Origin of the sequence: Thalassoglobus sp. JC818, from assembly GCF_040717535.1 — a bacterium.
Taxonomy (GTDB): Bacteria; Planctomycetota; Planctomycetia; order Planctomycetales; family Planctomycetaceae; genus Thalassoglobus.
The window spans coordinates 1-115,343 of record NZ_JBFEFI010000008.1 but is presented as its reverse complement, the minus strand read 5'-3'; the positions used below and the strand labels follow the sequence as shown (position 1 = coordinate 115,343).

Below are 115,343 nucleotides of genomic sequence, written 5' to 3'. Positions count from 1 at the left end.
ATCCGCAGCTGGCAGGCTGGCCGCATATCGCCAGAGGTGATCACACTTTGATCGCCGCTCCGACGGGAAGTGGAAAAACGCTGACCGCATTTCTCGCGATTATTGATCGTCTCTTTCGGATGTCGCTGTCTGGAGAGATGGACCCCGAGCTGCACGTCATCTATCTCTCTCCACTTCGCGCCCTGTCGAATGACATGGAGAAAAACCTGACGGGGCCGCTGGAGGAAATTTACGAACTCGCACGAAGTCAGGGGCTGGACGTTTCTCCGATTTCTGTCGGGCTGCGAACGGGAGATACTCCTTCCCATCGTCGGGCAGCGATGGTCAAAAAGCCGCCCCATATTCTCGTCACGACTCCGGAATCTCTCTTCTTGCTGCTGACGGCAGAACGAAGCCGCGAGATGCTTCGTTCTGTGCGGACGGTCATCATCGACGAAATTCATGCACTCGTGCGAGACAAACGCGGATCGCATCTCGCACTTTCTCTCGAACGACTGGAAGCTCTCGCGACGTTTCCGCTGCAACGAATCGGACTTTCTGCCACGCAAAAGCCGATTTCCAGAATGGCTGAATTTCTGATCGGGCAGCGAACTGACAATTTCGAGGAAGAAGTATCAGTAGCACCTGAGCTGAAGGAATTGAACTGTCAAATCGTCGATGTTGGGCATCAACGCGATCTCGATCTGGGAATTGAGACTCCGCCGAGTGAGTTGTCAGCAGTCTGTTCGCATGAGCAGTGGGCAGAGGTCAATGGTCGGCTTGTTGAGTTGATTCAAAGTCACCGCAGCACATTGATTTTCGTCAACACTCGTCGGCTTGCCGAACGCGTGACTCATCAGTTGACTGAACTTCTCGGTGAAGATGCCGTTGCGAGTCATCACGGCTCACTCTCGAAAGAAATCCGTCTCAGCACTGAACAGCGACTGAAGTCTGGAGAATTAAAGGCAGTCGTCGCGACGGCTTCGCTCGAGCTCGGAATTGATGTTGGGTTTATCGATCTTGTAATTCAGTTGGGCTCGCCGCGTTCGATTGCTGCCTTTCTGCAGAGAATTGGTCGGTCGGGGCATGCTTTGGGACTCGTCCCCAAGGGGCGACTGTTCGCGCTGACTCGCGATGAGCTTGTCGAATGTATGGCACTGTTTCGAGCGATTCGCGCGGGCCGACTCGATGTGACTCCGATTCCGGAAGCTCCGCTGGACATTCTGGCTCAACAGATCGTTGGCGAAGTTGCCAATCAGGAATGGGATATCGATGACCTGTTCAACTGCTTTCGACGTGCATGGCCGTATCAAAAGCTGACACGCGAGAAGTATCAGGAGGTTTTACAGATCCTCAGCACCGGAGTCACCGATCAGGCTGGTCGAGCGCGTGCGCTAATTCACTTTGACCATGTGAACCGACGAATCAAAGGGCGGAAGGCAGCCCGGTTGATCGCGATGAACAATTCCGGGGCCATCGGAGAGACGGATTTGCTCCGTGTTGTCCTTGAAGATGAAAACACTGTCGTCGGGACAGTCGATGAAGAGTTCGGAATTGAAAGCTCAGCGGGGGATATCTTTCTTCTCGGAAACTCCTCGTGGCGGATTCAGCGACTGCGCGGAAATGATTTGATCGTCAGCGATGCACATGGAGCTCCGCCGACGATTCCATTCTGGAGAGGTGAAGCTCCGGGACGGACGATCGAACTTTCGGAAGAGATTTCCAATCTCCGCGAAGAAATCGAACAGAAACTGATCACCGTCGATAAGTCGGTGACTGATGGGCTTTCGAAGATCAGCGAACAGGATCGACCGGACAGGTATCGAACAATTGTAAACTGGCTCATCTCTGAGACTCATTGCGACGAATCAGCTGCGTGGCAAACGGTGATGTATATCGCTGCGCAGCGAGCAGCTGTGGGAGTGATTCCAACGACGCGTCGGGTCGTCTTTGAAAGGTTCTTCGACGAGTCGGGCGGCATGCAGCTGGTGGTTCATGCTCCCTTTGGCGGTCGAATCAATCGGGCGTGGGGACTTTCGTTTCGAAAGCGGTTTTGTCGGTCGTTTGATTTCGAGTTGCAAGCTTCAGCGGATGATGATGGCTTTATCCTCTCGCTCGGACCTCAGCACAGCTTTCCGATTGAGTCGCTGTTCCCAATGATGCGACCGGACAACGCGCAGAACCTTCTGGAGCAGGCACTTCTGGTCGACCCGACGTTTCACCTCCGCTGGCGATGGAATGTCACTCGCTCTTTGTTTGTCGACCGCATGCGGAATGGAAAGAAGGTTCCTCCAGCACTGCAGAGATTTCGAAGCGAAGATCTGCTGACTGCTGTCTTTCCCAAGCTGACCGGATGTCAGGAGAACATCACCGGAGATCATGAAATCCCGAGTCATCCATTGGTCCAACAGACGATGGAAGACTGTCTGCGTGAGGCCCTCGACATCGATGGACTTGTCGAAGTTCTCGGACGCGTTGATCGAGATGAGATCACCTACGTTGGTCGAGACACGCGGGAGCCATCTCCTTTTGCTTACGAGTTACTGAATGCAAATCCTTACGCGTTTCTAGACGGCGGAGAGGTTCAGGAACGGCGGGCTCGTGCAGTCGCGACTCGACGTTCGCTCAGCATCGAAAGTGTGCGCGATCTTGGGAAGCTGGACCCGGAAGCAATTCGAGCAGTGGTCGCGGAAGTTCAGCCATTGATTCGGAATGAGGATGAACTCCACGATGCTCTCGTGACACGATTTCTGGTTCCGGTCGATGATCGCGATGAAAGCTGGGTGAGACAGCTTTGCTTTCGAACAGACGAACACACGGAGTTAATCCAAGATCTGGTCGATCAATCACGCATCGTCCGAATCGAGTCAGAAGACGGACTCCAAGCGTGGGTGCCTGTCGAGTGCTGGCCAGCGATTCAAAAACTCTGGCCGAACCTCGAATCCGAAAACTCAGTGGCTGTTCCGCCGACGGTCCGTCAGCAATGGAATGAGAGTGAAGCTCTCGTTGCTGTCCTCCGTGGGCTGGTTGAAACGAGCGGACCTGTCACAGCGGTTCAAATCGCTGACGTTCTCCATCTTCCGGTTTCACGTGTGATGGGAGGATTGATCGCATTGGAAGGGGAAGGAATTGTTCTTCGAGGACGGTTCCTCAACTATGACCCAGACCTCGACAGTGATTCTGTCGACATCGAATGGTGTCACCGACGTTTGCTGGCGCGAATTCATCGACGGACGATTTCCGGGTTGAGAAAAGAGATCGAAGCGGTCTCTCCGGCGGTCTATCAAAAGTTCCTCGAGAGACATCACGGCGCGACGAAGGGGCATCAGCGAACCGGCAGCGACGGAGTCTTCGAAGCCATCGCACAACTGCAGGGAATTGATCTTCCGGCTGCTTCTTGGGAGGAATCAGTTCTGCCGCAACGTATCGCGGAATACCAACCAGCGTGGCTGGATGAGCTGTGTCTTTCTGGTGAAATCGGATGGGGACGGCTGGGAGCGGTCGCCAAAAAGAAAACGTCCGGACGACCTATGGCTTCTGTGACAAAAGCGGTTCCTGTCTCGATTTTTCTGCGTGAGGATGTCGATTGGCTGAGTGATAGCAAGGGAGAACGCGATATCGAATCGCTTTCAGATTCGGCAAAGGAGATCGTCGGACTGTTGCAAACTCGTGGAGCTTTATTTGCTCGTGATCTGTTGGAATTGACCAACCATCTTCCGACTCAACTCGATGACTATCTTGGAGAACTGGTCGCGCACGGATGGATTACTGCCGACGGATTTTCCGGGCTTCGCAAGTTGACTCAAACACGCGCGGAAGTGAAGTCGTCACGACGAAGGCCTTCGCGACAAAGACAACGGCAAGCAACGACGCAAGTGGGCCGCTGGACACTTTGCGAGACGACCGATTTGCAGAACAACGAAGAGAGAAGTGAAGACACTGCAATCTCACGAGATGAACTGGTCGAGCAATGGGCCTGGCAGTTGATTCGACGATGGGGAGTCGTGTTTCGCGAACTGGTTCTTCGAGAAAGTCTCGCGCCTCAATGGTGGGAACTCTTGCGTGTCTTTCGTCGACTCGAAGCTCGCGGAGAAATTCGCGGGGGACGTTTTGTGTCTGGCGTAGGAGGAGAGCAATTCGCCCTGGGAGAAGCCATTCGTGAGCTGAGGACTCTTCGAAGCGATGAAGGCGAACCGCAACTGACGGTATTTTCCGCTGCAGATCCTCTCAATCTCACCGGTGTGGTCGGTCCCGGCAGAAGGATTCCCGCTCTCGCTGGAAATCGAATTGCGACCCTCAACGGATCGATCGTCGCGACAAAGAAGAGTGATGAAGTTTGGATGGCGGAAGAGTTGCCTGATTCGGTCCGGCAGCAGATCGCGATGGAGTTTGGACTCATCAGGAAGTCGAAGTCGACTGATCGTCAGCGAGTCTTTGATCGGCAAGAAGGATCGAGGAAACGGAAGACCCGAAAGCGGAAGAGGCCCGATTCCGGTGTACCGAAGCCTTTTCCTTTCTAGAGCAAGTTGCTCTTTCCTATGCACTCGCTTGCGCTATTTCACAAGACAAAAGCATGTGCTTGCTCGTGCGCACCAAATCAAGAAATGCTCTAAACTGATGAATGGACTTCCGGAATTCGCCGAAAGCCATTCCCTGTGCGAAGAAAGTGGAAGTGGCTCTTGCGAGTAATGATCGACCACAATGTACAATGCATCAACAACGTTTTGAGACAGCTCAGAATGCAATTTGGTAGATGGCGTAAACAAGTTGCTCTTTCGAGTGCAAACCAAATTTGAGAATACTCCAGAGAAGTTTTGATCCGGAAACGAATGCAACAGGCAGTCGCTGCAATCACCGTGTTTGAGAGACGCTCAACGCTTTCAATCGTTCAGAGAGTGCTGCTGAGTGTTGCTCTCGCTGTTGGAGTGCTTTCGAACTTCCGTTCATGCCCAGCGGACGACCAGCAAGCTGTCGAGCCCGTGAACTTTGACAGAGACATTCGTCCGATTCTGTCAGAGAATTGTTTTCATTGTCACGGCCCTGATGCTGGTGACCGCTCGGCAGATCTGCGATTAGATGAGCATGAAGAAGCTTTGAACGTCATCTCTCAGGGGGATCACGCGGCCAGCGAGTTGTTCGCTCGCGTCAGCAGTGATGACGAATTTCTGAAGATGCCGCCCGTGGATTCCAATCGTTCACTGACAGACGAGCAAATTAAACTGCTCGGTCGATGGATCGATGAAGGAGCGAAGTGGAGTCCTCACTGGTCGTTAACCCCTATTGAAGCGCCACCGGTTCCAGCGTTGGGGAACTCTTCTCAGACAGAGTTCGAGAACCCCATCGACGCATTCATTCAGAGGCGACTTGCACAAGAAGGTCTGTCATCATCACCGCCAGCTGACAAGCGGACGCTCATTCGTCGCTTGAGCCTCGACCTGACCGGTCTTCCGCCGACTCCTGAGCAGGTTCAGGCATTTCTCGATGCTGATAACGACGAAGCATACGAGAGACTCGTCGACCAGTTGCTTTCCTCACCACACTACGGAGAACGGATGGCCTGGAACTGGCTCGATGCTGCTCGCTATGCAGACAGCAACGGGTATCAGGGAGATCGAGAACGCACGATGTGGCCGTGGCGAGACTGGGTCGTTCAGGCGTTCAATGACAATCTCCCTTACGACCAGTTTACGATCTGGCAACTTGCAGGTGATTTGCTTCCCGATGCGACATTCGAACAGAAGCTTGCGACCGGGTTCTGTCGGAATCACATGATCAATGGTGAAGGGGGACGCATCGCCGAGGAGAACCGGGTCGACTACGTCATGGATATGACGGAGACAACCGGAACGTTGTGGCTGGGTCTCACCATGAATTGTTGTCGATGTCACGATCACAAATTCGACCCGCTTCTTCAGAAAGACTATTACAGCCTCTATTCGTTCTTCAATCAGACACCTGTCACCGGGGCGGGAGGCGATCCGCAGACAGCACCGGTTCTTGCGGTTCCGTCAACCGATCAGAGTCAACAGTTGGCGAAACTGAGAAGCGATTTGAAAGCGGCTCGGAAACAGCTTGAACAGGAAACTGAGGAACTGAATGCGAAAAATCCTGAAGAAGGTTCATCAGAGGTTGAAGACTCTGACAGTGAATCTTCAAAGCTGGTGAAGTCGCTGGAGGAGAAAATTGAGGCTCTTGAGAAACGAATTCCCAAAGTCATGGTCATGCAGGATCAGACAGTGCGGCGGGACTCGTTTATTCTCGAACGCGGATTGTACACCGCACATGGAGAGCAAGTTTCTGCGGACGTTCCGGAAAGCTTGCCGCCGATCATTGAACAAATATCAGCTGCTGATGGAACTGGCGAGACGCAGGAAGCTGATCGACTGGCGCTCGCGAGATGGCTTGTTTCTGATCGCAATCCATTAATGGCACGAGTGGTGGTCAATCGTTTTTGGCAGCAGGTCTTCGGAATCGGGCTGGTGAAGACTCCGGAAGATTTTGGAGTGCAGGGAGAGCGTCCCAGTCATCCTGAGTTGCTCGATTGGCTAGCTGCCGACTTTCGTGATTCCGGTTGGGACGTGAAGAGACTCATGAAGCTCATGGTGATGAGTTCTGCTTATCGACAGTCTTCGCGTACAACACCGGAGATGCTCGAAGTAGATCCTCAGAATCGTCTTCTCGCGAGAGGACCACGTTATCGACTTCCGTTCTGGATGGTTCGCGATCAAGTTTTGGCTGCGAGTGGATTGCTGGTCCGAAAGCAGGGAGGGCCACCGGTGAATGTCTATCAACCAGAAGGAGTCTGGGAGGAAGCGACATTCGGGAAGAAAGAGTACAAGCAAGACCATGGGGAAGACTTGTATCGCAGAAGTCTCTACGTGTTCTGGAGACGAATTGTCGGGCCAACATTTTTCTTCGACAACGCTTCGCGACAAACGTGCACGGTAAAGGTCTTTCGAACGAATACACCGTTGCAAACATTGTTGACGCTCAATGATGTCACGTATGTCGAAGCAGCTCGTGTTTTGGCTGAGAAAATTCTGACAGACAGGTCTGCTGGAGACACTGAGCGACTTCATCAGATCTACGAACGTGTTTTGATGAGAGCTCCGAACGAACTGGAAGTTGACGTTCTTCTGCGTGGACTGAATCGGTCTCGTGACGAATATCAGGCGGCGCCGGAACTGGCTGCGTCCCTTGTCTCGATCGGTGAGGCTCCAGTCAACTCGGATTTGCCGGCTGTGGAACATGCGAGTTGGACCGCACTTTGCCTTGCGATTTTCAACCTCGACGAAACTCTATCCAAGGAATAACGCAATGGACCCGCGGCTAGAAAACCAGTTGCACATGACGCGAAGAGAGTTCTTCGGCCGTTCCGCAACCGGTCTCGGGACGGCTGCTTTGGGGGCGTTGCTGAATCAGGAATGTCTGGGCTCTGCAGAATCTCTCGGAGGATTGCCGTCGCTTCCACACTTCGCTCCCAAGGCGAAACGCGTCATCTATCTCTTTCAAAACGGGGCTCCGACGCATGTCGATCTGTTCGACCATAAGCCTCTCTTAAGTCAACTGCATGGAGAACCGATCCCGGCCGGCTACGTCGACGGCAAACGCTTCAGCACGATGACCGGAGATGCTTCCGGGAAACTGATGCTCGCTCCTGTGGAACCGTTTCGCCAGTACGGGGAGTCAGGAGCCTGGGTCAGCGATTTGATGCCACATACCGCTCAGATTGCGGATAAGCTTTGCTTCATCAAGAGCATGCGTACAGAAGCTGTCAATCATGCTCCAGCGATTCAATTCTTGCTGAGCGGAGGAGAAATTCCTGGGCGACCCACCCTCGGTGCGTGGCTCACGTACGGTCTGGGATCGGAGTCAGCGAACCTGCCCGCTTTTGTGGTGATGACGTCGATCACCAAGAACACGACCTGTGGGCAGATCTTCTACGACTTCTACTGGGGAAGTGGATTTCTTCCTTCGAAGTATCAGGGAGTCAAATTCCGTGGCAGCAACGAACCGGTTCTTTATCTCTCCAACCCCCAAGGAATTTCGCGAGAGATGCGTCGAGGATGGCTCGATGACATCGCGGAAATCAATCATCAGAAGTTGAGGGACTTTGGTGATCCGGAAATCGCAACTCGTATCTCGCAGTACGAACTGGCTTTCAAGATGCAGGCGAGTGTTCCGGAGTTGACGGACCTGTCGAGAGAAACAAAAGAGACTCTTGAGATGTATGGTCCCGGAGTTGAAGAACCGGGAACATTCGCCCACAACTGCTTGCTGGCCCGAAAACTGATCGAAGGTGGGACGCGATTCGTACAACTGATGCACGCTGGCTGGGACCAGCATAACTCGTTGACGACCGAGCTCTACAATCAATGCCGCGATACCGATCAGGCAAGTGCTGCACTCGTTCAGGATCTCGACCGGAGGGGACTATTGGACGAGACCCTTGTGATTTGGGGCGGGGAGTTTGGGCGAACACCATTCCTGCAGGGGGATATCAACAATCGTGTGCGATGGGGAAGAGATCATCATCCCTATGCGTTCACGGTTTGGATGGCTGGCGGGGGAGTTCAACCGGGGAAGTCTTACGGATCGTCAGATGATCTGGGAGTGAATGTCGCGACCGATCCCGTTCACGTTCATGATCTACAGGCCACCATTTTGCACTTGCTGGGGATTGATCACGAGAAGCTGACATATCGATTTCAGGGACGCCAGTTCCGGTTAACAGACGTTCACGGACATGTTGTCAGCGACATTCTGGCGTAGTCTTCTCTCGGGTGAAGCTTCTTCAATTCCGCCTGAAACTTAACGTCGTTTTTGCTTTTCAGCCTGAATAACCTCCTCAATCTGAACGAGCCACTCAAATTGACGCGTTCTGGTGACTCGATCACGGCACGTGAATCTTTGTGAGCTAGAGTTTTTCGACTGTTTTGACCCATGTTGAAGCGTGAAGCGACGCGCGTCGTTTCCGGGACCGTCAGAAAACACAACGCACTCCGGGATTTCCCATGGACCCTCTCGACGTCTATCGAATTCGCAAGCTGAAAGTTTATCGGTTTGCAGCCTATGTCCTCGTGGGATTCGGTATCCTGAGCGGTGTCGTTGGTCCACTCGGTGTGGCGATGGTCAAAGAGAAGACTGACGACGGTGGCAACTGGCCATCGGTGAATGGGAAAGTCGTCAAATCTGAAGTCGAAACTCGCGAGGAAGAATCGACTGTCATGATCGGGAAACGCATCACGAAAGTGACGACGACCGATTACGTTGCCCGTGTGCTTGCAGAGTTCGAAGTTGACGGAAAAGCATACACGACAGATCGAATTCATCTCATTGGGAAACAAGCATTCAGCAAGCGAATCCCAGCTGCGGCGCTGCTGAACAATTTCCCGATCGGGAAGGAAGTTCCGGTCTATTACAACCCTGAGAATCCCGAGGAGGCGATGCTTTCCAAAGGCTCCAACATCGATACGAATCCGATGACGGTCGTAATCGGCGGGATTTGTTTCGCGTTCGTTGGAATCGTGATCGTGACAATTCTGTCAAGCGTAATTGGCATGATTGAATCGAAGTACGACGATGAGGCGATGGAGATTGTTCCGAGTACGCCAGAGAATTCCGATCGGCACTTCTCAGAACTTCAGTCGGCGAAGTACTTCAAGAACCAGGGTTAGAGTTCTTCGATGACTCGATCTGCCAGCGACAAGCAGTTCGCGAGTGCGGCCGATCGCAGATGGTGTGAGTCTTGCCTTAAAGTCGGTCGACGGCCAAAGCGGCGCGATAAGCTGCCTGAGCTTCAAAGTATGTCAGTAGGGCTGCAACTTCTTTGTCTGCTGCTTCCTGAGCATATTGTTCTCGCAATGAGACTTTCAACATGTCTGAGAGTCCGAGTTCCTCGTTTCGAGCTTCACGTCGGGCAAGATCGACAGCCAGCCGCACTGCTTCACGAGCTTGAATGACCTGGACTCGGGACTGTTCGAGAGCGACGTAGGCACTTCTGACTTCGGCAGCAATCTGGTCGGTGGCGTACCGACGCTTGGCGAGTACCTGAGACACTTTGCCTTCGATCGACTGCATCTTTCCAATCGCTTTACGTCGCTGAATTGGAACAGAGACGTACACACCAGCGTCGAATTCGAATCGTGATTTATCACGCTTCGAAGATGCAGGGGCTCCGACATCATCGGAAGCGACGAAAACTGCATCGACCTCTGGTCGCATCAGGTTCGCAGCCTGAGCATGTTCCACATCCAGCTGCCGCCGCACGAAGTCGAAGATTCTCAGCTCCGGGCGGTTTTGAAGCGCGATGTAGATATCGCTGTCGAGGTCCTGAGCGTCAATTGCTTTGACTTCCGGAAAGACTGGAAGTTCCTTCAGATCAGGAATAATCGGCTGGCCGTTGAAGTCGCGGTAGTAAAGCGAAAGCTTGATCGCCTTTTCCTGAACCTTCTGCAAGGCACTAGCCTGTTTGGCTCGTCGATCAGCCATCAAACGCAGGTTGTCCGTATATTCAGGAGGGTCGAGGAACCCTTCTTCCACCTGCCGGCGGATCCGATCGTTCCGATCGTCAGCAATTCTGAGGACCTCTTCGACGATTCGTAATTGACGTCCAGCAGCGACCCATTCCCAGTACGCGAAGGAAGCTTGTTCCACGAATGCGATGAGCTGAGCCTGAATTTCTGGCTCAACAATTTCCCGCTGAATGGAAGATGTCCAGACGTCAGTTCGTCGGGCATCAATCGTACGATCCTGAGCAAGAGGAACTGCGATGCCAGCCTTAAATTCTCCGCCATCGTCGGTTTGGCGTTCTTTATACCACGGCTGGAAATCGCCTCGTCCGATTCGGTATCCAGCGAATACATCCGATCCTCCGAAGAGTGGTTGTACGACGCCGATGTTGTTGCGATAAGTTTCGTAGAAACCGAAGTTGCCGGTTTCGGATGCTCCCTTAAGCTTGGTGTCGAACTCGCCCCACGCTGCGAGGTAGTTTCCGTTGGCGACATTTCTTTCAAAGAGTGCCGACTGAAGCTTGGGGTACGACTGATAGACCGAGTTGATCACAGCATCCAGATAGAGTTCCTGACCGGTTTGAGACTCCGGAGGATCACCCGTCAAATCCGGCGGTAAGAAGAGTTCTTCGTCGGTCGGTTGCGGGAGCTCTGGCTGCGGAACATCGGGAGCTCTGTTGTCTGCAGCTTCCTCCGGTGGCTGAGTCGGTGTCGGAACAGGCTCTGCTTCTGGAACCTGTAGAGATGCCAACTGAATAGTATCGGCAGAGCTGGATTCGTTCGCGGGTTTGTTGACTGTTTCGGAACGAGTGGCTTGCTGCTTTCCTGTCGGAGTTGATTCCAGTCCCAAAGTCTGAGTGACGACGTTCCGCGATTGAACGCATCCCATGAGGACGAGTATGCAGCTTAAACTCAACCAGTGCTGGGCTGACATTCCTTTGCCTTTCGAGAAATTCCCGCACGTAGCGCGCAGTCAGGGAGACCGTCTATGACGGGCGCTCCCTGTGGAATCATTCGTCCAGATTTGAAGGACGAACGCAGTTCCACTTGGAATCTCCTGAAACAAATGATCAGATGAACCCATATTCCCGGAAAAGTCTTCCCAGGCTCACTGGTGCTCCGAGGCTGCCTATTTTCTATTTGGGCAGCGGAGGCTTGGCCGGCTTCTCGTCTTCTTCCCGATCGGTGACAACCGGAGGGAATCCGTTGAGCTGTCGCCAGACTTCGTACCAGAGAGGAACGACATCGAGCATGACCCAGCCGTTCGCTCGCACTCCCTGACGCAGATAGCGGTCATCCGGCCAGTCTTCTAGTTTGACTGGTCGAATCAGTGTTCGAAACTTCCCTTTCCCGTCGTCGATTGAATCGACAGAAACCACCTCGCCGCCGAATGTTCCGACAGCAACGGACGGCCATCCGGCGAATTGGACAGCGGGCCATCCTTCGAACTGAAGTCGGACATGACGTCCCGGTTCGACGAGCGGAGCATCGTTCCCTTTGAGCCAGATTTGCACGGCTCGGTCTTTGGTATCGGGGACGATGGTGCAGATCGGGTCTCCTTCCTTGAGAACTCCGGTTCCGAAGTTGGGAGTAATCTGAACGACAAAACCGTCGAATGGGGCCATGACGGTCTGATTTGCCTGTCGTGAGACATCAGATTCGAGTTTGTAAACGTCGGCCTGAGCTTTCGCCATCTCTTGGGTCACTTTGGCAACTTCAGTTTTGGCTTTCTCCATGTCTGCAGTTGCTTTGCGAACGGCAGCTTTGGCGTAATCAATGTCGACTTGCGCTTTAGCAATTTTGGCGACTCGCTCTGACATCTTTGCTTCGAGTTCTTTTGAAGCGGCAGCGATATCGGTACGAGCCTTTTCGACCTTGGCGCGTTGGGCAGAGAGTTTCGCCTGCACTTCCTGAACTTTTTGAAGAGCGATGTTTCCCTCGTTGTACAAGGTTTCCATTCGCGATGCTTCAGCTTCAAGCTGCGGAATGTGCGAAGCGTATTCGGTGAGCTGATTCTCGAGACCTCGGACTTTTTCCCGAGCTTGTTCGACGTAAGCATCCTGAGCGGCGATTGTCTCGGCTTTCACTTCCGTGTAGGCGATGACCTGTTCTTCGAACGATTCAACGACGGTGTGGGCTGCGTCGAGTGCTCGGTTGCTGGCGTTCAGTTGGTCTTGAGCTGATTGGACGCGCTCCCGGCCCCGTTCGAGTTGCTGTTGGAGTCGCATTGCATATTGCTCGTCGAGGTCTTGAATCTCGGCGATAACCTGGCCTTCGACGACGCGCGCGTTTTCGTGAATGTCTTCGCCCCATCGAATAATGCGACCTTTGATGGGCGCCTCGATGACCTGCTGCCGTTCACCCGGAGCAAAAGCAACCACACTCCCGGATCCTTTGATCGACTGTTGCCAGGGTGCGAATGCCATCACGAAAATCGTGGTTACCAAGCCGATGAACAAGATGGTGGCGACTCGACGGAACAACCTCGATGAACGGACCAGTCGCAAGGCTGGCATGTCCACTTCGTTGTATGCAACTGGAGCGAGGACGCGCCTGGGCTGTGACACAATTTTGGGGGCGTTTTGGAATTCTGTCTTACCCATTGATTTTTCCCGAGTTCAAAGATTGCTTTGCTGGGAGATCACCAAAGCTGAGTTCGTTTTGGGCTTTTGAAGAGAGAGCTTGTCGCCCGGTCGCGACGACCGCCGTCCATGAGGCATTTGGTGCGAAGATGACCTTCCCGATGAATTCGATGTCGGCGTCGGAGAACCCGTCGAGCAGTCCATCGATCAGCAGCAAACTTGGATTCCCTGCGATGGATCGTGCGAGCATCAGCTTACGCTGCTGATTGATCGTCAGCGGAAACCCAGTGGATGAGAGTTGAGTTTCAATTCCATCAGGCAGCTCGAGAATCTCGTCGAGGAGACCGACAGCCGTCAGGGCAATTCGCGTGTCGTCCATGGTGACGTTGCGACGTTGCAAGTGTACGTTTTCTGCGACGGTTCCTGAGAAAACTTCGACGTGACGCACAAGGGCATGCGCGTGTCGAAGAGTTTCCAGGCGAATCTCTCGAACGTCGGTCCCGTTGACGGTGATGTATCCGCTCTCGGACTCCTGAAGCCCGAATAACAGGTCCAGGAAGGTTGTCTTGCCACCTTCGTCGTCACCGGTGAGAGCGAGGTGTTCTCCGCCTCGAATGATCGTCGAGATAGGTTTCGACGCGGACTTGATGCCCTTATGCTTGACGTTCTTCACGACGAGACTGAGTTCGAGAGAAGTCGGCCGCGATGAGAGTCCTCCGTCTTCTTCGACAGGCAGGTCAAAGAGTTCACCGAGTTTGTCGACCGACGCCATCAGGTCGTAGAAAGATTCCATGTGCTTACCGAGTTTGGCAAACGAGCCAACGATGATCGTCACGATCAATTCTGCTGCGACAAGTTGTCCCAGCGTAAGTTCTCCAGCCACAACAAGCCATCCACCCAACCCCAAGAGTGCGGTACTTGCAACGGCCTGCATTCCGAGAGCAAAGAGGATTTGGCGAAAGACGATGTGGAAGTGTTTCTGCCGGGCGTCGAGATACTCTTGGGCGAGGTGATCCGTGCGTTCGATCGCGAAATCGGCTCCGCCCCGATAGCGGAACGCGGTTTGACACTCAGCTAAATCTTCCAGCCAGGCGACGATTTTGTATTTGGACTTGGATTCTTTGATGCTCGTGGCGACCGCCCCGCGACCGAGAACGAGAATGATGAACGCAATCAGTGCGAGAAGGACAAGGTCGAACCCCAGAAGCCAGGGATGGTAGAACGCGAGGACAGCCATACCGATCGCGGTACTCATCACGAGAGTCACACCATCGAGCAGAAACTGGGCAGCTGTTTTCTGAACGGTGACGATATCGAAGAAGCGATTCACTCGTTCTCGAGGACTGACCCCGTTGAAGGCTTTCACATCGACCCGGGGAATGCGATACCCGATATCCGCAGCGACGCGGACGAAGAGTCGTCTTTGAATGACCTCGACTACGAACGTTTGAACAGCTCGAAGCGCGGCTGAGAAGGCGAGAAAGGAAAATAGGATGAGGGCCAGCACGATCACCGGTTGACGGTAGCTTCCGAACGCGACCGTGTTGACCAAGGTTTCAATCGCCAACGGAACAGCCATCGTCAGAACGCCGATGACAATCGCGAAGACGAGAATCATGTAAACGTCTGCGAGTTCGGGACGCAGCAGTGCGATAAAGCGGTTTAAAGGTCGTGTCGCTCGTCCCGGGACTGCTGAGAGAGCCACCAGCGGTTCGACAACGACTGTGTTGACCAAGCCTGTCTCGGGGTCGACTGGAAGACGCTTCCTGATGGCTCCGGGAGTCGTTCGAACGAAGCGGCCATCATCTCTAGGATTGCTGATGAGCAGCGTTCGGCCATTTGTGCTCGTGACGCCGAAGAATCCACCGTCGTCAGGAGCTTTGGCGATCACCGTAGCCCCTTCGCGGGCCAGACTAATGAACTCATCCCAGTCACAGCTGATTGATTTGACTTTTAGACCGAGTCCGCGTCCAGCTTCGGAGACCCAACCCCACCAGGCGTCGTGTTGAGGATCAATTCGGTCTGCGATGGAGATATCGACAATTCGGCGGACCTGAAGACGGTCAACTTCCTCTCGTGAATTGAACAAGAGTTCCGAATAGATCTTCGTCAGTTCGATTCCATCCTGTAAGTCGACTGGCGAGTCTGTTCGTGTCACCACATTCACTGTTTGCTCCCATCGATAGCGGTTCTGGCAGCACCTGCGGTGCTTTGAGGGATTTTAGCCTGATAGGTCTTTGAGGCACATTGCAAATAACTGAATCGGAGAAAATTGAGCAGTGTTCATGAGATGGACAGAGGTGTTTTCTTCACGACTTGTGTTCAAGACGTAGTGTCGCAATTTTATGTCGTTCTTAAGTTGTTTGAAGATAGTGTGTTGCGCTCGAGAGTTGTCGGTGATTCTGGAGCCCATCAATGAACTCTTCGGCGACCGAGAGGTCACTTTCCTGCAAAGAAGAACAGTGACTTCCAATTGCAATGTTTAATGCGTTCGACAGTGCATCGTCGCTGAGGCTTACAGAATCCGAGGAGGCCCGGTTGATCTCTGTGAATTGTTTCTCGTGCAAAGTCACAAGAGGGAACGCAAATTCACAGGAGAGATCGGCGAGTTCGCCGCATGGCAGACTTCGAGACGACTGTTCTCGCGGCATTCAAGCTTTACCGCTGCGACGGTACTTCGTTTCGAGCGCTTGAGCGGACTCGCCTTCCGGGCTGATGTTGTAAGCTGTGATGATCAACTCGTCGGAACTGATGAGGTCATAAACGGTTCTCCACCCCCAGTCGGGAGTATCAACTCCGGTCATGTATTGACCAGTCACGTCGAGTGTCTCTTGTGTCAGCGTCCCGCGAGATAGCATGACCGATGTACTCATGTGAAATGAGTCTGCCCAACTCACGTCGATCGTCGCACCGACCGGATTGAAAACGAAAAGTTCTTCACCGACCCGCGGAGAGTTTCGAATTTGACCTGTGTAGTGATGACGGAGAAAGTTGCCTCCAATTGTCTTTTCGAAGTGCCCTTGGATTGGAGACTCATCCGCAAGCTGACCTGGTTCAAACCAAGTTCGGCAACTCCCGGTCCACGATCCACACAAGCGATCGAACCACTGATTGGCGAGTTCAGAATGTTGAGTGTTTGCGGAAGTACTCATCTGCTCCACTCCCTTAACATTGCGACCAATTTCTTTTACAAAAAATAGGAAGCCTAGGTGGAATTGTTGACGCAGGTAGTCTGTTCCAAGAGTATGGCAAACATCACAAATGGGTCTAGACAGAAGGTGAGGATTGTATCTCGATTCGTCTTGTCGGGTCTACCGAGCCTTCGAAAAGCTTAGGAAGAGGAAGACAATGCGAAGTACGGTTTCAACTTTGGCTCTGTTCGGAGCGATTGTTCTCTCGACGACTGTCGAGGGAGGAATGTTCTTGAACGGAAGCTTCGAGTCGCAGGCACAGGCGGGTCCAAGCCGAGTTAGCCTATCGAATCTCGACAACTGGACAAGTTCCGGTGGATTCATCTTGCTGGAACGTGGCGTGAACACCACTTCCAATATTGCTGCAGCAGATGGCGATCAGTTTCTGTCGTTCGGTCACAACGGTGCATCAGGTGGTCTGATTTCACAGACTTTCGACACGGTGATTGGGCAGGAGTACAGCGTCGATTTCCAGATTGCAACAATTCAAGGGACCGGTCTTTCGACAATTGTTGCCAGTGCATTTGATGGACTGAACTTGCTCGGTTCAACGACCTCCTCAACTCCCGACAATTCGAACGATTGGGTTGCTGGTAACACCCTGAAATTCATCGCGACAAGCTTGACCTCGACATTGCAGCTGCAAAACACATCAGGCGGCGGGTTCGCAAACTTGGCTTTAGATGACGTGACAGTGACAGCATCGAACTCTCCAGTCGTGCCTGAACCGTCAACGATGGCACTCTTTGGAATTGCCCTGGCTGGAGCTGGTGGACGAGTTGTCCGCCGTCGATCAACAGCGAAGTCGTAAACTGAGTGATAATTCAGTTTGGAGACCAAGGAAGACTGACACTCGTCGGTCTTCCTTTTTTTGTGGATGAGAGAGTTCGTCAATGCTTGATCGGAATCTGAGATCATCCGAGGGCCTGCAGGAGTGCACACCTTTTCGCTCATTAACCCCAAGAACGGTGCGAATTCCATTCACGATTCGGAAGAGAATCGCTCAAGCGGTCAATCGCATCGAATCGTCTTCACCATCATCAGAAGGTTGTCTGGAAGCGAGGGCTTGCAACATCTCTGCAAGGCGATCCTGGGCTGCCTGAAGCCGAGCGGAGCGTGCGTCGAGTTCTTCTTCGATTCTCCGAAGTTCGTTCTCTCGATCACTTCGAGAAGCGAGTTCCTCTTCAGTCTCCTGCATGTGTGCGCTTGGAGCTGAGTCCTCAATGCGGGCGAGGGCACGGAGCAGGGCTGAGGCACCTGTTCGACGCGATTGTTCGACAGCGGCGAGAGAATCAATCTCAGACTGCATCAGGTCGACGAGTTCATCTGCGCTGAGTTCACTCAAGTCGACCGGCTCGTCATCTGCGTCATCGGATGAGGCAGCTTCGGCGATTGGTTTGGATTCGACATGAAAAACGAACGGGCCGATTTCGATTAAGTCGCCAGCGCTGAGTGGACCTTCGCGAGTTGGATTTCTGTTGATCAGAAGCGGAGGTTCGGCGACGACTGCGTCAATCCAGAGTGCGTCTCCATTGGTCACGATCACACTGTGCAGAATCGGCATTTCGCCGCCAAGTTGCAGATGGCAGTTTGTGCCTGCTCCGATGAGAAAGCGGTCCGAATGAATAGGTCGATTCGGAAACTTGGTGTTACCACGCTCGATGCGAAGCCGGAACTCACGTCCCTGGGGGTTCGGATTGTTCATACATCAACCCTGTCAATCAGGACAGATTTCGCAAAATGGAGTGTCCTCGGTCGCGACTTGCGCAGCCAGTTTTTCGTTCTTCATGGGTGAACACACTTCTGGTGTCGACCGAAAGCATTCCTTCCCGACAGGGAAAATTCGGAAGAGACGGCATTTCTGTCAAATTTCGCCCAAACGGACAAGTGGCAAATGTCCGCGGAATTCCAAAGAAACTCGCTCCGCTGATTGTTTCGAGAAGACCAGCCCAAACGCGAACGCCGAGGGAAGGGCAGGACGCAAAACCTGCGGCAAAATGGTTGAGTGAATATGAGAACTTCAGGTGCGATCAGCACCCTGCGAAACTGCTGGAGGTTTTCAATTCGTCCTCGTCCAAATGAGAATCCGATGATTTCCTGATGTCGTGGGGCGTGCTACAATTCTTCCTCGGAGGCAACAGACGGTTCTCACTGTTCCCGAACTTTCCTCATCGCATCTAAATCAAAGTCGTTCTTCGACCACTTCATGGAGTGTGGAAATGTCTACTGATTCTCCGGTTGAAACCGTTGCAGAGAAGAAGGCTCGCGAGCCGGAAGTCAACAAGCTCTTCAAACTTCAAATCAAACATGAAGCGTCCGACTTGCATTTGCAGGCTGAGAAACCCGCGATGCTTCGAATTCGCGGAACGATTCGCGAGCTGACCATGCCTCCGCTGACTGAGCAGCAGCTTTGGTCGATGTTCTACGAGGTGATGGACGATCGAAACAAAATGATCTTCGAGCGGGATGGCGGAGCGGACTTCGCTCACATTGTCCCTTTTGAGGGCAACGATTGGCGTTTCCGTGTCAATCTGTTCAAGCAGCTTGGCCTGCCTGGAATGGTGGCTCGAAAAGTCGAGCAATCGATTCCGCCGTTCGAAGGGCTTTATCTTCCGCCTGTCATGGAAGAATTGTGCAAATATGATCAAGGGATGGTGTTGCTGGCCGGGGTGACTGGTTCTGGTAAGTCGACGACCATCGCTTCGATGCTCAACTGGGTGAATCACAACTATCGCAAGCACATTTTGACGATCGAAGACCCGATCGAATTCGTCTACACGCCTGACAAGTGTCTGATCAATCAACGCGAAATCGGGATGGACGTGATCGACTTCCATATCGCGATGAAACATGCTGTGCGAGAAGACCCGGACATCATGCTCGTCGGTGAATTGCGAGACGCGGAAACGTTCGAAACCGCGATTCACGCTGCGGAAACCGGTCACCTGGTGTTCGGAACGATTCACGCTTCGAGTGCTCCGGGTACGATCGGTCGTATTCTCGATCTCTTCCCACAAGCGATGCACAGCGCTATTCGAGCCAGTATGGCGATGAATATGAAAGCTATCGTCGGTCAGAAGCTTCTGAAAACGATTGTCGATAAGCCTTCGCGAGTTCCGATCGTGGAAATCATGCGGTTCAATCCAACCGTGCGAAAACTTGTGCTTGAGCAGAAAGACGAAAAGCTTTCTGCTGCGATCCGACTTGGAAAAGATGAAGGAATGCAGTTGTTCAACGACTCGCTCTATAAATTCATCACTGAAGAATATGTGAGTCGAGCGGCAGCGTTTGAGATTTCTCCAAACGTGGAAGAACTCAAAATGATGATCAAAGGAATCGACGTCAAAGCCTCCGCGATCCTGTAGTCCGAGCCAAAATTCTGCTAACCTGCGCGGAACATTTCGCAAGTTCGTACACTCTTCTGAAACAAGAAACAGGAAGATCGTGTTCGCTAGCTTCCGTATTCCGCATCTGAAGATCGTTTTGGTTGTGTTGGGCCAGTTTGTGGGAGGAGGGGTGTTATTCCCCTCTGCTCATGCACAAGAGCCAGTGGCTGTTCCGCCTCCAGCTCCGATCAATGAACCAGTTCCCGACGTGGCTGCCGATAGTGCAGTCGAAGTCGAACGGTATGCCGTGCCGGTTGATCCTTTCATTCGCGGGAATGCAATTCCAAGTCGACCCGATTACGGGCTACGTGTTGTTCAAACGCCGCAAGTCGGGTTTTATCTCTCGCTGTTAAAGTTTGGTTGCCTCCTTGTCGTGTTTGCGTTGTGGATTCACTCCTCGAGGTGGGTGCACGATGACGGTCGAGACCTTCATATTCGCCCGCAGTTTTGGAATGGCTGCATGACCACCGGAGGGGTGATCGGGATTCCCGCGGCACTGCTGGTGCCGCTCTTTCCCGTCGGGTTTCTAATGACTCTCTCGGCGATTGGTGCTCCCCTGGGGCTCTACATTCGCGAACGAAATGAGAACGTCCCCGCCGGTCGACGTGTGATGACGCCGGACCATATTGCTCGGTGGACAACGCGGCAGCTCGCCAAAGTTGGAATTCATATTGGCGGCGGTGAAAAGGGCGAAACGACTACCGGACCGCCAATCCAGTTCGTTGGAAAAACGAAAACCGGACGACGTGACGAAGCTAGAACACGTCAGGTGGAATCATCGCGTGGCTATGTCGCTGCCAAAGAACTCGTCTACGACGCGATTCAACGGCGGGCGACCGACATCCATCTGGAACCGAAAGACGAAGAGCTCGGGATTCGTGTCCGAATCGATGGCGTCATGTATCCTGCCGAACCGTTCGACAAAGCTGTCGGCGATGCGGTCATCAACATCTTCAAAGTGCTGTGTGCGATCGACATCACCGAGAAGAGGCGGTCGCAGGACGGCGGTTTCGGAGCGATCGTCGAAGGTCGCGAAATTGACTTTCGTGTCGCTTCACAGGGAACTCGGCATGGCGAAAAGCTGAGTATGCGTATTCTCGATCAGTCCAACTCAGTGGGCAGGGTCGAAGAACTCGGGATGCGTAAACAAATGCAGCGCAATCTCGAAAAAGTCATTCATCAGCCGCATGGACTGATGCTTGTTTGCGGACCAACCGGGGCTGGTAAATCGACGACTCTGTATGCCTGTCTGAACGACCTGGATTCGAGTGAACGCAACATTATTACTGTTGAAGATCCGGTCGAGTATTTGATGCCCGACGTCACTCAAATCGAAGTCAACACAAAGTCCGGAAACACCTTCGGCCAGGCTTTGCGAAGTATCTTGAGGCAGGACCCCGACGTCGTGATGATCGGGGAAGTTCGAGATACCGAGACAGCGAAAATCGCATGTCAGGCAGCCAATACTGGCCACATGGTTTTCTCGACAATTCACGCGAATGACACGATCACCGCGCTCTATCGTTTGCTCGATCTTGATGTGGAACCATTCATGATTTCCACGTCGATCTCTGCTGTTCTCTCACAGCGACTTGCTCGTCGACTTTGCACTCGGTGTCGGGAATCGTATCGTCCCAAGGCAGAACTCTTGAAAGCTGTGGGATTGCCACCGGAGAAGGTTAAGGAGTTCTTCCGTCCGCCGGTGAAGTCTCCGACGGTTTGCACCAAGTGCGGCGGATTGGGATACTATGGACGAGTTGGCGTCTTCGAACTCCTCATGATTACTGACAGGATTCGAGACATGATTCGCAGCACGGCCACGATGTCCGCCATTCGAAACGAAGCACGTAAAGACGGGATGCTTTACATGCAAGAGGAAGGACTAAGGTTAGTCGTACGGGGAGTTACTTCCGTCGACGAAATTACGAGGGTTGTCAAATAGCTGATCTCTAAACAAAAGGTCCAGAACGATGCCGCTATTCGAAATTGAGACTGACGCTCACATCATGATCGGGTGGGCAGACGACCGAGAAGGCGCACTCCAATTCGCCGAAGAGAATTACCCTGGCGAATCGGTGAAACGGGTTCACCAGCGACCTCGCGATGTCTGGGTCATTTCAAAGCGACTCCTGGGGATCGAAAACTCAACCGATCCGTGTAACACAGCACGCGACTGCCTTGCGAAAGCGGCCGGCGACAAAGTTCATGCGATTCGGTTATATCGCCAAGAAACCGGAACTGACCTGCACGAAGCGCAACTTGCAATCGAAACAAACATGTCGCTGGGCTGGTAGCTCACAATTCTGAACACGTTCATATCGATCCATCACATTGATGAATGATTCCGACGCGGGGCGGACCAGGGACGGATTCACGCTCCGCATGCTCGGGATGTCGCTCTTCGAATCGAAACTCGAAGAGTGTCTCGTGAGACTGATTGAATTCCCAAGTTCAATTTCACATCTGAAATCTCTTCGAGGGCGGTGATTTCCCTTTCGAGGGTCTGTCGGCTACTCTGCTCAGCTTATCGCACATCGCAGTCTCCGTCAGTTCGAAGCGTTCCTGGCCGGAGTGGTTTCAGCGTACCTGCTGAACCCGATTCACGAATCAGGAGGATCACGGTTTACTGATGAAAGTTCGCTTCTTACTGTGGTCGCTTTCAAGTTTGGGAATCGTTCTGGCTCTTGCAATTGCTTTCGCCTACGCCCCGCAGTCGATGCGTCGCATCGGATTGATATACCTGATTTTCGGAGTTCTCTCCGGGATGGCGTTCGGTCGGTTGGCACGCGAATTTGAACTCAATCGCAGTCGTTTTCTGCCCGTGATTGCATTCGTGGTTGTGCTCATCGGAGGAACACAACTCGCTTGGGCTTCCTTCCAGCAATTGAAGGCAGCGCGCAGCCAACAGATTGAAAACGACCCGGAACAACTTGCCATGCTCAATCTTGCAGAAGAAATGGCGAGTGATGATCCAGAACTTGTAGAACGATACCGGCAAGAGCGCCGCAATTTGCAACCGCGTTTTAACGACTACCTGAAGTTCAGATACTCGAAAATTGGAAAGTCAGCGGAAAATCTTTCCATCGTGTTCTGGAGCCTCGAACTGATTTGTGCAGCGACCCTTGCAAGCTTGATGGTTTGGAGAACGCCATTGGCTTCGGATACGACAACGAAGGAAATTGAAACGTGATTGTGGGACTGGGCACTGACATTGTCGAGATTGTTCGAATCGGTGAAATGATCGAACGACACGGTGAACTCTTTCTGCAGCGGGTCTACTCAGAAACTGAGATCAAGTACTGTCAGCGTCATAAAGAAGCCATTCAGCACTATGCCGGTCGCTGGGCTGCCAAAGAAGCGGTGATGAAAACGCTGGGAACCGGCTTCACGAAAGGAGTCGGGTGGAAAGACATTCAGGTTCATAACAAACCCTCCGGCGAACCAGTGATCGATCTTTCCGGCGGTGCAGGGCAAGTCGCCAAGCTGAAGGGGATCGATGAAGTTCTGATCACCATCTCACACTGCCGCGCATACGCCACAGCGACCGCAATCGCCCTGCAGCACAGTCGCCACAGTTGATGCATCACGTGCGGAAACGTCTCAGTACGTCGTGACGAGTTTGCACTCCCCTGTCTTGATCTTCGAATTGACGCAGCATCTTTCTGCCCGATTCTGAGAATGGCTGAAATGGAAGAACTTCAGCTTGAGGTTTGGTAAAATCGAGGCAGTGATTGAATCGTTGACTTTGTGTCGTGGAGTCATCGACGTCAATCAACGAGCGGACGGCATTCACTGATCTGAAATGAAGTCGTTCGAACCATCTGTGATTCGATTGAGGGAAGCGCAGCCATGATCAACTTGAAGAAGATCCTGATTCCGACGGATTTCAGCGAGTTCAGTCAACACGCTCTGCGGTATGGGTGCGAATTCGCTCGGAAGTTTGAAGCCAAAGTTCACCTGATCAACGTCGTCGAAGATCTCTATCCGATCGTTCCGGAACCGGGCATGGCGACCGCGCTTTCTCCTCCGTATTTTCAGGAACTGGCAGAGAGTTCACGGCGAGCCATTGAGTCACTTCCATCACCTGAAATGGCGAAGGGCGTGGACATCGAGCGAGTTGTCGTGACCGGAACACCTTTCCTGGAAATCATTCGATATGCGAAAGAGCAGGACATCGACATGATCGTGATCGGGACGCATGGTCGATCCGGTCTCGTTCAGGCGTTGATGGGAAGCGTGGCAGAGAAAGTCGTACGGAAAGCAACCTGTCCAGTGTTGACGGTCCGCCCGGAGGGACATGATTTTGTCATGCCCTGATAGTTGCGACGGTCTGCTCGCTCTGCTTGAGAATCGCGTTGAAAGATGAACTTCGAAAACTTTTGAGGCTTGAGTTTGATGTTTTACTGGATCGTTGGATCCCTCGTATTGTTGCTGGTGATCATGCTGATCAAAGCTCCCGCGTTCGTCGAATGGATTCGATCGAAAGAAACGCAGCGGGCGATTGATCTATTTCGCGTCCGGCGAGAAGTTCTGGAAGCCAAATTCTTCGAACTCGCAGCTGCTCAAGGGAAACCACGCGGACTCCGATGGACTGAGTGCGACTGGAAAGACCCCGTCTACTTCGCTCGAGATCGCAACACGAATCTCCTCACCGCCTTCTCCTCTGTCGAAATCCATTTTGAGGCAATCGAGGGAGGAGACATGGAAGACATCGCAGCTGTCGGCGATATCCGAGACGCTTCGGCAGTTTTCCACTATCAGGACGGCGTCTGGGGCACCGGTGGCAAAGCCTTGTTCAACATGAGTCCCGACATCGCCGTCGAAAAACTGACCGCTCAATACGAACCGATCGAAACTTGACGATGAATTCCCGTCGAGCTTCGGCAGAGATTGCATCTTCGTCGATTTTCGCAAATTCAGCCGTCATGTTTGATTGACGAGACGAACCTTCTCTGCCTATCCTTTGTCCACCACCACACGGGGCGTAGCTCAGCTTGGCTAGAGCGCCTGCTTTGGGAGCAGGAGGTCGCACGTTCAAATCGTGTCGCCCCGACTAACCTGGGTCAATTCAGTGACCCAGATCAAACTTGAAGAATGCTCAGTATTTAGGACCGAGAATGCTTATGTTCGGTCCTCGGTAGGCGAGAGTCCAAAGTATCGTTTGTATTCTCGACTGAACTGCGACGGGCTTTCATAGCCGACTTTTCGGGCCACCTCGCTGACGGTTATTGAACCGCTTTGTATCATTTGGCGAGCCTTCGTGAGCCGGACTCCCTTGATGTACTGCAACGGGGAGTCGGACGTGATCTTACGAAAATGCTGATGAAACGCAGACACGCTCATCGCTACACGTTCGGCAAGGTGTTCGACAATCAGCTCCTCGGTATAAGATTCGTTGATGATTCGGAGAGCCTGGAGGATCGAAGCTGAATTGCGATTTGAAGCAATTGACGACAGCGAATCGGCCAAGCCGTTCTGTAGCACGCGGTACATGACTTCCAGCACGAGTGACTCACCCAAAATCGCGGCGTCACTTGGTGAGTGAAGCGCCGCTAGCAGTCTTCCATAGACCTCTTTGAGATCATGAGTGAAAGGAAAGATATCGACTGTGCGCGGTGGTGTGTGTTTCGCCCCTTTTGTAGTCATCATCCGGGCTGAGAGGCTCATCAGTTCTTCGAAACGCACATCGATCACGACAGCAATCAAGGGGTTTTCTTGTGACGCATCTACTGCACACTCCACCGGACTTCCCGACGTCACGCAGAGGATTGAATTGTCATCGTACTGTATCGTTCGGTCCGAGTAGTAGAGGGTCTTACGTCCCTGAAGGTTGGCGACAATCCAGCTTTCGTACAGGATCGGTTGCCGAAGGATCGGAGTGGTCGTGCGAAACAGTCGAGCTCGATTGATTCGAGTGTCGATGAATCCATCGCATGTGATCAGTGGCTTTGCAAGGTCAATGAGTTTTTGCATGTTCGTCATGAATTGCTGGCCTGCTGTCGATTCATGTCTTTCCAGTTCTGTGGAAGAATAGTAGAGATAACACCGCAAACAAAGCCTCGAAAGATGCGTTGTGTGTAGGAATAGGCAAGAGATTCGGAGGAATGGACCCTGACAGAGCGATGTTCATCTCTGTAGAATTCTTAGACAAAGCGATACCGCTGATTGATTTCAAAACTAGGGAGGCCAAGCCATGAGTCGAATTTCAGAAGAACGAATGGCGAAAGCCAATGAGCAACTCAAAGCGATCTCTCAAGAGGATCATGCAAAAGTCAAAGCTCTCGCTGCGATCGTAAAAACTCCACGGAGCTTCATCTTCAAGACTCCGGATGCATACGGAATGACGGGTTGGTCTGATCTTGTCATCCCATCAGACGATGGCACTCCGCTCGAAGCTTGGTACATCCCTGCAAAAGGAGGTGAAAGCGACAAGCTAGTCATCTTCAATCATGCATTGCCTATGTGCCGTGCCGGATTTCCCGGGCATTTTGGCGAGCCGTGGAGCAACTTCGACGATGCTGAAATCGACTTCGTGATTCAATACAAGCATCTGACCGATGCTGGTTACAACGTGCTGACCTACGACTTCCGCAATCACGGCAACAGCGGTGCAGCGAACAATGGCGTCTGTGGAATTGGGCAATGGGAATGGCGGGACTGTGTGGGCGTGAAGAAGTATGTCGACCAGCATCCCCGGCTGAGCAAGATGAAGGTCGCACTATACAGCCAATGTCTGGGCGGGGTCTCTCAGTACGCCGCAATTTCCAAGCACCCGGAATTGTTCAAAAACGTGTTGTGCATGTGCAGCCCGCTGGTCCCAAACATGACGGCCATCTTTGAGGCGTTCTCGAAACGGCAAGGTATTAGCCAGTATCAGGAACTCATCGATCTGGAACTGTTGAAGCTGGGAGGATTCCCTGCCGCCGACATGGGCGGCTATCTCTGGGCACCGGCAGTCACTTTGCCGGTGTTGATGTGGCAGGTTCGCGAAGACATCTGGACAAAGCCTGAGGATGGCCAGAAGACTTTTGATTTGCTGGCGAGCAAAGACAAGGAACTGGTCTGGATCGAGGACACGACCCGACGATTCAAAGATGGCTACAATTGGTTCGGTCGGAATCCAGAAAAGGTTCTTGGTTTTCTGGGTAAGTACATGAACTGACAAGGCGAACTGAGAACGGACCTGTTCGCAGTATTCAGCACCGGGGTCACTTCTAAAACAAATACCGTACAGTGGGGAGTCCCTTGAGGAGCGACAAAGATCTGTAGTTGCTCCGACTTGAAGAATCGAAGACGCACATCGTTCCGCGAGAATGGTTTGCGCTTTTTTTTGTTGTCACCACAAGGTGGTGGACATCCCGACTGCTTCAGAGGCGGCGCCGCGTTACGATTTGATTGGCGTGAACTTCGAGGATTTCTGCTCTTGTAAATCCTTAAGCGTCTTCCCGGATTCGTTCGTGAATTGCGCGTTGGTGATTTGCAGGTTCGTGATACGATCCACACGGAATTCGCGGAAGTCTTTGCGCGTTTCACACCATGCAGCGAGTAGCCAAACTGGTGCGATGAAGACGAGACACAGCGGGCGAATGCGGCGTTGGGATTTCCTCCCCGACTCGTCGGTGTATTGGATTTCGACCCAGTTTTTGTTGCGGACGGCTCGTCTCAGGGCTGCAAAGTCAATTGTGATTGGCACCTTGCTGCGGCTTGAGCAGGCGTAGGCTGCTGATCGGTTGGCATCTTCGGCGAGAGAAGCTGGCAGGACAGCTGTGATCTTTTCAATCGCTCGTCTGGCTGAGTGGGCGAGGGCAGAGTCGCCCCAACTCTCGACCATCTGTGCTCCGAGAGTCAGGGCATCCAACTCGTCGACATTGAACATGAGCGGCTTGACGAGATAGTCCTTGCTGAGCAGATAGCCAACTCCTGCTTCGCCGATAATTGGGACGCCGGAGGCTTTCAAATCGGCAATGTCTCGGTAGACCGTGCGAACGCCGATTTCCATTTCTTGAGCGATTTCTTCGCCTGTCACAGCCTCTCGACGCGTTTTCAGGTACTCAACAATTCTAAACAGACGGTCGGCTCGTCGCATGCGGCGTCTCAAGGAACGGGATAGGGCGAAACTTTTCAATCCTGACAGTCTGCTGACAGTACGGTGTCAGGAGGGCTCTGTAAAGTTCTTGCATGCGATCGGCCCAGTGACCTTTTCGCGAAGTGAGAGCCTGGCAGCAGGCGTCCATTCGGGGACGAATTCGGTGGGCGGTCTGAGAATCTATACCATCACGTTCATGAGCCTTTACGAGAGAGCAAAACTATGCAGACAACCGCTGTAAGCACACCCGTTGAAACTCAGGTTGAAGTTGTTAGAAGTTTCGACTCGACGATCGATTCGGTTTGGAAAACGTTCACCGAGCCGGATTTGGTGAGCCGGTGGATGCTCGGTCCACCGGGCTGGTCGATGCCCGTCTGCGAGATGGATTTTCGAGTCGGTGGAAAATACGAAAACCGATTTCGAAACGATGACGACGGGATGGAATTCGGATTATCCGGAGAGTTTCGGGAAATCGCTCCGCTTCGAAAGATCGTTCAGGACGAATGCTACGGAGGAGGTCACACCGAAGAGGACATGAGTCACTCAGCGGTCGTCACCATCTCTTTTGAAGATCACGGCGGAGAGACAACTGTCGCCACGCTGGTTGAGTATCCATCACGAGAGGCCCGTGATGCCGCACTTGCGACCGGAATGACTGAATCAATGGAGATGGGATATCGGCGTATCGATGAGCTCTTGGCGGGCTAATCGCGAAGCGTCCGATGCCTGGTAGCCCTCACAATGATTTACGGATCGTTATTCGATCTCAGCAAAGCCGGCCGATTCCGTTGCATGTCACTGCAACGGAATCGAGGCAGCGTTCGTATTCATTCAGCTAACGTTTGCAGGGCGATGCTGAATCGATTGACTGCGACGCAGTTACTGAACGACTTCTCGCTTGAGTGCACGCAGTTTTCGTTTACCGCCTTTGTTGACCTCCAAAACGAATCGAGCCAGATTCAGGAACTCTTCTCGGTCAGCGAGTGACCGGACGAGCCCGGCAGGCATTGTCGAGAGAGGAGAAGCGATGATCTCGTCGATCTGGTCGGCGGGGATTTCGCGAAGCTTTCCTTTTTCGGCAGCGATGCTCAGAACGATTTTTTTGTCGTTCTGTTCAACGAGGTAGCCTGAGGTGAATCGGCCATCGTCGGTGATGACGGTGACAGACTGATAGCCTTTCAAGATCGACTTCGACGGTTGCAGAATTGACTCAATCAGGAACTCGTCAGTCAGGCCTTCTCGAGCGGCGGTCAATTCTGGTCCGAGTTGGAAATCTTCCTGTGCGTCATGGCAGGTCGCACAGGCGGTTTTCTCCTGATAGAAAATCTTCGCCCCTTCAAGTGCATCGCCAGATTTCCAGGCATCTTGAACGAGTTGAGCAACCGATTCTGAGAGTAGCTGTTGCTCCAGTACTTCGTTCTTGAGCTGATCTTCAGCGAGTGATGGTCGGCTGCCTTCCGGGAACGGATGCATCTCGATGAGCTCTTCGGGGCTGTAGAATTTGCGACGACTTCGTGTCTCTTCCCGGATCTTCTTGACCTGGTCGACGGTGATTTCAGAAGCGTCATTGCCCCAGCTGTTGCGTACGTAGGTGAGTACGCTAGCGATTTCTGCATCGGTGAACATGTGCCCCAGTGCAGTCATGGGAGGGACACCTTGCGTCGGCTCGAAGACTTGTCCGCGAACCTGAATCTTTCCCCAGATCCCGTGCAGGGTCAGCTTGATGAGCCGATCTGGCTCCCCGTTGACCCATTCACTTCCTGCGAGAGGCGGATAAATTCTGGTGATCCCTTCACCGTGATCGCGATGGCAGGTCGCACAGGAGCCTTCTGAATAAAAGACTGTTTGGCCCACTTCGTAAACACGTCGGAAGTCTTTGTCTTTAAGTTTCTGCGACTTCGTGCTGTAGTCCTTGGGTTTGAAGGCTCCCTCGAGTTTGGATGCCAAGAGTTGTTCTGGATTGACTGACAAGTCAACAGATTCAAACCGACCCGCGGCGAGCAGGTCTTCTACTTCTGGCTTGAGTGTGTACATCGCACTGTTGAGTGCATTGCGAATCCAGCGATCTGTGGGTTGAGTGGCGACAGACAAGGTGATTTCAGCACCCTGCGATCCTCCCAGCCAGGTAGCAGCAGCGAGGGCTTCGAGTCGAACTCGAGGGTGCTCGTCAGTGGAAGCCTGCATCAGGTAGGTTTCTGGATGATCGAGCAAGTGCAGACAGTGCCTGACGATTCGAACTGCAGCGGATCGGACGCGATGGTCCTGGGCTGTAAGGCATGCATTGAGCAGTTCGAGTGAAGGTGACTGCTGGCCCCATGTGGCCCAGAGGGCTTCGAGGACGAGGCGTTCATCGTCTGTATTGTCACTCGCGAATTTCGTGGCGGCAGTGAGGACTTCTTCCTTATCGCGGGCCCGGAGTTCCCGGTGCGACCATTTGCGGGCGTTCAGCTCGGGAAGCTTCATGTTTTCGAAGAGCTCTTCGATCGATGCTCCTGCAACGTTTGGTGGAGTGACGAGCGGGGAGCCGTTTCGTGTAATTCGGTAAATTCGACCGTACTCGGAGTTTCGCAGCGGATCGCGAGCGCTGTGCTGCATGTGTCCGATCAGGGTGTTGTGCCAGTCGATGAAGTACAAGCTTCCGTCGGGAGCGACTTCGAGGTCACATGGTCGGAAGTTTCCATCGGTGGACTGCAGTAGGTCCTGACGAAACTTGCCTTTAATCTCGGCCCCGTCTTCGACCACCTGATACTGTTTGATGCCGAGGAATCCGATGCTGTTGGCATACATGTAGTCGCCTTGAACCTCTTCGGGGAAATGCCGCGAGTGCAGGAATTCGGCGCCGGAGGTGGGGCGAGTGTGGTGTTCGTAGTTGAACTTCGAAACTTTCGGAATTTCATCGGCGTGAGGAATTTTCAGCGAGTAGCCGAGCATCCAGTATTGAGATCCACCCGAAGCGTCGTTGACGAAGGTCTGACCGTATTCATCATGTGCGACGCCCCATGGATTGGAGACATCTGACTGCATCACACGTTCGACTTTCCAGGAAGCAGGGTCGAATCGCCAGACTCCACCATCGGTCATGCGTTCCGGTCCCCAAGGGGTTTCGACTTGGGAATGGAGGAAGCGGCCTTCGCACATATAGATCCCGCCGCCGTTGTCGACGTCGAAGGCTGAGATGGCGTGGTGTGTGTCGTGCGGGTCGAAACCATCCAGCAAGTAAATCGTTTCGTCAGCCCGGTCGTCTCCGTCGTTGTCTTTGAGCAGCACGAGGTAGGGCTCTTGTGAAAGGTAAACGCCTTCCGGGCCGAACTCGAATCCGATGGGCATGTGAAGACCATCGGCGAAGACAGTCTCTTTGTCAGCTCGACCGTCTCCGTTTGTGTCTTCGTAGATCAACAGCATGTCGTTGGGTTTGGTGTCACCCGGTTTGTAGTGCGGGTAACTCGGCAGTGTTGAGACCCACAGCCGGCCTTTGTTGTCGAATCGCATTTGCGCGGGATTCCCGAGGTTCGGGAACTCCTGTTCCGATGCGAACAGTGAAACGTCATAGCCGTCCGGAAGCGTGAACGTGGCTTTGGCTTGTTCCTCGGTCTTGAGAAAGTCGAGCGATCCGTTCTTCTCGCTGACCTGGTAGTTCGTCTCAACCGGGGAGAGTGGTCGGGTTTGGGAATCATCGACATCGAGTGTTGATGAACGTCCTTGTGCGATTGCCCAGATGTTTTGATCGCGAAGGACCGTCATCTGGCGGATTTTTTCAATTTCTTCAGGGTAGTTGTAGTTTCCGTAAGGAGCCCAACGTCGACCGTAAGCGTGCACGCCATTCAGCATGCGGTAGTCATTTCTCCAGAACCAGGACTTGTCCTGGACTGCCTGATGAAGAACGGAGCCAGATTCGATGGGAGCAGTTTGCTCGCCGAACAACTGTTGCATGAGAACAGGTGCAAGCTTCTGATATCCCGCCTCGGAGAGATGAACTCCGTTGATCGTGAGTGGTTCGTCGGTGTTTTGGAACCATTCAAGTGTCGGGGTGAACAGGTCCACGAAGCCAACTCCTTTTTCGCTGGCGACCTCTTTCACTGCGTCCGCGTAAGCTTTGAGAATCTCGTTTCTTTCGGCAGCATCCGGGAGGAAGTAACCGCTCAACTGCTGCATCGCGATCGGAGTTGCAAGAATCAATCGCGGCGGTTGAGTGTCGTTCTGCGCGTACGAGCGTGACAGTGTGTGGTCAACAAATGCTCGGAGTTCGTTCTTGAAGTTTTCGACTCCTTCCAGTCCATCGAACGATTCGTTGAATCCAAAGAACGCCACGATGGTGTTGGCTTTGATGATTGTCAGCCATTCGTCAGGTGATGGATAGTGGCCGATTCCGAGGTGATCGTTGATCTCCGGTCGGAACTTCTCTGCACCTGGGAAAGCCCATGGATCTGGACGGCCTGCTTCCGGTCGAAACGCGGGGGTGTGTCCGGGGAATCCCATGTTTCGAAAGGTGATTTCCTTTTGCGGAAACTGTTGTTGCAGTGCGGTCTCGAAAAAGTTGAAGTGCTCCATCCGCGAAGCCAGAGTGTTTCCCAGAAAGACAATCGTCTCACCCTGATTCGGTTCAATCGGCAACGAAACGGCGGGAGCATCCGCATCGACGGGAACCGGTTGCAGAAACTCAGGGCGGACTTGGTCTGCTTGCTGGGTTTCGCTGGAAGTAATCGTTGTGATCACCTCAGGTGCAGATGGGGATGAGGCGTCCCCTTCTTTTTCCGCTGCCGAATATGAACTTGCAAACGCCAGAAATGCTCCTGCCAACACGAGGAAGAACACTCTGGAGAAAGATTTGGAGAACTCTCTTTTCATAATATTTCGTTCGCCGCTGGATCCGATGTGAAACGGTCTGTCGAGATTTCCGACAGACAACAGGAGTTGGGAACACTCTATTTCATGTAACGGGCGAGCATCTTTCAAGCTCGTCTACAGATTGCACTGTCTACATCCCCGATGCCAATGCTTCGAGGTGTCGGCTGAAGTGGTCGGCGAGAACTTCCTTGTATGTATCCGGGTGAGATTCGAGGACGCCTCGAACGGCTGGGCCGAGTTCGGGGTCTGTCAGTGTCGACCCGAACGTGCAGTGCAGGATCTGCCGTCCTGGTTCAGTGAATCCCACTCCTTGAGGAACGTCGGACCAACACTCAAGGTAGACTTTCTCCAGCTGTTCGGCACTCAGGTCATCACCGGGGGTGACTGTGTCGATCGTCGCTGAGACGTGATAGGTCGCTTTGTCGACGTTGTAGCGTTCGCGACCAAATTGGACGATTCGACGGAACAAAGCTTCGTCATGACGAGCAACGACGCGAAGCGCTTCGAGGTAACTCGTTCCGGCTGTCTTGACGTGGAATCGTCCCTGAGTCGCGCGAGCGAGAACTGCGTACATCGACAGCTTGTCGGACCCTGAGTGCAGACTCAATTTGTATGGGCCGAGAAGCTCAGCGATCGCAGCATGGTCGTGCAAAGACTTGTCGAGTGCTTTGACGTCCCCTTTGTAATCGACTCCTTTTTCGAGTTCGCCAATGAAGCGAGGAGCCAGGCTGACGAGCTTCATGCCCCCCTGAAGACACTGATCGGCGATGATGTAGTGCTCAGCGAGTGTCGTCGGCTGATCAGTTTCATCGACGGAGAGTTCGATCTCGTAATCAGCCCCTTTGTCCGTGTGGACTTTCTTGATGTAGTCGCCAAGCGACAAAGCTCGTTTGATCGCTGAGCCGTATTTGACTGCCGCACGCATGCATGCCTGTTCGTTCAACTCGATCGTTGATCCGGTTGGGAGATCAATCGTTTTCCCGAGGTAGTTTTCGTACCAGGTCGCTGTCTCGCGGGCGGATTCGAACTTCTCACGCAGAGTTGATTCGTCGTAGTCGTCAGCTTTCTGATCGACATCGTCAGACGGGTCAATTGTGAAGAACGTGAATCCCACAGCGGCGGTGACATCGACATCGGCGGGAGTTTTGAGATGGTCGGCATCGGCTCCGATTCGGCCGCCCCAGCCAGCTTGTTTGGCTCCGTTGAGAGCATCGTCCATCACTTGCTGAGCAGTTCGCTGAGTTCGCGTCATTTCGCGAATCGACTGCTGCGGGAAGATTGGTTCGATACCGTTTCCGGATCGTTTCATCGCTTCAACGTGACCGGGGGTTGCTAATCCAATTCGGTCACCGAAGCCGAAACTTGGAGACAATCCAAGTGTCGTGCATTTTTGTTGTTCGCTCATTGTGTTCTCACTTTGCAATGTAGAAAGCTCGCCAGACAGAGTGGGCGGAATTAGCTGCGGAAATATGTTCGAAACGCTTCGATGGTGTTCTCTGCGGCGGTTCGCGAGTCCGGAATCGGAAAGGCCTCTGCGGATGCGTAGCCGTCGAAGTCTGTTTCGATCATCGCGGCAGCAATGGGGGCGAAGTCCATGTGCCCGCGACCAGTTGCCTGCCGATTCGAATCAACGAAATGGACATGACCGATATATCCGCGGCCAGATCGAATTGCTTCAGCGAGATCCGCTTCCTCGATGTTCATATGGAAAAGGTCTGCGAGAAGTTTGACGTTCTTCGTCGTCAGAGTCTTCAAGTAATCCACGCCATGCGAAATGGTTGTGATGAGATTAGTTTCATATCGATTGAGCGGTTCGTAAATCAGCGGAACATTCTTTTGGGCAGCGTACTCTCCCAACTCGTTGAGAGCCTCTGCGAGAAGCGACAGGGCATCGTTACGGCTGAGATCGCCTCCCCAACGTCCCTGCATTGAGCCGATGATAGCTGGAGCATTGAACTCAGCGCCAAAGTCGATCATCTGGCGAATGAATTCTTTGGCTGCTTCACGTCGAGACTTGTCTGGGTCTGTCAGGTTGAGGCCATGTTTGACCATTCCGGCACCGGTTCCGACGGCGGCGACGTTGAGTTTGAACTTCTCAAGCAAGCTCTTCAGTTCAGCTCGATCGACCGTATCGTGAGATGGCGCGAAGATTTCGATCGCGTCGAATCCCAGGTTCGCGGCTTGCTCACAGGCGTCAGCAATTCCGTCCCAGAAGACGAACGGACCACCTCTGGCTTCTTCGACAAGACTGACCGTAATGGCTGACTGAATCATTGGTTTTCTTTCAGCTTGGAAGTTTCAGCGATTAATGTTTTAGTGCCGGCAAGTGTCAGGCGACTTCAATGACCGCTTTGATGACGCCGGATTCCGGTTTGGTAAATGACTCGAACTGATCGATAACGTCATCGAATGATGTCCGATGAGTGATCCACGGATCGGTGTTGATCGTCCCGCCTTCGATGAGTCGAATGATGCGTGAGAAGTCCCTCGGCAAGGCGTTGCGAGAGCCTTTGATCGTCATCTCTGGTTTATGAAGTGCAGGGTGCGGGAAGGAAACCTCAGCGGTCGTGATTCCGACATAAACGAGTGAGCCGGTGTGTGCGACGTACTGCAGGGCGCTTGACATCGAACCGTTGTGCCCGGTGGCGTCGGTGACGACAACGTATTTGTCTCCGTTGGTGATCTCGGCGACCTGTTCGAGTTCTGACCCGTCTCCCTTAAATTGAATCGTGTGAGCCACGCCATAAGTATCGCGGCAGAATTGCAGACGTGATTCCACCATGTCCATCACGGTGATGGTGGCACCCGTCAAGCGAGTGAATTCCAGCGTTGCCAGACCGATTGGACCAGCTCCGATGATCAGGACATGATCACCTTCTTGAGGGGCTCCGCGATCGCAGGCGTGGCAGCCGATTCCGAGTGTTTCAACGAGCGCGAGCTGCTCGTATGTGAGTTTTTCGGAAGAATGGAGCTTGTCGGCGCGGATGAGAAACTTCTCGCACAGGCCACCGTCGACCATGACTCCGATAACATTCAGCTTCTCACAGCAGTTGCCTTGCCCTTTGCGACAGGCATAACACTCGCCGCAGTTCATGTACGGTTCGACGCTACAGCGATCACCGGGTTTGACGTTTGTGACATCCTCTCCGACCTCAAGAACCTCGACACCGAGTTCGTGACCGGGAATTCGAGGGTAGCTGAAGAAGGGCATCTTGCCGAGATAGCCGCTGTAGTCGGTTCCGCAGATCCCCATTCGATGAGTCCGCACAATTGCCTGACCGGGGCCGGGTGAGCCGGGTTCGTCGATGTCGATCTTCTGAAAATGTTTAGGCTGACTGAGTTGGATGGCTTTCATGATGAACTCCGAGGAAAAAGCGTCTCAGTGGAATGTGTCTTGGGCATCTTCGTTTTGGATTTGGAGCGATTCAGATCAACCGAATGAGTTTCTGTTGAAAGGATCGCGTCCTCTTAAGTGCAGAGAAATCATGAAAATTGTTTAGGCTTCGACATCTGGAGTGTCATTGTTTTCGGGGCGTCCCTCGATGTAGAACCAGTTGTGGATCGGTTTGAGGATTTCAAGCACGTCGGCGAGTAGTGATTCGTCGATCGGTTCTTCGGACCAGTCCACCCATTGTGAAACACGATTTGGGTTGGCCGATCCGGTGACGCAGGTTGTGAAGTCGGGATTAGCGAGCGAAAACTGCAAAGCCAGTTTGGCGATGTCTGATCCATGCTTTTTGCAGTGGTCAGCAGCTTGCTTGGCGATCTCGCGGACTTTCGGAGTCGCTTTGTGCCATTCGGGGAGTGGTGCGCCGGTGAGCAAACGGGCTGAGAACGGAGCGGCATTCATCAACCCGACCCCTTTGTCTTTGCAAATCGGGACAAGCTCCAGCGCCATGTCGTTTTGCAACGTGTAGTGATTGTAGGTCAGAAGAACGTCGATGTCGCTGTTGGCGAGGACGTATTTGAACATCTTCATTGGGTATCCGCTGACTCCGATGAAGCGGACTTTGCCTTTCTCGACTTGCTTCCGCAGGGCAGGCAGAGTTTCGTTGACGATCTGAGACATCTCGACGAATTCCAGATCATGGCAGAGGACGATGTCGAGGTGATCGACTTTCATTCGCTCGAGGGAAATGTCGACGCTTTCTTCAACTCGCCGGGCACTGAAGTCGAAGTGTTGACCGGCGTAACGTCCCAGCTTCGTCCCGAGGTAATACGAGTCTCGAGACAGTTCCGGAAGAACGCGGCCCAGGAGCATTTCGCTCATTCCGCGTCCGTAGAACGGAGAGGTGTCGATGAAGTTCATCCCGCGTTCGATCGCGACATGAACGCTTCGAAACGCCTCGTTGAGGTCGATTTGTCGAAACTCCTGCCCGAGTGACGAGGCTCCGAACGAGAGTTTCGTCAACTCGATTCCAGTTTTCCCCAGAGGTCGTTTTTCCATGATCTGACTACATTCGAATGAAGAGATGCACGTTGTGGAGTGTGAATTTCGGACGATGATCGCAGCTGCCACCTGAAAGCGACATTGTCCGAACTGTGGTGGAATTATGCCAATCGATCAACGAACTTGAATGGCTAGACTTTACATTTGCATGTCAATTTTTAACATCGAGGAATGTCTGAATCGCGAGCACAACCTGCGCTTCCGGAATTCGTCTCTAAGCAAGTCACCGAAGCGAGACGGTTCTTTCTCAATCTGAATCCTGTGCGGGAGAGTCCGTTCGATGTCGTTTGTGGAGGAGTTGAAACGACCCGTCCGGAATACGTAGTCGACCGGGAAGACTTTCCGTATTACGCCGTCGAATTCGTTGCCGAAGGAGAAGGGACCCTGCATTTGGACGGCAACACGTTTCGGTTGGTCCCGGGGGTCATCTTTGCCTATGGGCCGGGCACGTCGCACACCATTCGCAGTCATAGCGACAACGTGATGCGGAAGTTCTACGTCGATTTCGTAGGAACTCAGGCTCTTCAAATGCTTGAGGAATCGAAATTGAGGTCGGCTTCAGAACACTTCGTGGCATTGACTGTTGGCCGCGTGCATGAGATTTCTGAGATCTACGAATTGCTCGTGCGGAATGGACTCAACAACGGACCGATGGTGACGCCAATCTGTAATTCGCTTGCGCAACTGTTGTTTCTGAAAGTTAAGGAGGTCAGTCTTCCGAGAGAGAACTCGATGCCGCAGGCGTATTTCACCTTCGAACGCGTTCGCAAACTCATCGACGAAAAGTTCCTGCACTTGGATTCCGCTCAAGATGTCGCTCAAGAGTGTGAATTGACACCGGTGCATCTTTCGAGGCTATTCAGCCGGTTTTCAGACTGCGGGGCATACCAATATTTGCTGAGAAAAAAAATGAACTATGCAGCTGGGCTGTTGATGAATGAAGGGCTACTTGTGAAAGAAGTGGCTGCGAAGTTGAATTTCGGAGACCCGTTTCGCTTCTCGCGATCATTCAAACGTGTTTACGGAATTGCCCCGACTGATCTCCTGCGAACACGCCGTTAGGGGATTCACATAGCTTCGAATTGTCCATTCAGAAATTTGGAAACGCAGTCGGTGCAGTACCAGCGGTCACGGATGAATCTCTTTGTCGTGTTTGCACAGCGGACTTCGAGATGAGACGCTGGATCTGATTGCAGGTTTAAAAACAGATTGCTTGAGAGGAAGATCGATGTCCGTGATTGCTGTGACTGCTGCCAGTGGTTCGCTCGGTTCCGAAATTGTGAAAGCGATTCGTCAACATTTCAGCGACGAAACTGTCATTGGTCTCGCTCGAACTCCAGCAAATGCGGAGTCGCTTGGAGTCGAAATTCGTCCAGGCGATTACACCAAGCCATCCGAGTTGGAAAGCTCACTGCAGGGAGTGAACACCGTGTTGCTCGTTTCCGGAATGGCTCATCCTGATGAACGGATTGGCCAGCACCGCAATGTCATCAATGCTGCCCTTACAGCAGGTGTTGAGAAGATCGTCTATACGAGTATTCAGGGGGCTGAGGAGGGGACCGGCTTCTCGCCAATCGTGCAAAGCAATCGGCAAACGGAAGCTGACATTCGCGACAGCGGGTTGCAGTGGTCGATCGGTCGGAACGGGATTTATATCGAGCCGGATATCGAGTACATCGACCAGTACGAGAAGAGCGGAGAGATCGCCAATTGTGCTGGGGGCGGATTGTGTGGGTACACCACGCGGCCTGAACTCGCCTTCGCGTATGCACAGATGTTGACAGATCGAAAGCACAACCAGCAGACTTTCAATCTGCATGGCGAGTCTCTAACGCAGCTTCAGCTCACGGACTTCATCAACGAAGCATTCGGGCTCAATCTGAGTTATCGGAAACTGACCGTCGATCAATATCGCGAAGATCGCATCGCCGAACTTGGCGATTTCCTGGGCAACGTGATTGCCGGAATCTACGAAGGAATTCAGCTGGGAGCGTTCGACAATCCAAGCCAGTTCTCGCATGCAGCAGGCCGCGAGCACGTCACTTGGAAGGACTATTTACAGAAGTTGAAGCAGGATCAATCCTGAACTCAGAAAATGATCGCATGCAGTTCCGCTAAGTGTGGTCGATGGCCAGTTGCGGTTGTGGAGATGGTTCGGAAGACGAATCTTCGTTGAGGGCTTCGGCGATGTCGTGGTGAGCTGCCTTAATGCCGAACAACCGTCCGTAGATGACGTAAAACGTCGGGACGAGAATCAAGACGAGCAAAGTCGACAGAGCCAGTCCGAAGCAGAGGCTGGTCGCCATCGGGATCACAAGTTGCGCCTGAAAGGAACGTTCCGTGAGGATCGGGAGCAGCCCCGCGATTGTCGTCAGCGACGTCAGAAGAACAGGACGGAAACGACGTTGCCCCGCTTCCACAGCTGCATCTTCGATCGCTATTCCAGAACGTGAACGGGCATTAATAAAGTCAACGAGCACGATGGAGTCGTTCACCACGACACCGGTCAAAGCGACGAGTCCCAGCATACTGAAGAGTGTCAGCGGCAATCCAAGTAGAGCATGTCCCCAGATGGCTCCAACGATTCCGAAGGGAATGACGCTCATCACGATGAGTGGCTGTCCGTATGAGTTGAACTCCATCGTCAGAAGCACAAATGTCGCGAAGAGAGCGACGAGCAATCCGATCATCAAGCTTTGGACAGACTCAGTGTCTTGCTCCTGTTGACCTTCCCAGCGAACACTCAAATGAGGGTACTTCTCTAGCAGACCCGGCATGTATTCGGCTTGAAGTTCAAGAACTGTCTCTTTGGCGTTGCCTTCGTTCTCGTCGATGTCGGCGGAAACGGTAATCGATCGCCTTTGGTCGATGCGGTTGATCTCGGAATATCCACGCTGAAAATTCAGATTCGCGATTTCTGAAATCGGACGCTGAATTCCGTCGCCGGGATCGACTCGGATTTCGCTGAGGCTGGCGACAGAGCGACGATCCTCTTCGGGATATCGCACCATCAGCTTAACCTCATGTCGACCTCGTTGAAGTCGCATGACTTCTTCCCCGTAGTACGCTGCTCGCACGGTACGGGCGATCGATTCGAGGGGAACGCCGAGTGCTTTTCCGGATTCTTTTTCAGTCAGTTGGATTTCTGTCTTTCCGGGGCGGGAATCATCGTCGACGTCTCTGACGCCCGGGTATTTGGCGAGTTCGATTTTGACGTCTTCAACAGCGGCTTCGAGTTCGGCCATGTGTTCCGCTGGAGCGAGCAGCTTGAATTCGATCGGTTTCCCGCCTGGTCCGCGGGCGATTGAACCAAAAGTAAGAGACTCAATCCCCGGAATTTCCCCGACAAGTTCTCTCCATTCGGCGGCGATTTCTTCGCTGGTAATGTTTCGTTGTGTGTTTTCAGCCAGTTGCACCTGCACGGAACCGATATGGCTTCCGGAATTCGCTCCCGATGCGCCAGGAGGGCCGCCGGTTTCCGCTTGCGCTCCGACTGTTCGCAAGACCGCGAGGATGAGCGGGTTGGCTGGTTCCGAATACTTGTCGTTGATGGCGTTTATGGCCGACTCGATTTCCTGTGTCGCTTGATCGGTGACCTGGCTTGGCGTTCCATCGGGGAAGACGATTTTTGCGATCACTTCCGGAGCATCGAGCTTCGGAAAGAAGACGCTCGGGACAGTTCCGTTGGCGACCAATGTCACTGAGCAGATGACGATGGTGATCGCGATGCTGACAGTGATCAGGGTGTTTGCCAGACAGAATCGAACGGTCGGCGTGTAGAAGGATTTGATAATGAAATCGAGAACACGATTCGTGAATTGCGTCAGTCCAGCAGTTAGGAAGAACGGCTTGTCGCTGCCGTGAGCAAGGTGGCAGGGAAGAATTGTCACACTCTCCAGCAGGGAGATGACAAGCATCGCGATCACCGCGAGCGGAAGGACGGCGAAGAACTTACCCATAATCCCGGATACGAAGAACATGGGCATGAACGCGAAGACGGTCGTAATAATCGATGTCGTGACGGATGGAACAACCTCAGCTGTGCCATCAATGGCAGCCTGAAGGTTTGGCTTTCCGAGTTCACGGTGTGCGTAAATATTCTCTCCAACCACAATCGCGTCGTCGACGACGATTCCGAGCGCGATCAGGAATGCGAACATCGAAAGCATGTTGAGTGTCTGATCGAACTGCCACAAAATGGCACAGGCTCCGAGGATCGAAAACGGAATCCCAATCGCAACCCAGAACGCGAGTCGAAATTCGAGGAACAGTGCAAGGACCATGAAGACGAGAAAGAGTCCTTGAAGACCGTTGCGTTTGAGCAGGTCGAGTCGGTCGCGGACGTCGACCGATGCGTCTCCCCAGACGGCGAATTCATAGCCGGACGGGGGAGGGTTCTCGTCGATGTAGTCTCGCACTGCGCTGGTCATGGCGAGAAGGTCTTCGCGGGCGGCAGCTTTAATTTGAATGGCCAGTCCGGGTCGGCCGTTGATGCTGGTGATCGATGGGGAATCGATGAATTCATCGTGCACAGTCCCGAGATCGTCGACTGTGAGAACGACTCCGTTTGGCCTGGTAATAATGGGAATGGCGGCAATGTCTTCCCCGTGGATGCGTTTATCTTTTCCTCGCAGGAGGAACGTTTCGCTTTCGTCGCGGATATTTCCTCCGGGCAATTCGAGGTTTCGTCGTCGAATTCGATTCGCCACGTCGGTCAGTGTAAGTCCATATTCGCGCAAGGATTGTTCGGGGATTTCCACGTCAATCTGATAATCACGTTCCCCCACGATGTCTGCGACGGAGACCTGCGGGATCTGCAGAAGGTCGTCTCGAATACTCTCGGTGACCGATCGGAGTTTTAATTCGAAGTCCTCGTCGTCAGAGCGGTTGGCGACAATCCCGACCGTGATGGCTGGGTTACGAAGCGTGACCTGTTGGACCTCCGGTTCTTCGGCCAAGTCGGGGAAGCTGGGGATGCGGTCAATTTCCGATTGGATTTCGTTGAGGACTTTTTGAACACTGGGGACGCTCGTTTCGACCTCGATGACGATATTGGCGGCTCCTTCCTGAGCGACTGATGTCACCTTCTTCAGGCCATCAACAGAGCGAATCGCTTCTTCGATCTTCTGGCAGATGCCCGATTCGACTTCTTCCGGACTTGCACCCGGATAGGGAACGGAGACGAGAATCATTTCCAGTTCGAACTGGGGAAACTCTTCTCGCCGGAGTTGCCAACCAGCGAACATCCCGACGAAGAGCACCACGACCATGATGGAGTTCATGGTGGGAGTGTGTTGAATTGCCCAGGCGACCATCGACTTCATAGGGAGTTCTCGTCACTGCTTGGTGCAAGGGATTCTGAATCGAGCGATGCTGACTCGGCAGCTTGTTCTTCACGAATCGGCATTGAGTCCGCGACGGCTGCCAGCGGGGAAACGACGATGCGATCTCCGACAGAGAGGTTGGAGGTAAGGTCACGAATGATCGCTCGATCTGCGATTGTGCGGGCGACAGTCACGGGAAGAATCTGCAATTGGCCATCTCGTGAAACCCACAGCTTTCCGCCGGGACGGACTGCTTCAATGGGAACGGACATCAACGAAGAGGTGATCGAAATCGGAATTCGAACCGTCACATACATTCCGCTGAGAAGTGTCGGGATACGAAAGTTGAGTTTTGCACCCTGCGATGATTCGACACGAGTCTGTTCCGGATCACTGACGAGCACTCGGCACGGAAAGGTGCGAGTCTCTTTCGTGAGCCCGGCTCCTTCAAAGCGATCGAGCATCCCCGACCAGATCGTTTCGACACCGCCAAATTCATAGACGATTTCGCACGGAACCGGCTTGAGTCGGATGGGATCGATCGCTGTCAGTTCATCAGAGGGGGCTGCTTGTGCAACTCCCGCTGTTTGCTGTTCCCAGATCCATGCCAGTTGGGCCGCTTCCAGCTCGCACCGAATGATCATGCGGCTTCCATCGCTGATGTGAACGAGATCCGTTCCAACTTGAACGTGGTCTCCTTCTTCAACGATTTCATCCACAATTCGTCCGGTGATTGGAGCAACGATGCGGCATCGTTCGACGTCGAGTTCCGCTTGTTTGAGTGTTGCGGCAATGACTTCGCGGCTGGCGAGTTTGGTTTGCTTTTGCTGCGTCATTGAACGCAGTTCATTTTGAAGGACTCGCAATTGATTTCGAGAGGCGAGTTCTTTGGCGCGTTCGTTATCGAGATCGGTGTCTGTCGTCGCTTCGCGTTGCCGCAGCCTTTCGACTCTCTGCAAATTACGGCGTTTGAGTTCGAGGTCTTCTTCGGCAAGGGAAATCAGCGTGGCCTGATTGTCCATGTCGACGTTGAGGGCTCGGATTTCCTCATCTGTCTGAGCAAGCTGCGCTTGAATTCGATCGACTTCCAGGCGATAGGAAATGTCTTCGATCTGAAAGAGTAAATCTCCCTCGCTGACGAACTGACCGCTGCGGGCCTTCTCCGACTTTTTGATGATGCGTCCTTCGACTTCGGTGCCGATCGTCAAGACGCGGTAGGACGAAGCTTCTCCGTCGAGGTTGATCTCAAATTGGCCGTCAAACTGTTCCACTTCGACCGTGCGGACGAGTGCTGCTCCATCTCCGTCGCGATCGGGTTCTTTGGGGATTTCCGGCTTCTGGCCGAAGACGAAAAATGTGAATCCCCCAATGGCGAGAATCATCACCGAGGCGAGGGCATTAACGAACAGTCGCACGATTCGACCGCTCGGACGTCTGATTGACAGCGAAGCAGAGATCATGTGTCTTTTTCCGAAGATGGATGATCGATCAAACCGTGAAGAAGTGTGTCGATGAAATGAGAAACGTATTCGCTCTGCGTGTGCCCGGTGGGGCTTGAACCGAGGATCTCCGTCAGCATGGCGGGGCCATGCATCGAAGTCAGAATGAGCATTGCCGTTGCTGAGTAGTCGACAGGCCGAATCAATCCTTTGGCTGCGGCTCGCTCGAGATAGCCAGACAGAATTCGTAAATCCCGCACCGGCGGGGGCTCATCGAATTGACTCATCAATTCGTGGATGTCGACACCGCTCCACCGCAAGACGTTCATCCGTTTCACGACGTCTACGAAGAAGATGGCAAGTTCGTCGAGGATTTCGCGCAGCTGAATCTCGAACGGGCGGTCATCCGGTCCACGTTCGACAAGATCGGTCCAGGTCTTTGCGGTACAGGGACCAACAGCCGCGATCAGCAATTCCTGTTTGTTGTGAAATCGCTTGAGAAGAGCTTGTCCGGAAACGCCAAGTTCGGCGGCGATGGCGTCGGTCGATACGGACGGTCCATGTTCTAGAAAGCACCGTTTGGCGGTCTCCAGAATCTGTTCATCGCTGATCGTTCGCGGTCGAACCAAAACCCATTCTCTCATTAGTTTGTTGTTACGTACAAACTAATTATTACAGAGACACGTTTTCGTCAAGATCAGTCCGATGAATTTTGTGTTCAGGAGACTTGGAACGCTTTGGGTTCAAACGCTTTCCGAGTGGTCGGAATTCGTGTCGATGATCCGAAGTGAAGTGGTGGAAAGTCTTTGTGACATCTCCATGGTCTTTTCAAGCTCATCGAGAAGAGAATCGATAACCTCTTGCTTGGAATTCCACAGGCTTTGCCAGTGCTGGTATTTCTCTTCAAGAGAAGCAGTCGCGATGCCCGGAGACGATGCAACCAGTGAGGAAATGGACCGCCTCCCGGTTGCACTTGAGTGGTCGTCATCAATGTGAGACATGACGCAAAAATCTCCGAGGGTTGGCGACCTGACGCCAGACTTTTCGACTAATGGGTTGGGGACGATTTCAACGAGTAGTAGCTGGTTGGTCAAAAATGACTGCGAACACCAACACCAGGGCAGGTTGAAGCTAAAACCGGGCACGAACAACATTAGTTGTCGCTGCTTTTAATTCCCTGGATGGTTTGCTGCACGCTTGCCGTGACAATTTGAAGTGGTCGCTCTCACTTCATCGACGTGTGAAATAGGTGGTATGAGCAGCATGGGTTGCCAGTGACGATATTTCTGTCCGCGGAGCACAGGAGGAATGGAGAATGTGCGTGACCGTTGCAGGCTGACTCAATTCGTGAGGAAGAACTTGCATTATCCGGATGATCCGCGCGACGCGTTTGGTCAGATTACTTGCTTCCACGCAGCGGGTAGAAAACGAAGCAGATCGGAAGCGATCATTGCGGGCTCTGTCAGTTCATTGGCAGCGAGGTCTCCAGCTAGTCCGTGCAAGTAGACACCGAAGCTGGCTGCTGAATACGGAGACATCTTCTGAGCGATGAGAGCGGATATGATGCCGGTCAGAATATCACCAGTTCCGCCAGTCCCCATTCCGGAATTGCCATTGGTATTCACGTAGGTCTGAATGCCGTCGGTCACGATGGTGGCAGGTCCCTTGAGGACCAGAGTCAGATCATGCTCTCTGGCGAATCGTGTGGCAGAGGCCTCCCGGTTTTCTTGAATGGCATCGATGCTCTGACCTGTCAGGCGAGCGAATTCGCCGGGGTGAGGTGTCAGAACGCGGGGCCCGTTGTGTTCGGAGAGTTGTTCTGGAAATCGTGCGAGAGAATTGAGGCCATCGGCGTCAACAACCATTGGTTGCAAAGTTGTTCGATACATCGTGGTGACGAGTTCATCGACTTCCGAAGACTGATTGAGTCCCGGACCGAGAGCAATCACGTCCTTTCCTTCTGCCTCCTCAATGAGTTGTTGAATTGCAGAGCCATCGATGACTCCCCACTCATCTTCGGGGAGTGGGATCGTCATGTACGATGGTTCGAAAGCAGCGACGATGCTGACGATTGAACGCGGGACAGCCAGAAAAACGAGCCCAGCCCCTGAACGGAGCGCAGCGACTCCCGTTAGAGAGACTGACCCGCTCATTCCGAAAGAGCCGCCGATGATCATGACCCGCCCATAGGTTCCCTTGTGGCCAGTCTTCGGTCTTGCAGGCGGTTTCGGTGGTGAGGAGTCGTTCATTGCTGCTCCTGTGTGGCTTGTTGCTCGATCGGAACCTAAGGAGATTTGCCGATCGACTTTAGGAAGTCGACTTCGGAGATGATTTCCACTCCGAGGCTTTGAGCTTTTTCAAGTTTGTTACCGGCTTGTTCTCCGGCGATGAGGGCCGATGTTTTTTTGGAGACGCTACTCGACGCTTTTCCGCCATGCTGTCGGATTAATTCGTGAATCTCATCTCGTGTGTGATGCTCGAGAGTGCCGGTGACGACGAACGTCTTTCCATCGAGAAGGGGGGCTTCGGCGGAGTTCTGGAGATCCGATTCTTTCACTTCGGTTCCGAAGTTGAGTCCGCATTCGCGAAGCTGTTCAATAATGTCGAGTCCGAAATCAGAGTGGAAGAATTGATGAACGGATTGAGCGATGACCGGTCCGATTTCGTGAACTTCGGCGAGCGACTCCTCTGTCTGCGAACGGATCGCGTCGATTGTTCCAAAGCGATTTTCCAGAACCCGGCTGTTGTTGCGGCCGACGTGCCGAATGTTCAAACCGGTCAATAATCGCCAGAGCGGGCGGTCTTTAGATGCATCAATCGCGTCGAGCAGTTTGTCGACAGATTTCTCACCGAAGCGATCGAGATTTAAGAGTTGTTCGCGGCGTTCCCGAAGCTTGTAGAGGTCTGCATATCCCTCGACGAGGCCTGCATCAAGAAGTTGTTCGATGACCTTGATTCCCATGCCGTCGATGTCCATGGCCTGCCGAGAAGCGTAATAGCGAAGACTCTCTCGAAGTTGAGCCGGACAAGCTGGATTGACACATCGGATGTAAACGCCTCCCTCGTCCTGCATGACCGGAGAATTACAGACGGGACAGCTTTCGGGAAACACGAATGCAATTTCATCGCCGGTTCGGAGGTGCTCCTCGACTCGGACAACATGCGGAATAATCTTGCCGGCTTTTTCGACGACAACATGATCACCGATCATGACTCCGAGGCGTTCCAGTTCATCTCGGTTGTGTAGACTCGAACGAGAGACGGTTGTGCCTGCGATCTCTACCGGCTTCAAGTGAGCGACCGGGCTGAGTGTTCCAGTTTTTCCAACCTGAATTTCGATACGTTCAATCTGTGTCGTCGCTTCATAACGTTCCCATTTATAAGCGATCAGCCACCGGGGGCTCTTCGAGGTGTTTCCGAGGAGTTCCCGATCGGCGAATGGGCTGACTTTGATGACCAACCCGTCAATTTCGAAGTCGAGTTCGTGCAGGTTCTCCATCATCGTCTGACAGTGTTCAAGTGCGGCGTCAATTCCCTGCCTTGATTGCACTTGTGGTGTCGTCGGGATGCCCCAGTTTCGTAGATGGCTGAGGTAATCCTGATGATCGCTGAATTGAACTCCGTCGAAGGCGCCGACTCCATGAGCAAAGAAGCGAACACGTCGGGCTGCGCACTGTTTCGGGTCGAGTTGCTTGAGTGCGCCTGAGGTCGTATTGCGGGGATTCTTGAAAGCTTCCCGTCCCAGAGAGTCCTGAGTTTTGTTCAGTTCCACGAAGTCAGAGTTGGCGATATATGCTTCTCCCCGGACTTCAAGCAGAGCGGGTGGATGATCGGTGTCGAGTTTCAAAGGGACTCCGCCGATCGTCATCGCGTTATGTGTGATGTCGTCACCCCGCTGACCATCACCGCGAGTCACTCCTCTGACGAGTCGACCATTTTCGTACACCAGTGCGAGAGCCACACCATCGATTTTGTATTCCACCGAATAGTTGACTTCTTCGACGTCGAGAAGTTTCCGGACTCTCTGATCGAATTCGCGGACTCCTTCAATTGAGAAGACGTTGTCGATCGAGAGCATCGGCAAGCGGTGCGGAACGGTTTCGAAGCCCTCGATCGGTCCTCCTCCCACTTTGTGAGTGGGACTGTCGGGAGAATCGAGTTCCGGGAATTCTTTTTCGAGTGCTTCGAGTCGCTTGAGAAGTTGATCAAATTCCCGATCTGTGATTTCCGGGGCTGACTCGACGTAATACAGGCGGTTGTGTCGTCTGATCTCCTCTCGCAGATTCTGCACTTCGTTCCGGGGGAGGTCGCTCATTTGAAGAACTCATCTTTCAGCAATATGGAGACAGAGATATAGTGCAGAATTCCGCCGGAACAAACATCTGCGACGTGCAATGCTTGGGAGAGTGTAGCACTCGGCGAAAAAGTTCTGCCAGTTCACGTGGAATTGCGATCTCACTGCGGTCAGTCATCAATTTTAGAAGTTTCCAGCGAAAATCGAGGCGCACGGATGCGAGTCATCGCTGTCATGAATCAAAAAGGTGGTGTCGGCAAAACCACCACGAGTGTGAATCTTGCTGCCGGACTTGCGCAGCAAGGTAAGCGGGTCTGTGTGATCGATCTCGATCCCCAGGCTCATGCGTCGCTCCATCTTGGAATCGACGTTGCTGGCGGGACCAATTCGATTTACCAGGTTTTCGCAGGCGGGAAGACGTTCACTGAGGTGATCCAACTCGTTGAGAAAAATCTTTGGTTGGCACCCGCAGATATCGATTTGGCTGCCACCGAGTTGGAACTCGTCGATGCTGATGGTCGAGAGTTCGTGCTTCGCAAGGCACTTGCAGCGGCGGGTGCCAGCGAGAAATTCGATTACATTGTGATGGATTGTCCGCCTTCGCTGGGCGTTCTCACGATCAATGCTCTTTCGACCGCGACCGAAGTTTTCATTCCACTGCAGCCGCACTTTTTCGCTCTGCAGGGACTTTCAAAACTCTTCGAAACAACCGCACTCGTGACTCGTCGCCTCAATCGAGAACTGCGCGTGTCAGGGGTTGTTCTGTGTTTGTATGAGACAGGGACTCGGCTCGCTGCGGACGTGACGGATGATCTCATGTTCTTCCTTGAACAGAGCGATCCCGAAGCACCGTGGGCGAATGCTCAAGTGTTCGCGTCGAAAATTCGACGAAACATCAAGCTCGCAGAAGCTCCGAGTCACGGAACCTCAATCTTCAAATACGATCCAGCATCATCGGGATCGCAGGATTATCGAAACCTTGTGATGGAAGTGATCGCCGCCGAACAGCAAAAGCGTTCCACGGATCAACAACCCTCACAAAAGGCCGCCTGATTGGAATGTTTTCCGATCAGAGTCAATTGGTTGCGCCGTTCGATTCACAGCGGTGATGAAGCTTCGTTCGCAGGAACAGAGTGCGAAGGATGCACGATTGAAGCTTAGCCGGTTGCGAGAGTCGTCTCTTGAATCGGGCCGAGTTTTGGAATCGTTCCGTCTGATTCCAGCTCGATGGCTTCTTCTCGGATTTCTTGGAATCCCTGGTGTAATGGTCTGAGAACTTTGAGGGCGTTCGCGACTCCATCCGACGTGTGCTGCGCCACTTCATCAATCATATACAGGCAGAGTTGTTGAATCTGGGCGGCGATCTCGTTCTTCTCGGATTCGATACCTTCGAGGATGCAGACGAGCAGCTTCATCGCTCTGATCTGTGATTGAACGGCAAGAATCGTTTCTCCGGCATCCAATTCAGCCGACATCGAAACGAGGGTCTCTTCAGCGGCGCTGTACAGACTCAACAGCATGTCGATCCGCGTCCAGTCTCGAAATGTCGATGAGCGATAGGGGCTGTAGTGCGGCATTCGGAACGTCTTTTCATTCTACGAGAGGGGAGGGGCTGAACGAGTCTTCTCAAGAGTGTTCGTTCGAAGAATTCGTTACGAGAACTTAAGTTGCGAAACACTCGCCAGTTGTGAAGCCAGAAAACTGCTCGTGTTCTGCAGTTCACTGATTGAGGACTCCAAGGCAACGAACTGCGCGATGAGATCCTGTTGTTGCTCGTCGAAGAGGGACTGCTGGCGTTCGATTGTTTCTTCAATGGTGAGAATTCTGCGGTCGTATAACTCACGTGCTGTCTCGAGTTGACCGAACTCGCTTCGAGTAAGTCGTGAGATCAGATCCCCGAGTCGGGACGCGATGCCTTTCGTCACCGTGACCTCCGCATCTGTTCCAGCGACGACCTGATTGGGTGTCAGAGTCACACGAAGTTGAAGATCGCCCGTGTTGGCGTTGTCCGCGTTCCCGATTAACAAGCGACCGCGACCTGTGGCTGTTTCGACTTGTCCATTCACTATGAATTGACCTGCGACATCAACACCGGCATCGCTCGGGGTCTGAGTCAGTCCGAGTTCCGACAGTGCTGTTCCATCGAGAATTGCGATCTCAGAAATTGACCCGAAGCTGTCAGATTGAATTCTCAACTGGCCAGAGGAATCGAGCGAGACCGAAACTTGTCGCCCGGTTAGATCAGATTGTTGATTGATGGTTCTTTCAAGAAGATCTGTCAATTCGGCGGCGGTGTAGTCGCCGGGCTGCAAAGTGATGTCTGCAGTGGCTCCGTCGACTTTAAGACGAAGAGTATTGTTGGCAGAGTGAATATTTGTCGAAGCTCCAATACTGGTGTCTCCTGCAATCACAGCTCGTTCAGCAGCTTGAGTGATATCAACTTCATAAGCTGAGTCACTGGGCAGAGTTCTTGAAGATCCCAGCAGGAAGTTGACATTAGGATGAGTGCTGTCGCCAGCGAGTGTAATCAGTCGGATCAGATCTCGATCGCTAATCTCAGCGTCTTCGCCCGCGAGCACAGATTGAAGCCGACCGGAGTTCACGGCAAGCCTGCCGCGATCGGTAACTGAAATCCCCAAAGCCGAGAGTCGATTTGCATGGCTTCCAACATTTGGGACGACATCAAGCAGGAGCGTTCGAATCTCGTTCTGAATTGAAATTGCCGTACGGTCGCCGTTCAATAAGCCAGCTTCATCCGTCTCGGCATTGTATCGGACTAAGTTATCCGTGAATTCCATGAGCCCATTAAAAGAGTCCACAAACTCCGTGATCGCTTCGAATGCAGGTTCGGTGTTCCGAGCGACTCGGACTTCAATTGGCTTTGTGGCATCCGCTCGATGCAGATCAATCGTCACCCCTTGAATCACGTTGTCGAGCCGGTTCGTCGAATGATTGATCGTCAACGCTCCCGGGCCATCTCCTAGTTGCACTTCAGCACCTGTCGCGGCCTGCACTGGGTTATCAAAGTCGAATGTTGGAGATGTTGCCGACCCTGATGTTGCTCCCAGACTGTTGGTGATTTGGATTGAGTTTGCTGTCCCGGTGGACTTCGCACTGAGAAAGATCCGGTAAGGAGTCGTCCCGCCAGAGTCGGAATGGATAATTGATGCATCGACTCCAGAATTTGAAAGATTGATTGCATCAACAAGTCCTTGCAGTGTGTTGTTAGAGGAATCGATCGTGATCGTACTTTCGGCTCCCGATCCAACACGCAGGCTGAGAGTCCCTTCGGTGATGGCTGAGTCAGCCTCTTCGAATCCGTTTGAGACGACCTGATGCGCCCTGGCCAGTGAATTGATTGTCAGTTGATACGAGCCGATCGTCGAATTCGAAGTCGCGGTGGCTGAAAGAGCACTTTCGTCGTTGACCTCAACGGTTCTCGCTCGGAAAAGTTGACGTTCCCCTTGGCCTAATCGCGTCGATGCGGATTGGAGAGCCAATAGCTGCGCTTCCAGGGAGTCGTAGGCGGAACGTTGTGCAATTGCGTCCTGACGGCGAACATTCAATCGGTCAATCTGCGTTTGCTGGATTTCAAGCAGACCGTTGACGATTGACTCCGTGTCAATCCCGGTGATCAGTCCATCAATTGTCAACATGCTGGCGACCTGTTCGAACCCGTATGATTGTTCAGAGAAACTGACTCGACGATATAATTAAATCACTGACTAAAGCTGTCGTTCTCTAATCATTTGCTACTCAGTGTTCTATAAATTCAATGCAGCTACTTTGGTGCTCCCCAAATACCGACCCGTCCACGAAGTCCATTTCATGACGGGTCGAGGGGAATAAGTGGGGTGAAGGATTATCCGAGGAGAGACAAGACGAGCTGCGGCAACTGGTTTGCATTCCCCAACACAGCAGTCCCGGCTTGAACAAGAACTTGCTGCTGAGTGAAGTTCGCAATCTCCTCCGCGAAGTCTGTGTCACGGATGACCGATTCCGCATTCACAGTGTTCTCAAGCGTTGCTCGCAAGTTGTTCGCAGTGGCATTCAACGTGTTTTGTTGGAACGCCCCGAGATCACCTCGCAAGTTCGTAATGTCGTCGATGGCAGCATCCACGACAGCAAGTGCATCCTGGGCTCCAGCACCTGTGGTCACATCAACTTCGCTCAGATTTCCAAACTGATTTCCGTTGACGCCAACTCCGAGTGAAGATGGATTCACTCGACCGATCGCGATATTCGCTGTCTGGTTGGCGTTGGCTCCGATCTGGAATGTCAGCGAGTTCACCGAAACCGAAACGGCACCCTGGGCTCCTGAAACTGTCTGTGTTGCGTTTGAAGGATCAGTTCCCACCTGAATCTTCAATCCCTGAGCAGCTCCGGATGTCGCACTAAGTACATTTCCGGAACCGCTGGCTGCGACGCCATCGATTGTTCCTGCGATGTCAACACCGGAGTCAGTCGAAACACTGTTGCCGAATCCGGAGCTGTCAGCTGCAGCTGCAACATCTGAAACAACACTGATGCTCGCGTTGGTGCCAAAGTTCGCACTGGAAAGACGTGTGTTTCCAGCCACGTCTTCAGCAGTCACCCCTGTTTGCGAAGTGAATTCGTTGATGCGATCGACCACTTGAGATTGAGTCAATCCTGCGTTCAAGCTAATCGCGACTCCGTTGATCGTCAGGTTTTCAGCCCCGGCCAACGCAGACGACTGTGCTGTTCCGTTCGTTATTGTGGCTTTCTCAGCAGCCGCAGAAATCGCGACGGCATATGAACCGGCGGAGGTGTCGTTTGTTGCCTGAAGGAACGTAACGTCTGTATCGTTCGGAACGCCATTGATTCCCGCAGATCCGTCGAGCAGCTTCTTTGTAAGGAACTGAGTGTTGTTGGCGATTCGATCAATCGTGTCGAGAGCGTTGTTGATCTCCGACTGATTCGCTGCCAGGGCGTCCTCATCATTGATACCGGTGTTGGCGGAATCGATAGCAAGTGTTCGAACCTTCAACAGCAGTGAATTAATCTCTCCCAATGCTCCTTCAGCAGTCTGGACGAGAGAGACAGCTTTCTCTGTGTTTTCGATCGCCTGCTTCAATCCGGAAATTTGAGCACGCTGTTTCTCGGAGATCACAAGAGCGGCTGGTCCGTCTGCTCCCCGGTTAATCTTAAGACCGGAGGAGAGTCGCTCAACGGATTTTGTTAACCTCGAGTTTGCACGCGTCAGATTATTCTGAGCGTTCAGTGACGTGACGTTGTTGGCAATCGTGAGACCCATATTCTAACCTCTTTCATGGTTTGTTCGTGTCGATCGAATAGATGCCTCGTGCTCTTGTCCGTCTAATCCGTCAGGTGATTCTTCATCACGAACGGTTCAAAAAATAAACTCTTTCAATGACGAAGTGGCGAGGGATTCCGCAACTTCGCGTGTTATCAACTGACCTGATCGAAAACGCTCGATGGCCAGTTGAATTGCCTCATCATCTTGTTCCGGAAGCTCACGCAGCTTCTCGATGAACGACGGGAACTCCTTCGCAGAAACGGCGGACTGCAAAAAACTTGCGGCCTCGTTCTCACGGTTGCTGACAGACGTTGCATCGCCAGACCGCCGGGACGGCTGTGTGTGTGGCCCGGTTGGTGGCGAATACGGGTGCTGGTCGTCGTGAATTCTTTGAATCTGCATGGATCAGTCTCCGACTTGATGTGACGCGAGAGTTATCGAAGCGCTTGTGCGAAACTTGCTCGAAATCTTTTGCTCAATTTCAACCAGAGGAGTTCCGATGACATTATCGCGAATGTTGGGGATGTATCGGTCAGTTAAAAGAGACAATTAGAACGTCTCTATCCTGTCCTCTCGAAAACGGAATTCGTCTACATCGTTCATTGGTGCCTCGGTTGCGGTTTGCAATCGAACTGTGTCAACGATTTCAATCGATGCAAAAGATCAGGGATCACTATGAGTCAGCTACGCGTCCTTGGACTCTGGCTGTGCATTGTCGGCTTCGGAGCGATCGGAGCGTGGGGCAGTATGTGGCTTCGCGAAACACTCGAGATGTCGACACAGCGAAAACAAGAGGCTTTGGTCGATCATCACTCAGAAGTCGATGTGGACTACTCAAGTGAAGAAGGTCATCAAGGACTTATTGACATCGAGCAAGTCTCGCCCATCGGCAAAAGCTCGACGGATTGGACAACCAGTTCGAAGTCGCTGACTCCGTCGATGGACTTGTCGTCAACGCTTCAACAGGCGGATCAGTTCATTGTGAGTGGGAACTGTCATGCGGCCTTGAGGCTATTGAGTCAATCGCAGTCTGAACACTCATCTCAATCGGATGAGCAAACGCATAGACAGAAACAAAACCCCGGAGGTAGTGAAGTTGTCTTTCCGCCAGAAGTTTCGCTGAGGATCGCGGCGTGTGCTGAGGAACTTCGCCGGGATGCAGAAGCACTCCAACACTACGAATCAGTTATTCGGAAATCGACGTTACCGAACATGCGTCTGACAGCGACTCTTGGGAAGTGTCGGATTTGGAGTCGGCGCGGAAATCGAAAACTTGCCTCAGAAGTCTTATGCCATGAAGTTCTCAACTCTGTTGGACCTGATCAGCAACGGGTTCACGAGAGACTCTTTCATCAATGGGCACAAACGATTTCCCAAATCGTTTACGAATCTCTTTACACAGGAACACTCACTTCTGACCTCGTACTTGTGCGGCCAGAATTGCGTATCACAGCTGAAGAACTTCTTCGTGATGCAACAGAAATGGAAGAAGATTCTCCGCCACAGTTTGAAAATCCGCAGTCCGTTCGGACGACGTTACGACTGGATGACGAAGTGGAGGGGATTTATGTCTCGCTCCGTTTTGAAGACGCATCGGTGCAGCAGATTCTTCAAGAGCTTGCAAAAGAACTTGGAGTCGACCTGCAAATTGCAGATGGGTTTCGTGAAAGAAGTGAGGCTAGAACTACTTCGATACGAATTTCGGAACTCCCCGTTTCGATTTTGCTCGATGCAATGTTGTTTCCAATAGGATACCAATGGGAGCAGTTAGAAAACGTGATTCGCGTTTGGAGATCCGAGGAGAACGACAATGCAAATAAACTCGCTCGACGAGAACAGGCTCGTAGAGCACTGCGTTATTGCTCAACCGTTTTTCCGCATCACTCTTCAGCAATCGTTTCACGTCTTCATCAGGCAGCATTCAGCGTCCAGGCTGGAGACGTTAGCTCCGCCAAGCATGAACTTAGCACTTTGGTGATGGAAGGGCCATCGGGCGAACTGAGAGACGCGACATGGCTCAACCTGGGAAAGTGTCAACTTCTTGAGGATGACGCTGAAGCTGTTAACAGCTTCTTCAAAGTCTTCGATGTTGGTGTTACAAGCGAAATTGATGCTGCTGCTGGCTGTTTATTGGGCCGACTTTTGTTGCGAAATGACCGAGCGCGTGAAGCTGTTGTTCCGCTGCGGAAGGGGCTTGCCATGACGGGCGATACGATTTATGGGCCTCAGCTGAGTTTGCTACTCGCATCCGCATTATTAATGTCCGGTGAGCCAACGTTAGCAAATGAAGTGTTGATCGAAGAGTCAATGTCAGTGGAGTCTCAGCGAGCACAATCGGCTTTACTCGTGTCGCTAATTCGTCTCCAACATGTCAGTCAAATCGAAAAACGTGAAGCGTTGGCTGCGGACCTCCTGCGAGCGTATACAAACCTCGATCTGACGGAAGCGCAGGAGGAACACTGGTGCTATCTGGCGGCGATTGCGGCGAACGAGTTGGGTCTTACGAATGAAGTGGAACGGCTGTGCACCGAAGCTCTCCAAGCCTGGCCAGAGATTGCATTGAAGACAAAGTTGCGTCGACTTGTTCAGCGAGAGGGAACTGCCACAGGCGGTGTGAGACAAGTGATTCATTCGAGTGAATCGGAATCAGACGGATTCGTTGTTTTGGTTGGCAACGAGAGTGCAGTCGAGCTCGAAGAAAAATATCGGCGGTGTCTTGAAGTGGTTGCTAACGATCAGGAGGAACGGATGAGCCGCCGGGAAGCACTGCGAATAATGGGAAGAATTGAACAGATGCGAGGTAATCACCGTGAGGCTATACAATGTTTCAGTGGATTGATTCCGATCGAGAACGATGCGGAACTATCAACTGATAGGAACTAGTCGTTGAAGTGGGGGGCGAATGAGTTGAACAGTTTTCCAATAATATGATTGGGTTCTACATGAGATGTTGTGCCGCTGAAACTGTTCGTCGCTGTCTACTACTAACTTGGATAGGGAGTAACTTTGTGTGCCGGTTGTTAGTAGCTGCAGTTCTTGTAACCGTCTTGTTGTCAGCTAATGTTGGTTTGAGTCAAGGGAACTCACAGCGTTCGAATGTTCCAACTCCTCCAGAGCCGGGGCTTACTGGTCTTCAACCATTGGAAATGGATGATGCGGACGTGCGAGATCAAAAGCACGAAAAGTTCACTGAGCTGAGAGACCGAATCGAACAACTCGGCGAACTGCTGAGGCTTCATCGTTCTGCATCTTCGAAAGGGACGATAGAAAATCTTCCAGCGGCAGTCGGAGAAGGTTTCCCCGAGGCCCTTCCTAATCCACGGGAAGATCAAACTCCTGATGAAACGGGCGGGAGCAGGGAAGAAGCGTTTGGAGAACAGAAGAATTCGCCGTTGCAAGGTTCAAGAGTGGAAGGAGAAGCTAAAAGGGATGGTTCAGTCGATGGTGCCATTGACCGTGTCGCTTTGGCATCGAGTCTGTTTGCGAGTGGTGAGTATGAAACTTGTGTTCAAACGATCCAGTCCATTGACTTCGCAGCGCATCGCACCGAGATTCGGCGATGGCTCACCTATCTACATGCGGGGTGCTTGAGAAAACTGGGTTCGGATGATGAGTCGAAGAGATTCTATCGAAAGATTGTCACCGAAGATCCCGAAGATTGGTTGGGAAATCAATCGCGATGGTGGATCGATCAAATGTCCGAAAAGTCAGAGCTTGAGCGGAACTTACATGCTTTGACTCAGTCGCTGGATCAATGGAGGATCGAAGTCGATGGCTTACTCAAATCCAATTAGCGAGCCGCAGTTGTTGGTGATCCTGCAAAGACTCACAAACGTCGCCCGCCACGGGGCGCAAGTGGTTCAGGAATGTCTCAGAACCGGACGAGTTGAATCCTGCCATGAGCTACTGGAGCCGACGATGGCACTCGTGAAGTCTCTCGATCCGGAGATGCGTCAGGGATTGAAGGCAGTTCTTAGCGATCGTGCAAACTTATCTTCAATGGTTAAACAAACATGTGCATCTTATCAACAAGTGCTTGAGCAGTTCCTTTCGCAGATCGCGGAAGTGGAAAACGAACTCCGAAGACGGAGATGCAGACTTCAGCCAGCAGTTGATGACAGCCTGACTCGTGCGCGGGCTGCGCAAGCCTACCGTGCGCAGAATTCTTAAATTTCAGTAGTCACGCAGCGAGCTCGTGGCGAGAGTTGAAGGTAATGGTTCAGGTAATGGTTCAGGTAATCTCAGAGAAGTCCGAAAAGGAAGTTTGAGAGTGATCTTTCAGTCGCGAGTCATGAAAACGTTGATGCAGCGAGCGCAGCACTTTGCCCGTTCGTCTGCTGCTGTTCTAATCAACGGGGAGAGCGGGACCGGGAAGGAACTGTTCGCGAGAGAGATTCATCGGCAGAGTTTTCGGGCCGAGAAGCCGTACGTCCAAGTCAACTGTGCTGCACTTTCTGAACAACTGATTGAAAGTGAGTTGTTTGGCCATGAAGTCGGAGCGTTTACCGGAGCTGTCGCATCTCGGGCGGGGCGATTGGAAGAAGCGAAGGACGGAACGCTGCTCCTGGATGAGATTGGCGAGTTGCCGATGCCATCACAGTCGAAACTCTTGCGCGTGCTTGAGGAAAGGCAATATCAACGCGTGGGAAGCAATCGTCAGCTCGATGTGCAAGCACGAATCGTTACTGCTACGAATCGAGAACTGGGACTGGAAGTGCAGGAGAAGCGATTCCGTGAGGACCTGTGGCATCGCCTAAACGTGCTCACGCTGACGATTCCGCCGCTACGCGATCGCCGCGATGATATCCCACTGTTGGTGGACTTCTTCCTCAAACGGTTTCAACTTGAAGGAGAGCAGCGGGTAGAACGAGTGTCCTCTTCGGTGATGCGGCAACTGCTTCAGTACTCGTGGCCGGGTAACGTTCGTCAGCTGCGGAATTCGATCCTTCGTGGATGCGTGCTGGCGACTTCAACTGAAATCACATCGATTGAATTTCCGAGTGAAAGTGATTGGAGAGAGTTGGACTTTCAAGTTCCGGACAGCTTAAATGATCTTCCGTTGGAAGAGATCGAACGTCGTGTGATCATGTCTCGGATCAGTCGCTGTGGAGGAAACAAGTCGGCCGCTGCGGAGACGTTGGGGGTGACTGCAAGAACGCTTCGAAACAAGATGGACCGGTATCGTAAACTCGGATTGATGAATGATGAATGCGATCCACAGCATGATCGATTCCATTCAGGCGATGTGACTGCTTATGGAGCAATGAGTCCTTCGCGAATGGCCCATCGGCATAGCTGAACTCGATCGCGGATTTTCAAGCGGCCCATAATTCGGAATTTATGACTTTCAATCGCTTTGTCAGAAACATCCATTATTGAAGCAATGTCTTTGACTCGAAGTCCTGATGCGAGGTGTGTCAGTACTTCCAGTTGCCGGTTGGTGAGTCCGCTGAAATCTGTTCGACGGGAGACAGTTAACTTTCCGGTTCGATCTGATGAAATTCGCTCTTGAAGACTTGGCGAAATTGCAGTGCCGGTCACCATGAGTACTTCGAGCGAGTTCGCAATCTGGTCGGTCGTGTCTGCGATTGAGAGGAAACCGCGTACTTGATTTTGGATGGCGATTTGAAGTTGTGCGTCGGTGAGTGACTGCGCGAGCAAAGCGATTCGGCATTCGCCAGTTCGAATTGAGACTGCTTCACTCAACTCGCGAAAGCCGCGTTGATAAAGCTCTCCGTCGACGAGCAGGATTTCCGGAGCCAATTTGGCGATCTGGTCGAAGCTGTCGTGAATCGTTGTGGCTCGTGCAATCACTCGGAGGAATCCGTATCGGTGCAAAGCCAACGGAAGTGATTCAAGCCATGCACGTGATGAGTCAATCATCATCACGTGAATTGGTTTTGAGCCGCCGGATTTCTGGCCTGATGATGTCTGTTCAACTGCTTGCAGCATTAGATTCTCTGTTCTAATTCGGAATGCGAACGATGTCGGGAGAATCTATAGTCGCGATCTTCAATCGTCGGAAGATCGAGCATGCATTGACTAGCTGGTCCAGTCATCTTGGCGCTGACTGGAGCCCAGAGTTTTTTCCATCACACAAACAGAATGAAGTGAAAGAACGCATTCGTGCGGGAGATTCGCAGTGTGTGAAGAGTATTTTCATTCACGCATGAGGTGCGACACTGCAGTTCATCAGTTGTGGGCTTCGATTCGGCAACATCGGCGAGTTGAGTGTGAGGCACGCTGATGAGTTTAATCAGTCCTGACATACAGCTGATGAGCCGTTTCGGTCGCGCAGTTCGCGTACTGCTCTGGTTTGCTCAGTTCGACTCGAGGAAACCAATCTCGGACACGGAAGCCCACGGTCCGCTGTTGAAAGCTGATTTCGTCCTAAAGAGGACGTATCGCCCCTTTGCTTCGGGAAATTTCAGTTCCTGTGAGTTTTTCTTCTTCTCAAATGAGGAAGTTAAAACGGGGCGACCGAAGGACTCTGGATCGTTGGAGACGAAGAGGTCGAATTCTCTGACGGCCCCGTTCCATCCCTCATCCTGACGTGCGAGGTATCGCAACCCGGAAAGCGAACGTGATTTTCCGAGGTCGATGACGAGTTCGTGGGGATGTTCCTGACGAGCAGGTTGGAATTCGGTGTGCCAATGTGTTGCTGGGTTTCCGTCGATCGCATGTTGAGCGAGTTTGGAGTTGCCTTCAGCCTGGCTGCTGAATCGAACGACTTTCATCGACTTCACGTCGACCAACCCGCGTCGATCCAGATCGTGTTTCACCGAGGATGACTTAAAGTTGGCTGGAACGTTGTCTCCAAATTTCGCTCGCCGATCCTTTTCGTGCAGATCTCGATTGAAGAACGTTCCCTCGACGACGGGCGTGTGAGCGCTCTCAGCCATCGCGATCATTTGCTTCAGCACGTCAGGATGCTTGTCCGCAATGTTAGATTCTTCACTCGGGTCGGACTTCAGATTGTAGAGTTGCCAGTCTGCCTCGGGGCGAGCGCGGAATGTTTTCCAGTCATTCCACAGAACGGCGGTTTGGTTGCCGATTTCCCAGTAGAGAAATTCATGTTGTGGCTGCTCTTTGCCGAGCAGTTCGGGAAGAATTGAGATCCCGTCAATGTCTTTCGGAATTGCAATTCCTGCGACATCACAAGCTGTCGGAAGCAGATCGGGGAAATACCAACGCAAGTCACTGATTCTGTTCGGGGCGATATGGCCGGGCCAGCGGGCGATCATCGGAATTCGGAGACCGCCTTCATACAAGGTGCCCTTCGTTCCGCGGAATTCGACTCCAGTTTCTGGGTGAACGTTGGCTCCGAAAAAACCACGTGGGTGGTCTGCACTTTTGAAATAGTCGTTCCCTCCGTTGTCGCCACTGAAGAAGACGAGAGTTTTCTCATCCAGATCGAGTTCTTGAAGAAGATCCAGGATTTCACCGACATTGCGGTCCACCATCGTGACCATGGCTGCGTAGCGCTTTGCGGATTCAGGCCAGTCTTGGTCTTTATAGATTTGCCAGGCTGGATCGGAGTCCGGAATGTCGAACAGTCCGTGCGGAGGTGTAATTGGGAAGTACCCGAAAAATGGACGGTCCTTGTTCTTCTTCAGGAAATCGAGACCTTCTTCCATGATGACATAATGGGAATAGGTTTCGCCTTCGCTGAGTCCGTGGTTGTTTTCGAGAAGAACCTCTTCGCTGTTCTTGATGATGTAAGGGGGATAGTAGCTGTGGGCGTGAACCTGATCGTAGTACCCAAGGAAGATGTCGAAACCATGGTCCTCCGGAACGCCGGTTGATCCGCGGCCTCCACATCCCCACTTTCCAAATCCTCCGGTGGCGTATCCCTGGTCATGGAGCAGCGACGCCACGGTTTCCTCTTCGGCTCTTAAAGGAGTTCCGCCGCCGTTAGATCTTACGGAGGTGTGACCCGAATGCAGACCTGTCATCAGGCAGCAACGAGTTGGAGCGCACACCGACGATCCGGCGCGAGCGTTCGTGAAAAGGATTCCCTCTTTCGCCATTCTGTCGATATTAGGGGTTTCGATCTGAGTGTTCCCCATGCATCCCAGTTCGTAGTAGCCGAGTTCATCTGCCATGATGTAGATGATGTTTGGCCGCGATTTTTCACTCCCTTCTGTCTCCTGAGCATGGAGAGAGGGGCCGATCATCAGGATGGCGGTGAAGAGTAGGGCGAATCGTTTCATGGACATCCGGGCAACTTTCGTCAACAGGATTGAAGCAGTCTGTGAGGGCTCACATGAGTGCGGGGCAGCGATAGGTGATTAGTCAATTAATTCTCGCTTCGGCCTACTTGGCGAGGTCGACGCAAATGCATTCACGGCCGTTGCGGATGTAGGCTCTTTGATTTGCGTAGGCGGGCATACTCCAGACGACATCTCTTCCGAAGGCTGTGTTCGTCTGGTCGATGACTTTGGCCCGGTCGATTTCTTCGTAGCCATCACGCGACATTTTGGCGATGACGAGTTCGCCGAGTTCGTTGAAGATCCAGTATCGATCTTCCTGGCGAACGAAGAATGCGGTTCCTGAACCGATCGGTCGATCAGTGTTGAGCAGTTCGCCGGTGTGCCAGATGCGGTTGCCATTCATCATATCGACTCCGTACAGAAGCCCGTTTTGGTCGAACCCGAGAATCGTCTCGTCGACCCGCATTGGTTGAACATTGATCGGAGAGACAGCCTGCTTGGGAAGATCTTTCCAGACGACCTCCGCGTTGCGTCCATCATCGGAAACTTTGATGAGCATGTTCTTGTTCGAATAGCCGCCGACGTAGATAAAGTTCCCGGAGACGATCGGAGACATGATTGTCGAGCCGTTTGTCGCTTCGTAGGGGATCGACCAGTACGACTCGCCGTTTTCCGGATTTACGGCTGCGACTTCCGAAGGTTGGAAGAGGAGAAGCTGCCGCATGCCGGCAAGTTCGGCAATGAGAGGTGGTGAGTAGCCTTGTTGACTCGAGGATCGCGTACGCCAGAGTTCTTCCCCGGTTTGAGAGTGAAACGCCACAGCGTGAGTTCCGTTACCGCCGACGATGCAGATCAAGCGGTCTCCGTCGAGAAGTGGGTGGCCAGCGTATCCCCAAAGCGGAGTTTGAACGTTGTACTCTTCGGTGAAATTCTTCGCCCAGACGACTTCGCCATTTTGAAGGTTGAGGCAGAAGAGGTTGCCTTCAGCTCCGAGAGTATAAACGAAATTCTCCGTCAAGACGGGAGTGCAGCGTGGACCTGCGGGATAGGAGATTTCGTAGTTGACGGGATACTGATGTGTCCAGAAGACTTCTCCGGTTAGCTCATTCAGGCAGTGAACTCGTTCTGTCCCGCTGAACTGCTTCCGTTGGAAGTTCTCGACGTTCACATCTTCCTGTGTTAGGTAATCGGTGACGACAACGCGGCTGTGAGCGACCGCTGGTCCGGAGTACCCGCCAGAAACCGGAGTGCGCCAGACAATCTTGGGACCACCATCTGGAAAGCGTTCGATGAGGTTGCTTTCGCGCCAAACGTTGTCTCGAGAAGGTCCCATCCATTGAGGCCAGTCGTCGGCCGAAAGACTGGTCGACAACACCGCTGAACTTAAAACAAGCGCCAGAGCACAAAGATGCCAGCGAGTCCTGGACATGAGTCACCTTTCGAGGAGAAATCCCAGCAATTTTGTACTATCTTGACATGTGACGGTGTGAACAGCAATTCACGATCATCATTTTCATGTTCGGCGAAGACTGTTGGCTGCCTTCTTTGTCCAAGGTTGTCTGAAGAATGGTTTTCGAGCCGAGAAGTGAGCGAGAAGGCAACTCGTATTTCAGGTTGAGGGATGACGGCACGATGATCGAGTTCGTTGAATTTCAAACCGATTCTCCGTTGTACCGCCAATTCTGTGAGTTGCGGAATGATGTCTTGCGTCGCCCACTGGGATTGTCTTTGTTCGATGAGGACTTAAGTGACGAAGATTCAAGCTGGCACTTTGTACTGTATGACCAAGGCATCTTGGCTGGTGTGATTTTGACCCCACTCGAAGATGCCAAGCAGCCGACGGTCAAGCTTCGACAGATGTGCGTTTGTCCGTCGAGGAGTCGGCAAGGGTTCGGCAAAGAACTTGTCGAGCGGGTCGAAGTTATCGCTCGAGCGAGAGGTGTTCACAAGGTGACGATGTCAGCAAGAGTCACGGCGGAGTCTTTCTATCGCAAGCTTGGATACGAATCGGTCGGTGCTCCATTTTTGAGTGTCGGAATCCCACATGTCACAATGGAAAAAGAATTGCAGCTGATGACGTCAGAACAGCGATGATCTCAACGACATTAAATCATCTGGGCGAGATGACTGAACGTGTCGAAGACTTCACCCTTACGGATCGTGGGAGTAGTCGAACATCATCGGAATGTTCGCATCATCAAAGAGAGTTCAGGAGTGAGTCATGTCGCAGGTTGTTTTGACGCGTGAGCAAGTTCGGGATGTCGATCGAGTTGCGATTGAAGAGTTTGGGATGCCGGGGATTGTGTTGATGGAAAACGCAGCCCGGGGAATTGTCGAGTTGCTTCTGCGGCAATACGACTCAGGACAGGTGCTTATTGCTTGTGGTGTTGGCAACAACGGAGGAGATGGGTTTGCAGTCGCGCGACACTTGGCAAATCGTGGAATTGATGTCTCGATCATCATTGTCGGCGATTCTTCGAAACTGACAGGCGATGCCGCCATCAATGAGTCAATTGCGAGGAAGATGGGGATTCCGATTGATATGCTCTCTGACTCGATCGATTTGAAAGGGGTGACGACGAAGTTTCAGGAAGCTGCCTGGGTCATTGATGCACTCTTGGGAACTGGAACGAAAGGCCGTGCTCGAAGCCCGTATCTGGAAGTCATCGAACTGATGAACCAGTCCCAAGCTTCGGTTCTCTCAGTCGACCTGCCGTCAGGAATGGACTGTGATGACGGTCCCATCGAAGGGGCAACGGTTTGCGCAGACGTCACTGGAACATTCGTCGCTCAGAAACCGGGACTCTTGCTTAATGGAAGTGCGAACTTCACCGGGCCAGTCGAAGTGATCGATATCGGTCAGCCCGCGAAAATCATTGAAATTGTGCGTTCGATGTAATGTGCATTTGAAAGTCTGAGTTTCGGGCTTGTTTTTGAGTTTTGAACAACGCCATTTCTCTGTGGTTTTTCACCTCGTCGGGAAGAAGTTCCCGAAAACCCGAAATTTTGTTCGGAAGAATTGGGTGGGCGGCAACATTATCTTCAAGTTGGAGAGAACAACTTGCTTTGACTTTCATTGAATGCTTCGAGCGACGGCTCGAGAATTCGATTGCTTTCAAGATTTCAAATGATCAACGAAGGAGAATAATAGTGAAAAAAATAGGGACAAACCTTGCTCTTGCGATCGCCCTCAGCGGAGGAGTTTTCCTCGGGATGGCAGCCATCGGCGTTTCGCAACCTGATTCGAAAGTGGCGCTTGCGCCGCCTGTTACCCATTCGCCAAGTGATCTGTCGCTGGCGTTTCGGGAAGTCTCTGAAAGAGTCCTGCCAGCAGTGGTATCGATCTCGACCGAGTCTCGCCCCCGGGAAATGGCAGGCAACATGGGTGGGCAGCAGCTCAATCCTCAACAGGAAGAGATGTTCCGACGTTTTTTCGGTGACGATGAACGATTCCAGGACATGTTCCGGAATCCGCAACAGACACCGCGTCGACAGATGGGATCCGGGTCCGGATTCATCGTTCATCCGGACGGTGTGATTCTGACCAACAGCCATGTCGTCGAAGGTGCCGATCGAGTGACCGTTCGCCTTTCTGACGGACGTGAGGTTGAAGCCAAGTCCTGGAACTTTGATCCTCGCTCTGACGTGGCTGTCGTTCGAATTGAAACCAGCGAAGAACTTCCGTTCGTGTCGCTTGGAGAAAGCGATGGAATGCAGATTGGTGACTGGGTCCTGGCATTGGGGAATCCACTCAACGTGGGAACCACTGTGACTGCGGGCATCGTGAGTGCAACCGGCCGCGCACCAGGAATCAATGAACGCGAGGACTACATTCAGACGGATGCTGCGATCAACCCTGGAAACAGCGGCGGACCGCTCGTCAACTTGCATGGCGAAGTGATCGGGATCAACACCGCGATCTCAACCCGCAGCGGAGGATACGACGGGATTGGATTTGCTATTCCGTCCAACATGGTTCGATGGGTCGCTGACCAACTGATCGAAGACGGCCATGTGAAGCGTTCTTACCTGGGTGTGCAATTGCAGATGTTGACAAGCGATCTTCGCAGCCATCTAGGATTGTCCGTTGGAGAAGGTGCTCTCATTTCAGAAGTCTTCCCTGAAACACCTGCAGCGAATGCAGGTCTGAAACCGGGAGACATTATCGTTGAGTTCGCCGGACAGAAAATCGCCGATCGCGACAGCCTTGTGGAAATTGTTGAGCAATCGCAACCGGGGCAAGAGTACTCAGTGAAAGTCATTCGAGAAGGGAAGCGTCAGCGCCTCGATGTCAGACTCGAAGAAATGCCTGGTGACTACACCGCAGCACTGAAGCGAGGAATGCGTCAACGACCCGGAGCGGAAGCAGCCCCGGAGACTTCAGAAGTTTCGAAGCTTGGATTGGAAATCGTCGAACTCGACTCCGACCTCGCTTCCCAGCTGAACCTGGAAGGAAACGTTTCCGGTGTTCTCGTCAAGAGTGTGAAGTCCGGATCACCTGCTGAGGAATCTGGACTCCGTGCTGGCGACATCATTCAACGTGTCGGCCAGAAAGAAGTCGACTCGATTGATGAGTTTGCGTCAGCGATTGATGGGCTTTCAGTTTCTGATGGAATTCTGTTGCACATCAAGCGTGACCGAGGTTCGGCTTTCGTCCTCCTCAAATCGGCTGACTAGAGCAAGTTGCTCGTTCCTGTGCACTCGCTTGAGCGTTCTCACTCATTCAATAGCTGAGTTTGCTCGAGCGAGTCAGTGCAAACCAAATTTCAGAATCTTCTAAACCTCTCGCGTGTTTTGTCTTCTCTCCTGAAACCCATCAGCTTCCCTGGCTGATGGGTTTCTTTGTGCGCGCTCTTCGAGGAGAAGTTGTTCACATTCGAGCAGAAGGGGGAAGTCTAAACTCGCTGGTCGATGGGGCTCCGCGTTGGTCGATGAGCGATCAGTTACTTGAGTCGATCATCGATCATTTGAACATCGATTCGTCATTGAATGAGGTCTCAACAAACCTCAATTTCGTTTTGAAGTTCCATTCCGTCGATGGAGTTCATTGCAATCGTTTGAGCGAGTTGAAGTTGGTAATAGGTAGAGACTTTGCCCGAGAGGACAACGGTATCGTCTTGCACGGAAACCTCGATCCCGTTGAGACGATGATGACCCTCGCAGTAAAAGCTGTGTCGTAAGTCTGTCTGCAATTGCTGATGTTCACAGGAACTTGAAGGTTCCACTCGAGTTCCATTCGAAAAGGGACGTCGTGCAGCTGTGGAACGCTTCTTCGTAGAGAGGGATTGCATCGATTTTCCTGTTCATGTCCAGGCGCGGACGTTGAGGGTGAGCCATCCCTGATAGCAAAATTGGGGCCAAGAGAAGTTGCCCTGTATCGCTGCATCGACAACTTTCTCGATGGAAAATTGGGGCAATCGAGAACTTGAGCGAAGAGCCGTCAATCCGTCGAAGAAATTGCAGGTCATCGGAGAAGTGAGCAACGTACTCGCAATTACGATCATAACGAGGAAAAGAATTCGAACTCGCGAAGAAACTCTGTTGTGGCGGGGTATTTCCCGTCTGAAATTGCACACTTAATCAAACGAGTTTTCGGAACTTGCAGACTTGGGAGCTCTGGCGACAAAGGCACGTTGAGGTGGTAGCGGTCCGAAAATTCGTCGGTCCCTCAAATGCGGCATTCCCTTTTATTGAGCAAGCGGCTCGTTGGTCACTTCTTGAGCGTTCCTTTGTTCGGAGAGAATTCGTCCCAGTTCGTTTGAGAGTTCGTTTAAGACTGCGACATCGTCAGCATGCTGCTGCCGGAGTTCGTCTTGAAGTTGAGTGACTTCGTTCTTCCAGTAGTCAACATCTTGCTTTAATTGCGTGATCTTTGCGTGTGCGTGAGAAAGGTCCTCCCGCATTTCTTTCAATTGGAACTGGTACTTCTTGAGCTCCAGCTTGAGTTGCTGAAATTCTTCTACCAGATTCGGACCTGGAGGAACGGTCTCAACTTGAGCTTCAGGATGTGGAGGTAAACACTCCGCTCCCAAGTCAAGAATGCGCGGTTGTGGAAGTTGCTTCTGGAGAGTCGGGCGTTCCGCAATACGACCTGGTGCTGATGGCATCGGCGGGATCTGAGATTCTGGAATGAGCAACGGTGGGCTTTCAACATTGCTCGCAAGAACAACTGACTGTGCAAAGGGCGTCTCGTTTGATCTTCTAATCGATGCCTGACGAACCGGTTGACATGCGACCGGATAGCCGCGGTGTCTCTTAAGGGGGACCGTTGCAATCAGATTGTTTTCATGCGTCGGTTCCATCGTTACCGACGCAGTCGCAGATGCTGCAGTCGATTCTCCGCGCGATTGGACGGCTCTAAACTTTTGCAAGTGACCTGACGTTGAGGAATGACAACCGACCAGTCCACCGGAACTGATCAGAAAGATTCCGCACGTCATCGTCCACCACCTTGAGTCGTTCATTTTCCTACCTTGTCGTCATGCGATTGCACGAGGCAATTCCGGTCGTTGTGTTCGTTCAGCAACTGTCTTGATCACACAGTTTTAAGATATGATTGCTGACCGCTAGTTGTGTCTGTGAGAGAATGGTGCGACGATTGGCAAAATATATTGGTTTGCCGAACAATCTCTTAAATCATTCGTGTAACCGACATGTGTTTACTCGACGATCTCATAGTCACAGTCGAGAATCGTGACTTTCCCACAGGTACAAGTCACCTCGATTGAGGTGATCAGCTCTCCCTTTCTCCTCAACACGATCGATGATTGGTCAGAGAGAGCTGATTCTGAGAGACAGATCGGTTGTTCTTCGAGGCGAACTTGGTTCGACTTCAGAATTGAACTCTTGCGAGGCGATTTCATGACTCGTCTTCCTGAAGATTGATTGTTTCTGAGTTTCAGAGTGTCTGTTGATCTGCGAGTTCTTATCGATGTTCTGTACAGGTAATTGCTAATTCGAACAGATCTCGTGATCGTTGCTGGTGGTGAGCAGCAGTCCTTTTAGTTCGAGCTCAGATGCTGCCAGGATTCGAGAAACTCGTGATTCGGAGAGGCCCATCACGGTCCCGATTTCTTTGAGTGTCATCTGGTCGAGGTGGTACAGTGTGATCGCTGTGCGTGCTCGGTCGCTGATTTTTTCGATGGCGTCTGTAAGTCGTCGAAGCTGTTCTTTCTCAGAGTAGAGATCGTCAGCTGCTTCGTCGTTCACCCGTCGAACCGGAAGTTCTTCTCGCCAGACTTCCGGACGCGTCATACGAATGGCAGCCAGGCAGGCTTCAACTTCGTCGACTGACAGTCCCGTGGCTGACGCGATTGATAGCGGCGTCGGACGTTCTCCCAGTTGGTGCCAGACATCCCGAATCATGGCCCAGTGTTGTAATGTGCTCTGAGGGAGAGGGCAGTTGCGCCGTAGTTCGTCCAGAATCGCACCTCGGATCCGTTGGTAAGCGAATGTTGTGAATTGAGCTCCGACGTTTGAATTGAATCGGGAGGCTGCCTCAACCAGCCCGAGAATTCCAGCTGCTTCTAAGTTTTCAATGTCGAGCTCATCAGGCAGTTCAGAACGCATTTGACCAATGATCTTTTTAACATACGCAAGATGGTTGAGGACCAATTGATCCCGGTTCTCCTGGTCTGCGTGGTTTCGGTAAGTCTGCAGTCCGGCGTCCATGCGCTGCCTCAATTACTCGTGTCGTCTTAGTCTCTCAGTTCCGGCTGTCGATCTCTCGCGTTTGCCAGACGTTTATTTTCAACGGAGTCTTCAGTGAGTCCGCAGTGCGTTTTCAGTCCAGAGAATCGTCGTCATCGAATACCCATTCCTGCAGCATGGCGATAACGATGTATGTCAGAACGCTAATTATCATGCTGGCTATCGAGACTCTCCATAGAATCGTTTCTGGCTCATGGCCGGATGCGATTGTGAGTAAAGTCGTGAACGAAGCTGTCAGGGTGCCAAACAGGATCGCGAAGTTTGAAGGTGCCATACAAATTCATTCCCTTTATCCAACACACTCCCAGTTGTCATTATCTGTGTTTCGCTACACGGCATTAATCGATGGTTTGGAGTCAGATATTGCTTGCGGTTCGACAGAAGCAAAAACTTCATCGAGGCTGATGATGCGTATTGGGTCCAGTGGTATGCCGGCGGGTACTTCTTGGTATGCGAGGCACCCGAGATAGGGGAAAGAGTTTTGAAAGAGACGGCGAATGGACCGGCGGAGTGACTTGTCTGTGAGGACTGCGATCGGAAGATTCAAACGCCGTGAGTTTTCTGCACATGACTGGACGACTTCAATCAGGGAATTCAACGGCTGCGGTCCAAGTGCGAGTTGGCCTTCGCGAAGCGACTCCCGGAGGCGACCTTCAAGGCGTGGATCAAAAGCAACCACTCTCAATTCTGCTGATTCAGAGAGAAACGGTTCACACAATACTTGTCCTTGATCAGCGCGAACCGCATCCGTGAGCAAGTTGGGGTCTTTGCACTGGGCGGCATGATTCGCGATTGATTCCAGAATTGAAGTCAGATCAACCAGCGAGACTCCTTCGGCCGCGAGTTGACGCAGCACTTGATGCAGGACGGCAGTCCGGACCGACTCAGCTTTCAACTCATCGACAATCGAAGGGGCAAACTCTCGGACGCGGTCGAGCATTTCTTTAAGAACTTCGCGAGAGAGCAGTTCATGTCCGTGTGTCTTCAGGACTTCACCAAGGTGTGTCATGAGGACGCCGGAGGAATCGACGACAGTAAAGTGCTTCGCCTTAGCCTGTGTTTCGACCGAAGGTTCGATCCATTTTGCGGGAAGTTGAAATGCCGGCTCGATCGTGTCGACTCCCGGAATTTTCGCGGTGGTTTTGTCAGGCGGGATGGCCAGCAATGAGTCCGGTTGCAGTTCGCCAGAGGCAACCACTCGACTTCCGAGGCGGATATGGTATCGATTCGGTTCAAGCTGCAGCTGGCTTTTCACGCGAATGGGCGGAATGCAGATTCCACGTTCTTTGGCAAAGTCGCTGCGAACGGAAGTGATTCTCTCTGGAAGTTTTTTACCGCGCGATGAATTGATGAGAGAAATTAAGCGAGAACCGAGCTCAATCGTCAGTCGATCACGCATCAGAAAATCTTCGACTTCGGTGCGGCTCTCTTTGGGAGATGAGTCAGCTTCATGAGTTTCTTCAGACTGTTCCGCTTTTTGGGATTGGTTCTTCCAAAACACTGTCGCGACTAGAATTAGTCCGACCATGAAGAACGGAAACTTTGGCAGCCCGGGGACCATCGTCAACAAAGAGATGATGGCGATGGCGATCCAGAGAGGGCGTTCGCTTCGAAGCAGTTGCGACTCGATTTCTTCACCGAGTGTGTTTTGCGAGGTTGTTTTCGTAACCAGAATCCCCGCTGTGACCGCGATGATCAGTGCCGGGATTTGTGAGATTAAGCCGTCGCCCACTGTTAGAATTGAGTAGCGGTGAAGTGACTCAGTCAGAGACATTCCGTGAGTGATTCCGAGCAGCATCCCTCCTACCAGATTGATCGCTGTAATGATCAATCCGGCGATCGCATCTCCGCGAACGAATTTGCTGGCACCATCCATAGCCCCATAGAATTCGGTCTCTTGGGAAAGGTCCTCGCGTCGTTTCTTTGCTGTCTTTTCGTCGATTGAGCCGGCATTCAGCTCTGCGTCGATCGACATCTGCTTTCCAGGCAGGGCGTCGAGGGTGAACCTCGCTGCCACTTCTGAAATGCGACCAGCTCCTTTGGAAATGACGACGAATTGGATAACGATCAGAATCAGGAAAATGACGAGTCCAACGATCAAATCTCCGCCAACCACGAAGTCGCCAAACGCCTGCACCAGTTTGCCCGCATCTGCGGAGAGCAGAATGACTCGCGTCGTCGCCACATTCAGTGACAGCCGATAAAGCGTTAACAATAGGAGAAGCGATGGGAATACTGACAAGTCCAACGCCTGGCGTGCTCCCATGGTGACGAGGAGCAGAAGAATCGTAAGCGTTAGATTGCTCGCGAGAAGGATATCGAGAAGAAAAGTCGGCAAAGGAATCAGCATGATGACCAGAACACCCAACAAGCCGAGCGGCAGGAGGGATTCTCCATCGATGCGAATGAAAACTGACTGTGCTGAACTCGTCGTGGAGGACATTTCGGTCGTGTGTTTCTGTTCTCTCTAAACGTTTAATAATGATCTTCAATTGCTGTGTATCGCAATTGAGTTAGGTCTGAAAACTCAAACTGAGAGAGCGAACAATGAGGCTCCATCCGTCGATCAGAATAAAGAGGAGAAGTTTACAGGGGGTGGATATCACCACTGGTGGCATCATCATCATTCCTAAGGCCATGAGGATGACAGAAACAACAAGGTCGATGAGGACAAATGGGAGGTAGATGCAGAATCCCATGATAAATGCCGTCTTCAGCTCACTGATGACAAACGATGGCACAAGCACCCGCAGAGGGACTTCTTCTGGTGACTCAATTGATTGGACATCGGCGAGGTCCATCATCAACAGCAGGTCTTGCTTTCTTGTCTGGGCAAGCATGAACTGACTCAGGATTTGGCTGCCCCGAGTCCACGCAGCTTCTCCTGAAATGCGTTCCTGGAGGTAAGGTGTGACAGCTTCCTCCTCGAGTGTTGTTAATGTCGGACCCATCACGAAGAGCGTTAAGAACAGAGAGAGTCCGAGAATCACCTGCGTCGGCGGAATCTCCTGCGTTGATAACGCACGCCTGACGAACGAGAGGACGATGACGATCCGTGTGAAAGCTGTCATTGTGACGAGCGCAGACGACAAAAATGCCATCGCACCCAAAAAGAGTGCCACTTTCAGATGGGGTGACGTCGATTGAAAAGCTTCCGAACGAAGCATTTCACTTGTGACATTTGTTAGAGAGTCAGCAAACATCACAAGATCCTTGATCTGAAGTTTTCTCGCCAGTTGTCACGATCGCTTCGGAATCGATTCCTCGTGACCAACTTGGAACAACTGTCACAGATTTGATGCCATGAGTGTCGATCGCGACCAGAATATTCTCATCATGCACTGCCACAAGGTGCAGTCTCGCTCGAGGCCCTAAATTTAATGTCTCTATTTGCCTAACGATTCGCTGCGGTGTTTGAATCGGCCGTGATGATTGAAACCACTTCAATAATACAGCTGTGCCCAATGCAGCGATCAGTACGAGACTGGTCATCGGGATGAGAGTCCATATATCGGGAATCTCTGGGCTTAGTTCTTCCTCCGATAAGCTCTGTACAGAAGAGTCAATGTCGTCGAGTGAAGCAAAGGGGCCGGATTGCATTTGTGTTTGACTACTCTCAGAGAGACTATATCCCTTGCTAGGCTCTTCATGCTTACCGCACAACAATGAGCCGTTGGCTTGCTTGCTCTCGCCGAAAATTGAACGATCGGAGTTTATATGCAAATTCGGGGTGGTCGTTGAGGGGATCGGTTGCTGGTCAATGAGCGCGGTGGTATCTGAATTGAATAGAGAGTCGATATCGACGTTTGCATCAATCGATTTCCAAACCGAATAGTCTTCGGCGTATCCAATAGTGAACGGTCCAGCAAGGAGCCCATAGATGATCCACAGCCCTGCGAGAACTGGCACTTGAAGTGAACATCGCTTTGCAGGTGCGGTTTGCATCATCGGGGTTTCGTTTTGGAAGGAAATGAACAAGTCTTGAGTGAGTGCGGGAGTCGATGTTGGGTTTATGAATCCAAAACTGAAGTGTTCGATTCAGATTCAATTTCAGTGAGTCGAACGGCATAGTGGTCTTCGACAATGCAAACTTCGCCGCGAGCAATTCGCACTCCCTGAGCAATGATGTCGACTGCTTCGCTGACATTCCGGTCAAGCTCGATCACACTTCCTTCGCCTAGCTGAAGCAACTCGTGAATTGTCATTCGCGTTCGTCCGAGTTCGACAGAAACATGGACTTGGACGTCGTGGAACATTTTGAGTGGCAAGCGTGACGAGGCCGCGTCAACTGACGGGCGTGTCGGGTAGTCGACGGGGAATGCCGATGGTTGTTCGTCAGACCCAGTTGGTGTGAATTTGGCAGAAGTTTCTATCTCAGACATCTCAATTCCACTTGTTTAAAGACTGAGGAAGGAGAACTCATGTTGCATCGTTCGCTGCAGTAAATGGAACGGCAGTGAGCTTGGTGTCGCTTGTAGGCGGTACGACGTCAATCGGTTTGTCCTAAAGGTAAAATGTCACTTCGGGCAGGCGTTGATACGACTTCACTCACTTGAAACGCTAGTTGATGACCTCGTCGGACGGGCCGTCCTTTCCACTTGTTTTGACCTTGAATGCGGGCGCTCAGCGGTTGATGGACGGACTGATCTAAAAGGAGAATGTCGCCGATGTTGAGGTCAGTGATTTCGGTCATGCTTAGGCTCAACTCACCCAGCTCGACAGTGACAACGAATGGGATTTGCTCCGTAATGTGAACAAGGCTGCCAGCTGTGAAACTTCCGGAGCTGGTACCACTATCGACGGAGTCTTCGACGATCTCTTCGATCGGTGAATTTGGGAAGAGCCAGAAGATTTCTGATATCCCGAAACGGCTCGTGACGGTTTGTGTCCCTTTGATCCAGGTGCTATGAGCTGTCGAAATTCGTTTGCGATGAGGGCGTTCGATGAGTTCTTCGAATCGACACGTAAGATCGCCGCGACCAGGCCACGCAGCTGCAAGTCCAGACACATACATTTCAATAAGAATTTCAAGCATTGAACGTTCGGTTTGTGTTGGAGACCGGTCGTGGGGGAGTGCGTCGGGATTGAGATCGAGGAGGTCGGCCAACAACATCCAGAGTTGTGTCTTTTCTACGCATAAGAATCCCGTCGACTCTTCAGGGCCAATGCTTATTGCGATCGCATAGCCTTCTTCTGGAAGAGACTTTCGTGCTGACTCATCACCGACAATCTCAATGGATTGTGCCCCAAGTTGAATGCGATGAGTGCAGACGCTCATCCAGGATTCGGTGACTCGAGCAGCGGTCTCGGCCAGCCATTGGTTCAACATTTTAAAGAGAACCTGTTTCGGACGGCGAGGCTTATCGAAGTCTGCAGGCTCAATAACAGGTTGATCGATGGAGATGTTATTGGACATTGAATTCTTCGAACAAGATGTCGTTAATACGGTCGCGGCCGTTGGGAAAGAGAACGGTATTGAACTGATTTCGAATCTCACGGCGTAGCTGGTTCTGGCCCACTTTGCCTCGAATATCATCTAAGTTCTTGTCGGAGAGATGACTGAGAAGCCAGTTTCGCAACTCCAGTGAACGCGACTCCGCCAAGTTCGTGACCATCTCTTGGTCATCTTGAAGTACCTGAAGAGCCATCTTGAGTCGTAGATATCGATTCATCCTCCCTTCATCGAGGTTGACAGTCACTTCTCCGAAGGGCACGTATGTAATTCGGGATGAGTTCTCGCTGGTGTCGTTAGCGAGACTCGCAGGAGAGAAGTCGGAGGGTAGGTCGCCAATCAGCGGACTGAGAAAAGGAACCGCTCCTCCTGACACAGCCGCGAGCAAAATGATCCACGGCGAAAACCGTCCCATGCGGGAAGTCTGTGGCGGAGGATTCTCGGAAGTAACATTGTCACCTCGTTCCATGGCAGCAAACTTTGACTAGCTAAGGCCATTCACGACATCGACTGGACACCCATCTGTTTCCGGTGTCGGCTCGACGATTACCAAGACGAGCTGAAAGAAGAGATCGGGCTCAGTGTTTGCAAACCTTGACGAAGAGGAGGTTCGGGAAAGCTATTCCGATTGAAAGGCCCAGCCACCCGAGTGGTTTTCGTAGCAGCTTGAAGAGAAACACCTGCAGGCGTGAATGAAAACATTCATAGCTGTGAGTTTCGAATTGGGCGTGAAGCCAAAACGTCGCGGGAAACAATTTCTGGTCTCAAGGAAAGAGTTTCCGTCTCTTGGAAGGCCGATGCAGTCGGGATAATCGGCGGGAAAGTTATCAATGCAAGAGTTTTACTAACTCCTCAAACTGTTTACTTCGAAAACGCTTTCCCTGCTACCGTGACTGGCACAGCAAGTGCATCTCCGGTTCGGGACGTGGGGGTTTCTAGAACACTCTTTGTATCACTTGTGGTGCCTCGCCTTTCGAAGAGCAGTTACAGAGTTCAAGAACTTGCTCAGTATTGCCAACCAGCTGAAACGGAAAGGATTCCGTATGTTGCATGGTCTCTACAGTTCAGCGATCGCGATGGAGTCGTCAGCGCGACACCATGAAGCGATCGCTCACAACCTCGCACATGCTCAACTGCCCGGGCATCGTCGCATGCAGATGCGCCAGGGAACGTTTGACGATTCGTTGCATGAAACGCCAGAGCAGCTCGCCGCTCGATCATTGCCAGGGTTACGGGGAGCAAACCTCAGTATCGACTTCACTCCCGGCCAGTCTAAGCCAACCGGAGTTCCACTCGACCTGGCGATTGAAGGTCAAGGGTTCTTCGAAGTCGAGACACCAGACGGCCTTCGTTACACGCGGAATGGAAGCTTTCGATTGGATGATGAGGGAACTCTCGTCACACACGAAGGCTATATCGTTCAAGGAACGCAGGGACGCCTGTCACTTTCGCTCCCAGCCAGTCTGGATCAGCTTAAGGTGCAGGAAGATGGAAGATTCTTTTCCGGACAGCGACTCGTCGGTCAAGTTAAGACCGTGAGCTTCACTGATCTGCAGCAACTCAATCCAGCGGGAGGAACGTTGTTCGAGTATCAAGGAACCGATCGTCCGCTGGCTGATGAATCGACAATTCGTCAGGGATTCCTTGAGCAGTCGAATGTTTCTGTGACGCGTGAACTTGTCGAAATGATTTCGAGTCAGCGACGTCACGAGGCCGCTGCGAGGTCGTTGGAAACACTCACAAACGCGATTCAGCGCCATACACAATCCTACGGAGGACAATAGTTATGATTCGATCTCTCTATACCAGTGCGACCGGAATGAAGGCGCAAGAACTGCTGCTCGATAATACAGCAAATAATCTTGCCAATGTGAATACAACGGGATTTAAGCGAAGTCATCTGAACTTCGCAGATCTGATGTACACGACAGTCGAGCAGCCGGGGACGGAGGTCGCTCAGGGGCAGGTCTCACCGACCGGGCTACAACTCGGAAGCGGTGTCCGAAGCAGTGGGACCACGAAGATTTTTACTCCGGGAACTTTGGAGCAAACAGGGAACTCTCTTGATATCGCGATCGAAGGAGAAGGCTTCCTTAAAGTTCTGATGCCAAACGGCGACACTCGCTACACCCGGGATGGTGCACTTCGAATCGATGGAAATGGCCAACTGGTGACCGCGAATGGGTATCTCCTCGATGCTGGGATCACGATTCAGGATGGAATCAGCCTCAGCAAATTGAGTATTGGTGAAGATGGAACAGTGACGGGAATCGTCTCTGGTGCCACAGAGAATGCTGTTCAACTCGGGCAACTGCAGCTTGCTCGTTTCTTAAATTCGGCGGGCCTTTCAAGCGAGGGGGGCAATCTCTATGCAGCGACGCCGGCTTCGGGAGATGAGGTTCTTGGAGTGCCTGGTCAGGATGGGCTGGGCATCATTCGTCAAGGATTTCTAGAAGGTTCAAACGTGGAAGTTGTGACAGAACTCATTTCTTTGATTAGTGCTCAACGTGCTTATGAAGTGAATTCTCGAGCAATCCGAGCAGGAGACGAAATGCTGGCAACTTCGTCGGAAATTGTCCGGTAAATTCGTCCGCTGGGAACGAGAGATTACTCTCATAGAACAAGGAGGTGTTCCAATGCTGAAACGTCTCTATGCGGTCATGCTGATGATTCAATTCGCTGGAGTGATGAATTTAGCACAGGCCCAGCAATCGACTCCGGTGTGTCTTCGACTCCGGGCGAACGTCCAAGTCTTTCAGCCTGTTGTAAAGCTTGTTGATGTCATTGATAGCGCTCCAGAATTACTTCCTCGGGAACTGCGAGAGATTGATCTTTGTCTCATTCAACTAAGTGGAGAGTCAATCGCGCTTGATCGGCAATTTATCAAATTGCGGTTGGCGCTCTGTTCCGACAATCGAGACATCGTTCTCACTGGGGCGGAGGAATGCCAGGTTCAGCGAATTGAGACTGCGGAGTTGACCGAAGCGAGTCTTGAGCACTTTGCTCGATTGGAAGTCGCTCGTCTGACCGACTTTCAGGGTGAGGATGTGCAGGTGAAGGTTCTCCAGCCCGTCTTTCGAACCAATCAGCGGGACGTGAACTTGAAGGTTCCTCTTCGTTTCGATTTCGACTTTCCTCGTCATTCGATTTGGGGGCGCGTCTCGGTTCAGGCTCGTGCGTTTCATGAAGATGAACTGGTTTGGTCCGAGCGTGTCGGAATGTCAGTGTCTCGAAAGTGCAGAGTTCTTGCTGCCAGAAGAAATATCTCACGCGACGAACTCGTGACACCGGTGATGTTCGAAATGCAATCTACATTTACGTCCGAAAAGATTGAGTCTCCGGCAATTGAACAGGTGATCGGGAAACGGTCGGTCAAAGTGATTCCAGCAGGATCTGTAGTCTCTGCCGACGACTTTGCGGAGGTTCAGCCAGCGAACCGGGATGTGGTCATTCACACGCGAGATGCTGTGCGTCTGGTTGCGAAGACTCGCGGATTGAAGTTTGTGGTTCCTCGCACCCAAGCAATGCAATCGGGACGCGTCGGGCAACTGATTCGTGTCAAGAATCTTGAGTCGAACCGAATCGTCACAGCTAGGGTTGTGGCTGCGGGAGAAGCTGTCGTCGACTTGAAGTAAAGAACCGAAACACTTCGTTCTCATGTGGAGATGTCAATTAGGATGACGAAATTTACAAATACAATTTCAGTCTTACTGGTCACTGGAGTATTCGTTTTCATTGGCCAGGAAGAGGCGTGTGCTCAATCGATCTGGATGCGTCGGACGGACGATCATGCCTATCTGTTTTACGACACGCGAGCCCGAAATGTTGGGGACCTGGTGACTGTGCTTGTCTCTCAGGAAACTGATCTCGATAGCAGGGAAGATCGGCGGATGAACAAAGAAACGGAATCGAGTGGCTTCTTCGGATTTGATTTCAAGACGGGCGGGGGACTGGGAGCGAACGCTGCCGATGCAGCGATGGACTTTCAGGTGAGTTCGGAACGCGAATTCGATGGTCAGTCGGACTATCGAAACTCACAGGAATTGACCGATCGCATGACAGCAACTGTGACGAGTGTCTTCCCAAATGGAAACATGGTCATCAGTGGACGAAGGGAAACGATGATCGCTGGCGAGTCACGATTTGTCACGCTCTCAGGGATCATTCGACCCATTGACTTACGACCGGATAACTCGATTCACTCCCAGTTTATCGCAGACTTTCAGCTCGTCTACGATGGAGATGGAGCGAGTCAATCGTTTACTCGTCAAGGTTGGTTTGCAAGAAAAGTTAATCATCTCTGGCCGTTTTAGTTTTCGCAAATGACAGTTTCGCTCAAGTGCAACACTCGAATTTCGTCAGTGTTCGAAAGTGTTCAAAAGCCAACTTTGCGAGTCATCCTTGCTTAACCGTCTAGCAATTCGGATTCCGATGTGTCGGTTTGCGACGACGCTTTGTCGTTTCTCTGGAGTTCAATTATGCGTAAGTTCGATGCACGGCAACTGTTGTTCGTTTTCATCGTGGTCTCGTTTGTCTCATCGTCGGCGACTTTGAACGCATCAGAGGTCCGTATTCAGGACATTACAACAGTTCAAGGTGTGCAGAGAAACCAGCTTGTTGGAATGGGCTTGGTGACTGGGTTGGATGGGACTGGAGGTCGTAGCCCAGTCACTCGACGATTTGCATTGAATATGCTTCAACGGTTTGGCGTTCGTTCAGATCCCGTATTGCGAAGCATCATCGAACGGGATACCGCTCAGCGGACTGATAATATCTCGGTCGTTACGGTCACGGCCGATTTGAACAGCCTGGACAAGCAGGGATCACAGATTGATGTGCTTGTGTCAGCATTTGATGACGCGGAGAGTCTACAAGGCGGGCAGCTAATTATGACGCCTTTATTCGGGGCAGATGGTGAAGTTTATGCCGTTGCTTCGGGGCCATTGTCGATTGGAGGATTCAGCTTCTCCGGGCAGGGGGCTACGGTTCAGAAGAATCATCCAACGACCGGAAGAATTCCAAACGGCGCGGTCGTCGAGGTGGAAGTTGGAAACGGAATCGGTTGTGGAGGGCGAGTTCGTTTGCTTCTCAATGACCCATCGTTGGAGACCGCTCGCCGGATCGGTGATGTGATCAATGAGGAGTTTCCACAGTCGGCAATGATTGGAGACGCTGGATCGGTCGAAATCTGGATTCCGGAAGCCTTTCATGGAGCTGTTCCAGAATTCCTTGCGATTGTCGAAATGATGACGGTCATCCCTGATGTCCCTGCCCGCGTCGTCATCAATGAACGGACGGGGACGATCATCGTCGGTGAGCATGTCAAACTGTCGAAGGTGCTTATTACCCACGCGAATCTGGCGGTTTCCACTGCAGAGTCACCTGAGGTTTCCCAACCGGCACCATTCAGTGACGGTGTCACTGCCATTGTTCCGAGAACAGATATCGTTGTTGAAGAAGAAGATGGCACGATCGCCGTCCTTGAAGAATCTGTCACTGTTGGAGAACTCGCACAAGCTCTCAATGCGCTGGGAGTCGCGCCTCGAGACTTAAGCTCGATTTTCCAGATGCTTAAAGAATCGGGTTCACTGCACGCGGAACTACTCTTTAAGTAGTTGTTCGTGACGATGACAAATGAGCGATCGGATCTCTTGGATTTGCGTCGACAGAAAGGACTCGCAGATGGGACCACTCCCCATTCAACCATATCTCGGATCGATGAGTTTGGGTTTCGATTCGGGACTCGTTAATCGACCTAATGCGCAAGCTGGCGTTGAACTCGAAAGTCTGTTGATATCGACACTATTGAAAGAGATGCGGCAAGCTTCCGGTGGAGGTCTCTTCGAAGGCGACGAGTCAGATACTCTTGGCGGAATGTTCGACCGATATCTGAGTCAGTTTCTGGCGGAACAGGGCGGAATTGGACTCACAGAGACACTCACTCAATCACTCGCGATCGATTCCGAATCGAAGAGTGGCCACCCAAAGATTGGTGAATGATGAAGTCTCCGCACACCGATGTCGCTGAGAGTCTTTTCAAACTCCTGACTGAAGAACTGCACCTTCTGGAACAGACGGAGAGGTTGATTCGCGAGCTTCTCTCGCATCGAAGCGGCGCTACGAACGAACGAGAAGCGATCAACAAATTTCGCGATCTCGAGAGTGAGTTAAGGAAGAGGCTGGAGCGATCTCGTTCGAATCGGTTGATGCTTTCGAAGCGAGTTGAGTTCGAACATGGCGTCAGGCATTTTGTTCGAACCTCTCAGCGTCTTGAACTTCAAGAGGTATTTTATGCCGTCATTAAAGCTCGAAGCAATGTTCGTGGACTGGCACGCGTGATGAATTTTCATGCGAGAACACATCTCGACGTCTTCGAGACGATAGTCCGGGCTGCGACAGGTTCTGAGTCCCAACCTCAATACGATCAGACTGGCCGTCTCGCTGCAGCGACTCTTCACACAATTCTGGAATTAAGGTCCTGAAATGATTCATTACGACATTGGACTGTCTGCACTGCAAGCGAATCAACAGGCGCTAAGCACGATCGCGAACAATATTGCGAATGCGAATACGACAGGTTTTCATCGTCAACGTGTTGAGTTTGTCGATCGTTTTTCGCCTGGTCCAAATAACACGCAAGTTGGAACGGGTGTTGTCGTCGCAGGAATCGATCGACTCCGTGATCATGTCTCGGAAGTAGCTTTGACCTTAAACACGTCGCTGCAGGCAGAGTCCAAGACTGTTCTCGAGACATTGAGGCAAATTGAAACGGTGCTGCTCCCGACGGAAGGTTCACTAGTCGCGTCGGTGACAGAGTTCTTCAATCAGTTGGAGGAACTTGCGGCTCATCCGACTGTCGCCACGGTTCGAGACGCTGTTGTGGAATCGGCTCGACATGTCATTCAGCAGACTGAACAACTTCACTCTCGATTGAATGATCTGACGAGATCCAACGCAGTCGTGATCGAGCAGGAAGTTGCTGAGGTCAATCGCTTGGCTGAAGACCTGAGCGCTCTGAATCGCCGCATTCGAATTCTGGAGAATCAGGGGACCGTACCGAACGCATTAAGGGGTCAACGAGAACGTTTAATCAATGATCTTGCGAATTATGTGGATGTCTCGTCATCGAGTTTGATCAACAATGATCTCTCGATTCTGGTGGCCGGTGGCGGTGTCGTCATTGGGGAGAGTTCATCCGAACTGAGAGTCTCAGCGACGGGCTTCGGAGCTGCAGAATTTACGTCGTCCACTGCAGGTGGTGTCGTCGCAATTGAATCAGGTTCGATCGCCGGAAGGGCTCAAGGACAAATTGCGATCGATGACATCCGTCAGGCACTTCATGACTGGACGAATACATTCGTTGGGACGATTGATCAAATCCAGGCGACCGGACTCGGTGAGGGGGCTGGTTTTCAAGAGGTCATTGGTGAACGGACAGTCGCCAATCCAAACGCATTACTGAGCGCTGCTTCTTCTCCGTTTCCAATTCAGGAAGGATCACTCCACATCAATTTAACCGAAGTTGCAACCGGTAAGACCAGCATCTATCGCATCGACATTGATCCGGAAACTGAGAGTCTTCAGGATATCATCAACAAGATCGATGTCGTGACAAACTTAAGCGCGACTTATCAGTCTCAATCGAAAGTTGTTTCTCTAAACGCTGCCGATGGATATGCCATCAGTTTCTCGGGAGGAATTGATTTTGACTCCACGACTGCTTTCACGACCGGCACAAGCCAGCCGGAATTGTCGGGGATCCCAACCGGAGAAAACGGTCGCTACACGGTTCGTGTGATTGGATCTGGAACTGTGGGGCAGGCGACTCCCTTGAAGCTGGAAGTCAGCGAAACTGTGACTGGTGAGGTGATCAAAACTCTTGATGTGGGAGCAGGAACCGTCGTCGGACAGGCAATTGAAATCGTCGACGGTGTGGCTTTGAAATTGTCTCCGGGAGTCCTGGTAGATGGAGAGTCTTTCGAGTTCGGTCTTATCGGACGACCGGACGAAACAGGACTGCTGACGAACTTGGGCATCGGCACTTTCTTTGCTGGGGATTCTGAAGCGGGGCTCAAGCTTCATTCGTTAATTCAGCAGAATTCACGAAACGTAGCGGTCTCCAAAACAGGAGCGGCCAGCGACACATCCAATGCTCAGTTTTTCCTTGAAGCCCGCGATCTGAAACGCTTTGGCAACGGTCGTGACCCTTTCGAAGAACGTCTTGAAAGTCTGGCGATCGCGACCGCGTTTCGAATTCAAGGCGAACAAACAGGACAGGAATTTCTTTCCGAGCAGCAGTCCCATCTAGCGACTCAGCGAGACTCAATTTCCGGAGTCGATCCGAATGAAGAACTTCTGCTCATGCTCGAATACCAGCGAGCGTTTCAGGCTGCCTCTCGCTTCGTTTCGGTCATCGATGAAACTCTCGATGAACTTCTTCGGCTCGTTTAAAAGAGGAGAAAGAGATGACGTTTCGAATCACTTCGCATCGCCAACTTGAACTTCAGCGACTGCATGCGCAGTCGCATGCATCGAGATCTGCAACCCTGCAGAATCAGATCAGCAGCGGTGTTCGAGTTCATCGTCCTTCCGATGACCCGATCGCTCAACAGACGATCTTGTCTCAGCAGCGAGTGCTGAATCGTCTGGAGGTTCAGCACAATGCTATTCAGCATGCGCGTGCTTCACTGACACAGTCGAATGAACAACTACTGGATGCGAATCAACTGGTCGTGCAAGCTAAGGCTCTCGCTCTGCAAGGCCGGCAGTCGCAAACGTCCTTCGAGTTACAATCTCTCGCTGATGAGGTGAATGGATTCCTTGAGACTCTCGAAACTGTTGCCAATGCGAAGTTCGATGGAAAGTATCTCTTCAGCGGGACCTCAACAACGAAGGCACCTTATTCCGGAATTGTGGATGGTCCGACACAGTACCATGGCAGTTCCTCGACGGGTGTTGTTGTACTGTCAGGAGATGATGATCTTGATGTCTACTTGTCAGGAGACGAAGCCTTTCAGTTTGTAGATCCAGAGTCGAATGAACTGACTGACATCTTCGCAGTGATTCGACAAGTCCGAGATGATTTGCAGAGAGCTGCCGATGGCGATCTTGAGGAAGCTGGGCGAAGTTTGGACTCGACAATTCATTCTCTGGAAATCGGTAGTGAACATCTCCTGTCAGTGGTCGGCCGCCAGTCAGTTGTGTTGCAACAACTTGATCGGGTCGAAGAACGAACTGAGGAATTGCAGTTTCAGGCAGAAACGGTTCTCAGCGATTTGAGATCAACGGATGTCGCTTCGGCGGTTGTCGCGCTGCAGGAAGAACAGAATCTGCTGCAGTTTACTTTTGCAACGACCACTCGATTGCTGGACACCTCAATCTTGAACTTCCTGAGTTAATCGGAGAATCAGATGGTCAATCAGAAATTCCGCGCATCGTCGGCTTCTCAACCTTCAGGAACGGAGGAACTGCAGGTCAGCCACCGGATCGCATTATTGGAAGAACTTGCCAGCCAGGATGATTTTACCTGGAATTCCATCGCAAGCCGTGTTCAGGCTGATGCGGAACTGGCATCCCGCGTCGTTATGGAAGCAGCGACGGCTGGCCGACACGGAGAACTCTTGCGCGAAATTCAGTCGATCGAACATGCGACCGCTTTACTTGGCATCAACTGGATTCAGAATCTTTTGGTGGAGCTGACCGACGAGGGCCATCAAGAACAGAAAGCTGCCTGATTTTCTGATGCGAAGGTGACCTCGATGCGTGAGATCAGAGTCCGGATCGAAAGGGGCAGCATCTTCAATCGCTGAGCCTCCATTTTCGTGGCCTTCGGGCATGGTGAAGTACGAATACTGAAACTCTGCTAACACGATTGAATCTCTGCACCACACTGGTGCGGAAGCTCTCGATGACAAAACAGAATGAGTCGATGCGTTTCGATTCTCAGCCGACGTGAGATGGTCTACAGTATGTTGATCTCTCAATTTGTCTGCTTGAATGAGAAAGTAAGCGCAACATGACACGAATTGTTTTTTCTCTTGTACTCCTGTTTTCGATCGGTAGCCAATCCTCTGCCGCTGAGTGGCAAACACTCTTCAATGGAAAGTCTCTTGAGGGCTGGACGCAAAAAAACGGATGGGCGAGCTACGCTGTTGAAGATGGTGCGATCGTCGGACGGACTGCTCCGGGAAGCCCCAATTCGTTCTTGACCACACTTGGCGATTACGGAGACTTTGAACTGGAGTTTGAAGTCAAAGTCGACAACGGATTGAACTCCGGAGTCCAGATTCGATCCAAGACGAAAGAGGTCGCAGATGGCCAGGGAAGAAACAACCAAGTGGGACGCGTTTACGGACCACAAGTTGAAATCGAATCAGGCCCTGCAGAAGCTGGCTATGTCTACGGTGAAGCCACCGGCCGTGGATGGCTGACCCCGGAAGATCGCCTGAAGCCACACGATCACTTTAAAAACGAAGAGTGGAACCAGTTCCGAATTGTCGCCAAGGGGCCACGAATTCAAACGTTCATCAACGGACAGGAAATCGAAGATCTGACCGACGAGCCGATCTACGAAAGTCATCCATCCGGATTCATCGGCCTTCAGGTTCACGGAATCGGCGACCGAGATCAGTCGTACGAAGTGCGTTGGCGAAACATTCGAATTAAAGAACTCGAATAGTTCATTCGGTCCGGTGCAATTTGCTCACCAAATTGGATGAGTGTTGCATTAGCTGCGTGAAGCCTTTACGCGACACAATTGCTTTCGATTCGGCAGGCTCTGGGTATGGACTCAGAGCCTGTTCGTTTGTGGAGTGCAATACTTTTCGAAAAGAGAGTGCAGGGCTCAAGCTGACGAACGCATGTGCGAGGCACGAATCTGGGCGTCTGATTTTCGTGTCACAATCATTTTCATTCGAAAGTCAATTATCGCAGACGTGTCGCTACGATCGTCATGCTGGGCCGCTTGATATCAGAGTATGGCCATAGTTGGCTGACCGCATGAATTTTGCTTTGCTTCTGCGGTGAAAGCTGCAGTTGATCGGAGATCACGGACGCCAGGCGCGCTGCCTGTTCAGTGGATCGAGCCCAGACAGTTGGCCCGGGCGAAGGCGTCCAGACGACGATCTTCAGCATCGAATCATTTCGTCTCGCGAATGGAGCAATTTCAACGAGCATTTTCCGCATCTCTTCATCAATCAGCGACCCGGTTTGCGGCAGAGGATTCATGCGATCAAAGGCAACTCCTAAGTCCGTTTCCTCGACTCCAGCATGATCATGAAAGCGTTCCAACTCGATGAGAACACGATCGAGTTCCTGTTGCTCCCAGTCGCGGATGTAAAGTGAATCCGACTCTTCATCAGGTCCAGAACCTGATTGATCACTGGATGGGTCAGGGACGATATAAACCGGTGGAGTGTGGTCAAGTTGCATTGGGCTGCGGCTGAGTTTCTCTGCGAAAATTCCAGGCACACCGAGTTCATCTGTGGCTCGAATGAACGAACCCGTGCCCGAATAGAGATTGACCCCGGTTTGCTCAGAAGCGAGCGAATTGAGCACAATGAAGAATGCGAGCAGCGCTGTCATTGTGTCTCCAAAGGAGATCAGGTAGCTATTGTTCGGACCGCTCGTGCTTTTCTTTCTCCTCATCAGATGAGCCTCATTGTATCTGCATCTTTTCGGAAGCAGTTGGAAGTCGTGAACGAATTTGTTCGATTGTTGTTAGTCGGAGTGAGGAATGTTCTTAATATTAACTAGGTCACGGAGTTCAGTTTTCGTGTATTAGAATGAGACGAATCTTCCGAGGTGAAATATTCGAATGCGGTAGCACTCCAACTGCCACTTGTTGAATCGATACACCACTCTGCATGGTGAGATAGGTGGCGATTTTTGTTGAGTCAATGATCTGTGGAGTGGACGCGGAATTGATGGTCAGATCGAAGGGTAGTTTCTTCATCTGAGCAGCCAGGAAGCCTAAGTGCTGCCGACCGAGGTCGGTCAGGTCTCCTTTCGAGTCGAAGAACAAGTCCCTCGAAATATCGAATGAGAACGACCGCATTTTTCCGAGTTCCGAAGATTCCTCAAGTGATTCCAGGCCCCGTCCCATCGCTTCGGAGATGACATCTGTGTACATCGGCGGAATCTCACTTCCCCGGAGTGTCAATCGACTGCTCGTCGGACGGACTCGCATCACGATGGAAGCATGATCGAGAGTCTGGTCACGATGGCCAATGTTTCCAGCACTTCCTCCAGCTCCGAACAGAGTTTGCTGCATCATTTCGAACTTCTCTGGCTCGCTGTTGGCAAATGTGAGGAGAAGGATGAAGAATGTCATCAATAGGGTTACTACATCGCTGTAAGTGATAAACCAGCGAGGAATACTTGTTGGCTTCGATTGTGTCTCAGCTCTCTTCATGGTGCTTGTCCGAACATGTCGTTCACATGTCTTTTTGATTCAATAGCGTGATATCGGAGGCGATTTAATCCGCTTTTCTGAGTCGCTTGCAAAACTTCAGGAGCACTAACACTGAGTAGTCGCTGACTCGTGATCTACAGAAGTGACTTGCCGGTTTAAGCGGCCTGCGTTGGGGTGACTGGCCGTTTCGACTCGGAGACAAACGCCGCCATGCGTTCCTGAACCACACGTGGTGCAAGGCCGTCGACTAGCGATGACAGTCCTGACATCATCAACTCACGGACAAGTGCTTCATCCTTGGAACGTGTTTCCAGCTTCCCTGCGAGCGGAATGCAGAAGAGGTTGGCGATGACGGCACCATACAGAGTTGTCAGAAGTGCTGTCGCCATTCCGACACCAATTTGAGAGGGATCTTCCAGGGTTCGGAGCATCTGAACGAGTCCGATTAGGGTTCCAATCATCCCAAATGCCGGGGCAGCTGCCGCAATTGCTTCGAGAATTTTCCGTCCGTTTTCATGTCGTTGTTCGATGCAAATGATCTCGGTTTCAAGGACTGAGGTGAGTTCGTCTCTCGAGTTTCCACCGATTACCATTTCGAGCCCGCGTTTCAGGAACGGGTCATTGATAGTTTCCATCTCATTCTCCAGAGAAAGCAAACCGTCCCGGCGTGCCGACCGGGCGAGATCTGTGAACTGTTGAATGACTGCATTCGTCTCGGGGAGTTTGGCGACAAAGCAGTTCTTCAGAACCGAGAAGAGCCCGATGACCTGTGACATTGGGGAGTTGATGAGCAATGCAGCGAACGATCCGCCGAGCACAATCATCATTGACGGAATGTTTACAAATGGCAGGAGCGATCCTCCAATGGAGATGGAGCCCAGGATCAGGGCGATCCCCAGAACCAATCCTATGATCGTTGCAAGGTCCATTTTACTTTCTCCATAAACAGACAGTTTAAGCTGCGTTCTTTATGCGATAGACATGTGCAAGAAGCTCTGCGATCGCCCGGTAGAACTCAGCTGGAATCTCATCTCCGAGTTCTGCGAGTGCAAAAATTGCTCTCGTCAATGGCTTACGTTCGAACACGGGAACGCCATTCTCACGAGCCACTCTCGCTATCCTCCGTGCAAGAGCATCCGTACCCTTTGCGAGTACGATCGGAGCACGCATGTGACCAGCTTCGTACTTCAGTGCGACCGCGTAGTGTGTTGGGTTCGTGATGACCATGGTTGCCTGAGGCACTTCTTTAAGTGCCTTTCTTTGACGACTCTCCATTTGGGCGCGCCGCATTCTCATTCGGATTTGCGGGTCACCTTGATCATCTTTGTTCTCATTTTTGACCTCCTGCTTTGACATGCGAAGTTTCTGTTCAAATCGATACCAACGAAAGCAGAAGTCACACGCACCCCAGAAAAGTGTGAGAGCCGCAAGTCCGAGAAGAATATATCTGACGAGTTGTCCTCCGAGTGCAATTCCTGCATGAGCTTGCAGTCGCGACGCAGTCCTCAGCTCGGGGAAGAACGTCGATATGATCCAGATCACAACCGCCACTGAAGTCCCGAGTTTCAGGCAGGACAGCCCTCCCCGGACTGCGCTTTCCATCGACATCAGCCGTGTCCAACCGCGTGTTGGAGAGAGCTTCTCGATATTCGGTGAGAGTGGTTTTGTTGTGAGAGTGATTCCGGACTGTAAATGTGCCCATAAGATCGAGAGCATCATTGAGGTGATTGCGATGACTCCACCACTAAGAAATGTCCGTGATAAGACCCACTGACCGGCACTGATCGTCTGCGATGGACCCCATTCTGCTGATTGAACATAGACGAGAGAGTCACGAAGCTGGCCGGCAAATCGGTGGAGGAAGAATGACCCAGATAGAAACGTTGCGATGGCGACAATCATTAGTGTGAGACCCATCGACAAGTCCGCACTGTATAGAACCTCTCCCTCTTCCCGGGCGCGTTCACGGCGTCTGGGAGTTGGAGCTTCCGTCTTTTGTTGATCGTTGTCGTCAGCCATGAACCTCTTCCGGATTGGAGAGATTGAGTGAACGTGTCAATTGTTTACGTGGGAGATTTGGATAAAGAAGTTAATCAGAAAGTAAATCGCGGTGGGAACTGCCAAGGATCGACTGGCATTTATCTGGGGTATTGCTAAATGGAATGTGTCCAGCGTGTAGCAACTTTTAGCGCAGAGTGAATGATGTCTGGGAGAAATACGATAAGGGCGACGAGCCCAACGATGAGGCGAATCGGCATTCCGAAAGTCATTAAGTTGAATTGAGGAGTTTGACGCATGATCATCAAGAGTGCTGTCGTCGTTGCGAGGAGGCATAGCAAGACTGGAGAACTCACTGCTACTCCGACACCGTCCGTTTCCAAAATGGTTTGAATCGTCCATTGTAGGTTGGGAAGTTCGCAGGGTTGTGCGATCGGAATCGAGTAGAGCGAGGAATCGAGAAAATAGAGAAGCAGATAGTGCCCGTTCAGTGCGAGGAAACCGAGCGAGAAAGCTGTTTCCAGAATTTCGGAGATGACATTGCTTTGAGCATCAGAAGTGGATGAAGTCATCGAAGCGAGTGTCAGTCCCATCTCCTGAGCGATCACCGACCCTGCAATGCGAATGGGGACGAGCAACAGGCCAAGACACCAGGCAGATGCGATCCCGAAAGCTGCTTCGCGAAGTACATGCCAGGTCAACCAACTCCAGGATGTATAGTTTTGCTGTCCGATTTGGAGAGCAGCTGCATGGATTGATGTCGGAATCCAGATGAGCATCAGGCAGACTGCGAATCCAATCTTGACTGTATTCGGGACCGGTTTACGACCAAGGATCGGAAGAAAAGCAACGAATGCTGAAATTCGAACAAAGTTCAAGAGCAAAACAGTCACTCCCAAAGTGATGAGCGAGTCTGTGGACGACGAGACTTGAGCCAGAGAGTCAGCCGCAGCGAGGCCGGTCATTGGACTGTCTCCAGCATGTGACTGACCACACGGGCGGTGAAACCCGTTGCGATCTTGAGTGACCATGGGAGAGTGACCATCATCACGAGAGCCACCGTCACGATTCGTGGAGCGAAGCTGAGAGTCTGCTCCTGAATACTCGTCACTGTTTGGAGGATGCTGATTACAGTTCCCACGATCAGGCTGACTGCAACTGCCGGAAATGACAAGAGGAGGGCAGTCATCAAGAGGTCGCGGCTGAGAGAGACAATTTGGAGAGAATTCATGATCGATTGTCGTTGTTGCACTAAATCATTGAGAAAGACTTGTTTGGCCGATGCTGAGTCTTAGCGGCTCAGTGTTTTGCGGTCAGTTGACTTTGTCGACGTTTTAAGATTGCGAAACTCTTGTACAAGATCCTGGACAAGTTTGGAGTCGTTGATTGAACTGAGAATCTTGGCTGCGTCACGCTCTTCGATGTTAGAAAGAATCTCGACAGCGATAGCCATCTTTCCATCGTTTGCCATCTCGCGAATCACATCGGCGCTCTTTTCAGAATCCATGCTTTCGATCCACTGTGAGAGTCGACGCGTGTTTTCACGTGTTTGCAGATCGATGTCTTTGCTGGCTTCCTGCATCTCCTTCAGTTTCGTTTCCGTCGTCGCCCTCTCATCGATAATAGACTGCCGGGCCTGAATCAGTTGGGAGATCAATTGCTCCGCACTTCTGATCTGCTCAGAAGTTCTTTTTCGTAATTGGTCCATTTCTTCGCGCTCATTGAGCATGTCGTTGAACGCGATCTGTTGTTGGATCACACGGTCCTGAATTCGCTTCTCTTCACCAATGATTTGTTTTTCACGCTCTTTGAGACTCATGCTGAGGCGGATGAGTTCTTCGACGCTCACCTCTTTTGGCCGCACCGGGACTGGCATCTCCTCCACACCTCCATCTGACTGGTCATCGTCATTCGGAGGGTGGAGGGTGCCGAGTACGTCGTTGTTGTTGGCCGTTTGATCAGAAGCTTGTTCAGAACTGAGAAAGCGATTCTTTGCCCACCACGAACCTGCACATGTGGCTGCGAATACGGTTCCAGAAAGAATGAGAATTCCGAGTGTTTTCATGGTGATTCTCTCTTCACGAGGGATTAGAGGCAGAGAAGCGGCAGGCTAAGAATGATTGATCGAGTTCAATCTGTTCGAGTGCGAGTTGTGATTTCCGGTGTTCCGCCTTCTTTCGAGCCAGCAGATTGTTCAATGAGCTCTCACGGGCCAAAAGTTTTTGATAAACGGACTCTTCTTGCTCGCGAAGTTCTTTTAGCTCGATAGCCAGGTTTTCGGCTTGATTGTGGATTTCTTGAAGCTGGTCACCAGCAGCCTGAATTGACAAGATGCCATTCGCGCCCTTGGAGTTAGTTAACGAATCGATGATTCCCGCAGTGACAATTCTTCTCTGGTGTTCAATCTCGTTGAACTTTTTATTGAGTTCAGCTTCCTGTTGTGCAAGCCGTCCGAGAGTTAGTTTCTGTAGACTGACTTGTTGTGAGGTGAGGCGAGCAACGGTTGCGAGAGGAGAATTGAAGGCTTTCATTGAGATCCCTCTGCCAGTTTGACGAGATGGGAAAGTGATTCGTTGCCTGAGGATGTCTCGCCTAAATTCTGTTGTAAGTACTTGTTAATCATCGGGATTTTTTGAAGGCATTGGTCAATCTCAGTAGATGTTCCTGGCTGGTAGAGTCCGGCGTTGACCAGGTCGACGATTTCCTCATGTTGCGACAACCAGTTTCGGATCGATTGAGCCGCCCGTTGATGTTCTTGAGACGTGACATCGGGAAAAACACGGGAGACACTTTCGAGGACATTGATCGCGGGAAAGTGGCCGCGGCTTGCGAGCCGACGATCGAGGACAATGTGTCCATCGAGAATTGACCGGGCTGCATCGGAGATAGGTTCGTCGAGGTCATCGCCGTCGACGAGAACGGTGGCAATGGCTGAAATTGCTCCCCGCTCGTTGGTGCCAAGTCGTTCGAGAAGAGAAGCCATGATTGATGTCACCGATGGTGGATAACCCCGCAGTCCTGGGACTTCTCCTCGAGCTAGTCCGATCTCCCGTTGAGCTTGAGCGAGACGCGTAAGGCTGTCCAAAAACATTAAGACATGGGCGCCTCGATCTCGAAGATCTTCGGCAATTGTGATCGCTGTTCGAACAGCCTGAAGCTTCATCACTGGTGATTCGTCAGATGTCGAAACGACCACAATTGAGCGTCGCAGACCTTCTTCGCCGAGACAGTCTTCGATGAATGGGAGGACTTCACGGCCCCGCTCGCCGACAAGGGCGACCACGTTGACGTCCGAACTGGCGTTTCGAGCAATCTCTCCGAGGAGCGTGCTTTTTCCGACTCCGCTTCCAGCAAAGAGGCCGACACGCTGTCCTTCTCCGAGAGTTAATAATCCATCAATAACACGAAGTCCGGTTGTAAGCACGCGTTTCACTCGCGACCTCTGAAGTGCAACAGGTGTTTGCCGCGAGAACGTTCTTCGTCTTCGAACACGAAGTATACCGCGATTATCGATTGGTTTTCCCATTGCGTTTATGACTCGCCCTATCAGTTCAAGCCCGACAGGAGTTCGCACCTGATGGTTTGTGGCAATGACGGACATGCCGGGTGTTAAACCCTGTGTTTGCTGGAATGTCATTAACTGTGAAGTCTCTTCAGAAACTCCGATGACTTCCGCGAGGAATTCATTTTGTCGACCGTCAGTGATGACACAGATTTCTCCCATTGACGCCGTCAGTTTGGCTGTGAGCGAATCGCGGACGCTAAGCAGTTTCCCGGCGATCTGGAAATCGTCGCAGTCTTTGATCTTTTCCTTCAGCTTGGCGACGTTCAACTTGAGTGTCATCTAGATCCTCCAGCCAGTGTCGGCGAATTTCCGAGAGTCGTGTTCCAATGTTGCTGACAAGTTCCCCGATCTGGGGCTCAATCAGTTTGCAGCTGCCTCTCTCGAGTTGATTGTCCGAACGCAGTTCCATTGAACGATCAGCCCAAGTTTCGGGCGAGGATTGAATCGATTTCTGCAGAATCGCAAGGTCTTGGGGGTGAAGTACAACGATCGGAGTTAGCTGCGGGGCAATGTGTCCAATCGCTGATGCAACTAGCTTGTCCACTTCGAATTCATCACGGTCGATCGCATGAAAAACCAAACTTGAAGCGACGGCAATCGACAATTCGACCGCAACCTCCTGGAGTTCTTCAAGGAGTTGTTCGCGACGGTCGGACATCGATTGAAGTTGGCCGGAGAGTTCCGCAAGCAAAGCAAGTGTCCGCTTGTTTGTGTCGTCAACTGGCTCGACAACTTCACGGACCGAAACACTCACCTCAGGCTGTGAAGAATGATCGTTCAAACCCGGGGTAAACGGTGTGTAGTCTCCGCTTGTCAATGAAACGGGACTTCGCGGGCTGAGTTTGATGACCGTCGGTACGAATTGAAATCGAATCCTGTGAGGTTTAGATGTGGAGGCCGTCATGTCACGTTCTCCTCATCGACAATTCCGATCGTTTGAGCGATCATTTCTCGGGCAGCTTCGCAAACTGATTTTGGAACCGGACGTTGATAGCTCAGTTCCTCGTTGAGAGTGGCTGCTGCTCTTCGAGACAAGTTTTGAAGAACTTTTTCAAGGAGTTCGGGCTCACATTCAAACAGTGCATGCTGGAGTGTTTCTGAATCGATGCGCGTCAAAACCTGTTGGACTTGCCGATCGGTGAGTTCGAGGAGATCATTGAATCGATATAAATGTTTTTGTAATTCGAGCGCTTGGTTGGAATCACTCTCTTCGATTGCACTGAAGAATTCTCTTCGAAGCGGCTTGTCTGTTTCACGCAGTATGTCTGCAAGCCGAATGAGCGGGTTCACAGCCTCGACTTTCTTAGGGCTCTTAAGAATTGCCTGTTGGACAGTCGTTTGCGTGAGGCGTGATACCAACTCAGCGGGAGCGTGTGGATCGTTGGCCAGTTCTCGGACTGTGGCTCGTCGATGTGAGGAGGAAAGCTCGTTGAGAAGGTCTGCAACGCGACGTGTGGAAAGGTGTTGGCAAATCAATGCAACAGTTCGTGGCTGTTCTTCTTCAAGGACTGCGGTAAGCTGATGCAAGTTCATGTGTTCCAGATCGAGAAGTGTGTCTCCCGTCAGTTGGTAAACTTCTTCCTCCTCTTGCTGGGGAAACTGGAGGATCGACGGATTTGAGTCGTCGGCTGTGTGGCTTTTGTTACTTGTAGTTTGTAATCCAGCCAATTTGACGGCGATCGACATCAGAGATTCAAATTCATCAAGAATTCTGGACTGGCGTCGTGTTGACGGGAGTTTCCATTCCTCTTGTCGAATTTTTTTCAGCAAGGGGCCACGAAGCTCTTCCGGAAGACTGAGAAGGAGAACTTGCCGGTCTTCTTCACGAAGCATTCGCAGGAGTGTTAAAACACGTTCCTCTCTGTTTTCTGTGTCACTCGTCGCCATGTTGTTCATGAATCCGTTCAATGAAATGGGATTACGATACAGCTGATGCTAATTTAGTTTGGATTAGCCTTGTTCATGTAAAGTAGTATTATGCGGCACGCTTCTTCGATACATCTGGGTTCTTCTCTGTATCGAGCCAAGATGCAAGAATTGTCGTCACAACTTCTGGATGACTTTGCATCTGTTCGGTGAGTGCATGGAGTCGTTCGACAACTTCAGGAGAAAGCGAATTCCCTTGAGGTGTTGAGATTGTCATCGGTTTCATCTTACGAAGAGTGATGAGTCCTAGGATAAGTGCGACAATAGCTGCTACTCCGAGGGAGACTGCTCTTAGCAGCGGTGCGTAGTCATTGAAGTTTTGTCCAAACACGGGAGGAGGAAGAATTGCGGGAACACCTGAAAGTTTTGCTGCGACCACTCGAATTTCGTCGCCACGACTGGCATCGAATCCAACCGCGTTCTGAATGATGGCTTCCAAATCATTCAGTGTGACGGCACCGGATTGCGTCTCGGTTGGTGAAAGTCCCGCTGAGGATTCGGCGATTTCTTCTGATTCAGGTAGTTGAACAACAGCAGCGATTGTGAGCCGCTTCACTCGACCGGGAAACTCTCTAATGAGGTCGGTTGTCTCACCATTGATATATTCTGTCGTTAGGTCTTCTGATTCATGATTGCCACGTTGGTGCGGAGTTGCTGGGGAGTTGTTGACTGTTAAGTTCGACGATGTTCCTGGCGGTCCAAGCGGGACAGGATTGGGATTGCTGTAGGATTCGGTCCGAATCTCTTCTCTGACCTTTGCTTTGCTGTCCTGATCGATGATCCTCTGAGTCCGCTCGACTTCGGTGAAATCCACATCCGCCGTCACTCGCACCGTGGCATTTCCGACGCCGAGGAGTGGAATCAGCAGGTTTTCAGCCTTAGCGGACAAGCGAGACTCAAGCTGAGACCGGTACTCAAGTTGCCCGGTGACGTGTGACTCGATTCCGGATGTCGCCGAAAGTAATTGACCATCAGTCGAAAGAATCGTGACCTGATCAGGACTTAAGTTCTCGACGCTGTGTGCGATGAGTGATGCCACTGCTCCAGCATCACTCGGTGTGAATGGAACCCCGGGCTGTAGTTCAAGCGTGACGCTTGCCTTCGCTGGAGTTTGATCCCGAACGAATGGGGAAATTTGCGGCTGGGTGATATGAATCGTCGCCTGCCGAATTGACTTCATCTGTTGCAATGTCCGGGCGAGTCGTGCTTCCTGTTGTCGGGCAAGCCGCTCTTGATGAAGACTCGGATCTGTCCAGAGCGAACTCGCAGATTCCTCTTCGATTGCTTCGTCGATGTCAATGAGATCACGAACGGCAAGACGAGCTTGGCCGAGCTCTTGCTGAGAAACGAGGATGGATGAACCCGCGAAGTTGAGCTTGTAGTCGATGTTTGATGACTCGAGAGCACTGACAAACTCAGCCGACTGGGCTGGCGAAAGATGGTTAGCGAGTGTGACCAACTCGGGAGTTGTCGCCCAATAGCCAACGACGACTAGAACTGCAATTGAGACAATCGTTGCGGATGCCATCAACCACTTCTGCGCTAGAGTCCAACGAGCCCAGACGCTTTGAAGTTGATTTCCTAGTTCCTTTAAGGAGTCCATAACAGCATCCAAAGAGTGCATTAACAGGAGACGAGAAGTGAGGCTGAAAATTTAATGGCATGTGTGAATCGATATTCGACGTCAAAGCCGCTGCGATTCACTGCACAGGGGATCGGGCTGAAACTAACCTACAGGTACGATGTCGATGAGCTTGGGCAATCGGTTGAGATTTACTTGGATTCACGCGTTTCCGTGAGTTAGCATCAAACTTGCATTCGCATCACTTCCTGATAACTCGTGATGAGTCGATCGCGAAGCTCGAGGACGAATCGGAACGAGAGTTCAGCTTTGGCAGTGTCGATCGCTAACTGCTGCAGGTCTTGTGCATCTCCATTGAGAACCTGTTCATGGCCATGTGCCATGATCTGTTGTTGTTGGAGTGTTTCAGAGAGTAGAGATTGGAATGTCTCTGCAAACGGCATTGAGGACGTTGCCGTGTTCTGCACGTCGCGGTGCGAAGCAATCGTCGCGACCTCAGGGAGTTGACTCAGATTGGAAATGTTCATCCGCCGACTCCTCGCATAAGTGTGAGAGTTTGCTCCGCCATTTTTCGAAACATCTCCATCGATTTTAGATTTGCTTCGTAGGCGCGACTGGCTGTCATCAGGTCGACCAGTTCCATCGGAACGACCACATTCGGCATACTGACCATTCCGCTTTCATCTGCATCGGGATGGCCAGGTTGATAGACGCTTGGAAATTCGGAAGGATCAGACTCAATTCCGACCACTTCCACTCCGCCCACCGCGTAAGACGACTGCGAACCGCTCGTGGAGAAGGGATCCGTTTCATCAAAGACGCTGCTGAAGATGACTTGTTGTCGCCGATACGGCCCTCCGTTGGGGCTGGACGTGGCATGGGAGTTTGCGATGTTGCTGGTCGCGACCTCCATTCTCATGCGTTCTGCCTTGAGCCCAGAAGCTGCTATGTCCGCAGCCCGAAACATATTTCCTGACAGCATGATTCCATTCTCTTGCGGGGACGTTGTGGCGATGTTTCGCGTTCAAAGACGGTTTCTCGTGGTCATTCTGAGGCGAACTAACCTACTGCGAGACGCATCATCATCAGTTGAGAAGAAATTAATTGTGAACATGTCTCGAAGAAGAGAGCGTTCTGATTGAGTTGGCCGAGTTCGTAGTCAACGTCGACATTGTTGCCATCCATCCGGATGGGCCTGTCTGCATCGTTATCGATTTCTTCAATCTCGATCGCATCCTGATCGCTGGACAACCTGTTTAATTGATCTTCGAAGTCGACGTCGACGCGTCGATAACCGGGCGTGTTGACATTCGCCAGGTTATGGCTAATTGCGTTGTGCCTCGCGGTAGATACCTGAAGCAAACGCGTGAGTCCGTCGATGTGGTTCGGAAAATTTGGCATGCCCACTGTATCGGTTGGGCCGTCACAATCGTTGCAATCGAATGGACCCACACTCAATAGTTGAGTGAACGTGAAGTAGATTCACGCGAATCCGCAAGAAGCCATGTTTGCTCAAGACAGCAACGGAATTAACACGCAAGTAAACGAGAACATTTTTCCTTCGCCTCTGGCCTTGCGTTCCTTTGAAGCGTCAGGTGATCTCGCAGCCATAGTCGCTCGCGTTTTCTAAGTCGTGATGAGTTCATGGCCTACGTGATGCAGACCAATTTCTGCAGCTTCGAACTTCAACTTTGGAACGCGAGATGCAAACGTTTTCACTCGATCGGAACTGGTAAGGGTAAGTCATGGACGTCAGTGCCAATTTGATGAAGTTGCAACAGCCACGCCAAGATTCGTCGTGGGCGGAGAAATCTCACACAGTCAATGACACGGACGCTGAGGTCGAGGAAACCGATGCGTTCGACGACATCCTGATCGCTTTGAATGTGGAAGAATTGGATTCACTTCCGCTCGCCTTTGAATTTGACAGTGTCGACCAGTCTCTAGAGCCTGATGGTTTCCATCTCGTCGATTTCGAGGAGTCGCAGGACCTATCAGAGTCCTCGTTATTCGCATCGGAACAGCTGACTTTTGATGACTTGAACGTTTACGAAGTTATTCCTGATGAACAGCCAACTCACCCCGGAGAATTTGAAGCAAATCCGCTTACAGTTGACGACTCTTCAGAGGTGGTAAAACCGCATATCGCGAGTTTTGATGTTCATCAGCCGGTGCCGTTCGATGAGAAACAAGAGCTCAACGTAGACACTCAGCTCGAAACTACAGAAGAGACCTCTTCGGACACTTTGCTGAACTCTGAGACCGATTCGCACGTTGAACTCAACTCCGATGTTGAAATCAATGATGAGCAATTGAAATTCAAGCAAGACGGATCGGAACAAACATCGTTGGATTTTGACCACGCGTTTCTAAGTGAGTCGCTGGACAGTGAAGTCGTGAACAGTCGCACGAGTGAGATTCCTTCGCAGCGATCGTTCAGCCCTCAAAAAGTCGCTTCTCGGATGGTCAACGAGGCACTTAATCACTCAGCTCAACTCAAGAGTCACTCCGAGGTTGAATTCTCGATGCGTCTTGATCCGCCTGAACTTGGTGCGGTTATTGTTCGCATGCGTCGAAGCGAACAGAAAATCGTAATGACGGTACAAGCTGTCGATCCGGAAACTCAGACTTTGATCGATGATAACTTCTCTCAACTACGCGACCTTCTCAGTGAGCACGATGCTCAAGTCGACTTTCAACAGAGTTCAACTCAGTCAGGTTCGGAACAATTTGAAGAATCGTCTCGACCAACACTTCGATTGCCTTCTGTGCAGCGTGAGGACACTGAGAAGGGTCACAACATGCAACTCAACTCAAATTCGGGGGCTCTCGATTTTCGAGCATAGTCTTTCATCACGGAATTAAACTTCAAGTCATCTTGGAATGGTAGAAAAGGACTTTCTATGCAGGTGCAAGGATTCAACGCAGATCTCGGTCGGCAGCAATTTCTCGATCTTCTCGTCACTCAGCTGCAGTATCAGGATCCGCTCGAGCCGGTCGGCCAACAAGAGTTCATTCAGCAGTTGGCTCAGTTCTCAGTGGTCGAAGGAGTCGAACAGCTCAATTCACAGTTTTCCGAAATGTTAAACCTGCAAACTCTTACAGACGGGGCAAGTTTCATTGATCAGAACGTTGAATATCTGTCGCCTGCAACAGGACTCGTTGAATCCGGAACCGTCACGGAAGCCAGAGTCGTCGAGGGCAAGTTAGCTCTGACAGTGAATGGAGAGACAGTCTCTGCGAGCGATATTCAAGCTCTACTATCGCATGTGGAAGCTTGAACATGGTCAATCCTGTCAAGGCAAATAGGAGATGGCTTGGTCCACCAGAATACGTTGATGCAAGGGTGGGACTTGGACGAAGTGTATGTCCGGCTGAGTTGAAAACCGTTCAGTAAATTCTTTTCCTTGATAGTTGCGAAGATGCTCAAGCGAATGCTTCAGAGTGGGTTTCGCAGTGATTCATATCTAACGATAGTTAATAGCAAGGTGGCGACGGATGGCGAATGCACTAATCACTGGTGTTTCCGGTTTGGCAACACATCAGAAGATGATCGAGGTGGTCGGTAACAACCTTGCGAATCTCAATACAACCGGGTTCAAAGCGCGTCGCACCCACTTCTCAGATGTCTTTCACGAAACGGTTAAAGGTGGATCGGGCGGGGCTGTTGGTGTTGTCGGCGGATCGAATCCGGCACAAGTTGGAAACGGATCGAAGTTGTCGACCATCGGTGTGAATTTCACACAGGGGAATTTGGAGGGGACTGGTGCGACATATGACTTCGCGATTGATGGGGAAGGTTTCTTCATGGTCGATTCGGGACAAGGTCCACTCTTCACACGTGCGGGTGTCTTCCACGTCGATCAGGATGGATACCTCGTTGACTCAGCGACGGGATATCACGTCCAGCGATTCAGCAGCGTCGGAGAACCGGACGGAGTCGACCCTGGATTTCAAATACCGGGAGACGACAGCATTCGCATTCCGTTGGGGACAACAGTCGCCGGTGCGATCACTCAGTCAGCTGCCGTCGAGGGCAATCTCGCTCCCGGCACGAGACCGGCAATCTCGCAAGTTCTGCAGTCAGGTCAACCGTTGCTGGCAGGAGGAACCGCTGTCAGCGCGGCGACGCTTTGGAATGATCTGGATATTACTTCCACTCCGTTTCAGCCAGGGGATGCACTTTCATTTCAAGGCACCGATCATGATGGGACTGCGGTCAACTCTTCGTTTTCGATTGATGGGACAACGACTGTTGGCGATGTCATCAACGCGATGTCGAACGCTTATTCCGGGGCAACTGCTTCTTTGAACGCGGACGGATCAATCAGTCTGATCGCAAATGAAAGTGGCCAGTCGGACTTGAGTGTTGTACTTGCTGAGGAACCCGGGAACGTTGGAGGCATCGATTTGACTTCTCACCAGTTTGGGGTCAATGAACTCGGTCAAGATGGAGAAGTGGTTCGCACCGGGCTTGAGATCTTCGACGAGCGCGGGGATGGACATCTCATCGGACTGGAGTTTGAAAAACAATCGGACGGCACTTGGACGATGACAGCAGCCCTCGACCCTAGCGTTGGTGTTCTGAGCGACGACCGGATCGAAGGCCTGACCTTCCGTGAAGATGGATCATTTGATGGAATTGCCGGACCCGATGGGCAAATTGAAGTTCAGTTCGTCGGGCAGGCATCATCTCAGCCTGTGATCTTCGAATTCGGAACGCCCGGGACATTAAACGGTTTGACGTCGTTGTCCGGGGAATCGTCGGTGGCATCAACACAGGATGGATTTTCGACAGGGACACTCGTTGGTGTGACAGTCGACGGAAGCGGCCTGATCGAGGGGATCGGAAGTAATGGTCGTCGTATGGAGATCGCACAAATTGCTTTGGCGACGTTTCGAAACCCGAATGGTCTGTCGAGTGAAGGGAACAACTTCTTCGCTCAGACCCTCTCAAGCGGCAACGCAGATGTCGGTTCGCCATTCTCTGGGGGCAGGGGGCGCATTAACGCTGGGCAGCTCGAGGCTTCCAACGTTGATATCGCAGTCGAATTTACCCGCTTGATTGTGGCTCAACGCGGGTTTTCAGCCAATGCTCGCACGATCACCGTCACCGATGAAATCCTCGAAGAGTTAAACAACATCATCCGATAGCACGCTGTCGATGTTACATAAAACGGCAGGGGCCCAGCGATTCGACTCTATCGTCGTCAATGAGACTCTGCCGTTAGTGATACATATCGTCCTGTACTTTCAGTCTTCTCAGCTGAGAAGAGATCGTGCTGGAAGCTGACTATTTCTGCCCCGTGACTTCGCGGATGAATTTGAGCATTAAGGGATGGGCTGGATGCGCCATTTCCCCGTGATTGTATCCGTCGAGTTCGAAAAGCGTCGTCTGTTGGTGGCCGGCGACTTTCATCATCCGCCACATGTAAGCGTTTTCTTCGTAACGTCCCAGCGTTTCCAGCTCGCGATCTCCAGTGATGAGCAGCAACGGCGGCGCGTCTGATCGGACGTGATAAAGCGGAGCGAGGTCATCAACAATTGGTTGTTCTTGCGGAATTCCTCGTTCTTCCCGGACCGTCATGTGGGTAATCGTGTGTCCGCTGAACGGGATCAGACCAGCGATCGAATCTGCATCAATCTGGTGAGCTGCCAGCCACCGCTTGTCCAATCCGACCATGCTGGTGAGGTAACCACCCGCTGAATGTCCGCTGACGAAAATCTTCTCTGCCGACCCGCCATAGCTGGGAATGTTTTCAAATACCCAGGCTACGGCCGCAGCTGCGTCTTCGATATAAGCAGGTGCTTTGACTTTCGGATACAGGCGATAGTTGACAGCGACGACCGCGATTCCCTGATCTCTCAGCTCTTCAGGAATGAATCGATTTCCATTCTTCAACCCGCCGCCATGAAACCAGACGACTGTTGGAAAGTCTTTGACGTTCTCAGGAAAGTAAATGTCGAGCTTGCATCGCTGACGTTCCAGTTCCGAAGCTGTTTTCGCATCGCGGTATGCGATTTCCTTTTCTGTTCGGTAGCGGATTTCATTGTCGTCAGCGAAGAGCAGCGTGGGAGCAAGTCCGAACAGAATCGCAGCGGTCAGAACTGCTTGCCCAGTGAAGTGTGTGCGTGACTGATTTTGAGCGAGACGCATGAAGTTTCCCGACTGAAAGTTGTGAAAGTACGATTTCGAACACAGAGATCGATCAATCATCTCTTGTGGATTCGTGAGTTGCAATCGCTTGAAATGCACAAAGACAGGATGAGTTCGAAGTGTCACGGACGGTGGAAGCATCGACTTGTCGTCATCCTACTCGCAATTCTTGTGAACGAGTCAAACGCAACATCGATTGAACTTAACGGCAGTCTCTCATGCGTTTTGGGGTCACGAACTCTACGACCACTGCACAGGCAACATGCTCGAGAGAAGGCGGTCTGAAGTGAAGAGCGACGCCAATTGGACCTACGAGGCAGCAATATTTTGATGCGAACTTCTGCAACCGGCATGAATTGCCCCTCTTCGCTGGCGAATCTTCAGATTCCGCGATTGTCGGAGAGATTGTTATTCAAATCTCTTCCGGTTCAGTGAAAAAATCATAAAACTAAACTTGCCAGGCGTTGCGGACTGAGCTCGCCCACAACGTTCACGATGCGACATTGAATAACGCACCATTGATTCATGATGATCGGGTGGTTGGAAGGAGACTGTTCGTGAAAGTTTGGCCAGGAGAACCGTATCCGCTTGGGGCAACCTGGGATGGACGGGGAGTAAACTTCGCACTGTTCTCTGAGTACGGGACGCGGGTAGAACTCTGTTTGTTCGACTCAGCGACAGCCCGCCGGGAATCGGTCTGTATTCCCCTTCATGAACGAACTGATTTTGTTTGGCACTGCTACCTGCCCGGAGTGAAACCGGGACAACTCTACGGATACCGCGTTCATGGTCCGTATGAACCAAACAATGGTCACCGATTCAACGCCCACAAAGTTCTCCTCGATCCATATGCGAAGGCAATCGGACGCACACTCAGCTGGAATGACAGCCTGTTCGGCTACCGCATCGGCTCGCCCGAGCAAGATCTCTCCTTCTGCGATCATGACAATGCCCCATTTGCTCCACTGGGGGCGGTTGTCGATGAACGCTTTCACTGGGGCAACGATCAACAACTTCGAACGCCGTGGCACCAGACAGTTATTTATGAACTTCATGTCAAAGGAATGACCAAGCTGCATCATGGTATTCCTGAACCGCTCCGCGGAACTTATGCAGGTCTGGCAAGTAAGCCGATCATTCAGCATCTCAAAAAACTTGGCGTGACCGCAATCGAACTGATGCCGGTGCACCACCATGTTGATCATCGACATCTGGAAGAACGCGGACTGACGAATTACTGGGGCTACGACACTCTCGCATTCTTTGCTCCAGAACCGAGTTATGCATCCGACAAGACTCCTGGGGGATGCGTTCGCGAATTCAAGAAGATGGTGAAGACTTTCCACAAAGCCGGGATCGAGGTGATTCTGGATGTGGTTTATAACCATACGGGAGAGGGAAGTCGTCTAGGCCCGACGCTTTCACTGCGAGGTCTTGATAACTCGCACTACTACAGATTAGTTCCGAATCAGTCTCGGTACTACATGGATTACACCGGGTGCGGTAACACTCTGAACATGCTCTCACCGCGAGTTCTTCAACTCATAATGGCTAGTCTGCGGTACTGGGTCACGGAGATGCATGTTGACGGATTTCGCTTTGACCTGGCGAGTGCACTCGCTCGAGAGCTTCATGCTGTTGATAAGCTGGGAGCATTCTTCGATATCATTCATCAGGATCCAGTGCTCTCCAGAGTCAAGTTAATCGCAGAACCTTGGGATCTGGGTGAGGGTGGATACCAGGTCGGGAACTTCCCCGTGGGCTGGACGGAATGGAACGGCAAGTATCGCGACAATGTTCGTCAATTCTGGAAAGGGGACGGACACGCCGTCTCTGAATTTGCGACTCGCCTCACTGGAAGCAGCGACCTGTACGAACACAACGGAAGAAGGCCTTACGCCAGTATTAACTTTATCACATCCCACGATGGCTTCTCGATGTATGATCTCGTCTCGTATAACGATAAACATAATGAAGCGAACAGCCACGGGAATACCGATGGAGACTCCCACAACAACAGTTGGAATTGCGGAGTCGAAGGCGAGACAGACGATTCCCAGATTCGCGGACTGCGGGCTCGTCAGATGCGGAACATGATGACGACGTTGTTGCTCTCGCAGGGAGTTCCAATGATTCGCAGCGGCGATGAAATCTGCCATTCGCAGGGGGGCAACAACAATGCCTACTGCCAGGACAATGAAATGAACTGGTTGAACTGGGACTTAACCCCAGATCAACAAGATTTCTTTAACTTTTGCTGCCAGGTTGCAACCATCTGGCGAGAGAATCCCGTCTTCCAGAGACGGCACTTCTTTCAGGGGCAAGCATTAAGAGGAGCCACTCAGAAAGACATTCATTGGCTTTCTCCGAACGGCAAGGAAATGAATGACTCCGACTGGCACGCCCAGTCCGCACGCTGCCTTGGTGTGATGTTGAACGGACTCATGACTGACGAAATTGATCGTTGGGGCCGGCAGATCAACGGGAGCACAATGCTCGTGCTGTTGAATGCTCATCACTTTGATGTCCCGTTCAAGCTTCCAGCGATGACGAGCCGCGGACAATGGATTCTGGAACTCGATACAGCACTGCCCTACGCGAAGTCGCATACGCTCAAGATGAACCAGCGAAGAATGAGTGGTCGATCAATCGTCGTGTTGCGATTTAAAGCCAGCCGCTGGAATCGTTCGAAGATTCAAAATCATCCACCGGAAGAACGCCGTGGCCCGCATCTGCTCAAGCAGTTTCAACGATGGTCAAACATTGCAACGCCTTCGGAAAATGGCGCGGGGAAATCGAGTTCGTCAGACAAAAACGGCCATCGACTTTTGACACGACTGTGGGAACATGTTGAATTGATCAGTGGCTCGAAAAGCTGGTGATCTCTTCAGTCTTCGCTGAGGAACTGCCAGTCGCTGGCAACCGCACATTGTGACCACAAGTTGAATTCTTTCCCGACCGATTCGTCACCCTTCACGAATCCGGTCGCGCCTGAAGGATCGTTGTCAGTCCAGAAACAGACAACGCCATTTCGATTCACTTCGGCTTTCGCGACTTTGAAAAGTCCGATTTGGATCGGCGATTGGATCGCCTCGCCGTCATCGAGTCGCTTCGCGACTTTCTCAAAGTCAGCTTGTGAAGCAGCAAAGGCAAGTTTCAGCGGCCAGTTCAAAAACGCGACCGAAGTGATCATCAAGGCTGAGAAGATGATCAGCCGACGCCGAATCGGTATTCCGGTGAAAGTCAAACCGACGAGAAGAAATCCGGAAAGCAGGCTCAGCACGACAACCATTGTCGAATCAAGTGGCCACAGAGAGCCAGCAACGGGAATCCCAGCGAAAACAAGCACAGGGACTTCAGACATCACCGACAAGAAACGATTGGAGTTGTTCATTCCCAAATCTCAAGGATGCTGCAGCTAAATCACCGCATCGATTGACGAACAGCTAACTCTCATAGACTGGAATTTTGTATGGAATTCCAACAAAACATGCATCAGCAGTCTATCAGCTGTGAGAGTTGTTGTGCCAGTTTTCTCGGAAAGGTCATTTCTTTCGATTAACAGAGAACAGCCGATTCTCCGTGGGAAGCCTCTGAGTCTGTGTGTCGTTCTCCAAGCCGCGTGCGATCCGCAGCACGAAATGACATCCGAACGTTTGCCCCTCCCTGGGCAGACGATCATCCATGAATCACGTTCGGATGTCGTCCCGTTGCACGGGCTTCGGTGATTTCTGAAATGGCTTGGCGATAGCTCGGAGAAGCGGACTTCCGGCTTCGTTTTCATGATCCTTGGCCGGGCAAGTCGAATGATTTGAGTGAACTACGCTGGGCGATGCGGGGACGCATCGAATTGAAGCTGTTCGAGACCTGGGCGAATCCATTCCCGACAGAGTTCGGTAATTGGAATCTGACGTTCAGCAGCTGCCTGGCGCAGAACTCGCCAGTCGGAAATGGGAAGGAAGATGGAAATTTGCTTGCGAAGTTCAGTTTTCTTGGGCATATCGTTTCGTCAATGAGTTGAGTTTTCTGATAGAGATGAAAGCACCCGAAGGCGGACAACCCCCCGCGCTTAGCTTCGTTCGGTGTTGTCCGTAAGTCTGTTCGGATCTGGACGAGAAGACTCCCGCTGCTTCCGCTTTGATCTCTTAGGAGATTCAAAGGGGGAATCGTCAACATCCCAGTCGCTCATCGTCAGTTCTTCCGGCATCGGAAAATGACTGTCCCAGCTCAAGCGAACCTCACGAACCATCGCATCGATCTCCATTCAATGTGTTTTCGGACGAAGAGCCAGTACCGAATGTCGGGCGTAGTCGTCTGACTTCTGCAACAGCCAGCTTGCTCTTCTCACCTTCAATACGAGCACCAATTCGAAACCTGACAGCTGTCTTGGCAGTTTTTCGAGAAAAGTCCAGCGCCCGGAGTTTGCTTCACAATCCGTTCCAGATTCAGCAAGCTGTCACTGAATGCAATCAATGACTAGACTCGAAAGTGGTGAACTTTTCAGGCATTTGTTGGGAAGGCAGGTCGATGCAAACGGAGGCCAGCGTAGAGATTCAGCGATCGATAGAAGATGTCTTTTTTCTAACAATCGATCACGTCCCGGAATGGAGTCGAGTTGTTGTCGAAGATGAAGTCATCGACGAAACTCCCGACGTCATTGGATCGACGTTTCGAACGGTAACCGCAGAAGGCGGAAATCGAATGGAGTTTTTGGGAGAGGTCACCGCCTATGATCCTCCGAAATTTCACGCGATTCATCTCACCGGAGAACTCTTCGATATCGACGCAGAGTATCGGTTTGAATATCTCGGAGCGAAGACACGAGTCACCCAACTCTCAACCGTCACGCCCAAGGGTTTCTTGAAAGTGTTCTTCTTTATGTTCGGCTGGCTCATGAAAACTTCGAGTTGCAAGGCAACTCAACAAGAGTTGGACCGCCTCAAACGCTTCTGCGAGACTCAAGGTGAGCAGCCTTCCTCGGCATCGAATCAAGAAGACAGCTATTGAGTGACTGCTCGTCTTCTGTGGGAGATCGTCAGTTGCTCTCTCATTTTTTGCGAAGCGGCTTCAGGGTGAGTGTCAGAGTCTTGTGATTGTCGAGAGACATCGCTGAGAGAGAAAAGGCTTTCTTAAATGGTAAACGTGCATTCGATCATTCCTTTCTACCTAGTGCTTTTCTTTCACGTCTTTTCACTGCATGCGAGCGGGGATCAGCGACCGCCGAATGTGATTCTGATGCTGATCGACGATCAGGGCTACTACGATCTCGGATGTTATGGTGCGACAGAATTCCACACGCCAGTAATTGATCGCATCGCCGCCGAAGGAATTCGCTTCACTGACTACTACGCTGCCGCTCCAATTTGCAGCCCATCTCGAGCTGGTTTGCTGACGGGGTGTTACCCCCGACGTGTTGGTCTTGAGACCTGGGTTCAACGGGCTGATTCCCGTGTGGGACTTAACCCCAGCGAACTGACACTGGCGGAACTCTTCTCGGAAAACGGCTATGCAACGAGCTGTATCGGGAAGTGGCATCTCGGGTTTCATGAGCCGTTTCTACCGATGAATCAGGGATTTGATGAGTACTTCGGTTTGCTTCACAATCTCGATCCAGTTGAAACTCGTTATTTCGAGCAAAGCGGAGGCGTTCCTGTCTTGCGAGGAAGTGAGGTCGTCAAACGGCCAGCTGATCCGAATGAACTCACAAAGGTTTATACCGATGAATGTATTCGGTTTATTACAGAGAACAAGAACAAGCCGTTCTTCGTATATCTGCCGCATACGATGTTACATAATCCTTTGGGAGTCAGCCCGGAATTTCGAGGGTCATCTGACTTCGGAGAGTATGGTGATGCCATTCAAGAACTCGATTTTCATGTTGGGCGACTGGTGAACACGCTCAAAGAATTAGAGCTCGATCAACAGACGATCGTCGTTTATCTGTCCGATAACGGACGGGGACCTGGAAGAAATCCGCAACAACCGCTCATCGGCAGAAAACTGACGACGTTCGAAGCTGGAATTCGGGTGCCAGCAATCGTGTGGGGACCCGGCTTGGGAATCGAGCAAGGCGAAGTCTGCCGCGAGATCGTCCATGCCATGGATTGGTATCCCACACTCGGTTCGTTCGCAGGAATTTCCGTTCCAGAGGACCGCGTCATCGACGGGCGAGATCTCTCTGCTCTTTTGACCGGGAAAGCGACCGGGCTCGACGATCCGATAATTGCTGACTCTCTGAACGGAAAGATTCTGGAACGCCGACCCTGGAATCCCGGCGATGAATGGAGCGACCTCGTCACTCGTGAAGAGTATCAGAACGCTTTCTTCTACCACGGAAGTCAAGGAGCGTTGGCCGCTGTTCGATGGAAGCAATGGAAACTCGTCCTCAACCCAAGCTTAGAACTCTTCAACTTGGAATCTGACCCTTCGGAGTCGAAGCCTGTTCGGAATCCGGAGATCATCCGCAAGCTTCGTGGTATGGCTGTTCTCTTTCAGGAAGAGATGCGTGATGGTGAGCGGGAAGTCGGCAGGATCAACGAATAAATCGTTCTTTAATCAAACACAGCGAACTTCATCTAAAACGATTCATGTAACTCAAGCAGAATTGATTGAATTCGCTTTACGAAGCCTCGTTAGAAGAGAGTTCAAGCGGGGAAATTCGCTGAATCTGAGATGAATGAACTGCTGCGACGTACCCAACCGTCTCGGGAAAGGCTTTCACTTGGACCTGAAGTTGAGTGAGGTCAGAACAGAGATAGCGATGACAGATCGCAGCCCGCATTTCCGGAGGAAGGAAGCAGCCATTTTCGCCATGAAAAAAGCATGAACCTGCATACGTCACGCTTCCAAGATGGTTGGCGTAGGTCTCAACAATCTGATCAGGAGTGAAGTGCGGATGTTGTGCTCTCATTCGCAAAATTACCGGATGGTCCAAGTACGCGAGAGAATTTCCCCCTCCCTGACAGCACCACCCCTGGCAGGTCGCACAAGCTTGGCCGACGATCTTGGCTTCTGACTCGTCTAACGACTCACCAAAGTCTTCTTCAGGCGGATCGGTCTCGGGATCTGGATACTTTTCGAAGTTTTCATTGACGAGCGAAGTGAGTCCTTCGAGAAATGCTTCTCGTCGCTCACTTGGAAGTGGAGTAAGCATTCGTCCTTGAGAGGGGACGATCGCTGGCTCATGGAGAATGGGCAGATCGATTCCGTGTCGTTCAGCGTCCACCACTGAGAGAGCACGGATCTTCTCTTTGAGATCTTCACGATAAGCTTCGTGTGATTCGATGCGTTGGAGATCACGCGATTCGTTTCGGCAGCTTGTTCTCCGACATTGGCGACCGGAAACTTTTTCAGACGTCGTCAGGAAAGCTTGACATCGATCGCATTGAGCTTCGCCACGTGCCAGTTTCGCGTGATATGTACGACGACAAGTTCCCGAGGAGCACACTGGGTGTAACCCTCGGGAACTTAAAGGCAGCGGAGTTCGGCAGACAGCACAGACAGTGGCACCGCGTTGCGAAGCATGTTCACCTGTTTTCATACCATCGAGAATAACTCCAGAAACTTGTTCGTTTCAACAATCAATCTCAAAGTGAGACGTTTCAAATCAAATGGCTTCTGTCAGTCACTCATCGCATTGAAAATGCATTAATTACTCGACCAGATAGCAACCTCGGAGAGGTTGGGCAAGTTTTGCCAAGGGATTTCGACGTTCGAAACGTGTTGATCGGTCGAAGCTTTGAGCTCCCGAATCAGTTGATTGGCTTCTGTTTGGATCGACTGGTCCGTTGACAAGACACGAATCCGGCTGAGAGCGGGTTCAGCGAGACGGCCCATGCTGAGGAGGGATTTGAGTGCAGGGCTCTTGAACTCAGTTTTGTTCTGGGTTGCTTGTGTCCGTGCTTCCGCACTTTTTGTCACGAGATCGAGGACTCGCTGTTCCGTTTCTTTCGGCATAATCTCCATTCGTCCCACCAGCACTCGCACGACTTCGTCGGGCTGCGGTGTGACATTTAGTGGGAGCAGAGTCTCGGTGATGTGTGTGGGAACCATATACAGCACACGCGTTCCTTCTTCTCCGAACCATGACGATTTCCAGCACTCGACCATCGACCGTGCTTCTTTCTCATAGAGCCCTTCCTCAACGAGAGCAGAGGTCATTTCAGTGGCGAGCGGTTCAATGTCACTCCAATCAGAAGCGTGTTCGAGAGTGATGTTGCTTTGTGCCTCGACGCGGTCGAACTTGCGAAATCGCACGGCTTCATTTTTGACTTCGATCAGAAAAATGGATCGGATTTCTTCATCGCCGGTGTTCGACAATGTGAACGTTCCGTCGGTCGCTTCCTTTGCAGAAATGGGAAGATCAAAGTTGCCGACGCCGCGGTAGAAGAGAAATTTCTCGAAATAGTCGATGGAGTTCGGCGCTTCCCCCGTTCGAACTTGGACGATTGCAGAATCGGTGTTTCGGGCTGCGAAGTAGTGCGGATATCTCTGTTCCGGTTCCATGAGCAGTTTCTCGACGCCGTGTCCAATGCGGCGAGATAGCTCTTCGTCATTGAGCACTGGTCGCAACGACTGAGGAGGAATCAGATGGATCGTTCCCCAGTCGAGTTTTCCATTTTCGAGCGGGATCTTAGGATCGATTCCCTGTTGAAACGGAGTCGGAGCGAAACTTTTCATCTCTGGAAGCACAGCACGAACAGGCGGAAAATACTCCGTCAAAAGACCTTCCGGAAACTCGACGTTGACTTCCACGTCACGTTCAACATCCGTGTAGAAGTATGTGATCGGTGTCTCCATGCGTTGGATGGCACGAATCGATTGCTTCGAGAAGAGTCGCGACCACGTCGGTCGGATCGTTGAAACGAAATGCGGGAGATCGTTCTCGACGAGCGGCCGGAAAGCGAGATGAATTCCGTCAGATCCCGAGAAGCTGGTGAATGTTCCCCATTCATGAACAATCAGTGGGGAATCAGCGAGTTGGCCATTCGTCGTCTCGGTATCAGAATTTGAAAGATCTGATGAATCGACCTGCTTTGAGTTCGCAGTCAGATTGATCGCGAACGTACAACAGATGAGAGCACCAACGAGGGAAGGCAAGAGGAACAAACATTTCATGTGATTGTCTCCGGTTCGGACTGAGAGTTCAGACACCTTTTGGTCGAATCCGGGAGAGCCAGCGACTGGCGGAATCTGAGAATTTCGAGAAAAATCATTTGAATGCTGATTTTTCTCCATCCTCATCGAGAGTCTCACTCGACTTGTTGGAGAGAAGGAAATTGTCAAGGAGTGGTCAGGAGCGACGGATGACCGATGCAGAGTTGGTTCATCGAACTCGCCACGGGGAATCCCTCGCGAGAGATCAACTTGTGCGCAGATGGGCTCCCCGCATTCTTGCCATCTGCCGCGCGAAAATCGGCCATCACCACGTCGCAGAAGATTTAGCACAAGAGACACTCATTCGCGGATTTGCCGATCTCGGTCGGCTGGCACATCCCGAGAAATTTGGGAGTTGGCTTCGCTCAATCGCAAGCCATGTTTGTACAGATTGGCAAAGGTCCACCGCAGCCAAGAGACGCGCCATCAACGGAATTCAGGCCAATGGGCTGAGTCGAGGCCGATCGGTTGGCGGCAGCAATAACTCTCCCCAGATTCAGGCAGAAGACGAAGAGCAACGTGAGCGCCTGGAAGAGGCGATTGATCAACTTCCAGAGGATCTCCGGGAACCACTCATGCTCTTCTATTACGACGAAATGACATACGAAGAAATCGCAGCACTTGTGGGAGTCTCACGGGCAACTGTCAACACGCGACTGACGAAAGCGCGTCACCAACTGGCCTGTCAGCTTGCCAGCCTCGTTGAGTTGAAAGAGTAGGGGGGAGGATATGCGTTGCGAATCGATTCAACAACGAATCTGTGAAAGTCCCGATCACTTCTCGGCTGACCCGGATGGCGACATCGTTCTGCAGCACCTCGCGGAGTGCCAGACCTGTCGCGCCTTCGCTCAACAGGTGCGATCGGTTCATCTGGACCTCCTCAAGCTCGGTTCTGAGAATCTTGATCGATCTCTCTCAATCGCTGATCGAGTTCTCTTCGAGATTTCACAAAGAGATGTAACGAAAAGTGCGAGCAGTTTTCCGCGATCGAACCAGTCACTCGATTCGGCTCGGTTCAAGTGGAACACCGTGCTCAGTTGCGCAGCTTCTGCGTTGATTGGATTTGTCCTCGCCGTTTTGTGGCTGCGACCTCTTAACGACCCGGAACCGATCGTCGCTGAACAGCAGGTGGAGAGTCCTGCTGAGGAGCCTCCCTCGGACGTTGGGTTGGAATTTGCAAACGAATGGCCAATCACCGAAAGCGACACTGCCGCTCACCTGATTCATGCCACTGGCAAGGTCTCGATTCGAGCGAAGGAAAACGAACCCTGGAGTGAGATCGAAATGGTTTCACTTCCCACGTTCGGTTGCCCCACCTCTGGATCGGTTCGAACGGAAGAAGGCGTTCTTTGTGAACTTGAAACGACGACGGGAAGCCGCGTCCGACTCAATGAGTCGAGTGAAATTAAGGTGCACTCCGGCGACGAAGTTGAACTTGTGCGTGGGCAGGTATGGTTTCGAGCATCAACCGATACTCCCTTGAAAGTAAAGACTGCTGGCGGCGAAACGACACCGGAGAAAGACGATTTGAATTGGCGATTAATGTGCCATTCCAACGCTGAAAGTCTCGCTTCGTGTGCTCCCGATCAGTCTCTTCAAGTCGCTGCCGCTCTCGGATCAGTCGATGTCTGTTTGAACGGTGTCGACCGGACTCTGCTCCCGGGAACATTTTTCACACTGGCCGATGGAGAGGTCAACGTGCGGGAATCGAGTCAGGACATTCTTTCTGAAGAACGCTGGATGCAGCCACTGTTGACACTCGCTGGGCATGGCAATCCTGAGTTAACGAAACGCGTCGATGCCTTGCTCGCTCAGATCGGGCGGACGAAACTCTCGTCGATGTTTGAACGTGATTTGAGAAACCTCGGCGAATTTGCAGCACTGCCGTTGATGCGATTCGTCAGCTCTGACGAATCGGTGAATGAATCCGCACAGCGACAGTTGGCGATCAGGATTATTGCCGACACCGCCCCAATCTGGATGGTGCCGGATCTGATTCAAACTTTGGACGACGATGATGGAATTGTTCGTATGGAGTCTGCCCGTGGGCTGCTTCGGCTGACTGAGGAGACGATGGGAATTCCCATTGAAGATTGGAATCGAGAACGGGATGTTTGGGAGCCCGCGTTCATCCGTTGGAAAGAATGGTGGCGCGAAAATCGATCTACGTTTCCTGTCGCTCCGACTGTCGTCGTTCCCCAGCAGAACCCGACGACTCTGTGATCGTCTCTTACGGAATCTTCGTCGTTGACAGATTGAAGTATTCACTGATCCCTTCGAGAACGTTCGCCACGGCAATCGACGAGAGGACCAATCCCATCACCCGGCTGATCACACTTGCACCGCCCAGCCCGATGATGTTGGAGATGAGTGTCGATGCCCGCATGAGCAGGTAGGTAATACAGATTACGCCGAGCATCAATCCAGCTGTCACAATCTGATGCGTGACCGAGTGTCGTCCGTTCTCAGTCAGGAGCACGACAGCCATCATTGCTCCTGGTGACGCAATCGACGGGGTCGCCAATGGGAACACGGCGGTTTCGTGCGTTGATTCCATCGACTTCAATTCGCTTCCGGGTTTTCCTTCGCCGAAGATCATCGTCATCGCGAACAGGAAGAGCACCAATCCCCCAGCGATCTGAAACGCCGGAAGAGGAACTCCCATTCCGTCCAACATGACCTCGCCGACGGCAGCAAAGAACAACAGAATCATCCCAGCGATGGTCGCTGCGTATCTGGCAATCTCTTTCTTTTCTTCAGCGGTCCGATTCCGAGTTGCGCTCACGAAAACGGGGACCGTTCCAATGGGGTCGATAACAGCCCATAAGAGAATGACGGTCGCTAACATTTCGTCTGGAGTTTGCATTGCAGCTGCAGTTCTAGAGCAAGTGGCTCTTTCCAGTGCACTCTCTTGCGAGGTCTCACTCATTCGAAAGCTGAGTTTGCTCGCGCGAGTCAGTGCAAACCAAATCTGAAAATGGTCTAAGTCGACTGGTTGAGGGTGCTGCGACAATGAGAACAGTTTGATGGACTCACGTCATTCAATCTCGATTCATCGACTTCAATCAGCTTCGCCCGGCATCGAGTCTGGTGTTGAAATGCTGACTCCGGACCTTGAGAGAGAAATTGCATTCGCTCCGGCTGTTCCGACCATGATGGCTTCGATCAATGGCGGGTCAACTGAGGACGTCCCGACCCATTCAACGAGAAAGTTTGCTCCGGAGCCGCCCGAGCTGTGGCGTCGCTCAACCAGAAACTCAACCGTCTGGAGAGGTTTCAACTCAATCGTTTTCTTCAGAAACGTCTTGAGATGTTTCCCGTCGGTATTGAAGTAGTCGACTGTCTCGATAGCGATCGGGCGATTCGGATCGATGTTGCGAATGCTCAGAGTCGTTTCCAGGAGGAAAGGGGAGCCTCCTTCGTAATAGACGTGCGAGTAAGAAGGAACGTAAACCCACTGAGAATCCATTCCGTCGAAGTCATCAGTCACCGGGTATTGCTCAGCGTCCGGTGGTGTGTAGCTGCTCGGAAGTCGAAACTCTTGCTGATGATCGAGGTTGGCGATTCTGGCATCCAGGAACAGACCCAGCAGCAGCAGGATCAGAACAGGAGTGACGAAGATCGCGATCAGTGCCAGCGGGCCGCGATCGAGCAGCCACAGAAACCAACTCGGAAACTCTTTGGGACCAGGCATTGGAGCATTTTCTGATTTTGTATGCACGATCTCGCACGAGCAAGCACAGCCTTTTAACTTATGAAACTGTGCAAGCGAGTGCACAGGAAAGAGCAACTTGCTCTAGAAGTAGT

At 51.9% G+C, this 115,343-nt stretch carries 100 protein-coding genes and 1 tRNA gene (1 of these 101 running past the window's edge); 44 read left to right on the top strand and 57 right to left on the bottom strand.

Features of this window, described 5'->3' with window-relative positions:
- The 4 genes from AB1L42_RS19965 to AB1L42_RS19950 form a co-directional block, all read left to right on the top strand.
- On the top strand, positions 1–4,499 hold the 3' portion of the coding sequence (locus tag AB1L42_RS19965) for a DEAD/DEAH box helicase (protein WP_367060384.1). It extends 94 nt beyond the left edge of the window; 4,499 of the gene's 4,593 nt are visible here — the last part of the coding sequence; its start codon lies off the left edge, out of view; it ends in the stop codon at positions 4,497–4,499.
- Between the two features lie 309 nt (positions 4,500–4,808).
- Positions 4,809–7,292 carry a DUF1553 domain-containing protein gene (locus tag AB1L42_RS19960; protein WP_367060381.1) on the top strand — a complete coding sequence of 828 codons (2,484 nt, stop codon included), beginning with the start codon at positions 4,809–4,811 and terminating at the stop codon, positions 7,290–7,292.
- 4 nt (positions 7,293–7,296) lie between these two features.
- Positions 7,297–8,751: a DUF1501 domain-containing protein gene (locus tag AB1L42_RS19955; RefSeq protein WP_367060378.1), complete on the top strand. Its 1,455-nt coding sequence runs from the start codon at positions 7,297–7,299 to the stop codon at positions 8,749–8,751.
- Between the two features lie 242 nt (positions 8,752–8,993).
- Positions 8,994–9,656: a DUF3592 domain-containing protein gene (locus AB1L42_RS19950; protein ID WP_367060375.1), complete on the top strand. Its 663-nt coding sequence runs from the start codon at positions 8,994–8,996 to the stop codon at positions 9,654–9,656.
- 76 nt (positions 9,657–9,732) lie between these two features.
- Here the strand turns inward: AB1L42_RS19950 and AB1L42_RS19945 are convergent, their stop codons facing one another.
- The 4 genes from AB1L42_RS19945 to AB1L42_RS19930 all read right to left on the bottom strand — a co-directional run bounded on the left by AB1L42_RS19945 (position 9,733) and on the right by AB1L42_RS19930 (position 16,224).
- Positions 9,733–11,424 (bottom strand): TolC family protein, encoded by a 1,692-nt coding sequence (locus tag AB1L42_RS19945; protein ID WP_367060372.1) that lies wholly within the window; start codon positions 11,422–11,424, stop codon positions 9,733–9,735.
- 202 nt (positions 11,425–11,626) lie between these two features.
- A complete protein-coding gene (locus AB1L42_RS19940; protein ID WP_367060369.1) occupies positions 11,627–13,093 on the bottom strand; it encodes a toxin secretion protein in 1,467 nt (488 codons plus the stop codon).
- Complete coding sequence (locus AB1L42_RS19935; protein ID WP_367060366.1) at positions 13,086–15,239, bottom strand: ATP-binding cassette domain-containing protein; 2,154 nt, start codon at positions 15,237–15,239, stop codon at positions 13,086–13,088. Before AB1L42_RS19935 ends, AB1L42_RS19940 begins: the two co-directional genes overlap by 8 nt.
- Positions 15,240–15,723: 484 nt before the next feature.
- A complete protein-coding gene (locus AB1L42_RS19930) occupies positions 15,724–16,224 on the bottom strand; it encodes a DUF1579 family protein (RefSeq protein WP_367060363.1) in 501 nt (166 codons plus the stop codon).
- Between the two features lie 196 nt (positions 16,225–16,420).
- On the opposite strand from AB1L42_RS19930, the gene AB1L42_RS19925 reads away from it, so the two are divergent.
- A complete protein-coding gene (locus tag AB1L42_RS19925) occupies positions 16,421–17,074 on the top strand; it encodes a DUF642 domain-containing protein (protein ID WP_367060360.1) in 654 nt (217 codons plus the stop codon).
- Between the two features lie 192 nt (positions 17,075–17,266).
- Here the strand turns inward: AB1L42_RS19925 and AB1L42_RS19920 are convergent, their stop codons facing one another.
- Positions 17,267–17,968, bottom strand: coding sequence for an FHA domain-containing protein (locus tag AB1L42_RS19920; RefSeq protein ID WP_367060357.1), 702 nt, complete (start codon positions 17,966–17,968; stop codon positions 17,267–17,269).
- A gap of 514 nt (positions 17,969–18,482) precedes the next feature.
- Here AB1L42_RS19920 and AB1L42_RS19915 point away from each other — a divergent pair.
- The 8 genes from AB1L42_RS19915 (at position 18,483) to AB1L42_RS19880 (ending at position 24,702) form a co-directional block, all read left to right on the top strand.
- Positions 18,483–19,628, top strand: a complete 1,146-nt coding sequence (locus AB1L42_RS19915) for a PilT/PilU family type 4a pilus ATPase (RefSeq protein ID WP_367060354.1) — start codon at positions 18,483–18,485, stop codon at positions 19,626–19,628.
- Between the two features lie 79 nt (positions 19,629–19,707).
- Positions 19,708–21,591, top strand: coding sequence for a GspE/PulE family protein (locus tag AB1L42_RS19910; protein ID WP_367060351.1), 1,884 nt, complete (start codon positions 19,708–19,710; stop codon positions 21,589–21,591).
- A gap of 28 nt (positions 21,592–21,619) precedes the next feature.
- Entirely contained in the window at positions 21,620–21,943 is a 324-nt protein-coding gene (locus AB1L42_RS19905) for a DUF6793 family protein (RefSeq protein WP_367060348.1), read from the top strand.
- A gap of 335 nt (positions 21,944–22,278) precedes the next feature.
- Positions 22,279–22,839 carry a hypothetical protein gene (locus tag AB1L42_RS19900; protein ID WP_367060345.1) on the top strand — a complete coding sequence of 187 codons (561 nt, stop codon included), beginning with the start codon at positions 22,279–22,281 and terminating at the stop codon, positions 22,837–22,839.
- Positions 22,836–23,228 carry a holo-ACP synthase gene (gene acpS / locus AB1L42_RS19895; RefSeq protein WP_367060342.1) on the top strand — a complete coding sequence of 131 codons (393 nt, stop codon included), beginning with the start codon at positions 22,836–22,838 and terminating at the stop codon, positions 23,226–23,228. The genes AB1L42_RS19900 and acpS overlap by 4 nt, the downstream gene beginning before the upstream one ends.
- A 270-nt stretch (positions 23,229–23,498) precedes the next feature.
- Positions 23,499–23,966, top strand: coding sequence for a universal stress protein (locus AB1L42_RS19890; RefSeq protein ID WP_367060339.1), 468 nt, complete (start codon positions 23,499–23,501; stop codon positions 23,964–23,966).
- Positions 23,967–24,044: 78 nt separating this feature from the next.
- The gene (locus tag AB1L42_RS19885; RefSeq protein WP_367060336.1) at positions 24,045–24,509 is read left to right on the top strand and encodes a hypothetical protein; all 465 of its coding nucleotides are present in this window, start codon (positions 24,045–24,047) and stop codon (positions 24,507–24,509) included.
- Positions 24,510–24,627: 118 nt separating this feature from the next.
- Positions 24,628–24,702 (top strand) — tRNA-Pro (locus AB1L42_RS19880).
- A gap of 68 nt (positions 24,703–24,770) precedes the next feature.
- On the opposite strand, the gene AB1L42_RS19875 is transcribed toward AB1L42_RS19880, so the two are convergent.
- Positions 24,771–25,622 carry an AraC family transcriptional regulator gene (locus AB1L42_RS19875; protein ID WP_367060333.1) on the bottom strand — a complete coding sequence of 284 codons (852 nt, stop codon included), beginning with the start codon at positions 25,620–25,622 and terminating at the stop codon, positions 24,771–24,773.
- A gap of 220 nt (positions 25,623–25,842) precedes the next feature.
- Here AB1L42_RS19875 and AB1L42_RS19870 point away from each other — a divergent pair, with 220 nt between their 5' ends.
- On the top strand, positions 25,843–26,811 hold the full coding sequence (locus tag AB1L42_RS19870; RefSeq protein WP_367060330.1) for an alpha/beta hydrolase: 969 nt from the start codon (positions 25,843–25,845) through the stop codon (positions 26,809–26,811).
- A 222-nt stretch (positions 26,812–27,033) separates the two neighbouring features.
- Here the strand turns inward: AB1L42_RS19870 and AB1L42_RS19865 are convergent, their stop codons facing one another.
- Positions 27,034–27,735: a YafY family protein gene (locus AB1L42_RS19865; RefSeq protein WP_367060327.1), complete on the bottom strand. Its 702-nt coding sequence runs from the start codon at positions 27,733–27,735 to the stop codon at positions 27,034–27,036.
- A gap of 222 nt (positions 27,736–27,957) precedes the next feature.
- On the opposite strand from AB1L42_RS19865, the gene AB1L42_RS19860 reads away from it, so the two are divergent.
- On the top strand, positions 27,958–28,443 hold the full coding sequence (locus AB1L42_RS19860) for an SRPBCC domain-containing protein (protein WP_367060324.1): 486 nt from the start codon (positions 27,958–27,960) through the stop codon (positions 28,441–28,443).
- Between the two features lie 171 nt (positions 28,444–28,614).
- Here AB1L42_RS19860 and AB1L42_RS19855 read toward each other — a convergent pair whose 3' ends face one another.
- From AB1L42_RS19855 to AB1L42_RS19835, 5 genes are all read right to left on the bottom strand, one after another.
- Positions 28,615–32,580, bottom strand: coding sequence for a PVC-type heme-binding CxxCH protein (locus tag AB1L42_RS19855; RefSeq protein WP_367060321.1), 3,966 nt, complete (start codon positions 32,578–32,580; stop codon positions 28,615–28,617).
- A gap of 130 nt (positions 32,581–32,710) precedes the next feature.
- Positions 32,711–33,985, bottom strand: coding sequence for a tagaturonate epimerase family protein (locus AB1L42_RS19850; RefSeq protein ID WP_367060318.1), 1,275 nt, complete (start codon positions 33,983–33,985; stop codon positions 32,711–32,713).
- Positions 33,986–34,035: 50 nt separating this feature from the next.
- Positions 34,036–34,854, bottom strand: a complete 819-nt coding sequence (locus AB1L42_RS19845; RefSeq protein ID WP_367060315.1) for a sugar phosphate isomerase/epimerase family protein — start codon at positions 34,852–34,854, stop codon at positions 34,036–34,038.
- 55 nt (positions 34,855–34,909) lie between these two features.
- Positions 34,910–35,935 (bottom strand): zinc-binding alcohol dehydrogenase family protein, encoded by a 1,026-nt coding sequence (locus tag AB1L42_RS19840; protein WP_367060312.1) that lies wholly within the window; start codon positions 35,933–35,935, stop codon positions 34,910–34,912.
- Between the two features lie 141 nt (positions 35,936–36,076).
- Positions 36,077–37,027 carry an aldo/keto reductase gene (locus AB1L42_RS19835; RefSeq protein ID WP_367060309.1) on the bottom strand — a complete coding sequence of 317 codons (951 nt, stop codon included), beginning with the start codon at positions 37,025–37,027 and terminating at the stop codon, positions 36,077–36,079.
- A gap of 174 nt (positions 37,028–37,201) precedes the next feature.
- On the opposite strand from AB1L42_RS19835, the gene AB1L42_RS19830 reads away from it, so the two are divergent.
- Positions 37,202–38,092, top strand: coding sequence for an AraC family transcriptional regulator (locus AB1L42_RS19830; RefSeq protein ID WP_367060306.1), 891 nt, complete (start codon positions 37,202–37,204; stop codon positions 38,090–38,092).
- A 166-nt stretch (positions 38,093–38,258) separates the two neighbouring features.
- Complete coding sequence (locus AB1L42_RS19825) at positions 38,259–39,116, top strand: NAD(P)H-binding protein (RefSeq protein ID WP_367060303.1); 858 nt, start codon at positions 38,259–38,261, stop codon at positions 39,114–39,116.
- A 28-nt stretch (positions 39,117–39,144) separates the two neighbouring features.
- Here the strand turns inward: AB1L42_RS19825 and AB1L42_RS19820 are convergent, their stop codons facing one another.
- The 6 genes from AB1L42_RS19820 to ligA form a co-directional block, all read right to left on the bottom strand.
- Positions 39,145–42,354, bottom strand: a complete 3,210-nt coding sequence (locus tag AB1L42_RS19820) for an efflux RND transporter permease subunit (RefSeq protein WP_367060300.1) — start codon at positions 42,352–42,354, stop codon at positions 39,145–39,147.
- Entirely contained in the window at positions 42,351–43,769 is a 1,419-nt protein-coding gene (locus AB1L42_RS19815) for an HlyD family efflux transporter periplasmic adaptor subunit (protein WP_367060297.1), read from the bottom strand. Before AB1L42_RS19815 ends, AB1L42_RS19820 begins: the two co-directional genes overlap by 4 nt.
- 41 nt (positions 43,770–43,810) lie before the next feature.
- Positions 43,811–44,437 carry a TetR/AcrR family transcriptional regulator gene (locus tag AB1L42_RS19810; protein ID WP_367060294.1) on the bottom strand — a complete coding sequence of 209 codons (627 nt, stop codon included), beginning with the start codon at positions 44,435–44,437 and terminating at the stop codon, positions 43,811–43,813.
- A 99-nt stretch (positions 44,438–44,536) separates the two neighbouring features.
- Positions 44,537–44,794 carry a hypothetical protein gene (locus AB1L42_RS19805; RefSeq protein WP_367060291.1) on the bottom strand — a complete coding sequence of 86 codons (258 nt, stop codon included), beginning with the start codon at positions 44,792–44,794 and terminating at the stop codon, positions 44,537–44,539.
- Between the two features lie 393 nt (positions 44,795–45,187).
- On the bottom strand, positions 45,188–46,042 hold the full coding sequence (locus tag AB1L42_RS19800) for an NAD(P)H-hydrate dehydratase (RefSeq protein ID WP_367060288.1): 855 nt from the start codon (positions 46,040–46,042) through the stop codon (positions 45,188–45,190).
- 35 nt (positions 46,043–46,077) lie between these two features.
- A complete protein-coding gene (ligA, locus tag AB1L42_RS19795) occupies positions 46,078–48,108 on the bottom strand; it encodes an NAD-dependent DNA ligase LigA (protein ID WP_367060285.1) in 2,031 nt (676 codons plus the stop codon).
- A gap of 195 nt (positions 48,109–48,303) precedes the next feature.
- Between ligA and AB1L42_RS19790 the strand changes: the two genes are divergently transcribed.
- A complete protein-coding gene (locus AB1L42_RS19790) occupies positions 48,304–49,140 on the top strand; it encodes an AAA family ATPase (RefSeq protein ID WP_367060282.1) in 837 nt (278 codons plus the stop codon).
- Between the two features lie 104 nt (positions 49,141–49,244).
- On the opposite strand, the gene AB1L42_RS19785 is transcribed toward AB1L42_RS19790, so the two are convergent.
- The 4 genes from AB1L42_RS19785 to AB1L42_RS19770 form a co-directional block, all read right to left on the bottom strand.
- On the bottom strand, positions 49,245–49,664 hold the full coding sequence (locus AB1L42_RS19785; RefSeq protein WP_367060279.1) for a hypothetical protein: 420 nt from the start codon (positions 49,662–49,664) through the stop codon (positions 49,245–49,247).
- Positions 49,665–49,739: 75 nt separating this feature from the next.
- On the bottom strand, positions 49,740–51,743 hold the full coding sequence (gene fliD / locus AB1L42_RS19780) for a flagellar filament capping protein FliD (protein ID WP_367060276.1): 2,004 nt from the start codon (positions 51,741–51,743) through the stop codon (positions 49,740–49,742).
- A gap of 206 nt (positions 51,744–51,949) precedes the next feature.
- On the bottom strand, positions 51,950–53,362 hold the full coding sequence (locus tag AB1L42_RS19775) for a flagellin (RefSeq protein WP_367060273.1): 1,413 nt from the start codon (positions 53,360–53,362) through the stop codon (positions 51,950–51,952).
- Positions 53,363–53,458: 96 nt separating this feature from the next.
- Positions 53,459–53,767, bottom strand: coding sequence for a hypothetical protein (locus AB1L42_RS19770; protein ID WP_367060270.1), 309 nt, complete (start codon positions 53,765–53,767; stop codon positions 53,459–53,461).
- A 273-nt stretch (positions 53,768–54,040) separates the two neighbouring features.
- On the opposite strand from AB1L42_RS19770, the gene AB1L42_RS19765 reads away from it, so the two are divergent.
- The 4 genes from AB1L42_RS19765 (at position 54,041) to AB1L42_RS19750 (ending at position 58,664) form a co-directional block, all read left to right on the top strand.
- Positions 54,041–56,248, top strand: coding sequence for a hypothetical protein (locus AB1L42_RS19765; RefSeq protein ID WP_367060267.1), 2,208 nt, complete (start codon positions 54,041–54,043; stop codon positions 56,246–56,248).
- 125 nt (positions 56,249–56,373) lie between these two features.
- The gene (locus tag AB1L42_RS19760) at positions 56,374–57,159 is read left to right on the top strand and encodes a hypothetical protein (protein WP_367060264.1); all 786 of its coding nucleotides are present in this window, start codon (positions 56,374–56,376) and stop codon (positions 57,157–57,159) included.
- Entirely contained in the window at positions 57,137–57,535 is a 399-nt protein-coding gene (locus tag AB1L42_RS19755; RefSeq protein WP_367060261.1) for a hypothetical protein, read from the top strand. The genes AB1L42_RS19760 and AB1L42_RS19755 overlap by 23 nt, the downstream gene beginning before the upstream one ends.
- Positions 57,536–57,560: 25 nt before the next feature.
- Positions 57,561–58,664 (top strand): sigma-54 dependent transcriptional regulator, encoded by a 1,104-nt coding sequence (locus AB1L42_RS19750; protein WP_367060258.1) that lies wholly within the window; start codon positions 57,561–57,563, stop codon positions 58,662–58,664.
- Here the strand turns inward: AB1L42_RS19750 and AB1L42_RS19745 are convergent.
- The 3 genes from AB1L42_RS19745 to AB1L42_RS19735 all read right to left on the bottom strand — a co-directional run bounded on the left by AB1L42_RS19745 (position 58,619) and on the right by AB1L42_RS19735 (position 63,007).
- Complete coding sequence (locus tag AB1L42_RS19745; RefSeq protein WP_367060255.1) at positions 58,619–59,317, bottom strand: response regulator transcription factor; 699 nt, start codon at positions 59,315–59,317, stop codon at positions 58,619–58,621. The genes AB1L42_RS19750 and AB1L42_RS19745 overlap by 46 nt on opposite strands.
- A gap of 368 nt (positions 59,318–59,685) precedes the next feature.
- On the bottom strand, positions 59,686–61,584 hold the full coding sequence (locus tag AB1L42_RS19740; protein ID WP_367060252.1) for a sulfatase-like hydrolase/transferase: 1,899 nt from the start codon (positions 61,582–61,584) through the stop codon (positions 59,686–59,688).
- A 97-nt stretch (positions 61,585–61,681) separates the two neighbouring features.
- Positions 61,682–63,007: a PQQ-binding-like beta-propeller repeat protein gene (locus AB1L42_RS19735; protein WP_367060249.1), complete on the bottom strand. Its 1,326-nt coding sequence runs from the start codon at positions 63,005–63,007 to the stop codon at positions 61,682–61,684.
- Between the two features lie 203 nt (positions 63,008–63,210).
- On the opposite strand from AB1L42_RS19735, the gene AB1L42_RS19730 reads away from it, so the two are divergent.
- The 3 genes from AB1L42_RS19730 (at position 63,211) to AB1L42_RS19720 (ending at position 66,255) form a co-directional block, all read left to right on the top strand.
- Positions 63,211–63,672 carry a GNAT family N-acetyltransferase gene (locus AB1L42_RS19730; RefSeq protein ID WP_367060246.1) on the top strand — a complete coding sequence of 154 codons (462 nt, stop codon included), beginning with the start codon at positions 63,211–63,213 and terminating at the stop codon, positions 63,670–63,672.
- A 127-nt stretch (positions 63,673–63,799) separates the two neighbouring features.
- Positions 63,800–64,477: an NAD(P)H-hydrate epimerase gene (locus AB1L42_RS19725; protein ID WP_367060243.1), complete on the top strand. Its 678-nt coding sequence runs from the start codon at positions 63,800–63,802 to the stop codon at positions 64,475–64,477.
- Positions 64,478–64,728: 251 nt separating this feature from the next.
- Positions 64,729–66,255, top strand: coding sequence for a Do family serine endopeptidase (locus tag AB1L42_RS19720; protein ID WP_367060240.1), 1,527 nt, complete (start codon positions 64,729–64,731; stop codon positions 66,253–66,255).
- Between the two features lie 320 nt (positions 66,256–66,575).
- Here the strand turns inward: AB1L42_RS19720 and AB1L42_RS19715 are convergent, their stop codons facing one another.
- From AB1L42_RS19715 to AB1L42_RS19670, 10 genes are all read right to left on the bottom strand, one after another.
- The gene (locus AB1L42_RS19715; protein ID WP_367060237.1) at positions 66,576–66,869 is read right to left on the bottom strand and encodes a BON domain-containing protein; all 294 of its coding nucleotides are present in this window, start codon (positions 66,867–66,869) and stop codon (positions 66,576–66,578) included.
- A 396-nt stretch (positions 66,870–67,265) separates the two neighbouring features.
- Complete coding sequence (locus AB1L42_RS19710) at positions 67,266–67,685, bottom strand: hypothetical protein (RefSeq protein WP_367060234.1); 420 nt, start codon at positions 67,683–67,685, stop codon at positions 67,266–67,268.
- Positions 67,686–68,529: 844 nt separating this feature from the next.
- Positions 68,530–69,249: a sigma-70 family RNA polymerase sigma factor gene (locus AB1L42_RS19705; RefSeq protein ID WP_367060231.1), complete on the bottom strand. Its 720-nt coding sequence runs from the start codon at positions 69,247–69,249 to the stop codon at positions 68,530–68,532.
- Positions 69,250–69,361: 112 nt separating this feature from the next.
- On the bottom strand, positions 69,362–69,562 hold the full coding sequence (locus AB1L42_RS19700; RefSeq protein WP_367060228.1) for a hypothetical protein: 201 nt from the start codon (positions 69,560–69,562) through the stop codon (positions 69,362–69,364).
- 54 nt (positions 69,563–69,616) lie between these two features.
- Positions 69,617–71,731, bottom strand: a complete 2,115-nt coding sequence (locus tag AB1L42_RS19695) for a flagellar biosynthesis protein FlhA (protein WP_367060225.1) — start codon at positions 71,729–71,731, stop codon at positions 69,617–69,619.
- 70 nt (positions 71,732–71,801) lie between these two features.
- Entirely contained in the window at positions 71,802–72,491 is a 690-nt protein-coding gene (gene fliP, locus AB1L42_RS19690; protein ID WP_367060223.1) for a flagellar type III secretion system pore protein FliP, read from the bottom strand.
- A complete protein-coding gene (locus tag AB1L42_RS19685) occupies positions 72,481–73,197 on the bottom strand; it encodes a flagellar biosynthetic protein FliO (protein ID WP_367060221.1) in 717 nt (238 codons plus the stop codon). Before AB1L42_RS19685 ends, fliP begins: the two co-directional genes overlap by 11 nt.
- 101 nt (positions 73,198–73,298) lie before the next feature.
- The gene (gene fliN, locus AB1L42_RS19680) at positions 73,299–73,670 is read right to left on the bottom strand and encodes a flagellar motor switch protein FliN (RefSeq protein ID WP_367060219.1); all 372 of its coding nucleotides are present in this window, start codon (positions 73,668–73,670) and stop codon (positions 73,299–73,301) included.
- A gap of 107 nt (positions 73,671–73,777) precedes the next feature.
- Positions 73,778–74,704 (bottom strand): FliM/FliN family flagellar motor switch protein, encoded by a 927-nt coding sequence (locus AB1L42_RS19675; RefSeq protein WP_367060217.1) that lies wholly within the window; start codon positions 74,702–74,704, stop codon positions 73,778–73,780.
- Positions 74,694–75,209 (bottom strand): flagellar basal body-associated FliL family protein, encoded by a 516-nt coding sequence (locus AB1L42_RS19670; protein ID WP_367060215.1) that lies wholly within the window; start codon positions 75,207–75,209, stop codon positions 74,694–74,696. Before AB1L42_RS19670 ends, AB1L42_RS19675 begins: the two co-directional genes overlap by 11 nt.
- 574 nt (positions 75,210–75,783) lie before the next feature.
- On the opposite strand from AB1L42_RS19670, the gene AB1L42_RS19665 reads away from it, so the two are divergent.
- From AB1L42_RS19665 to AB1L42_RS19615, 11 genes are all read left to right on the top strand, one after another.
- Positions 75,784–76,524: a flagellar hook-basal body protein gene (locus AB1L42_RS19665; protein ID WP_367060213.1), complete on the top strand. Its 741-nt coding sequence runs from the start codon at positions 75,784–75,786 to the stop codon at positions 76,522–76,524.
- Positions 76,525–76,526: 2 nt separating this feature from the next.
- Positions 76,527–77,324 carry a flagellar basal-body rod protein FlgG gene (gene flgG, locus AB1L42_RS19660; RefSeq protein WP_367060211.1) on the top strand — a complete coding sequence of 266 codons (798 nt, stop codon included), beginning with the start codon at positions 76,527–76,529 and terminating at the stop codon, positions 77,322–77,324.
- 52 nt (positions 77,325–77,376) lie between these two features.
- Entirely contained in the window at positions 77,377–78,375 is a 999-nt protein-coding gene (gene flgA, locus AB1L42_RS19655; protein ID WP_367060209.1) for a flagellar basal body P-ring formation chaperone FlgA, read from the top strand.
- A 42-nt stretch (positions 78,376–78,417) separates the two neighbouring features.
- Positions 78,418–79,053, top strand: coding sequence for a flagellar basal body L-ring protein FlgH (locus AB1L42_RS19650; protein WP_367060207.1), 636 nt, complete (start codon positions 78,418–78,420; stop codon positions 79,051–79,053).
- Between the two features lie 165 nt (positions 79,054–79,218).
- On the top strand, positions 79,219–80,355 hold the full coding sequence (locus tag AB1L42_RS19645; protein ID WP_367060205.1) for a flagellar basal body P-ring protein FlgI: 1,137 nt from the start codon (positions 79,219–79,221) through the stop codon (positions 80,353–80,355).
- Positions 80,356–80,422: 67 nt separating this feature from the next.
- Entirely contained in the window at positions 80,423–80,740 is a 318-nt protein-coding gene (locus tag AB1L42_RS19640) for a rod-binding protein (protein WP_367060203.1), read from the top strand.
- Positions 80,737–81,222: a hypothetical protein gene (locus AB1L42_RS19635; RefSeq protein WP_367060201.1), complete on the top strand. Its 486-nt coding sequence runs from the start codon at positions 80,737–80,739 to the stop codon at positions 81,220–81,222. Before AB1L42_RS19640 ends, AB1L42_RS19635 begins: the two co-directional genes overlap by 4 nt.
- 1 nt (position 81,223) lies before the next feature.
- The gene (gene flgK, locus AB1L42_RS19630; RefSeq protein WP_367060198.1) at positions 81,224–83,191 is read left to right on the top strand and encodes a flagellar hook-associated protein FlgK; all 1,968 of its coding nucleotides are present in this window, start codon (positions 81,224–81,226) and stop codon (positions 83,189–83,191) included.
- A gap of 14 nt (positions 83,192–83,205) precedes the next feature.
- Positions 83,206–84,138, top strand: a complete 933-nt coding sequence (locus AB1L42_RS19625; RefSeq protein WP_367060195.1) for a hypothetical protein — start codon at positions 83,206–83,208, stop codon at positions 84,136–84,138.
- Between the two features lie 12 nt (positions 84,139–84,150).
- Complete coding sequence (locus AB1L42_RS19620; protein ID WP_367060192.1) at positions 84,151–84,474, top strand: HDOD domain-containing protein; 324 nt, start codon at positions 84,151–84,153, stop codon at positions 84,472–84,474.
- A 281-nt stretch (positions 84,475–84,755) separates the two neighbouring features.
- On the top strand, positions 84,756–85,418 hold the full coding sequence (locus tag AB1L42_RS19615; RefSeq protein WP_367060189.1) for a DUF1080 domain-containing protein: 663 nt from the start codon (positions 84,756–84,758) through the stop codon (positions 85,416–85,418).
- 245 nt (positions 85,419–85,663) lie between these two features.
- On the opposite strand, the gene AB1L42_RS19610 is transcribed toward AB1L42_RS19615, so the two are convergent.
- The 15 genes from AB1L42_RS19610 to flgB all read right to left on the bottom strand — a co-directional run bounded on the left by AB1L42_RS19610 (position 85,664) and on the right by flgB (position 97,624).
- Positions 85,664–86,386 (bottom strand): flagellar motor protein MotB, encoded by a 723-nt coding sequence (locus tag AB1L42_RS19610; RefSeq protein ID WP_367060186.1) that lies wholly within the window; start codon positions 86,384–86,386, stop codon positions 85,664–85,666.
- A gap of 118 nt (positions 86,387–86,504) precedes the next feature.
- Positions 86,505–87,152 carry a flagellar motor protein MotB gene (locus tag AB1L42_RS19605; RefSeq protein WP_367060183.1) on the bottom strand — a complete coding sequence of 216 codons (648 nt, stop codon included), beginning with the start codon at positions 87,150–87,152 and terminating at the stop codon, positions 86,505–86,507.
- A gap of 155 nt (positions 87,153–87,307) precedes the next feature.
- On the bottom strand, positions 87,308–88,081 hold the full coding sequence (locus tag AB1L42_RS19600) for a MotA/TolQ/ExbB proton channel family protein (RefSeq protein WP_367060180.1): 774 nt from the start codon (positions 88,079–88,081) through the stop codon (positions 87,308–87,310).
- Positions 88,082–88,106: 25 nt separating this feature from the next.
- Positions 88,107–89,171 carry a flagellar type III secretion system protein FlhB gene (locus tag AB1L42_RS19595; protein ID WP_367060177.1) on the bottom strand — a complete coding sequence of 355 codons (1,065 nt, stop codon included), beginning with the start codon at positions 89,169–89,171 and terminating at the stop codon, positions 88,107–88,109.
- Positions 89,172–89,305: 134 nt separating this feature from the next.
- On the bottom strand, positions 89,306–90,115 hold the full coding sequence (locus tag AB1L42_RS19590) for a flagellar biosynthetic protein FliR (RefSeq protein WP_367060174.1): 810 nt from the start codon (positions 90,113–90,115) through the stop codon (positions 89,306–89,308).
- Entirely contained in the window at positions 90,112–90,381 is a 270-nt protein-coding gene (locus tag AB1L42_RS19585) for a flagellar biosynthetic protein FliQ (protein ID WP_367060171.1), read from the bottom strand. The genes AB1L42_RS19590 and AB1L42_RS19585 overlap by 4 nt, the downstream gene beginning before the upstream one ends.
- Positions 90,382–90,441: 60 nt before the next feature.
- On the bottom strand, positions 90,442–91,215 hold the full coding sequence (locus tag AB1L42_RS19580) for a hypothetical protein (RefSeq protein ID WP_367060168.1): 774 nt from the start codon (positions 91,213–91,215) through the stop codon (positions 90,442–90,444).
- Between the two features lie 13 nt (positions 91,216–91,228).
- A complete protein-coding gene (locus tag AB1L42_RS19575) occupies positions 91,229–91,681 on the bottom strand; it encodes a hypothetical protein (protein ID WP_367060165.1) in 453 nt (150 codons plus the stop codon).
- A complete protein-coding gene (locus AB1L42_RS19570) occupies positions 91,678–92,994 on the bottom strand; it encodes a FliI/YscN family ATPase (protein WP_367060162.1) in 1,317 nt (438 codons plus the stop codon). The genes AB1L42_RS19575 and AB1L42_RS19570 overlap by 4 nt, the downstream gene beginning before the upstream one ends.
- Entirely contained in the window at positions 92,912–93,619 is a 708-nt protein-coding gene (locus AB1L42_RS19565; protein WP_367060159.1) for a FliH/SctL family protein, read from the bottom strand. The genes AB1L42_RS19570 and AB1L42_RS19565 overlap by 83 nt, the downstream gene beginning before the upstream one ends.
- Positions 93,616–94,602: a FliG C-terminal domain-containing protein gene (locus AB1L42_RS19560; RefSeq protein WP_367060156.1), complete on the bottom strand. Its 987-nt coding sequence runs from the start codon at positions 94,600–94,602 to the stop codon at positions 93,616–93,618. Before AB1L42_RS19560 ends, AB1L42_RS19565 begins: the two co-directional genes overlap by 4 nt.
- Positions 94,603–94,690: 88 nt before the next feature.
- Positions 94,691–96,244 (bottom strand): flagellar basal-body MS-ring/collar protein FliF, encoded by a 1,554-nt coding sequence (fliF, locus tag AB1L42_RS19555; protein ID WP_367060153.1) that lies wholly within the window; start codon positions 96,242–96,244, stop codon positions 94,691–94,693.
- A gap of 203 nt (positions 96,245–96,447) precedes the next feature.
- Entirely contained in the window at positions 96,448–96,750 is a 303-nt protein-coding gene (locus AB1L42_RS19550) for a flagellar hook-basal body complex protein FliE (protein ID WP_367060150.1), read from the bottom strand.
- Positions 96,747–97,205, bottom strand: coding sequence for a flagellar basal body rod protein FlgC (gene flgC / locus AB1L42_RS19545; RefSeq protein ID WP_367060147.1), 459 nt, complete (start codon positions 97,203–97,205; stop codon positions 96,747–96,749). Before flgC ends, AB1L42_RS19550 begins: the two co-directional genes overlap by 4 nt.
- 77 nt (positions 97,206–97,282) lie before the next feature.
- Positions 97,283–97,624 carry a flagellar basal body rod protein FlgB gene (gene flgB / locus AB1L42_RS19540; protein WP_367060144.1) on the bottom strand — a complete coding sequence of 114 codons (342 nt, stop codon included), beginning with the start codon at positions 97,622–97,624 and terminating at the stop codon, positions 97,283–97,285.
- A 344-nt stretch (positions 97,625–97,968) separates the two neighbouring features.
- On the opposite strand from flgB, the gene AB1L42_RS19535 reads away from it, so the two are divergent.
- The 3 genes from AB1L42_RS19535 to AB1L42_RS19525 all read left to right on the top strand — a co-directional run bounded on the left by AB1L42_RS19535 (position 97,969) and on the right by AB1L42_RS19525 (position 101,377).
- Positions 97,969–99,069, top strand: a complete 1,101-nt coding sequence (locus tag AB1L42_RS19535) for a flagellar hook-length control protein FliK (protein WP_367060141.1) — start codon at positions 97,969–97,971, stop codon at positions 99,067–99,069.
- A gap of 57 nt (positions 99,070–99,126) precedes the next feature.
- Positions 99,127–99,504 (top strand): flagellar hook capping FlgD N-terminal domain-containing protein, encoded by a 378-nt coding sequence (locus AB1L42_RS19530; RefSeq protein ID WP_367060138.1) that lies wholly within the window; start codon positions 99,127–99,129, stop codon positions 99,502–99,504.
- Between the two features lie 217 nt (positions 99,505–99,721).
- Positions 99,722–101,377, top strand: coding sequence for a flagellar hook-basal body complex protein (locus AB1L42_RS19525; protein ID WP_367060135.1), 1,656 nt, complete (start codon positions 99,722–99,724; stop codon positions 101,375–101,377).
- Positions 101,378–101,516: 139 nt separating this feature from the next.
- Here the strand turns inward: AB1L42_RS19525 and AB1L42_RS19520 are convergent, their stop codons facing one another.
- A complete protein-coding gene (locus AB1L42_RS19520; protein ID WP_367060132.1) occupies positions 101,517–102,380 on the bottom strand; it encodes an alpha/beta hydrolase in 864 nt (287 codons plus the stop codon).
- Positions 102,381–102,937: 557 nt separating this feature from the next.
- Between AB1L42_RS19520 and glgX the strand changes: the two genes are divergently transcribed.
- Positions 102,938–105,262, top strand: coding sequence for a glycogen debranching protein GlgX (glgX, locus tag AB1L42_RS19515; RefSeq protein ID WP_367060129.1), 2,325 nt, complete (start codon positions 102,938–102,940; stop codon positions 105,260–105,262).
- 5 nt (positions 105,263–105,267) lie between these two features.
- On the opposite strand, the gene AB1L42_RS19510 is transcribed toward glgX, so the two are convergent.
- The gene (locus tag AB1L42_RS19510) at positions 105,268–105,774 is read right to left on the bottom strand and encodes a hypothetical protein (RefSeq protein WP_367060126.1); all 507 of its coding nucleotides are present in this window, start codon (positions 105,772–105,774) and stop codon (positions 105,268–105,270) included.
- Positions 105,775–106,200: 426 nt separating this feature from the next.
- On the bottom strand, positions 106,201–106,380 hold the full coding sequence (locus AB1L42_RS19505) for a hypothetical protein (protein WP_367060123.1): 180 nt from the start codon (positions 106,378–106,380) through the stop codon (positions 106,201–106,203).
- A gap of 527 nt (positions 106,381–106,907) precedes the next feature.
- Between AB1L42_RS19505 and AB1L42_RS19500 the strand changes: the two genes are divergently transcribed.
- Together AB1L42_RS19500 and AB1L42_RS19495 are read left to right on the top strand one after the other, a co-directional pair.
- Positions 106,908–107,387 carry an SRPBCC family protein gene (locus AB1L42_RS19500; RefSeq protein ID WP_367060120.1) on the top strand — a complete coding sequence of 160 codons (480 nt, stop codon included), beginning with the start codon at positions 106,908–106,910 and terminating at the stop codon, positions 107,385–107,387.
- A 126-nt stretch (positions 107,388–107,513) separates the two neighbouring features.
- Positions 107,514–108,923, top strand: coding sequence for a sulfatase (locus AB1L42_RS19495; protein ID WP_367060117.1), 1,410 nt, complete (start codon positions 107,514–107,516; stop codon positions 108,921–108,923).
- A gap of 76 nt (positions 108,924–108,999) precedes the next feature.
- Here the strand turns inward: AB1L42_RS19495 and AB1L42_RS19490 are convergent, their stop codons facing one another.
- Both AB1L42_RS19490 and AB1L42_RS19485 read right to left on the bottom strand, forming a co-directional pair.
- Positions 109,000–109,608, bottom strand: a complete 609-nt coding sequence (locus AB1L42_RS19490; protein ID WP_367060114.1) for a hypothetical protein — start codon at positions 109,606–109,608, stop codon at positions 109,000–109,002.
- Positions 109,609–110,027: 419 nt separating this feature from the next.
- The gene (locus AB1L42_RS19485; protein WP_367060111.1) at positions 110,028–111,497 is read right to left on the bottom strand and encodes a hypothetical protein; all 1,470 of its coding nucleotides are present in this window, start codon (positions 111,495–111,497) and stop codon (positions 110,028–110,030) included.
- 188 nt (positions 111,498–111,685) lie between these two features.
- Between AB1L42_RS19485 and AB1L42_RS19480 the strand changes: the two genes are divergently transcribed.
- Together AB1L42_RS19480 and AB1L42_RS19475 are read left to right on the top strand one after the other, a co-directional pair.
- Positions 111,686–112,255 carry a sigma-70 family RNA polymerase sigma factor gene (locus AB1L42_RS19480; protein WP_367060108.1) on the top strand — a complete coding sequence of 190 codons (570 nt, stop codon included), beginning with the start codon at positions 111,686–111,688 and terminating at the stop codon, positions 112,253–112,255.
- Between the two features lie 10 nt (positions 112,256–112,265).
- A complete protein-coding gene (locus tag AB1L42_RS19475; RefSeq protein ID WP_367060105.1) occupies positions 112,266–113,759 on the top strand; it encodes a FecR domain-containing protein in 1,494 nt (497 codons plus the stop codon).
- A 7-nt stretch (positions 113,760–113,766) separates the two neighbouring features.
- Here AB1L42_RS19475 and AB1L42_RS19470 read toward each other — a convergent pair whose 3' ends face one another.
- Together AB1L42_RS19470 and AB1L42_RS19465 are read right to left on the bottom strand one after the other, a co-directional pair.
- On the bottom strand, positions 113,767–114,402 hold the full coding sequence (locus AB1L42_RS19470; protein ID WP_367060101.1) for a MarC family protein: 636 nt from the start codon (positions 114,400–114,402) through the stop codon (positions 113,767–113,769).
- A 195-nt stretch (positions 114,403–114,597) separates the two neighbouring features.
- Positions 114,598–115,230 (bottom strand): DUF3124 domain-containing protein, encoded by a 633-nt coding sequence (locus AB1L42_RS19465; RefSeq protein ID WP_367060097.1) that lies wholly within the window; start codon positions 115,228–115,230, stop codon positions 114,598–114,600.
- Positions 115,231–115,343: the final 113 nt, after the last annotated feature.

Excerpts from the sequence above, each read along its gene's own strand:
- fliD (WP_367060276.1), bottom strand. The coding sequence starts at position 51,743 with ATGTTGACAATTGATGGACTGATCACCGGGATTGACACGGAGTCAATC.
- AB1L42_RS19485 (WP_367060111.1), bottom strand. The coding sequence starts at position 111,497 with ATGAAATGTTTGTTCCTCTTGCCTTCCCTCGTTGGTGCTCTCATCTGT.
- AB1L42_RS19855 (WP_367060321.1), bottom strand. The coding sequence starts at position 32,580 with ATGAAAAGAGAGTTCTCCAAATCTTTCTCCAGAGTGTTCTTCCTCGTG.
- fliN (WP_367060219.1), bottom strand. The coding sequence starts at position 73,670 with ATGTCTGAGATAGAAACTTCTGCCAAATTCACACCAACTGGGTCTGAC.
- AB1L42_RS19570 (WP_367060162.1), bottom strand. The coding sequence starts at position 92,994 with ATGACACTCAAGTTGAACGTCGCCAAGCTGAAGGAAAAGATCAAAGAC.
- AB1L42_RS19890 (WP_367060339.1), top strand. The coding sequence starts at position 23,499 with ATGATCAACTTGAAGAAGATCCTGATTCCGACGGATTTCAGCGAGTTC.
- AB1L42_RS19945 (WP_367060372.1), bottom strand. The coding sequence starts at position 11,424 with ATGTCAGCCCAGCACTGGTTGAGTTTAAGCTGCATACTCGTCCTCATG.
- AB1L42_RS19900 (WP_367060345.1), top strand. The coding sequence starts at position 22,279 with ATGAAAGTTCGCTTCTTACTGTGGTCGCTTTCAAGTTTGGGAATCGTT.
- AB1L42_RS19950 (WP_367060375.1), top strand. The coding sequence starts at position 8,994 with ATGGACCCTCTCGACGTCTATCGAATTCGCAAGCTGAAAGTTTATCGG.
- AB1L42_RS19755 (WP_367060261.1), top strand. The coding sequence starts at position 57,137 with ATGGCTTACTCAAATCCAATTAGCGAGCCGCAGTTGTTGGTGATCCTG.
- AB1L42_RS19475 (WP_367060105.1), top strand. The coding sequence starts at position 112,266 with ATGCGTTGCGAATCGATTCAACAACGAATCTGTGAAAGTCCCGATCAC.
- AB1L42_RS19600 (WP_367060180.1), bottom strand. The coding sequence starts at position 88,081 with ATGGACCTTGCAACGATCATAGGATTGGTTCTGGGGATCGCCCTGATC.
- flgB (WP_367060144.1), bottom strand. The coding sequence starts at position 97,624 with ATGCCAAATTTTCCGAACCACATCGACGGACTCACGCGTTTGCTTCAG.
- AB1L42_RS19745 (WP_367060255.1), bottom strand. The coding sequence starts at position 59,317 with ATGCTGCAAGCAGTTGAACAGACATCATCAGGCCAGAAATCCGGCGGC.
- AB1L42_RS19905 (WP_367060348.1), top strand. The coding sequence starts at position 21,620 with ATGCCGCTATTCGAAATTGAGACTGACGCTCACATCATGATCGGGTGG.
- AB1L42_RS19870 (WP_367060330.1), top strand. The coding sequence starts at position 25,843 with ATGAGTCGAATTTCAGAAGAACGAATGGCGAAAGCCAATGAGCAACTC.
- AB1L42_RS19595 (WP_367060177.1), bottom strand. The coding sequence starts at position 89,171 with ATGGCTGACGACAACGATCAACAAAAGACGGAAGCTCCAACTCCCAGA.
- AB1L42_RS19575 (WP_367060165.1), bottom strand. The coding sequence starts at position 91,681 with ATGAAAGCCTTCAATTCTCCTCTCGCAACCGTTGCTCGCCTCACCTCA.
- fliP (WP_367060223.1), bottom strand. The coding sequence starts at position 72,491 with ATGTTTGCTGACTCTCTAACAAATGTCACAAGTGAAATGCTTCGTTCG.
- AB1L42_RS19610 (WP_367060186.1), bottom strand. The coding sequence starts at position 86,386 with ATGAGGAGAAAGAAAAGCACGAGCGGTCCGAACAATAGCTACCTGATC.
- AB1L42_RS19925 (WP_367060360.1), top strand. The coding sequence starts at position 16,421 with ATGCGAAGTACGGTTTCAACTTTGGCTCTGTTCGGAGCGATTGTTCTC.
- flgG (WP_367060211.1), top strand. The coding sequence starts at position 76,527 with ATGATTCGATCTCTCTATACCAGTGCGACCGGAATGAAGGCGCAAGAA.
- AB1L42_RS19675 (WP_367060217.1), bottom strand. The coding sequence starts at position 74,704 with ATGTCCAATAACATCTCCATCGATCAACCTGTTATTGAGCCTGCAGAC.
- AB1L42_RS19580 (WP_367060168.1), bottom strand. The coding sequence starts at position 91,215 with ATGAAAACACTCGGAATTCTCATTCTTTCTGGAACCGTATTCGCAGCC.
- AB1L42_RS19605 (WP_367060183.1), bottom strand. The coding sequence starts at position 87,152 with ATGAAGAGAGCTGAGACACAATCGAAGCCAACAAGTATTCCTCGCTGG.
- AB1L42_RS19825 (WP_367060303.1), top strand. The coding sequence starts at position 38,259 with ATGTCCGTGATTGCTGTGACTGCTGCCAGTGGTTCGCTCGGTTCCGAA.
- AB1L42_RS19800 (WP_367060288.1), bottom strand. The coding sequence starts at position 46,042 with ATGAACGACTCCTCACCACCGAAACCGCCTGCAAGACCGAAGACTGGC.
- AB1L42_RS19670 (WP_367060215.1), bottom strand. The coding sequence starts at position 75,209 with ATGGAACGAGGTGACAATGTTACTTCCGAGAATCCTCCGCCACAGACT.
- AB1L42_RS19735 (WP_367060249.1), bottom strand. The coding sequence starts at position 63,007 with ATGTCCAGGACTCGCTGGCATCTTTGTGCTCTGGCGCTTGTTTTAAGT.
- AB1L42_RS19510 (WP_367060126.1), bottom strand. The coding sequence starts at position 105,774 with ATGAACAACTCCAATCGTTTCTTGTCGGTGATGTCTGAAGTCCCTGTG.
- AB1L42_RS19790 (WP_367060282.1), top strand. The coding sequence starts at position 48,304 with ATGCGAGTCATCGCTGTCATGAATCAAAAAGGTGGTGTCGGCAAAACC.
- AB1L42_RS19865 (WP_367060327.1), bottom strand. The coding sequence starts at position 27,735 with ATGCGACGAGCCGACCGTCTGTTTAGAATTGTTGAGTACCTGAAAACG.
- AB1L42_RS19695 (WP_367060225.1), bottom strand. The coding sequence starts at position 71,731 with ATGTCCTCCACGACGAGTTCAGCACAGTCAGTTTTCATTCGCATCGAT.
- flgA (WP_367060209.1), top strand. The coding sequence starts at position 77,377 with ATGCTGAAACGTCTCTATGCGGTCATGCTGATGATTCAATTCGCTGGA.
- AB1L42_RS19520 (WP_367060132.1), bottom strand. The coding sequence starts at position 102,380 with ATGCGTCTCGCTCAAAATCAGTCACGCACACACTTCACTGGGCAAGCA.
- AB1L42_RS19505 (WP_367060123.1), bottom strand. The coding sequence starts at position 106,380 with ATGCCCAAGAAAACTGAACTTCGCAAGCAAATTTCCATCTTCCTTCCC.
- AB1L42_RS19480 (WP_367060108.1), top strand. The coding sequence starts at position 111,686 with ATGACCGATGCAGAGTTGGTTCATCGAACTCGCCACGGGGAATCCCTC.
- AB1L42_RS19665 (WP_367060213.1), top strand. The coding sequence starts at position 75,784 with ATGTTGCATGGTCTCTACAGTTCAGCGATCGCGATGGAGTCGTCAGCG.
- AB1L42_RS19805 (WP_367060291.1), bottom strand. The coding sequence starts at position 44,794 with ATGTCTCACATTGATGACGACCACTCAAGTGCAACCGGGAGGCGGTCC.
- AB1L42_RS19585 (WP_367060171.1), bottom strand. The coding sequence starts at position 90,381 with ATGAATTCTCTCCAAATTGTCTCTCTCAGCCGCGACCTCTTGATGACT.
- AB1L42_RS19590 (WP_367060174.1), bottom strand. The coding sequence starts at position 90,115 with ATGACCGGCCTCGCTGCGGCTGACTCTCTGGCTCAAGTCTCGTCGTCC.
- AB1L42_RS19700 (WP_367060228.1), bottom strand. The coding sequence starts at position 69,562 with ATGGCACCTTCAAACTTCGCGATCCTGTTTGGCACCCTGACAGCTTCG.
- AB1L42_RS19840 (WP_367060312.1), bottom strand. The coding sequence starts at position 35,935 with ATGAAAGCCATCCAACTCAGTCAGCCTAAACATTTTCAGAAGATCGAC.
- flgK (WP_367060198.1), top strand. The coding sequence starts at position 81,224 with ATGATTCATTACGACATTGGACTGTCTGCACTGCAAGCGAATCAACAG.
- AB1L42_RS19860 (WP_367060324.1), top strand. The coding sequence starts at position 27,958 with ATGCAGACAACCGCTGTAAGCACACCCGTTGAAACTCAGGTTGAAGTT.
- AB1L42_RS19525 (WP_367060135.1), top strand. The coding sequence starts at position 99,722 with ATGGCGAATGCACTAATCACTGGTGTTTCCGGTTTGGCAACACATCAG.
- AB1L42_RS19775 (WP_367060273.1), bottom strand. The coding sequence starts at position 53,362 with ATGGGTCTCACGATTGCCAACAACGTCACGTCACTGAACGCTCAGAAT.
- AB1L42_RS19740 (WP_367060252.1), bottom strand. The coding sequence starts at position 61,584 with ATGTCCATGAAACGATTCGCCCTACTCTTCACCGCCATCCTGATGATC.
- ligA (WP_367060285.1), bottom strand. The coding sequence starts at position 48,108 with ATGAGCGACCTCCCCCGGAACGAAGTGCAGAATCTGCGAGAGGAGATC.
- AB1L42_RS19645 (WP_367060205.1), top strand. The coding sequence starts at position 79,219 with ATGCGTAAGTTCGATGCACGGCAACTGTTGTTCGTTTTCATCGTGGTC.
- AB1L42_RS19820 (WP_367060300.1), bottom strand. The coding sequence starts at position 42,354 with ATGAAGTCGATGGTCGCCTGGGCAATTCAACACACTCCCACCATGAAC.
- flgC (WP_367060147.1), bottom strand. The coding sequence starts at position 97,205 with ATGCTGTCAGGAAATATGTTTCGGGCTGCGGACATAGCAGCTTCTGGG.
- AB1L42_RS19715 (WP_367060237.1), bottom strand. The coding sequence starts at position 66,869 with ATGCAATCCCTCTCTACGAAGAAGCGTTCCACAGCTGCACGACGTCCC.
- AB1L42_RS19915 (WP_367060354.1), top strand. The coding sequence starts at position 18,483 with ATGTCTACTGATTCTCCGGTTGAAACCGTTGCAGAGAAGAAGGCTCGC.
- AB1L42_RS19940 (WP_367060369.1), bottom strand. The coding sequence starts at position 13,093 with ATGGGTAAGACAGAATTCCAAAACGCCCCCAAAATTGTGTCACAGCCC.
- AB1L42_RS19535 (WP_367060141.1), top strand. The coding sequence starts at position 97,969 with ATGGACGTCAGTGCCAATTTGATGAAGTTGCAACAGCCACGCCAAGAT.
- AB1L42_RS19615 (WP_367060189.1), top strand. The coding sequence starts at position 84,756 with ATGACACGAATTGTTTTTTCTCTTGTACTCCTGTTTTCGATCGGTAGC.
- AB1L42_RS19635 (WP_367060201.1), top strand. The coding sequence starts at position 80,737 with ATGATGAAGTCTCCGCACACCGATGTCGCTGAGAGTCTTTTCAAACTC.
- AB1L42_RS19640 (WP_367060203.1), top strand. The coding sequence starts at position 80,423 with ATGGGACCACTCCCCATTCAACCATATCTCGGATCGATGAGTTTGGGT.
- AB1L42_RS19650 (WP_367060207.1), top strand. The coding sequence starts at position 78,418 with ATGACGAAATTTACAAATACAATTTCAGTCTTACTGGTCACTGGAGTA.
- AB1L42_RS19705 (WP_367060231.1), bottom strand. The coding sequence starts at position 69,249 with ATGGACGCCGGACTGCAGACTTACCGAAACCACGCAGACCAGGAGAAC.
- AB1L42_RS19710 (WP_367060234.1), bottom strand. The coding sequence starts at position 67,685 with ATGCCATCAGCACCAGGTCGTATTGCGGAACGCCCGACTCTCCAGAAG.
- AB1L42_RS19885 (WP_367060336.1), top strand. The coding sequence starts at position 24,045 with ATGTTTTACTGGATCGTTGGATCCCTCGTATTGTTGCTGGTGATCATG.
- AB1L42_RS19730 (WP_367060246.1), top strand. The coding sequence starts at position 63,211 with ATGATCGAGTTCGTTGAATTTCAAACCGATTCTCCGTTGTACCGCCAA.
- AB1L42_RS19845 (WP_367060315.1), bottom strand. The coding sequence starts at position 34,854 with ATGATTCAGTCAGCCATTACGGTCAGTCTTGTCGAAGAAGCCAGAGGT.
- AB1L42_RS19765 (WP_367060267.1), top strand. The coding sequence starts at position 54,041 with ATGAGTCAGCTACGCGTCCTTGGACTCTGGCTGTGCATTGTCGGCTTC.
- AB1L42_RS19920 (WP_367060357.1), bottom strand. The coding sequence starts at position 17,968 with ATGAACAATCCGAACCCCCAGGGACGTGAGTTCCGGCTTCGCATCGAG.
- AB1L42_RS19830 (WP_367060306.1), top strand. The coding sequence starts at position 37,202 with ATGTCTGAATCGCGAGCACAACCTGCGCTTCCGGAATTCGTCTCTAAG.
- AB1L42_RS19495 (WP_367060117.1), top strand. The coding sequence starts at position 107,514 with ATGGTAAACGTGCATTCGATCATTCCTTTCTACCTAGTGCTTTTCTTT.
- AB1L42_RS19465 (WP_367060097.1), bottom strand. The coding sequence starts at position 115,230 with ATGCCTGGTCCCAAAGAGTTTCCGAGTTGGTTTCTGTGGCTGCTCGAT.
- fliF (WP_367060153.1), bottom strand. The coding sequence starts at position 96,244 with ATGGACTCCTTAAAGGAACTAGGAAATCAACTTCAAAGCGTCTGGGCT.
- AB1L42_RS19620 (WP_367060192.1), top strand. The coding sequence starts at position 84,151 with ATGGTCAATCAGAAATTCCGCGCATCGTCGGCTTCTCAACCTTCAGGA.
- AB1L42_RS19625 (WP_367060195.1), top strand. The coding sequence starts at position 83,206 with ATGACGTTTCGAATCACTTCGCATCGCCAACTTGAACTTCAGCGACTG.
- AB1L42_RS19500 (WP_367060120.1), top strand. The coding sequence starts at position 106,908 with ATGCAAACGGAGGCCAGCGTAGAGATTCAGCGATCGATAGAAGATGTC.
- AB1L42_RS19785 (WP_367060279.1), bottom strand. The coding sequence starts at position 49,664 with ATGCCGCACTACAGCCCCTATCGCTCATCGACATTTCGAGACTGGACG.
- AB1L42_RS19810 (WP_367060294.1), bottom strand. The coding sequence starts at position 44,437 with ATGAGAGAATGGGTTTTGGTTCGACCGCGAACGATCAGCGATGAACAG.
- AB1L42_RS19530 (WP_367060138.1), top strand. The coding sequence starts at position 99,127 with ATGCAGGTGCAAGGATTCAACGCAGATCTCGGTCGGCAGCAATTTCTC.
- AB1L42_RS19560 (WP_367060156.1), bottom strand. The coding sequence starts at position 94,602 with ATGGCGACGAGTGACACAGAAAACAGAGAGGAACGTGTTTTAACACTC.
- AB1L42_RS19770 (WP_367060270.1), bottom strand. The coding sequence starts at position 53,767 with ATGCAGATTCAAAGAATTCACGACGACCAGCACCCGTATTCGCCACCA.
- AB1L42_RS19470 (WP_367060101.1), bottom strand. The coding sequence starts at position 114,402 with ATGCAAACTCCAGACGAAATGTTAGCGACCGTCATTCTCTTATGGGCT.
- AB1L42_RS19875 (WP_367060333.1), bottom strand. The coding sequence starts at position 25,622 with ATGCAAAAACTCATTGACCTTGCAAAGCCACTGATCACATGCGATGGA.
- AB1L42_RS19960 (WP_367060381.1), top strand. The coding sequence starts at position 4,809 with ATGCAACAGGCAGTCGCTGCAATCACCGTGTTTGAGAGACGCTCAACG.
- AB1L42_RS19930 (WP_367060363.1), bottom strand. The coding sequence starts at position 16,224 with ATGAGTACTTCCGCAAACACTCAACATTCTGAACTCGCCAATCAGTGG.
- AB1L42_RS19565 (WP_367060159.1), bottom strand. The coding sequence starts at position 93,619 with ATGACGGCCTCCACATCTAAACCTCACAGGATTCGATTTCAATTCGTA.
- AB1L42_RS19850 (WP_367060318.1), bottom strand. The coding sequence starts at position 33,985 with ATGAGCGAACAACAAAAATGCACGACACTTGGATTGTCTCCAAGTTTC.
- AB1L42_RS19550 (WP_367060150.1), bottom strand. The coding sequence starts at position 96,750 with ATGAACATTTCCAATCTGAGTCAACTCCCTGAGGTCGCGACGATTGCT.
- AB1L42_RS19835 (WP_367060309.1), bottom strand. The coding sequence starts at position 37,027 with ATGGAAAAACGACCTCTGGGGAAAACTGGAATCGAGTTGACGAAACTC.
- AB1L42_RS19955 (WP_367060378.1), top strand. The coding sequence starts at position 7,297 with ATGGACCCGCGGCTAGAAAACCAGTTGCACATGACGCGAAGAGAGTTC.
- AB1L42_RS19725 (WP_367060243.1), top strand. The coding sequence starts at position 63,800 with ATGTCGCAGGTTGTTTTGACGCGTGAGCAAGTTCGGGATGTCGATCGA.